At 57.5% G+C, this 115,343-nt stretch carries 104 protein-coding genes, 6 tRNA genes, 1 pseudogene and 1 riboswitch (1 of these 112 running past the window's edge); of the genes and pseudogenes, 37 read left to right on the forward strand and 74 right to left on the reverse strand.

All coding sequences use genetic code 11. The annotated features are described in order from the left end of the window. Positions 1–109: 109 nt before the first annotated feature. From LWH94_RS04575 to LWH94_RS04590, 4 genes are all read right to left on the reverse strand, one after another. A complete protein-coding gene (locus LWH94_RS04575) occupies positions 110–2,026 on the reverse strand; it encodes an STY4851/ECs_5259 family protein (protein WP_232901398.1) in 1,917 nt (638 codons plus the stop codon). Positions 2,027–2,136: 110 nt separating this feature from the next. Next, positions 2,137–3,066 carry a metallophosphoesterase gene (locus LWH94_RS04580; RefSeq protein ID WP_232901399.1) on the reverse strand — a complete coding sequence of 310 codons (930 nt, stop codon included), beginning with the start codon at positions 3,064–3,066 and terminating at the stop codon, positions 2,137–2,139. Between the two features lie 125 nt (positions 3,067–3,191). Then, positions 3,192–3,779 carry a hypothetical protein gene (locus LWH94_RS04585; protein ID WP_232901400.1) on the reverse strand — a complete coding sequence of 196 codons (588 nt, stop codon included), beginning with the start codon at positions 3,777–3,779 and terminating at the stop codon, positions 3,192–3,194. Then, entirely contained in the window at positions 3,772–4,044 is a 273-nt protein-coding gene (locus LWH94_RS04590) for a hypothetical protein (RefSeq protein ID WP_232901401.1), read from the reverse strand. The genes LWH94_RS04585 and LWH94_RS04590 overlap by 8 nt, the downstream gene beginning before the upstream one ends. Before the next feature lie 105 nt (positions 4,045–4,149). Here LWH94_RS04590 and LWH94_RS04595 point away from each other — a divergent pair, with 105 nt between their 5' ends. After that, complete coding sequence (locus LWH94_RS04595) at positions 4,150–4,482, forward strand: hypothetical protein (protein ID WP_232901402.1); 333 nt, start codon at positions 4,150–4,152, stop codon at positions 4,480–4,482. 55 nt (positions 4,483–4,537) lie between these two features. On the opposite strand, the gene LWH94_RS04600 is transcribed toward LWH94_RS04595, so the two are convergent. Both LWH94_RS04600 and LWH94_RS04605 read right to left on the reverse strand, forming a co-directional pair. Continuing rightward, positions 4,538–4,747: a hypothetical protein gene (locus tag LWH94_RS04600; RefSeq protein ID WP_232901403.1), complete on the reverse strand. Its 210-nt coding sequence runs from the start codon at positions 4,745–4,747 to the stop codon at positions 4,538–4,540. A gap of 17 nt (positions 4,748–4,764) precedes the next feature. Beyond that, positions 4,765–6,879, reverse strand: coding sequence for an AAA family ATPase (locus LWH94_RS04605; RefSeq protein ID WP_232901404.1), 2,115 nt, complete (start codon positions 6,877–6,879; stop codon positions 4,765–4,767). A 111-nt stretch (positions 6,880–6,990) separates the two neighbouring features. On the opposite strand from LWH94_RS04605, the gene LWH94_RS04610 reads away from it, so the two are divergent. Both LWH94_RS04610 and LWH94_RS04615 read left to right on the forward strand, forming a co-directional pair. Continuing rightward, a complete protein-coding gene (locus LWH94_RS04610; protein ID WP_232901405.1) occupies positions 6,991–7,338 on the forward strand; it encodes an SLOG family protein in 348 nt (115 codons plus the stop codon). A 98-nt stretch (positions 7,339–7,436) separates the two neighbouring features. Further along, on the forward strand, positions 7,437–8,678 hold the full coding sequence (locus tag LWH94_RS04615) for a DUF4236 domain-containing protein (RefSeq protein WP_232901406.1): 1,242 nt from the start codon (positions 7,437–7,439) through the stop codon (positions 8,676–8,678). Here LWH94_RS04615 and LWH94_RS04620 read toward each other — a convergent pair. Further along, positions 8,635–9,642: a helix-turn-helix transcriptional regulator gene (locus tag LWH94_RS04620; protein WP_232901407.1), complete on the reverse strand. Its 1,008-nt coding sequence runs from the start codon at positions 9,640–9,642 to the stop codon at positions 8,635–8,637. The genes LWH94_RS04615 and LWH94_RS04620 overlap by 44 nt on opposite strands. Before the next feature lie 61 nt (positions 9,643–9,703). Here LWH94_RS04620 and LWH94_RS04625 point away from each other — a divergent pair, with 61 nt between their 5' ends. The 3 genes from LWH94_RS04625 (at position 9,704) to LWH94_RS04635 (ending at position 11,676) form a co-directional block, all read left to right on the forward strand. Further along, entirely contained in the window at positions 9,704–10,162 is a 459-nt protein-coding gene (locus tag LWH94_RS04625; RefSeq protein WP_232901408.1) for a hypothetical protein, read from the forward strand. Continuing rightward, positions 10,162–10,341, forward strand: coding sequence for a hypothetical protein (locus LWH94_RS04630; RefSeq protein WP_222447814.1), 180 nt, complete (start codon positions 10,162–10,164; stop codon positions 10,339–10,341). The genes LWH94_RS04625 and LWH94_RS04630 overlap by 1 nt, the downstream gene beginning before the upstream one ends. Before the next feature lie 183 nt (positions 10,342–10,524). Beyond that, positions 10,525–11,676, forward strand: a complete 1,152-nt coding sequence (locus LWH94_RS04635; protein ID WP_232901409.1) for a PcfJ domain-containing protein — start codon at positions 10,525–10,527, stop codon at positions 11,674–11,676. Positions 11,677–11,844: 168 nt separating this feature from the next. Here the strand turns inward: LWH94_RS04635 and LWH94_RS04640 are convergent, their stop codons facing one another. The 3 genes from LWH94_RS04640 to LWH94_RS04650 form a co-directional block, all read right to left on the reverse strand. Continuing rightward, the gene (locus tag LWH94_RS04640; RefSeq protein ID WP_199456943.1) at positions 11,845–12,177 is read right to left on the reverse strand and encodes a YnfA family protein; all 333 of its coding nucleotides are present in this window, start codon (positions 12,175–12,177) and stop codon (positions 11,845–11,847) included. Between the two features lie 89 nt (positions 12,178–12,266). Next, a complete protein-coding gene (locus LWH94_RS04645) occupies positions 12,267–12,617 on the reverse strand; it encodes a DUF3147 family protein (RefSeq protein ID WP_232901410.1) in 351 nt (116 codons plus the stop codon). Positions 12,618–13,197: 580 nt separating this feature from the next. Continuing rightward, complete coding sequence (locus LWH94_RS04650; protein ID WP_232901411.1) at positions 13,198–13,947, reverse strand: CLCA_X family protein; 750 nt, start codon at positions 13,945–13,947, stop codon at positions 13,198–13,200. A 207-nt stretch (positions 13,948–14,154) separates the two neighbouring features. Between LWH94_RS04650 and LWH94_RS04655 the strand changes: the two genes are divergently transcribed. After that, positions 14,155–14,307 (forward strand): hypothetical protein, encoded by a 153-nt coding sequence (locus tag LWH94_RS04655; protein WP_232901412.1) that lies wholly within the window; start codon positions 14,155–14,157, stop codon positions 14,305–14,307. Positions 14,308–14,344: 37 nt separating this feature from the next. Here LWH94_RS04655 and LWH94_RS04660 read toward each other — a convergent pair. The 3 genes from LWH94_RS04660 to LWH94_RS04670 form a co-directional block, all read right to left on the reverse strand. After that, positions 14,345–14,418 (reverse strand) — tRNA-Cys (locus LWH94_RS04660). A 54-nt stretch (positions 14,419–14,472) separates the two neighbouring features. Continuing rightward, positions 14,473–14,548 (reverse strand) — tRNA-Gly (locus LWH94_RS04665). Between the two features lie 124 nt (positions 14,549–14,672). Beyond that, a complete protein-coding gene (locus tag LWH94_RS04670) occupies positions 14,673–15,416 on the reverse strand; it encodes a murein L,D-transpeptidase catalytic domain family protein (RefSeq protein WP_442914962.1) in 744 nt (247 codons plus the stop codon). A gap of 159 nt (positions 15,417–15,575) precedes the next feature. Beyond that, a riboswitch (TPP riboswitch) is annotated at positions 15,576–15,667 on the forward strand. Positions 15,668–15,715: 48 nt separating this feature from the next. Here LWH94_RS04670 and thiB point away from each other — a divergent pair. The 7 genes from thiB to LWH94_RS04705 all read left to right on the forward strand — a co-directional run bounded on the left by thiB (position 15,716) and on the right by LWH94_RS04705 (position 22,564). After that, complete coding sequence (gene thiB / locus LWH94_RS04675) at positions 15,716–16,717, forward strand: thiamine ABC transporter substrate binding subunit (RefSeq protein ID WP_269802485.1); 1,002 nt, start codon at positions 15,716–15,718, stop codon at positions 16,715–16,717. Positions 16,718–16,722: 5 nt separating this feature from the next. Next, complete coding sequence (thiP, locus tag LWH94_RS04680) at positions 16,723–18,405, forward strand: thiamine/thiamine pyrophosphate ABC transporter permease (RefSeq protein WP_232901414.1); 1,683 nt, start codon at positions 16,723–16,725, stop codon at positions 18,403–18,405. Then, complete coding sequence (locus LWH94_RS04685) at positions 18,398–19,012, forward strand: thiamine ABC transporter ATP-binding protein (protein WP_232901415.1); 615 nt, start codon at positions 18,398–18,400, stop codon at positions 19,010–19,012. Before thiP ends, LWH94_RS04685 begins: the two co-directional genes overlap by 8 nt. A gap of 96 nt (positions 19,013–19,108) precedes the next feature. Then, positions 19,109–20,197, forward strand: a complete 1,089-nt coding sequence (locus tag LWH94_RS04690; RefSeq protein WP_232901493.1) for an MlaE family ABC transporter permease — start codon at positions 19,109–19,111, stop codon at positions 20,195–20,197. A gap of 9 nt (positions 20,198–20,206) precedes the next feature. After that, complete coding sequence (locus tag LWH94_RS04695) at positions 20,207–21,022, forward strand: ABC transporter ATP-binding protein (RefSeq protein WP_232901416.1); 816 nt, start codon at positions 20,207–20,209, stop codon at positions 21,020–21,022. Further along, positions 21,022–21,963: an MlaD family protein gene (locus LWH94_RS04700; RefSeq protein ID WP_232901417.1), complete on the forward strand. Its 942-nt coding sequence runs from the start codon at positions 21,022–21,024 to the stop codon at positions 21,961–21,963. The genes LWH94_RS04695 and LWH94_RS04700 overlap by 1 nt, the downstream gene beginning before the upstream one ends. Then, a complete protein-coding gene (locus LWH94_RS04705) occupies positions 21,956–22,564 on the forward strand; it encodes an ABC-type transport auxiliary lipoprotein family protein (RefSeq protein WP_232901418.1) in 609 nt (202 codons plus the stop codon). Before LWH94_RS04700 ends, LWH94_RS04705 begins: the two co-directional genes overlap by 8 nt. A 5-nt stretch (positions 22,565–22,569) precedes the next feature. Here LWH94_RS04705 and pgsA read toward each other — a convergent pair whose 3' ends face one another. From pgsA to LWH94_RS04725, 4 genes are all read right to left on the reverse strand, one after another. Then, positions 22,570–23,118 carry a CDP-diacylglycerol--glycerol-3-phosphate 3-phosphatidyltransferase gene (gene pgsA, locus LWH94_RS04710; RefSeq protein WP_022988958.1) on the reverse strand — a complete coding sequence of 183 codons (549 nt, stop codon included), beginning with the start codon at positions 23,116–23,118 and terminating at the stop codon, positions 22,570–22,572. A 7-nt stretch (positions 23,119–23,125) separates the two neighbouring features. After that, the gene (gene uvrC, locus LWH94_RS04715; protein WP_232901419.1) at positions 23,126–24,985 is read right to left on the reverse strand and encodes an excinuclease ABC subunit UvrC; all 1,860 of its coding nucleotides are present in this window, start codon (positions 24,983–24,985) and stop codon (positions 23,126–23,128) included. After that, a complete protein-coding gene (gene uvrY, locus LWH94_RS04720) occupies positions 24,969–25,628 on the reverse strand; it encodes a UvrY/SirA/GacA family response regulator transcription factor (protein ID WP_094625088.1) in 660 nt (219 codons plus the stop codon). The genes uvrC and uvrY overlap by 17 nt, the downstream gene beginning before the upstream one ends. Positions 25,629–25,720: 92 nt before the next feature. Further along, positions 25,721–25,972, reverse strand: a complete 252-nt coding sequence (locus LWH94_RS04725; RefSeq protein WP_232901420.1) for a hypothetical protein — start codon at positions 25,970–25,972, stop codon at positions 25,721–25,723. A 106-nt stretch (positions 25,973–26,078) separates the two neighbouring features. Between LWH94_RS04725 and LWH94_RS04730 the strand changes: the two genes are divergently transcribed. Further along, the gene (locus tag LWH94_RS04730; protein WP_232901421.1) at positions 26,079–26,783 is read left to right on the forward strand and encodes an AzlC family ABC transporter permease; all 705 of its coding nucleotides are present in this window, start codon (positions 26,079–26,081) and stop codon (positions 26,781–26,783) included. After that, positions 26,776–27,111 carry a branched-chain amino acid transporter permease gene (locus LWH94_RS04735; RefSeq protein WP_232901422.1) on the forward strand — a complete coding sequence of 112 codons (336 nt, stop codon included), beginning with the start codon at positions 26,776–26,778 and terminating at the stop codon, positions 27,109–27,111. Before LWH94_RS04730 ends, LWH94_RS04735 begins: the two co-directional genes overlap by 8 nt. On the opposite strand, the gene LWH94_RS04740 is transcribed toward LWH94_RS04735, so the two are convergent. Then, positions 27,112–27,516, reverse strand: coding sequence for a DUF1330 domain-containing protein (locus LWH94_RS04740; protein ID WP_199457357.1), 405 nt, complete (start codon positions 27,514–27,516; stop codon positions 27,112–27,114). A gap of 222 nt (positions 27,517–27,738) precedes the next feature. Here LWH94_RS04740 and LWH94_RS04745 point away from each other — a divergent pair, with 222 nt between their 5' ends. The 3 genes and pseudogenes from LWH94_RS04745 (at position 27,739) to LWH94_RS04755 (ending at position 30,445) form a co-directional block, all read left to right on the forward strand. Continuing rightward, on the forward strand, positions 27,739–28,386 hold the full coding sequence (locus tag LWH94_RS04745; protein ID WP_232901423.1) for a c-type cytochrome: 648 nt from the start codon (positions 27,739–27,741) through the stop codon (positions 28,384–28,386). A 13-nt stretch (positions 28,387–28,399) separates the two neighbouring features. Further along, positions 28,400–29,413, forward strand: a complete 1,014-nt coding sequence (locus LWH94_RS04750; protein ID WP_232901424.1) for a c-type cytochrome — start codon at positions 28,400–28,402, stop codon at positions 29,411–29,413. An 89-nt stretch (positions 29,414–29,502) separates the two neighbouring features. Further along, positions 29,503–30,445, forward strand: a pseudogene (locus LWH94_RS04755) (AEC family transporter). Between the two features lie 32 nt (positions 30,446–30,477). On the opposite strand, the gene LWH94_RS04760 reads toward LWH94_RS04755, so the two are convergent. Next, positions 30,478–31,614, reverse strand: coding sequence for a porin (locus LWH94_RS04760; RefSeq protein WP_232901425.1), 1,137 nt, complete (start codon positions 31,612–31,614; stop codon positions 30,478–30,480). A gap of 193 nt (positions 31,615–31,807) precedes the next feature. Continuing rightward, positions 31,808–31,898, reverse strand: a tRNA-Ser gene (locus LWH94_RS04765). Positions 31,899–32,087: 189 nt separating this feature from the next. Between LWH94_RS04765 and LWH94_RS04770 the strand changes: the two genes are divergently transcribed. Next, positions 32,088–32,618: an isochorismatase family protein gene (locus tag LWH94_RS04770; protein ID WP_022989254.1), complete on the forward strand. Its 531-nt coding sequence runs from the start codon at positions 32,088–32,090 to the stop codon at positions 32,616–32,618. Positions 32,619–32,637: 19 nt separating this feature from the next. Then, on the forward strand, positions 32,638–33,300 hold the full coding sequence (locus LWH94_RS04775; RefSeq protein ID WP_232901426.1) for a cupin domain-containing protein: 663 nt from the start codon (positions 32,638–32,640) through the stop codon (positions 33,298–33,300). On the opposite strand, the gene LWH94_RS04780 is transcribed toward LWH94_RS04775, so the two are convergent. From LWH94_RS04780 to LWH94_RS04790, 3 genes are all read right to left on the reverse strand, one after another. Then, on the reverse strand, positions 33,254–34,453 hold the full coding sequence (locus LWH94_RS04780; protein WP_232901427.1) for an MFS transporter: 1,200 nt from the start codon (positions 34,451–34,453) through the stop codon (positions 33,254–33,256). The genes LWH94_RS04775 and LWH94_RS04780 overlap by 47 nt on opposite strands. 84 nt (positions 34,454–34,537) lie before the next feature. After that, the gene (locus LWH94_RS04785) at positions 34,538–35,242 is read right to left on the reverse strand and encodes a pilus assembly protein PilB (RefSeq protein WP_232901428.1); all 705 of its coding nucleotides are present in this window, start codon (positions 35,240–35,242) and stop codon (positions 34,538–34,540) included. 75 nt (positions 35,243–35,317) lie between these two features. Continuing rightward, entirely contained in the window at positions 35,318–35,899 is a 582-nt protein-coding gene (locus tag LWH94_RS04790; protein WP_152521771.1) for a hypothetical protein, read from the reverse strand. Positions 35,900–36,112: 213 nt separating this feature from the next. Between LWH94_RS04790 and LWH94_RS04795 the strand changes: the two genes are divergently transcribed. Further along, positions 36,113–36,721, forward strand: coding sequence for a peptidylprolyl isomerase (locus tag LWH94_RS04795; protein ID WP_232901429.1), 609 nt, complete (start codon positions 36,113–36,115; stop codon positions 36,719–36,721). A gap of 4 nt (positions 36,722–36,725) precedes the next feature. Further along, positions 36,726–38,603 (forward strand): bifunctional tRNA (5-methylaminomethyl-2-thiouridine)(34)-methyltransferase MnmD/FAD-dependent 5-carboxymethylaminomethyl-2-thiouridine(34) oxidoreductase MnmC, encoded by a 1,878-nt coding sequence (gene mnmC, locus LWH94_RS04800; RefSeq protein WP_232901430.1) that lies wholly within the window; start codon positions 36,726–36,728, stop codon positions 38,601–38,603. Positions 38,604–38,647: 44 nt separating this feature from the next. On the opposite strand, the gene LWH94_RS04805 is transcribed toward mnmC, so the two are convergent. The 18 genes from LWH94_RS04805 to sdhC all read right to left on the reverse strand — a co-directional run bounded on the left by LWH94_RS04805 (position 38,648) and on the right by sdhC (position 64,040). After that, complete coding sequence (locus LWH94_RS04805; RefSeq protein WP_232901431.1) at positions 38,648–41,284, reverse strand: hypothetical protein; 2,637 nt, start codon at positions 41,282–41,284, stop codon at positions 38,648–38,650. A gap of 150 nt (positions 41,285–41,434) precedes the next feature. Further along, complete coding sequence (ligA, locus tag LWH94_RS04810) at positions 41,435–43,471, reverse strand: NAD-dependent DNA ligase LigA (RefSeq protein WP_232901432.1); 2,037 nt, start codon at positions 43,469–43,471, stop codon at positions 41,435–41,437. 24 nt (positions 43,472–43,495) lie between these two features. Then, positions 43,496–44,488, reverse strand: coding sequence for a cell division protein ZipA (gene zipA / locus LWH94_RS04815; RefSeq protein ID WP_232901433.1), 993 nt, complete (start codon positions 44,486–44,488; stop codon positions 43,496–43,498). Positions 44,489–44,609: 121 nt separating this feature from the next. Further along, the gene (gene smc / locus LWH94_RS04820) at positions 44,610–48,104 is read right to left on the reverse strand and encodes a chromosome segregation protein SMC (RefSeq protein ID WP_232901434.1); all 3,495 of its coding nucleotides are present in this window, start codon (positions 48,102–48,104) and stop codon (positions 44,610–44,612) included. A 1-nt stretch (position 48,105) separates the two neighbouring features. After that, complete coding sequence (locus LWH94_RS04825) at positions 48,106–48,786, reverse strand: GntR family transcriptional regulator (RefSeq protein ID WP_232901435.1); 681 nt, start codon at positions 48,784–48,786, stop codon at positions 48,106–48,108. Between the two features lie 127 nt (positions 48,787–48,913). Next, positions 48,914–49,876 (reverse strand): 23S rRNA pseudouridine(2605) synthase RluB, encoded by a 963-nt coding sequence (rluB, locus tag LWH94_RS04830; RefSeq protein WP_058340555.1) that lies wholly within the window; start codon positions 49,874–49,876, stop codon positions 48,914–48,916. Between the two features lie 37 nt (positions 49,877–49,913). Continuing rightward, on the reverse strand, positions 49,914–50,525 hold the full coding sequence (scpB, locus tag LWH94_RS04835; protein ID WP_094625074.1) for an SMC-Scp complex subunit ScpB: 612 nt from the start codon (positions 50,523–50,525) through the stop codon (positions 49,914–49,916). A gap of 15 nt (positions 50,526–50,540) precedes the next feature. Further along, positions 50,541–51,368 (reverse strand): segregation and condensation protein A, encoded by an 828-nt coding sequence (locus tag LWH94_RS04840; protein WP_058340553.1) that lies wholly within the window; start codon positions 51,366–51,368, stop codon positions 50,541–50,543. A gap of 36 nt (positions 51,369–51,404) precedes the next feature. Further along, positions 51,405–52,619 (reverse strand): tryptophan--tRNA ligase, encoded by a 1,215-nt coding sequence (locus tag LWH94_RS04845; protein WP_082640904.1) that lies wholly within the window; start codon positions 52,617–52,619, stop codon positions 51,405–51,407. Between the two features lie 202 nt (positions 52,620–52,821). Continuing rightward, the gene (gene sucD, locus LWH94_RS04850; protein ID WP_058340552.1) at positions 52,822–53,694 is read right to left on the reverse strand and encodes a succinate--CoA ligase subunit alpha; all 873 of its coding nucleotides are present in this window, start codon (positions 53,692–53,694) and stop codon (positions 52,822–52,824) included. Further along, entirely contained in the window at positions 53,694–54,860 is a 1,167-nt protein-coding gene (sucC, locus tag LWH94_RS04855) for an ADP-forming succinate--CoA ligase subunit beta (RefSeq protein ID WP_058340551.1), read from the reverse strand. Before sucC ends, sucD begins: the two co-directional genes overlap by 1 nt. Before the next feature lie 94 nt (positions 54,861–54,954). Beyond that, positions 54,955–56,397, reverse strand: coding sequence for a dihydrolipoyl dehydrogenase (gene lpdA / locus LWH94_RS04860; RefSeq protein WP_058340550.1), 1,443 nt, complete (start codon positions 56,395–56,397; stop codon positions 54,955–54,957). A 35-nt stretch (positions 56,398–56,432) separates the two neighbouring features. After that, positions 56,433–57,647 (reverse strand): 2-oxoglutarate dehydrogenase complex dihydrolipoyllysine-residue succinyltransferase, encoded by a 1,215-nt coding sequence (gene odhB, locus LWH94_RS04865; RefSeq protein ID WP_232901436.1) that lies wholly within the window; start codon positions 57,645–57,647, stop codon positions 56,433–56,435. Between the two features lie 25 nt (positions 57,648–57,672). After that, positions 57,673–60,510: a 2-oxoglutarate dehydrogenase E1 component gene (locus tag LWH94_RS04870; RefSeq protein ID WP_232901437.1), complete on the reverse strand. Its 2,838-nt coding sequence runs from the start codon at positions 60,508–60,510 to the stop codon at positions 57,673–57,675. 318 nt (positions 60,511–60,828) lie between these two features. Then, the gene (locus LWH94_RS04875) at positions 60,829–61,533 is read right to left on the reverse strand and encodes a succinate dehydrogenase iron-sulfur subunit (protein WP_058340547.1); all 705 of its coding nucleotides are present in this window, start codon (positions 61,531–61,533) and stop codon (positions 60,829–60,831) included. A 15-nt stretch (positions 61,534–61,548) separates the two neighbouring features. After that, positions 61,549–63,321, reverse strand: a complete 1,773-nt coding sequence (gene sdhA / locus LWH94_RS04880) for a succinate dehydrogenase flavoprotein subunit (RefSeq protein ID WP_232901438.1) — start codon at positions 63,319–63,321, stop codon at positions 61,549–61,551. Between the two features lie 3 nt (positions 63,322–63,324). Beyond that, a complete protein-coding gene (sdhD, locus tag LWH94_RS04885) occupies positions 63,325–63,666 on the reverse strand; it encodes a succinate dehydrogenase, hydrophobic membrane anchor protein (protein WP_081697577.1) in 342 nt (113 codons plus the stop codon). Further along, positions 63,663–64,040 (reverse strand): succinate dehydrogenase, cytochrome b556 subunit, encoded by a 378-nt coding sequence (gene sdhC / locus LWH94_RS04890; RefSeq protein WP_058340544.1) that lies wholly within the window; start codon positions 64,038–64,040, stop codon positions 63,663–63,665. The genes sdhD and sdhC overlap by 4 nt, the downstream gene beginning before the upstream one ends. A 481-nt stretch (positions 64,041–64,521) precedes the next feature. Between sdhC and gltA the strand changes: the two genes are divergently transcribed. Further along, positions 64,522–65,796: a citrate synthase gene (gene gltA, locus LWH94_RS04895; protein ID WP_058340543.1), complete on the forward strand. Its 1,275-nt coding sequence runs from the start codon at positions 64,522–64,524 to the stop codon at positions 65,794–65,796. A gap of 104 nt (positions 65,797–65,900) precedes the next feature. Next, complete coding sequence (locus LWH94_RS04900; RefSeq protein ID WP_232901439.1) at positions 65,901–66,770, forward strand: NAD(P)-dependent oxidoreductase; 870 nt, start codon at positions 65,901–65,903, stop codon at positions 66,768–66,770. 194 nt (positions 66,771–66,964) lie between these two features. Here LWH94_RS04900 and topA read toward each other — a convergent pair whose 3' ends face one another. The 3 genes from topA to fadB form a co-directional block, all read right to left on the reverse strand. Next, on the reverse strand, positions 66,965–69,604 hold the full coding sequence (gene topA / locus LWH94_RS04905) for a type I DNA topoisomerase (RefSeq protein WP_058340541.1): 2,640 nt from the start codon (positions 69,602–69,604) through the stop codon (positions 66,965–66,967). 267 nt (positions 69,605–69,871) lie between these two features. Beyond that, positions 69,872–71,047, reverse strand: a complete 1,176-nt coding sequence (gene fadA / locus LWH94_RS04910; protein WP_036219550.1) for an acetyl-CoA C-acyltransferase FadA — start codon at positions 71,045–71,047, stop codon at positions 69,872–69,874. Positions 71,048–71,079: 32 nt separating this feature from the next. Next, positions 71,080–73,227, reverse strand: a complete 2,148-nt coding sequence (gene fadB / locus LWH94_RS04915; protein ID WP_058340540.1) for a fatty acid oxidation complex subunit alpha FadB — start codon at positions 73,225–73,227, stop codon at positions 71,080–71,082. Between the two features lie 326 nt (positions 73,228–73,553). Between fadB and LWH94_RS04920 the strand changes: the two genes are divergently transcribed. Together LWH94_RS04920 and LWH94_RS04925 are read left to right on the forward strand one after the other, a co-directional pair. Then, positions 73,554–74,372 carry a hypothetical protein gene (locus LWH94_RS04920; protein WP_232901440.1) on the forward strand — a complete coding sequence of 273 codons (819 nt, stop codon included), beginning with the start codon at positions 73,554–73,556 and terminating at the stop codon, positions 74,370–74,372. Positions 74,373–74,524: 152 nt separating this feature from the next. Beyond that, positions 74,525–74,956 (forward strand): universal stress protein, encoded by a 432-nt coding sequence (locus tag LWH94_RS04925; protein WP_022989223.1) that lies wholly within the window; start codon positions 74,525–74,527, stop codon positions 74,954–74,956. A gap of 20 nt (positions 74,957–74,976) precedes the next feature. Here the strand turns inward: LWH94_RS04925 and LWH94_RS04930 are convergent, their stop codons facing one another. The 4 genes from LWH94_RS04930 to LWH94_RS04945 form a co-directional block, all read right to left on the reverse strand. Next, the gene (locus LWH94_RS04930; RefSeq protein ID WP_232901441.1) at positions 74,977–76,905 is read right to left on the reverse strand and encodes an ATP-binding cassette domain-containing protein; all 1,929 of its coding nucleotides are present in this window, start codon (positions 76,903–76,905) and stop codon (positions 74,977–74,979) included. 5 nt (positions 76,906–76,910) lie between these two features. Continuing rightward, positions 76,911–77,708, reverse strand: a complete 798-nt coding sequence (locus LWH94_RS04935) for an MOSC domain-containing protein (protein ID WP_232901442.1) — start codon at positions 77,706–77,708, stop codon at positions 76,911–76,913. Positions 77,709–77,836: 128 nt separating this feature from the next. After that, positions 77,837–77,912, reverse strand: a tRNA-Gly gene (locus tag LWH94_RS04940). Between the two features lie 94 nt (positions 77,913–78,006). Continuing rightward, positions 78,007–78,609, reverse strand: coding sequence for a DUF924 family protein (locus LWH94_RS04945; protein ID WP_232901443.1), 603 nt, complete (start codon positions 78,607–78,609; stop codon positions 78,007–78,009). Between the two features lie 93 nt (positions 78,610–78,702). On the opposite strand from LWH94_RS04945, the gene LWH94_RS04950 reads away from it, so the two are divergent. The 3 genes from LWH94_RS04950 to LWH94_RS04960 all read left to right on the forward strand — a co-directional run bounded on the left by LWH94_RS04950 (position 78,703) and on the right by LWH94_RS04960 (position 80,174). Next, positions 78,703–79,080, forward strand: a complete 378-nt coding sequence (locus tag LWH94_RS04950) for a sirohydrochlorin chelatase (protein ID WP_094625060.1) — start codon at positions 78,703–78,705, stop codon at positions 79,078–79,080. Positions 79,081–79,109: 29 nt separating this feature from the next. Further along, positions 79,110–80,012 carry a TIGR01777 family oxidoreductase gene (locus tag LWH94_RS04955; RefSeq protein ID WP_232901444.1) on the forward strand — a complete coding sequence of 301 codons (903 nt, stop codon included), beginning with the start codon at positions 79,110–79,112 and terminating at the stop codon, positions 80,010–80,012. 86 nt (positions 80,013–80,098) lie between these two features. After that, positions 80,099–80,174 (forward strand) — tRNA-Glu (locus tag LWH94_RS04960). A 33-nt stretch (positions 80,175–80,207) separates the two neighbouring features. On the opposite strand, the gene ccoM is transcribed toward LWH94_RS04960, so the two are convergent. Then, on the reverse strand, positions 80,208–80,360 hold the full coding sequence (ccoM, locus tag LWH94_RS19585) for a cytochrome c oxidase subunit CcoM (RefSeq protein ID WP_442914963.1): 153 nt from the start codon (positions 80,358–80,360) through the stop codon (positions 80,208–80,210). A 242-nt stretch (positions 80,361–80,602) separates the two neighbouring features. On the opposite strand from ccoM, the gene LWH94_RS04970 reads away from it, so the two are divergent. From LWH94_RS04970 to pta, 3 genes are read left to right on the forward strand one after another with little or no spacing between them, the layout of a single operon-like run. Further along, positions 80,603–83,053: a bifunctional diguanylate cyclase/phosphodiesterase gene (locus LWH94_RS04970; protein WP_232901446.1), complete on the forward strand. Its 2,451-nt coding sequence runs from the start codon at positions 80,603–80,605 to the stop codon at positions 83,051–83,053. A gap of 18 nt (positions 83,054–83,071) precedes the next feature. After that, the gene (locus LWH94_RS04975) at positions 83,072–84,256 is read left to right on the forward strand and encodes an acetate kinase (protein WP_232901447.1); all 1,185 of its coding nucleotides are present in this window, start codon (positions 83,072–83,074) and stop codon (positions 84,254–84,256) included. A 33-nt stretch (positions 84,257–84,289) separates the two neighbouring features. Beyond that, on the forward strand, positions 84,290–86,443 hold the full coding sequence (gene pta, locus LWH94_RS04980) for a phosphate acetyltransferase (protein WP_094625057.1): 2,154 nt from the start codon (positions 84,290–84,292) through the stop codon (positions 86,441–86,443). A gap of 32 nt (positions 86,444–86,475) precedes the next feature. Here pta and der read toward each other — a convergent pair whose 3' ends face one another. From der to trmJ, 13 genes are all read right to left on the reverse strand, one after another. Then, positions 86,476–87,897: a ribosome biogenesis GTPase Der gene (der, locus tag LWH94_RS04985; protein ID WP_022989213.1), complete on the reverse strand. Its 1,422-nt coding sequence runs from the start codon at positions 87,895–87,897 to the stop codon at positions 86,476–86,478. Between the two features lie 61 nt (positions 87,898–87,958). After that, a complete protein-coding gene (bamB, locus tag LWH94_RS04990; RefSeq protein WP_199457327.1) occupies positions 87,959–89,128 on the reverse strand; it encodes an outer membrane protein assembly factor BamB in 1,170 nt (389 codons plus the stop codon). Beyond that, the gene (locus LWH94_RS04995) at positions 89,128–89,784 is read right to left on the reverse strand and encodes a YfgM family protein (RefSeq protein WP_022989211.1); all 657 of its coding nucleotides are present in this window, start codon (positions 89,782–89,784) and stop codon (positions 89,128–89,130) included. Before LWH94_RS04995 ends, bamB begins: the two co-directional genes overlap by 1 nt. A gap of 47 nt (positions 89,785–89,831) precedes the next feature. Then, positions 89,832–91,106, reverse strand: a complete 1,275-nt coding sequence (gene hisS, locus LWH94_RS05000; protein ID WP_094625055.1) for a histidine--tRNA ligase — start codon at positions 91,104–91,106, stop codon at positions 89,832–89,834. 41 nt (positions 91,107–91,147) lie between these two features. Further along, positions 91,148–92,266, reverse strand: a complete 1,119-nt coding sequence (ispG, locus tag LWH94_RS05005; protein ID WP_022989209.1) for a flavodoxin-dependent (E)-4-hydroxy-3-methylbut-2-enyl-diphosphate synthase — start codon at positions 92,264–92,266, stop codon at positions 91,148–91,150. Between the two features lie 33 nt (positions 92,267–92,299). After that, positions 92,300–93,301 (reverse strand): RodZ domain-containing protein, encoded by a 1,002-nt coding sequence (locus LWH94_RS05010; RefSeq protein ID WP_094625054.1) that lies wholly within the window; start codon positions 93,299–93,301, stop codon positions 92,300–92,302. After that, positions 93,291–94,094 (reverse strand): type IV pilus biogenesis/stability protein PilW, encoded by an 804-nt coding sequence (gene pilW, locus LWH94_RS05015; protein WP_208618772.1) that lies wholly within the window; start codon positions 94,092–94,094, stop codon positions 93,291–93,293. Before pilW ends, LWH94_RS05010 begins: the two co-directional genes overlap by 11 nt. Before the next feature lie 40 nt (positions 94,095–94,134). Continuing rightward, positions 94,135–95,244 carry a 23S rRNA (adenine(2503)-C(2))-methyltransferase RlmN gene (gene rlmN / locus LWH94_RS05020; protein WP_022989206.1) on the reverse strand — a complete coding sequence of 370 codons (1,110 nt, stop codon included), beginning with the start codon at positions 95,242–95,244 and terminating at the stop codon, positions 94,135–94,137. Positions 95,245–95,307: 63 nt separating this feature from the next. Further along, a complete protein-coding gene (gene ndk / locus LWH94_RS05025) occupies positions 95,308–95,736 on the reverse strand; it encodes a nucleoside-diphosphate kinase (protein WP_022989205.1) in 429 nt (142 codons plus the stop codon). Between the two features lie 68 nt (positions 95,737–95,804). After that, the gene (locus LWH94_RS05030; protein ID WP_058340528.1) at positions 95,805–96,953 is read right to left on the reverse strand and encodes an IscS subfamily cysteine desulfurase; all 1,149 of its coding nucleotides are present in this window, start codon (positions 96,951–96,953) and stop codon (positions 95,805–95,807) included. A gap of 21 nt (positions 96,954–96,974) precedes the next feature. Next, positions 96,975–97,472: a Fe-S cluster assembly transcriptional regulator IscR gene (gene iscR / locus LWH94_RS05035; protein WP_022989203.1), complete on the reverse strand. Its 498-nt coding sequence runs from the start codon at positions 97,470–97,472 to the stop codon at positions 96,975–96,977. A gap of 78 nt (positions 97,473–97,550) precedes the next feature. Beyond that, positions 97,551–98,330 (reverse strand): serine O-acetyltransferase, encoded by a 780-nt coding sequence (cysE, locus tag LWH94_RS05040; protein ID WP_232901448.1) that lies wholly within the window; start codon positions 98,328–98,330, stop codon positions 97,551–97,553. 4 nt (positions 98,331–98,334) lie between these two features. After that, positions 98,335–99,195 carry a tRNA (cytosine(32)/uridine(32)-2'-O)-methyltransferase TrmJ gene (trmJ, locus tag LWH94_RS05045; protein WP_094625052.1) on the reverse strand — a complete coding sequence of 287 codons (861 nt, stop codon included), beginning with the start codon at positions 99,193–99,195 and terminating at the stop codon, positions 98,335–98,337. 204 nt (positions 99,196–99,399) lie between these two features. Here trmJ and LWH94_RS05050 point away from each other — a divergent pair, with 204 nt between their 5' ends. Further along, positions 99,400–100,200: an inositol monophosphatase family protein gene (locus LWH94_RS05050; RefSeq protein ID WP_232901449.1), complete on the forward strand. Its 801-nt coding sequence runs from the start codon at positions 99,400–99,402 to the stop codon at positions 100,198–100,200. Between the two features lie 82 nt (positions 100,201–100,282). On the opposite strand, the gene secF is transcribed toward LWH94_RS05050, so the two are convergent. The 7 genes from secF to LWH94_RS05085 all read right to left on the reverse strand — a co-directional run bounded on the left by secF (position 100,283) and on the right by LWH94_RS05085 (position 106,592). Continuing rightward, positions 100,283–101,236 carry a protein translocase subunit SecF gene (secF, locus tag LWH94_RS05055; RefSeq protein WP_232901450.1) on the reverse strand — a complete coding sequence of 318 codons (954 nt, stop codon included), beginning with the start codon at positions 101,234–101,236 and terminating at the stop codon, positions 100,283–100,285. After that, positions 101,229–103,103 (reverse strand): protein translocase subunit SecD, encoded by a 1,875-nt coding sequence (gene secD / locus LWH94_RS05060; RefSeq protein ID WP_094625050.1) that lies wholly within the window; start codon positions 103,101–103,103, stop codon positions 101,229–101,231. The genes secF and secD overlap by 8 nt, the downstream gene beginning before the upstream one ends. Positions 103,104–103,192: 89 nt before the next feature. Further along, a complete protein-coding gene (gene yajC / locus LWH94_RS05065; protein ID WP_227498326.1) occupies positions 103,193–103,498 on the reverse strand; it encodes a preprotein translocase subunit YajC in 306 nt (101 codons plus the stop codon). Positions 103,499–103,597: 99 nt separating this feature from the next. Next, a complete protein-coding gene (tgt, locus tag LWH94_RS05070) occupies positions 103,598–104,719 on the reverse strand; it encodes a tRNA guanosine(34) transglycosylase Tgt (protein WP_094625137.1) in 1,122 nt (373 codons plus the stop codon). 14 nt (positions 104,720–104,733) lie between these two features. Further along, the gene (gene queA / locus LWH94_RS05075; protein WP_094625049.1) at positions 104,734–105,834 is read right to left on the reverse strand and encodes a tRNA preQ1(34) S-adenosylmethionine ribosyltransferase-isomerase QueA; all 1,101 of its coding nucleotides are present in this window, start codon (positions 105,832–105,834) and stop codon (positions 104,734–104,736) included. Positions 105,835–105,875: 41 nt separating this feature from the next. Beyond that, positions 105,876–105,962, reverse strand: a tRNA-Leu gene (locus LWH94_RS05080). Between the two features lie 48 nt (positions 105,963–106,010). Then, a complete protein-coding gene (locus LWH94_RS05085) occupies positions 106,011–106,592 on the reverse strand; it encodes a nitroreductase family protein (RefSeq protein WP_094625048.1) in 582 nt (193 codons plus the stop codon). A gap of 153 nt (positions 106,593–106,745) precedes the next feature. Between LWH94_RS05085 and LWH94_RS05090 the strand changes: the two genes are divergently transcribed. After that, entirely contained in the window at positions 106,746–108,188 is a 1,443-nt protein-coding gene (locus LWH94_RS05090) for an adenylate/guanylate cyclase domain-containing protein (RefSeq protein ID WP_058340522.1), read from the forward strand. Between the two features lie 9 nt (positions 108,189–108,197). On the opposite strand, the gene queF is transcribed toward LWH94_RS05090, so the two are convergent. Genes queF through LWH94_RS05105 form a run of 3 tightly spaced genes read right to left on the reverse strand, consistent with a single transcriptional unit; the run spans position 108,198 to position 110,755 of the window. Next, complete coding sequence (queF, locus tag LWH94_RS05095; protein WP_232901451.1) at positions 108,198–109,016, reverse strand: NADPH-dependent 7-cyano-7-deazaguanine reductase QueF; 819 nt, start codon at positions 109,014–109,016, stop codon at positions 108,198–108,200. 18 nt (positions 109,017–109,034) lie between these two features. Then, positions 109,035–109,808 (reverse strand): ABC transporter permease, encoded by a 774-nt coding sequence (locus tag LWH94_RS05100; RefSeq protein ID WP_232901452.1) that lies wholly within the window; start codon positions 109,806–109,808, stop codon positions 109,035–109,037. Beyond that, a complete protein-coding gene (locus tag LWH94_RS05105) occupies positions 109,805–110,755 on the reverse strand; it encodes an ABC transporter ATP-binding protein (RefSeq protein WP_022989189.1) in 951 nt (316 codons plus the stop codon). The genes LWH94_RS05100 and LWH94_RS05105 overlap by 4 nt, the downstream gene beginning before the upstream one ends. Positions 110,756–111,005: 250 nt before the next feature. Between LWH94_RS05105 and LWH94_RS05110 the strand changes: the two genes are divergently transcribed. Next, complete coding sequence (locus LWH94_RS05110) at positions 111,006–112,124, forward strand: organic solvent ABC transporter permease (protein WP_232901453.1); 1,119 nt, start codon at positions 111,006–111,008, stop codon at positions 112,122–112,124. On the opposite strand, the gene LWH94_RS05115 is transcribed toward LWH94_RS05110, so the two are convergent. Continuing rightward, positions 112,114–113,421, reverse strand: coding sequence for an HD-GYP domain-containing protein (locus tag LWH94_RS05115; RefSeq protein ID WP_442914964.1), 1,308 nt, complete (start codon positions 113,419–113,421; stop codon positions 112,114–112,116). The genes LWH94_RS05110 and LWH94_RS05115 overlap by 11 nt on opposite strands. Before the next feature lie 174 nt (positions 113,422–113,595). Next, complete coding sequence (locus LWH94_RS05120; protein ID WP_232901455.1) at positions 113,596–114,198, reverse strand: hypothetical protein; 603 nt, start codon at positions 114,196–114,198, stop codon at positions 113,596–113,598. 201 nt (positions 114,199–114,399) lie between these two features. On the opposite strand from LWH94_RS05120, the gene LWH94_RS05125 reads away from it, so the two are divergent. Next, positions 114,400–115,343, forward strand: the 5' portion of a protein-coding gene (locus LWH94_RS05125; RefSeq protein WP_232901456.1) for a Fe(3+) ABC transporter substrate-binding protein. 70 nt of this gene lie beyond the right edge of the window; 944 of the gene's 1,014 nt are visible here — the first part of the coding sequence; the start codon lies at positions 114,400–114,402; the stop codon falls past the right edge of the window.

Below are 115,343 nucleotides of genomic sequence, written 5' to 3' on the forward strand. Positions count from 1 at the left end.
GAATGGATCGAGGACTATAACCGCAGCCACCCGCACAAGGGGCTAAAAATGAAATCGCCCTGGGAGTACCGGGCGGAACTGGCATCAAACGAATGAGGTGGTGTCCGGTTTAGCGGGGGCAACTACAGTCATAAAGCTGAGCCCCAGTCCTTGGATAAGGTAATCTCAAAATCACTGGATCACCAGGATTAAGGCCATCAGAGAGCGCAACGCTAACCTTTTGCGGAACTTGCCCTCGTGCAATCGGCTCCAGGGTTATCTCACAACCATCGTCTATTAATTGAGTTTCGGCCCGTATAGCATCATCAAGTATACGAACCGCAAGCTTCCTCCCACTCCTCAGAATTATTTTGGCGGAGCTGTGAGTGGAAGCGGGGACCGAAATTACTCGCAGATCTTTGGGTATAACACCAATCTTTCGGCGAAGAACGGTTTCTCCTCCCCTCGCAACGGCGCTCAGACCGAAACTGCCAACTTCATTTTTTTGATAATCGAATTCCAGGGATTTACCGTTTGCGAACAGACTGATGTCCTGATTATCCTCATTTCCAGTAGCCCTGAGGTTTGGCCACCCCCTATAGACAAGATTGGGAAGTGTGTCGTACAACGACACCGTTCCGGCCAGAGTTGGCTTTGTGATTACTGCATTTGGGTCAAACCGCACAACCACTCGCGAATCCGCACCTACGAAGGTGATGTCTTCCGATACGCGGATCCATTCTGCTCCCAATTGATCACTTCCTAACAGCTCACTCTTGGATAAATCCTCAGAGCTCAACGCCGGGGGCACTCTCACCAACGCATATGAAGCCGCCAGGGTTGTAGACGCTGTTGAGGCTAGTTTTAACTGCCCTCCGTCCTCAATGAAAATTAGTGGCAATGATGCAAAATCGACTTCGCTTCCCTCGAAATAGAAGGCATCGATTCGCTGTCCGTTCGATAGAAGCTGAACGGTCAAAGGGAGCTCCGGATTCACCCGGCCAACTCGAATTGCTCGGTTGTTAATCTTTAACGTAATCTGCGAACGATCGTCATTCACTTTGCCATGAACAATTCCTGATCGCCTTAGCAGTTCATCGCCTTCGTAGAAAGCGACCTCTACCCTAGTGCTCTGAATGGGGGCACCTTCAAGCGAAATCGAAAGTTCTGAAGGCAGAAATACCTCCGTTTCGAGCGCCCAATTTTCATAGGTGCCTTTTAACCAGTGATCACAGGAAAAGTTTTTCTCGTCTGCTTCAATCCGCTTTTTCTCAGATCGACTCTTACCAGCATCTTTAAGCCATTCATTGATGAGATTGCGCGCATTACCCTCGCTCACAGGGAGCGGAGAAAGCTTTCGCCAGTCAGGTGCATGCTCGTCAAGGTAATCGGCCGGATCTTCAATTGATGCAATGGGATGGGCTTCTGCAATTCCCATCAGCCACTCAACAATGGATGCGATCAATAGATATTTTTCATGGGTCCTAAATGTCTGCGGAAAATACTGGGCGTAATTCGACACAGTCGAAGCTATGTCGCCGCCTAACTGCTGGACTCGATAATAGTTAGAAATCGTCCCACGAACAGCCCGACCGAAGCCGTGCGTGTCACTCTGAATCAGGCGCCAGGGTAATCCACCTTCATCAAACAGAGAGCCAAGATAATCATGACCATTGGTTCTCAGGCGAATTGGACGTCGCCAAAACTCCAGCCCTTTTCTGACAATTTCTGAATGACGCAAACTTGGAAGCTTGATTGAAAGCGGTTTCTCGAATCCCTCCCAAGACCAGCCGAGGTTGGTGCCGTCGTATTCTCTGCGATATTTTTCAGCAACGAAAAGACAGAAAGCAGCCGACCAATATACCGAATGCACGGGACTCTCGATATCGGGCAAAGTCTGTCTCAATAAAGTCGGAAGATAGGCAAATTCTTCATCAGTCACGTGGTATAGGTATAACGGACTTCCATCTGGCCCCGAAATCATACCTCTAATGAACAAAAACTCATTCACCCAGGCTTTTGACTTACTTCTCATGCCCATATCCATTTGAAAGTCCTTTTTACGGCATTTCTTCTTCATTTGCTTTGGACGATTTCATTGACCATAGCTACTGCTTTCACCAACTAAATCAGCAAAAAATTTTTATAATCTGCGCCTTACTGTTCCTGGACCCAGGTAAAACACTTTGCTTTCAACCTTTGTGCTCCATCGAAACGATAAGCGCACAATTTTCCGCCGGGTCCACCGGCAACGCTATAGTCCAGGCAAGCAATGCGCTCATTCAGTGGAGCCGGCTCCCCTTTCATCCAGTAATGCCCTACAAATACCGGCTTCTCTCCGTCGTATCCTGGCAGGACATCAGAGGCCACCGGCTCATGGGGAATTTTATTGATCACTTCTTCTGGAACCATGGCCAGATCACGATAGGTCAGCTCACCCTCGCGCCACCATTCAGTGCGGATGTTGGTTCGCTTATTCTTATCTTTGTCGAAGAAGTGATGGTCGCCAGGAAGCGGAATCTCCAACCCTTTGAGAAGGGTTTCAATCGCTTCATAGGCCTCTGACCCCTTTCGACTTGCTGCCTCCCAAGCGGTCGGAAGTAACCGGTTTTCTTTATCGGTGTACTTGGCTATGGCCGCAAGATGCTCCGGGTGCCAGCAGGCATGTACTACTCGAAATTCCGGCAAGTCCAGGTACACCGGCAAGGTTTTGAACCACTTGATCATGCTGTGGTGCAGCTCGCTCCCCTCACCTACTTGCTCCAGAAAGGCTCTGTGCTGCTTCAGGTTCTTATCAATATGGGGGCGAAGATGTTCACCAGGGCTTTGCGGATCTTCCGTAGCCCAGGCTACTGCGTTGAATTCGTGGTTGCCCATGACCGCCAGGGCGTGGCCCTTTTCGACCATGTTTTGGGCAATGGTGACGGTCTCTACCTGTTCCGGGCCGCGGTCTACAAAGTCACCCAGGAAAATGACCTTTCGCTCGGGGTGCTGCCACACGCCGTCGATTTCGCGGTAATCCATCTTGGTGAGGAGGGCTTTGAGTTCAGTGGCGTGGCCGTGAATATCGCCGATCAGGTCGTACATCTTTCGTCCTTGTTTGGTATATCTCTCTGCGCAGTCGGTCCGCCAAGTTCAGAAAAGTTAGGCTGCGTTGCATTCCGAGTATAAGCAATACTGCGTGAAGTTGGAGCGAATTCCAACAAACGTAACTATTGTTTACATGTCGCAAAGTGTTTTTCGCCAATCGCGTCACCTTCAGTCGACAGGACATAGGCGTGGCCTGGCGCCGGGATAAACCAGTAAGCTTCAATCTTGCCCCAGATACCGAGAGTGCCGGTGGTCTCGCGCATGTGTTCACGAATCTTTTCACCCGCTTTGGCCAATTGTTGCTCCAGTGGTAGACGCCAGAAACCCTTCGGAAAGAATAGGTGGCGGAATGATTCACACGCGGCCAAAGCGAAGATCGGCTGGGTGGTGCGTTTGAAGTTGGTATCTACCCAGAGATATGGCTTGAATGCATGCCACTCTTCAGAGAGGGGGTGCTCAAGGTGGCTGATCCGATGGCGAGCCTCCTGCCCCTCAAGACCTGCCACTTTACTCAGTGCCAGCAGAAACTCTGCCGAACTGTATTTCAGGTCAAATCCTCCTCCCTCGAGGCCAAGATGTTTACTGGCCAGCACGTTCTCCAAGCGTTTGATGTTCGCAGGAGTCGGGTTTCGGTAGCCCATGGCTTTCAGAATGGCGGTATGGGACTTTCCCTTCAATCCGGCTTTCAGGTCGGTTCTAAGTTCACTCATGGTGTCGTCCCTCTTTCTCAAGCCATTCAATGACGGGCCTGATCACAGCGGGTTGCACTGGAAGATCCTCATCATCATAAAACCAGGCTCCGAGCGCACAGGCAAAAGCATGTTCCAGGGCTTCACCATTCTGTAGATGCTCACTGACACTCCGGGCCACTGCGTCGTACTCATCGAAGCAGTCATTCTCTGTGCAGCACGTGCGCATAGGATCTGTGTGGAACAATGCACGGGAGATGCTTTCAGCGGTGTAGTGGGTGCTCATTCATCCCTCCTTTGTAGATAAGTTCATTCTAAGGAACGTCTGCGACAATATGTGTCGCCCAACTAGCCTAGACTGATCGCAGTTGAACTGAACAGGGAGAAAACGATGAATCGTGCCGAAAAAGAACTGCTCAAGAAGCGCACCGCAGAACGGGAAGGTTTATCCGAGGAGGAGTGCCGAAAGCTGGATGAGCTCAACAAGCTTGTCCACGATGTACACTACGAACTCTTCCCGGAAGAATACGATGCCATGATGGATTCCATCGCAGACGCCAATGACCGTCGCCATGGTATTAATCCCATGAGTTTGGATTACACCGAGAAGGTAAACGCCCGTCGGAAAGAGCGCGGGGTGCCACCGCTGGGAGCTAACGGATTGCCTACCGACGATTCCAGCTGGGATGTTGCACGGGAAGAAGCGTTGCGCCGCTTAGGATAATCTCCTCCCTTCCCCTGAGCCCTTGCAGCTCAGGGGCCTTCAGCCTGACTGAACGTCAGGCTTTTTGTCTGAGCTGGTAGTAGCCCATGCTTTTTTTGTCCTGGGCGGTCTTGCGGGTACCGTTGTCCGTCAACGCCGCGTATTTTGCCTCGGCTTCCTCTCGAGGCATCGCTTGCCCTTCGAAACTGTCCGAACGATTCATCCGGTCAAGATACTCCACTACCCACAAATCTTGCGTGAAGCCGGTTTTTGGTTTTTTGCTCATTATGCACTCCTGCATTTTTACGATTGAACAAATCCGATTGGTTGGCTGACAACGCCCTCCGTCTGCTGGCGCTGCTCTTCTTTCAGCGCCTCCAGCAGCCTCACAGTGCGTGCTTTGAATCCCCGCAGCCGGAGGTTCTGCACCGCGGCCCGGATCAGACCCGGGGTGAGATGGTCCAGGTGACTAAGCTGCTCGGGGGTTAACGCACGAGCCTTATCCTGATCAACCACACATGTACTGACAATAGCTTTTACCTGCTCCGCTGTCAGGCAGCTGAACTCTACTTTCAGCTGGAATCGGCGCAGGATGGCTTTGTCGAAGCTGTCGAAGCGGTTGGTGGTGGCCAGGAAGACACCTTCAAACCGCTCAAGCCGAATCATGAACTCGTTCACCGCGCTCACTTCCCAGCTACGCTGGGCCATGCTGCGGGTGTAGAGGAAGGTGTCGGCTTCATCCAGCAATAGAACTGCACCGGTTTTTTCTGCTTTGTCGAACATAGCGGCGATGTTCTTCTCTGTTTGCCCGACGAACATCCCCAATAAGTCACTGCCCGATTGCAGCATGAACGGCTTTTTCAGGCGCCGGGCCAGTTCCTGGGCATAGGCGGTCTTCCCTGCGCCCGGTGGGCCGTACAAGCAAATGCGCGCGGTGCCTTCATCACGGGCCAGTCGCTCTGCGTTCCGTAAGGTTGGGCGGGTGTTGATCCACTCGATCCTGAATTCCGGGAAATCGGCTTTACGAGGCTTTTTCAGAATCTTCACCGGGCGATTCTCGCCCATCGCCGCCAGGCGCTGTTCGATCAGTGATTCCAGCCTGTTCTGGTTTCGGGTGACCTGTTTTACTGGCAGATACTGCGCCACCTCTGACAGATTTTTGGCCAGAGCCGGTGTCATCCAGGGCTGCTTGGCAGCACTCGATGCCCAGTCCGGTGAAACCGGCAGCATCAGGAGTTCTCTTTCCATACGTTCGGTTTGCTGGTCAGTTCCACTGCCTTTCACTTCGACAATAAAATCGAAACGACGTAAAAAAGCCGGATCCATTTCTGAAATGTTGTTGCTGATCCAGATAACCGGTGCCTGGTTTTCCTCCAGTAATTGGTTGAACCAGCCCTTGGCCAGCTGATCCGATTTACGGAAGGCATCTTCCATTTCATCAAACAGGAGGATGGCGCCAAGCCGGTCTTCCAGAAACATCTGGGCCAGTTTGGCCGCATCGAGGCGTATCCGGCCTGTCATTGATCCGGTGTTGTCGCTTTTGGTCGGCACTTCATACAGAGGGGCTGAGAGCTTTTCGGCCATCGCCCGAGCCAGCTGGGTTTTACCGGTACCGGGCTTGCCATGCAGCAGAATATTTTTGCCTCGGGCTTTGCTGCGCAACGCATTCTGAAGATAGTCCAACATCAACTGCAGTTCTGACACACCGTTGAAATCACCAATTTTGTGCCGTGCAGCAGGGCCCGGTGGGCAGATTTGACGAAACAGCATTTGTTCCAGGTCGTGCTCATCCTCTTCGTCGTTTTCTTCGGACGAAGCGATGACCAGCTGGCCCAGCAAGGGGCCACCCTCAACCAGGTCCCATATGTCACTGTTGCGATTAGGCGCTTCGAGCAGTCGAATCTGGCACAGCATCGCGTCTTCGTCCAAAGCGCGAGCGAGCATACGTGAGGATTCCCGCATGGCTTTGGCCAAAGCGTTTACCGAGTTGTTGAGCTCGGTGATTTCCAGCTCCCGCAGAACCTGCTTGGCTTGTGGATGCTTGTGCAGCAACAGTGTGAAGATCAGAACTTTGATCTCCACCAGGTTGGGTTTCAGCAGTTTGGTGAGGCTCGACAGCAACGGCTCGAAAGACAGATTCGGCTTGCCTTTCAAGGATGCCGTCAGGGCTTTTTCGCGGTCACGAATCGCCTTGAGGTATACACCGGTACCCGACACGGAACCACCGCCTTCCGGCACCTTGATGCCCAGAAATGCCAGAGCGTCGTCGGCGCCGAAAAAGCTAAGTGTGTTCTCATACCCGGGAGTGAGATACAGCCGGCACAGGTAGATCTGGAGCAGCTTCAGGTCATCCTTCGAGGCTGACAAGTCTGGCCCCGGGTCCTGTGCTTCGTTGATGAGCTCTTTCCACAGCAGCATAGAGGTGGTCTCCTGATCCATTTACCACCATCTTATACTTCGTTTGCGTCAGTTTATGTCGCTTACGGGCGTTAAGCTCTCAGTCCTGACTACAAGCCTGTGGAGCTCGCTATGCGCAAAATCGCCGTTATTGGTTATCGCCACTTTACTGACTACGACCGCCTGGAGCGTGTGCTCCAACCCTGGTTGCCCGCGCACATCATCTCTGGCGGCGCAAAAGGCGCGGATGCACTGGCGGAGCAACTGGCCCGGGAACATAAGCTGCCTATTACCGTGATCAAACCCGACTGGAAACAATACGGCCGCGGGGCCGGCCCCATTCGTAACCGCACCATCGTCGATACGGCGGATTTGGTGATCGCCTTCTGGGATGGCAAATCCCGGGGTACCGCGTCCGCCCTGAATTATGCACGGGCCAAAGGTAAAACGGTGATTGTTGAAACCGTGGGGGAGGCATGACCAGGCAACAACTGATCTCTTTAACCAAAACTTATCGTCCTCAACACAACACCAATAAATGATAGGATGCGCACGAACAGGTCCACAGGCTGGAGGCTATGGCGTTTCGTTTTCGCAGAACCGTTAAGATTTTCCCGGGCGTTCGGTTGAACCTCGGTAAGCGTGGTGTGAGTGTGTCTGCCGGTATGCGCGGGGCCAATGTCACGCTGGGACGAAACGGGCTTTACGGTAACATGGGAGTGCCTGGTACCGGTTTGTCCTACCGGGAAAAACTGCTCAAGAACCGCCAGCCGGGCAGGCCTTCAGCCAGTGCGAACGGGGACCATCCGCAAAGCTCGCCTCTGCCGCCCATCGCCGAGCAAATTGCCCAGGTTCAGCTCAATACGGCAACGGGTGAGATTTCCATCCTGGACACAGATGGCCAGGATCTTGGCAGCGAAGCCATGGCGGCAGCCAAGGCCTATGCCCTCGACGCGTTGAAAGATACTCTCAATGAACAGGTGGATACTCATAACCAGGTGATGGAGAGAATCGGTGCGATTCATCTGGGCACCCCTGCGCCCAATCAGTTTCCCAAATTTCTCCCGGAACCCTTCGATCTTCCTGAACCTGTTCGACCGGTGCCTCGCAAGCCGGACTGGAAAGCCTGGTTTTGCCCCGCTCGCCGAAGGGCCATTATGGAGAGCAACCAGCGAAAGCTCTCGGAGTACCATCGCCAGCGGGTTCAGTGGCAATCTGAACAGGAACACCACCAGCGCAAAGAAACGCAGCGGGCTACGCTGTACCAACGGGCCGTGCAAGGCAGTTTGTCTGCGATGGAGTCCGTGTTGGATGACCACTTGATGGACATCGACTGGCCCGAGGAAACCAGTTTGTCGTTTGAGTTGAGCGACAATGGTAAAACGCTGATGCTGGACGTGGATCTGCCGGAGATTGAGGATTTCCCGAAAACCGAGCTGCGGATGTACCAGCGGGGCATCGGGGTTTCCGTAAAAGAGCTATCGGATACGGCGCTCCGAAAGCTCTATATGGCCCACGTGCACGGCATGGGATTTCGGCTGATCGGTGAGGGATTTGCCTGTGCGCCGTCCGTTGAGACCGTGGTGCTTTCCGGTTTCACCCAGATGACCAACCGCGCTACCGGTCGAATTGAAGACCGCTACCTGTACAGTGTGAATGCCAAGCGAGAAGCCTGGCGCCAGATTCACTTCGGCAATCTTGAAGCGGTGGACCCGGTTGAGGCCCTTGCCGCGTTTGCATTGCGGCGGGACATGACCAAAACCGGCATTTTCCGGTCTATCGAGCCTTGGTCTGACGGGTCCGCTTCAGCCCCTGCTTGAGCGTGTCTTCAATCTCATCCCGCAACCATGCCGGCTCCAGAATATCGCAATGCACTGCTTGAGCGGTGAGCCACCAGCGCAGGTCCTGGGTGTCGCCCACGGTGACGGCCATTTCGAAGGTCTTGTCATCAATCTCAGTGGTGATCTGATCAAATCCCAGCGGGGATTCGATCAGGTGGTTCAGCACCGGTTTGTCGCAGCGTAACTTCAGATACACCGGCTCATCGGATTTCAGGATGCCCATAGCGCCGGAGTGGATGTACAAATCCAGATCAAAATCTTCCGGGCGCTCGATGAGCTCTTCCACTACTTCACCGGCCGTCGCCCTGTGCAGCACCAGCTGACGAACCCCTTCCCTGCCTTCGATGGTGCCGATCAGGTACACGTTCGGGTCCCGAAAGATGAGCCCGAACGGATGCGCCACAATCTCTTCCGGTTCCGGCCAGCTGCGAGCCTGGTAGGTGAGTTTGCACTGGTACTCCCGGAGCAAGGCTTCGGTGACCGCTTCCAGAACATCGGCATCAACGGGCGGGCGCGCACCTCCTAATCCCCGATTGATCACCCTGACCCGGTCTGGCCACTGGCCCAGGGGGTTCTTTTCACGCAACAGCGTGCGGTGGGCTTCATCGAAGTGGGGCTTTAAGTGGGACAGTGCCCTTGGGGGCAACATTGGTGAGAGGTAGGCCTTCGCCAGCTCAAAGGTCAGGGCTGCCGGCAGATCCAGCGCCGGTATGATGTCCATGGTGGCATTGCGATCAAACGACCAGCGATAAGGCCGGGAGTTTTCATCGACCAACAAAGGGAAATCCGCACTCAGCTTTTCCAGATCCCGCTGGATCGAGCGCATGGTTACTGAAAAGCCCTGCTCTTCCAGGCGGCTCGTCAGTTGGGTGGTGGTGATGAATCTTGGGTATCGGGGCACCATCCGGAGCATGGTGAGGTAGCGAACGGCCGTGTTGGACATAGCGGGATCCTTGTCTTTTCTCGAAGTCGACAGCTTAAGCGACACATTCTGACGCTATGTCATGCTAGATTCTTGTGCTGGCCAAGTAAAGCCGCTGGCCAATTCTGCCAACGACACAAGGAGCCCTGCCCTGAAAAAACACAACTTTGCCTCCCTCCTGCTAGAACATGGGTTTACCCCAAAAACCTACGATTTCGACTCCACCGTGCTGGGGTTCCAGCACGACATCTTTAACGCCCTGATCCACAACGACCCCGTGTTCAGCGAGAAATCGTTCATTCGAGAGCAGCCCGATTGCCCAGATGCCCTCTTGCGCTGCGAGCTCATCACCCAGTCAGATGATCTTTCCGCAGCCGTTCAGCATTTCTACGCCCGATGGTTTGAGGAGCTTCGCTATTCGAATTCTGTGCTGGAGTTGCTCAATCTGGAGATGCACGAAGATGCCGCCAGCATTCACGTGCTAACCATCAGCAAAGTCAATGCGATGACGTTTGTCTTCAACATCCAGCGAGGTGCGTGATGATTCTGATTTTAGCTGCGCTGGGTGTGGTGCTCTGGGTTGTGGTGTCGATGCTGTGCATCAGCTATTTCAATGACCACGGTGTCGGCTGGGAGGAATGGGAAGCCTTCCCGGTGTGGTTAAAGATTCCGATTCTGGTGGTTGCGCCGGTGTTTTTTATTTCCTGGTGGGTTCGTTAACACCAGCTAGCTATCAGCGGAGATAAACTCCACATAGCCTACCGGCTCGCAAACCAACGATGCATAGCTGCATCCTTGGCCGTTCTTTCTGAGGCAGTGTAGTCAAAGTTTTACGGCTTAGGCGACCCACACTGTCGTATCGCTGGATTATCCTGCCTGAAGATCGTCGAAGAGCTTAATTGTATGACCAGCACCACCACCGTTTACGACCTGAGCCAGATACTCAATTACCCGATCCGGGTTGAGGTTAATCGTTGGGATTCAGAGCATCCCCTGCGTTGGGCCAGCTATAACGATGAGGGTCAGATTGCCTCTGGCCAGTTCCTGGAGCCGCCCGGGTTACCGCTGTTTACGCTGGAAGATGATGAAGGAAGGCGCCTGTGTGATGCCCTGCCGAAAACAGTATCAGCCATCACTGCGTTGATGCCCGCCATGGACTTTGTGCTCGCACAGGCCTGTGCGGCTTCGGCAGCGGCTCGGGAATTGGCCGAGGACGCTCCTCTACTGTTTATCCTGGCGGTGGATCATGCGCGTGAACAGTCCTGGTCGCTCGAACGGTTTAACGCGTTTCTGGCCGGTAAACGCTCCGATATTCTTAAAGCAGTTGGGCTTCCGGGCAGCAGATCCCTCGTTCGATTAGTCCGTCGCCTGGCCTTGTCGCCTTTATTACCCTGGGAGCTGGAAGATACTCGCGCCGCACTTCAGAACCCCGAGTACTTAGCCTTGATGCGGCACCACCCTCACCTCCATGTGAACCACCTTCGTTTGCTAAATCGCGTTCGGCACCCGTTGTGGCCCGGATTGCTGAATCTGGTGGACGAACACACCTCAGCTGTGGAATTGTCCTGGCTATGCCGGATGATTCGGGATTCGCTCGCCATGGCCGGCGGTAACGAACAGGCCCTTGCTGCAATTCATTCCAGAGAAACCCTTCAGGCCCAACATGACCGTTTGGTTGAACGTTTCAACCGGGCAAACAGCCGAAACTCCGAAGAGAAACGCCAAGACCTGGCGAAGGAGCTTTCTGAGGAGCACGGCGACTATCCGAAACCGCCCCTTGCCCCAATCGATGGTATAGAGCCGTTGGGCTCCTGGTTGGAACTTCTGGAAGAAGGGGCAACCATGCGCCATTGCGTCGGCAGCTATGACGTGCCGGTCGCCCTCGGGGAAGTCTTCATTTACCGGATGGTCCACCCGGAGCGCTTGACCATATCGCTTGAGTATCAGAATAAAACGTGGGTAGTTGGCGAGGTTCGCGGAGTGTGTAATTCAAGCCCTTCAGAGGGTGCTTTGGATTGGATTCGGCGGTGGGTGAATACTGGTCGCAGCAGTTAGGAAACGCAGACCAGATCTGCTGTATGTAGACTGAGCGATGCGAAGAAATGGTCGCAAAGCGGACGTTCGGACAGGACGATTAGCACTAGTATAGTGGCGCCCACGTACCGCAGCGAAATGGGCATCAGGGCGCAGGACCGGACGCCCGGAACGAACTACAACAGTTGGTTATGTGGCGCGAGGCGCAAACATGATGATCGCCATTCCCACCAACGCAACAGCTGAACCAACTAAATCCCAAACTGTTGGTCGAACCCCATCGACAGCCCAAAGCCACACAATTGCCATAAAAATATACACACCACCATACGCGGCATAGACCCTGCCAGCAGCGGTGGGGTGCAGTGAAAGCAACCACGCAAATGCTGCGAGGCTCAACGCACCTGGCACCAGGAGCCAGATGGTTTTACCCTCTCGAAGCCAAAGATAAGGCAAATAACAACCCACGATCTCTGCCAAAGCGGTGACGATAAAAAGACCAACCGTTTTCAATTCAGGCAATGAAATTGACCTCTTGGCAGTTACCTGACTTTGCGGCGTGCCAGCGCCAGCGTAGATGCGTCCAACAACAGCCCCTTGTTCTACGATATTTAAAGCCCCACGCCATAGTACCGAAGGACACCCACCATTACCCAGTAGCAGATTGCTGTAATGCCGATTGACGCTGTCAGGCTAAGGTAGAAATTGAGCCCCTGTGCCAACAGAACCGGTAACGCAATAAACAAAGCAAGTGATGGCAAAACCAGCCAAAACACACTACTTGCAAGTTCGCTAACCTTTTCTGCATCCCTGGTATCTAAATAAAGCCAAAGCATTGCCAAGACTGACGTCAGCGGCACCGACGCTAGCACAGCGCCTATGAACGAGCTTCGCTTCGACACTTCCGATATGAGGACAACCAGAATAGCGGTCACTGCGACTTTGACAATGTAATAAGTCAACTGGATCTACCTCCTGGCGGCAACCGTATCACGGCTTATTAGTTTGCATTCTTATTAAACCCCAACGCCATCTCCCCCGTCCAAATCTGATTCCAAGCCCTGATAACAATGATTTTTCATGGTTTTATCTGTAGTTCCGCAGCCGCCATTACGCTGCCGGCTCTGTGAAAAGTTTACACTCAAATTATCAGTGCACGCTTGTACCAGTTAAATCCAGAGAACGGGGAATGTCCGCTTTTGTTTAGGGTTTCGCGTGGGCTGTGGAACGGTCACCCGCTGGCTATACTCACCGTTATTAACCTGCCCTAGTGTTTGTCGCCGGACCAGGTAATAACCGGCAGCAATTGAGAACAGAGCTGCTGCCAATACTTCCAGAGCGGCAATCATCAGGCTTCTGCGCTTGACCTGCTCAATGCTCCGCAGCTGTTCCCTCAGGTCCAGGCCTATTTCCACCGTGCCGTAATTCAGTCCTGCCTTCCCTTTCTTCCGCCCGCCAGAACTTTGTTTACACTAATTTCACTTTATTTACACTTATGTTGATCATACTAAGATTTTTTACAGACAAGGATGGAGCCCCCTTTTATCCGGCCTTAGCCTGTTCCCGGTAAAGCGCAGCGCCCAGAGCGGCAAAGTAGCGCTGGTATGCGTCATTGATCCGCTGGCGATGATCGCCCTGCGGATACAGACCCGCCTTGGCTTCATCAGAGTGAACGGTTCCGTTTACCAGAAATCGGTTACGCGGCTGGCTGTCTTCAATGAAGGCTTCAAAGGCGCGAGCGCACAGCTCCTCCGGTTTGGCGTAATAAACCGTTTTCAAGTGCTGATCAGCCACCTGGGAGGCCCGGAACAAAGTGCTGGGTGCTGTGCCGTCCTCCGTCAGCATGATGGCCTGGAAGCAAGCGCCTAGCCGTTCATTCAGTGGATGCGGTTTACTGCTTACGCTGTTCAGCCAGGCACTTGAAGCGAAGCCGCACGGTCCGGCATTCCGGTAAGCTTTGCCTCCCATGTAGTGATCAAAGGCGTGAAACCATTCATGCGCCAGGCTACCCGCACCAGCGTTCTTGGCCAGCGCCAGTTGCCGGGTGGCGGGAATGTAGTGCGCGGCCACGCCCAGCCGGCCGCCGATGCCATACTGCAGGCCCAGCGTGCTCCTCAGGGAGATCAATGGCTCCGGTCCTCGCAGGATCGTCATCAAATCACACAGCGCCTGATCGAACCGGCCGGCTGCCCGGTCCCGCTCCTGGGACGTCACCCAGCGTCCGACTTCAATGCTGCGAAAATCAAACCGTCGTCTCACCGTTACAAAGGATGCTGCAGATTCAGACGTCACTCCCAGCCTCCCATCTCCAGAAATATCAGGATGCCCAGGCTTGAGACGGATTCGTAGTTACCAAGCAGAATGCAGGACATGCTTTACACCTAGTACTGTTTACATATACAGCATTTTGACGAGGCTACACGGGTGGGTCAACCACAGTCAGGCACAATGTCCTATACTCGGACCAATGCAGTTGCCAGGAAGGCAGGAGGAGTCTGTATGAAAAGCGTGGTACTGATGTTTGTTGGTGGACTGGTAGGCGGCTTTATCGGGCCGGTTTCAGCACTGGTTGGCGTGGCAGCAGGGTATGTACTTGGCCGCATGCTAACGCAGTCAGACGTACCAGAGCGAAGAAAGGCAGTCAGCCAATAAAGCTCGGATAAACCGATGATTTTCGTAAGGGAAAAAATGGAGGCGCGGGTCGGAATCGAACCGGCGTACACGGAGTTGCAGTCCGCTGCATAACCACTCTGCCACCGCGCCGGGTAAGCCTGGAATCTGGCTTTTGCTCTCAGGGGGCGTGAGAGACTTGGAAAATGGAGCGGGAAACGAGATTCGAACTCGCGACCCCAACCTTGGCAAGGTTGTGCTCTACCAACTGAGCTATTCCCGCTCTTCGTTCAGAGGCGTTGCCTCCTCAACGGCTGCGTATTCTACGGATTACGCTTCGCGCGTCAACACCTTTTTTTCAAGTTTCTGTTTTTATTGCTAATGTGCACAAAATTTAGCCAAACCGGTCAGGACCGGCTGGCGTCATCCGCGTTCGCCTGAAGGGAACCGGCAAGCTGGTTGCCGCTGTCGCAGTTCAGGTAGCTGGAAGCCTGCAGCCATTCTTCATCCGGGTAGTATTTGAAAACCAACTGGCCGCCTTTCAGGTTGTCTACTACCTTTGCGATCACATCGCGGTCTACCGCCGGGCAGCCGTGGCTGCGGCCAATGCGACCGTATTTGTTCACCCAGCTCTTCTCTACGTAGTCTGCCCCGTGAATGACAATAGCGCGCTGGCGGGCCAGGTCATTGAAGCCCGGCTCCAGTCCGTCCAGCCGCAGGGAGTAGCCGTGGGCACCTCTGTAGGATTCCGCTGCCTTGAACAGTCCGATGCTGGACTGGTGGCTGCCCTCAATGTTGGAGAAAGCACTCGCTTCGCGGTCACCGGAGTTTTTACCGTGGGCAACCAGCTCCCTCAGAACCAGGCTGCCATCGGCCAGGTCAAACAGCCAGAGGCGTTCTTCGCTGGATGGCAGGGAAAAATCAATAACAGCAAGCCTCTCCGGCATCGCTGTTCCATTGCTGATGGCGCACTGGGTTGCCTTGAAAGCCGCCTCGAGAACCGATGGGTTCAGTTTAGGGGCTGCACTGGAAAGGCGATCAAAAAGCTGGTTATTCAGGGACTGGGCCTGGGTGCTGGTGGCGAAAAGCACTGAAAAAAGAAGGCCGGACATTGCTGTACAAAATTTGAGCAGATTGCGATGCTTGGGCATGCACCTTACCTCTATAGATGAAGAATACGGTCTATCCGATTGAAATTTGCACTATTCTAACAGCAAATAATGAGAACCCCGACACCTTTGTACAGTTTTTAAACAGACCGTAATCAAAGTTACAAATTACAGGCTGCCACGCAGGCGTGTTAGAATCGCCAAGACTCAACGGGGTGCCCGACAGGGCTGAGACCATACCCGCGGAACCTGACCCGGCTAATACCGGCGTAGGGATTGAGCCGCCACTTTTCCAGTGGTTACCGCGGCATGGCCCCCTCCATAGCCAAGGTGTAATCACTATGCGTTTCCGCTTGCCTCTACTCTTCGCTGCCCTGCTCCCGGCTTTCGCTACTGCCGAACCTGCGCAGGTTTTGAACGTTTATACTCACCCGTCGTTTGCGGCGGAATGGGGCCCCGGGCCCGCGGTCAAGCAGGCATTTGAAGAGCAGTGTGAATGCGAACTGAACTATACAGTGCTGGAAAGCGGCGGCGATATACTTCAGCGACTGCGCCTGGAGGGCAGTTCAACCAGTGCCGATGTGGTGTTGGGGCTGGATACCGCCACCATGGAAGCCGCCCGGCAAACCGGATTACTGGCTCCGCACACGCTGACACTGAACAACCTGGCGCTGCCTGTCGACTGGCAGGACGACACCTTCCTGCCCTACGACTGGGGCTACTTCGCCTTTGTATACGACACCGAGCTGCTGCCGGAACCTCCTGAAAGCCTGGAAGAGCTGGTCAATGCACCGGATGACCTGAAAATCATCATCCAGGATCCCCGCACCAGCACCCCCGGCCTCGGCCTGCTGCTCTGGATGCACGCGGTTTATGGCGATGACGCCCACGCTAAATGGCAGCAACTCAGTGGCAAGGTACTGGCGACGACCCAGAGCTGGAGTGACGGGTATTTTTCACTGTTCATGAACGGCGAAGCCCCGATGATCCTTTCTTACAGTACGTCCCCGGCCTATCACATGGCGGTCGATAACACAGACCGTTACCAGGCGGCCCGTTTTGAAGAAGGCCATTACCTTCAGGTCGAGGTTGCCGCACTGGTGAATAGCTCCAGGAGTCAGGCCCTCGGCCGGGAATTCATGGAGTTCATGTTGTCGCCGGCCTTCCAGCGCCATATTCCGTTGAAGAATGTGATGTATCCGGCTATCGACCTTGGTGACGAATTGCCGGAGGTATTTGACCGGCTGATCCACCCGTCCAAAGCCCTCTATCTGGAACCGGCAGAGGTCGCCCGTGAACGCCGCTCACTGGTGAATGCCTGGCTGGACGCCATGACCCGCTGAATCCAATGGCCGCCAACCAACCACAACCCCTGCGCCCTGCTCCATTCAGCGCCCCTGCGTGGCAACTGGCTCCGGGCCTGATCATTGCGCTGGCCTTGATCGGGCTGGTGCTGTTGGGGCTGGGGGCACTGCTTCACACCGCTGGCACGCTGGAATTCGAAGAGCTGTGGCAAAGCCGCTATTTGAGAGGCGTTGTCTGGTTTACGGTTTGGCAGGCGGTGTTATCGGTCTTTCTAAGCCTGCTCATTGCGCTGCCGGTGGCCATGACACTGGCCCGGCTCAGCCATTTTCCCGGCCGTAGCTTACTGCTTCGGTTGATGGAGCTGAGCCTGGTGCTTCCCACCATAGTGGCGGTGTCAGGCATCATCGGGGTGTACGGTCGTCAGGGCTGGCTGACCAGTCTTCTGAACGAGTGGCTGCCTGATCACAGCTGGAGCCTTTACGGCCTGAATGGAATCTTACTGGCTCATGTGTTTTTTAATGCACCGCTGGCCGCACGAATTCTTCTGCAAGCACTGGAATCAGTTCCGGCACCGAGGTTGCGGGTTGCTTCCCAGCTCGGGTTGAGTAGCTGGTGGCTCTGGCGTACGGTTCGATGGCCCGCATTGCGGCCAGTAGTGCCCGGGGTGTCAGCATTGGTCTTTACCCTGTGTTTTACCAGCTTCGCCATCATCATGACCCTGGGTGGCGGGCCTCGCGCCACAACCCTTGAAGTGGCCATTTACCAGGCGTTGCGGTTCGAATTCGATTTCGGCCAGGCCGCCATCCTGGCCACCATTCAGCTGGTTATTTGCGGCAGCCTGTGGTGGCTGGTTTTCCGGAACCGCCTGGAGTCCTCACTGCTTCCGGATCGTCGGTTTGCTGAACCTGTCTCTTTGAAAGACAGCCCCGGGCAGGGCCTGGGGCGCGTGTTGCTGCTGGGCATCTTTTCCGCTTTCCTGACGCTGCCCCTGCTGGCCATCGCGTTACGCGGTTTGCCGGCACTCTGGCCGGCCTCACCCATGCCATCTATCTACGGACAACTGCTCCCCGCCACAGGCCGCAGTTTGTTGATTGCCGTTCCTGCCGGGCTGGGTGCGGTTGTCGCCAGTCTGTTCACACTGGCGGCGGCCAACAAATCCGAAAACCGGATACTGGCGGCCATTCCGGTCACCACGGGGTATCTGCCGCTGATTGTGCCGCCCCTGGTGCTTGGTACCGGCCTGTTCCTGTTATTGCGCCCACAGCTCGGTAATAGTGCCCAAGGCTGGGTGCTGGTGTCTTTGATTAACGGTTTGATGGCCATTCCATTTGTGCTGCAGGTGCTGCGTGGGCCGCTGAATGCCATCGACAAGAACACCCTGAACCAGGCGGACCAGCTGGGTATCCTGGGCTGGTATCGCTGGCGCTGGCTGTACTGGCCAAGGCTGCGCCGGCCAATCGCCCTGGGCCTGGCCTATGGCATTGCCCTGTCGCTGGGAGATTTCGGTGTAATTGCCCTGTTCGGTGGCCCCGGGCAGCCCACTTTGCCGGTTCTGCTATACCAGCAGCTGGGCAGTTACCGAATCAGCGAAGCGGCTGGCACCGGGCTGTGGTTGCTTGTATTACTGGTGACCCTCTTCGCCCTGCTGTCCCGGGTTGCCCGGCCGGCCCCGGGCACAAACACAGAGCCTGCCCCCGCCGCCGCTCCGGAGCCTCATCATGCTTGAGCTAAGAAACCTGTGTTTCCAGTACCCGGATCAATCGGAGGAGTGGCGCTTCCACTTCTCTGTCGCCGCCGGGCATTGCCTCGCGGTACGCGGCGCCAGTGGAACCGGTAAATCCACCTTACTAAACCTGGTCGCCGGTTTTCTGGTACCCAAAAGCGGAGAAATTCTCTGGAACAACCAAGCTATCCATAACCTGCCCGCCTGGGAGCGACCGGTCACGAGCGTATTCCAGGAGCACAATCTGTTCGAACACCTGGATGTCTTCACCAATATTGGGCTTAGCCTGCACCCGGGCATGAAGCTGTCCCCCGAACAGAAATTGGCCATTGAGCAGGGTCTTGAACAAACCGGGCTCGGCGGTCTTGGTACACGGCTGCCCGGCGAACTATCCGGTGGCCAGCGGCAACGAGTTGCCCTGCTGCGCGCCATACTGCGGCGCAAACCGGTACTGCTGCTAGACGAACCCATGACCGGGCTGGACCCGGACGCCAGGGCCATCATCCGCGCCCTGTTACTGCAGGAAAAGGCCAGCGGCATTACCCTGATCCTGGCCAGCCATTTTGAAGAAGACCGAAAGATACTGGCAGACAGCAACTGGAATCTTTAAGCTTGCTAAGACTTCTGGCAGGGATTTTTTCATTCTGTGGCGATAACTTCGGGCCTTACTACAGCCAAAGCCGGCGAGCCTGCCGGCTCCCTTGAGTTGTCCGGCAATACGGTGACCTTTGCCGGAGACTGGACCCTTGCCCATTACCCGGCCCTGAACCGGCAGGTATCGCAATTCAATGCAGAGAACGCTTCACTGAAGCCGGAATTCAGCCGCCTTGGCCGGCTGGATACCGCGGGCGCGTCCCTGATGGTGAAAATGCTGGGTACGGAACCGGTGCTTACCGCCCTGGAGCAGCCGTCCCTGCCCGAAGCCCAGCAAGCACTCCTTAAAGCCGTAGCGGAATCCATGTGTGAATCCGCACCCGCGCCAGCCACGGTTAATCCACTGCTGAACATGCTGGCAATCACCGGAGAGAAGGTCACCCGGCTAACCCGCCTGTTATGGCTGCTGTCCGGTTTTATTGGCCAGACCTTGTCCACCCTGTTCTACATACTCCCACGGCCAAAGCGCTGGCGCTTTACGCCGTTCGTGGCCGCTGTGCACGACACCGGCCTGAATGCCCTTCCGATTGTTGCCCTGCTCACGTTTCTTGTGGGGGCTGTCGTCGCATTTCTGGGGGCTACGGTGCTGGAGGACTTTGGCGCGACCATTTATACCGTAGATCTGGTCGCTTTCTCATTCCTGCGGGAATTCGGCGTACTGTTAGCGGCCATTTTGCTGGCCGGCCGGACCGCCAGTGCCTTCACAGCCCAGATCGGGGCCATGAAGGTCAACGAAGAACTGGATGCCATCCGTACCCTCGGCCTCAACCCAGTGGAGCTGCTTGTAGTCCCCAGGGTACTGGCCATGATGGTGAGCCTGCCGGTGCTGACCTTTGTCGGCATGATGGCGGGCATGGTTGGTGGTGCTGTGGTGTGCGCACTGGCACTGGATATTCCGCCCAGCCAGTTTATGGCCATCGTGGAGCGGGATATTGCCCTGAAACATTTCCTGGTGGGCATCGGTAAAGCACCCGTGTTTGCCTTCCTGATTGCCGTGATCGGCTGCCTGGAAGGCTTCAAGGTGTCGGGCAGCGCACAGTCCGTGGGTGAGCACACCACCTCCAGCGTGGTGCAATCTATCTTTATGGTCATACTGCTGGATTCCGTAGCCGCGCTATTCTTTATGGAAATGGGTTGGTAAGGCATGGCCATGGGCACGCGGGATAACCACACGCACCAAACGCCGATCATTCAGGTTCGGGGCCTGAACAATCGATTTGGCAGCCATTCTGTGCATGAAGACCTGGACCTGGACCTCTACCCCGGTGAAATCCTCGGCGTGGTTGGTGGATCCGGCACAGGAAAATCCGTGCTGCTTCGCAGCATTGTCGGGTTGAACACGCCTACGGCGGGCCACATCACGGTATTCGGGCAGGATCTAACAGAGCTGTCAGCACCGGAACGTTCGCTTTATGAGCAGCGGTTTGGTGTGCTGTTTCAGGGCGGAGCTCTATTTACCTCCCTGAATCTGGAACAGAATATTGCCCTGCCCCTGATCGAGCACGCGGGGCTGAAGCGGGCCGAAGCGGAAGAACTGGCCCGCATGAAGCTGGCCCTGACCGGCTTGCAGCCCGAGGCGGCCCGCAAATACCCGGCGGAGTTATCCGGCGGCATGGTGAAACGTGCAGCGCTGGCCCGGGCGCTGGCCCTGGACCCTGAAATATTGTTTCTGGACGAGCCCACAGCGGGGCTGGACCCGATCGGCGCTGCCGCGTTTGACGAACTGATTGTCACCCTGCGCAATGCCCTGGGGTTAACGGTATTCCTGGTTACCCACGACCTGGATACCCTGTACACCACCTGCGACCGGGTGGCGGTGTTGTCCCAGCGCAAGGTGCTGGTGGCAGATACCCTGGATAACGTGTCCCGTACGGATGACAGCTGGATTCAGGACTACTTCCACGGCCCCCGCGGGCGGGCCGCGATTGATGCACACAACAGGCTGACCGAACAGGAGCCCGGTTAATGGAGCCAAAAGCCCATCACGTTATTATCGGATTATTTACGCTGCTGGCCGTTACCGCCGCCTTGCTGTTCGCCCTGTGGCTGGGCAAGTCCTCGGCAGACCAGGAGTGGAGTTATTACCAGATCGGTTTCGACCACCCGGTAGGGGGCCTGTCCAAGGGTAATGCGGTGCTTTACAGCGGTGTGCCGGTGGGTGACGTGCTGGAATTGACTCTGGCACCCGACAACCCGGCCCATGTTCGTGTGCTGGTACGGGTTCGAAGTGATATTCCCGTGCGTGAAAACACCCGTGCCGAACTGGTGCTGGCCAATATCACCGGCAGCATGAGCGTGCAGTTTACCGGCGGCAGCCCGGACAGTCCGGTGCTTGAAGGCGGCCGGGAGAATCCACCGCTGATCAGTGCCGAGCCCTCTGCGTTTTCCAACCTGCTCAATAACGGCGAAGCCATGTTGTCGAAGGCCGAACGCCTGCTGACCAGCATGAACCAGCTATTGAACGAGGAAAACCTGGGCAACGTAGCCACCATTCTGCACAACACCCGGTTAGCAACCGAGTCGCTGCTGGCAAGCCGGGATGACATGATGGCCCTGATGGAGCAGTTCGATGCGGCAGCGATACGGGCAGAAGAAGCTGCCGTCAAGGTATCCGCCACCTCTGACCATGCGCGCATGGTACTGGGCGAGCAGATTACGCCGGTACTGGAGTCTATGGATAAGGCCATCTCGACCCTGCAGCCCACCCTGGACCGGCTGAATCGTGTGACCGGTAATAACGAAGGCGCACTGGACTCCGGGCTTCAGGGCCTGGGCGAACTGACACCGGCCTTACGGGAGCTGCGCAGCACCCTCCGCAACCTGAACTCGTTTACCCGCAGGCTTGAGCAAGACCCGAGAGGCACCATCTGGGGCGGCGGCAGAATCCAGGAGTACAGCAATGACTAAGCCAAGCAGAGGCATTTTCGCGCTGGCCGGGGCCCTTGCCCTGTCTGCCTGCACCGTGTTCCCGATTCCTGAAGCACCGCGCCTGATGGAACTGGCACCCCCTGCTGAACGGGAAGTGTTCGATACGCCCCGGTCTGCTGCGCTCCGGGTGGACACTCCGCTGGCATCCGATCCGCTGGACAGTACCCGGGTTCTGGTAAAGCCCACACCCTACGAGTTCCAGGCACTGGCCGGCGCCCGCTGGCGCGACAGCATTCCCGTGGTTTTGAGGGATTACCTGATTCAGGAATTCCGCCAGAGTGGCAGCTTTACCAGCGTGATGACTGACACCAGTCCGGCTACGGCAGGGTTAACACTGGTCACCGAACTGACCGGCTTTCACGCCGAGACCCGCGCAGACGGCACCACAGTGGTCATACACCTGCACACAGAACTGATGGAAAACCGCTCCCGGAAAAGCCTGTGCGTATTGGATCAGCGCGAGGAGGCACTGGCTGCCAGCGCAACGCTGGACGACCTGATGTCTGCCTTCTCTGTCGCAGCATCCGCGCTCTCGACAGACATAACCCGATGGAGCCGGGATTGCCTGGCAGACGCCTGAGCCTGTTATTTTGAAGGGAACAAATCCGGCCAGGCCGCTTTCAGGTACAGGAACATAGACCAGAGTGTGAGCCCGGCTGCGATGTAAAGCAGGCCGATCGCAACGTACGACAGCATTTGACCGGGAGGAAACGCCAGCAAACCGACAATGGCCGCCATCTGGGCGGTGGTCTTGACCTTGCCGATGTACGACACCGCCACACTGGCGCGGCTACCCACCTCTGCCATCCATTCCCGCAAGGCGGAAATCACAATTTCCCGGCCAATAATCACCGTGGCCGGAATTGTCAGCAGCACCGCTGAGTATTCTTCAATCAGCACCGCCAGCGCCACGGCCACCATCAGTTTGTCCGCCACCGGGTCCAGAAACGCACCGAAAGGCGTACTCTGGTTCAGTTTGCGAGCCAGGTAGCCGTCCAGCCAGTCGGTCACACCGGCCAGGGCAAAGATGATGGCGCTGACCAGGTAACTCCACTGCACCGGCAGGTAGAAAATCACCACAAACACCGGGATCATCACGATGCGGGACATGGTCAGCAGGTTCGGTAAATTCATGGTGTTCCTATTCGTCGTGCAATGCTGCGTATATGGATTCTGCCAGTGACTTGCTGATGCCCTGAACCTTGGCCATCTCATCCACACTGGCTTTACGTAATTCCTGTATGCCGCCGAAGTAGCGGATCAGCTCCCGGCGGCGCTTCGGCCCTACCCCTTCGATGCCTTCCAGGGTGGATTGCCGGCGTTTCTTGTCCCGGCGCGCCCGGTGGCCGGTAATAGCAAACCGGTGGGATTCGTCCCGGATATGCTGGATCAGGTGCAGCGCCGGAGAATCGGCCGGTACCCGGAATACCGCGTCTGTCATGGCGTCGATCAACTGCTCCATGCCGGCGCGGCGGGTGACACCCTTGGCTACGCCAATCAGTGGGATATCGGAAATCCCAAGCTCTTCAAAGACTTCCCGGGCAATGTTCAACTGGCCTTTACCACCGTCGATGAAAACGAGGTCTGGCCGCTTGCCGTCGCCACTCACCAGCCGGCGGTAGCGGCGGGTCAACACCTGGCGCATGGCGGCATAGTCGTCACCGGCCTTTACGCCTTCAATGTTATATAGCCGGTAATCGCTTTTCAGTGGCCCATTCTCGTCGAAAACCACACAGGATGCGACGGTATTTTCCCCATGGCTGTGGCTGATGTCGAAACATTCCATTCGGGACGGGGTTTCAGCCAGCTCCAGCAGGTCCCGCAGCGCCAGCAAACGGCGATACACGGTTTCCTTGCTGGCCAGGTGGGTAAGCAATGTTTGCCGGGCGTTGGTCATGGCCAGTTCCAGCCAGCGCTTGCGTTCGCCCCGCACATTGCCCCGAATTCGGGTTTCCCGGTTGGCGGCCTCACTGAGGGCCTCTGCCAGCAGTTCCTGCCCTTCCACGGCCACCGGCACGAGGATGTCCCGGGGAATTTCCCGGCGGGTATCACCGCCAAAGTAGTACTGGCCCAAAAACGCCGAAAGCAGTTCCCCTTCAGACTGCTCGAGTGAAAACCTCGGGAAGTAGTCCTTGGTACCCAGCACCCGGCCACCACGAACGATGATCACCACAATGCACACCACGCCGGCATCCTGGGTAATGGCGATCACATCTGCATCGCCGCCCTCGCCTTCAATGGATTGCTGCTCCTGAACATGGCGAAGATGGTTGACCTGGTCCCGGTAGGTGGCCGCTTTCTCAAACTCCAGGTTCCTGGCCGCCTGCTCCATCGCATTCATCAGATCGTGGATGATGGCCGGGTTCTTGCCTTCCAGGAACATGGTGGCATGGCGGATATCCTGCTGGTACTCCTCCGGTGTTACGTAACCCACACAAGGGGCCGTGCACCGGTTAATCTGATACTGCAGGCAAGGCCGGTTACGGTTCCTGAAATAGCTTTCACTACAAGACCTTATACGGAAAACCTTCTGCAGGATATTAAGGCTTTCCTTGACCGCACCGGAGCTTGGAAACGGCCCGAACCAGGTACCGCCGCCCTTTTTGGTGCGGCCACGGCGGAAGGTCAGCGAGGGATAGTCGCTGTGAGACGACAGGTAGATATAGGGGTAGGATTTGTCATCCCGCAGCAGGATATTGTACGGCGGCCGCAGCGACTTGATCAGGTTTTGTTCCAGCAGCAAGGCTTCGGTTTCGCTGCCGGTAATCGTCACCTCGATGGACTCGATCTTGCCCACCAGTGCTTCGGTTTTCGGGGCCAGGCCGGTCTTGCGGAAATAACTGCTCACCCGCTTTTTCAGGTTGCGGGCTTTTCCCACGTACAGAATATTCCCGGCGCCATCGTACATACGATACACGCCGGGGCGTTCAGTAAGCTGTTTCAGGAAGTCTTTACTGTCGAACTCCCCGGATCCTTGCTGGGGGTCAGACCTTGTCGGCATCCAGCAATCCAAGCCGTACGGCCATCAGCGCCAGCTCTACATCACTGGAAATCTCCAGCTTCTCGAAAATCCGGTAGCGGTAGCTGTTCACGGTTTTGGGGCTGAGGCAGAGTTTATCGGAGATATCCTGAACCTTCTGGCAATCCACCACCATCATGGCAATCTGCATTTCCCGTTCAGACAAACGATCGAACTTTGCCAGTTCGCCATCGTCGTCCTTTTCACCCGCCAGCTGCTTCAGCGCCATCTTCTGGGCAATTTCAGGGCTGATGTAACGCTGTCCGGAATGGGCCTTGCGAATGGCACGCACCATTTCCTGGATGTCCGCGCCCTTGGTGATGTACGCCTGGGCGCCACTTTGCATCACTCGGGAGGGGTAAGGATCATCCGCACAGGCGGTTACCACAATCACTCGAATAGAGTCGTCCAGGCGCAGGATACGACGGGTGGCTTCCAGGCCACCGATTCCTGGCATGCGAATGTCCATCAGAACGATATCCGGTCGGTTCTCTCGCACAAACTCGATGGCGTCCTCTCCGGATGAAGCCTGGCCAATCACGTCGAGATCGGGATTGTCGGCTAACATGCGGGTTATACCGGAGCGCACCAGCTCGTGGTCATCTACAACCAGTACCCTGATCAAAGCTCACCTCGCAGTCAGGTAGACGAAAAATCACGGTGATTGTACCGTTTACACCGCCCATCGGGTAGGTAGGGGCCTGAAAACGATGGAAATCAGGCGGGAACGCCCAGGCCCGCGGTGTTTTCCACCGGGTCAAACCACACGACCAGCTCTCCCCGTTTTACGGCAGCAAGTACCCGGCTTCGTTCCGCCAGCGGGTTCTCGGTATCGTTCAGGCCGTGGTAACGGGTGCAATATTCTTCCGCCAGCCCTTCCAGCTGGTCCTGGGTAAGCAGGTCTGCGTCTACTACGAACTTTTCCTGACGCGGATCTTCATCGGGCACATAAGCGGTATCGTCGGTCATAAATCCTCCAGTCTGTGGCGTATGGTACGGGGTTTTCGGTTTTTGCGCTCTTCAAAACCCTGTGCGCTTTGACTATCATCGCCGCTTTCGTAACGTTTGGATGCTAATGAACCAGAACGTCTTTCGCCTGACACTGCCGATTCTGTTCGGCTACATTCCACTGGGTATGGCCTTCGGGGTGCTGTTCACCACCCAGCTGGACTATGCCTGGTGGGTCGCGCCGCTCATGGGCCTGGTGATCTATGCCGGTTCCGGGCAGATCCTTGCTGTCAGCCTGCTGGCCGCCAACGCAGGGCTGCTTGAGGTGGCAGTTGCCATGTTTGTGCTGAACGCCCGGCACCTGTTTTACGGGTTGTCCCTGCTGGGTCGGTTCCGGGGTGCTGGCTGGCGTAAAGGCTATCTGATTTTCGGCCTGACAGACGAGACGTATTCCCTGCTTACCAGTCGTCCGCTGTCCTCAGACAAACACCACGAGCAGGAAGTGGACTTCCGCATTACCGCGTTCAACCAGGCTTACTGGATTGCCGGTTGCGGAATTGGCGCACTGCTGGGAGAGATGGTGGCGTTCGACAGCACCGGTATTGAATTCGCGCTGGTCGCGCTGTTTATTGTATTGACGATTGAACAGATCAAAGCACTGGGCGACAGCTTCCCGCTCTGGGCCGGTGCCTTTGCCGCCGGGATCTCAATGGTGCTGGTCGGGCCGTCTCATCAGCTGATCCTGGCGATCGCAATTGTCACCGGCATTCTCCTGATCCAGTATCGCCAGCTCAGGAACCGTCTGCCGGCAGCGGAGGCCAGCCATGACTGACACTTATTACCTGGCAGCGTTCATTGCCATTTCAGCGGCGGCAACCTTTGCCACCCGGGTGGTGCCCTTCCTGTTTTTTGAACGCCACACAGAACACCCGTTGCTGCAGCATATTGGCCGGTTTCTGCCGGCTGCGGTTATGGCCCTGCTGGCCATCGTATTCCTGCAGCGTTCCGCGAACTGGAGCGCAAGCCTGCCGGGGCTGGACGCCATCCTGCCGGGATTGCTGGTGGTAGCTGTACACCTGTGGCGGCGTAATGCCCTGCTCTCTATTGCGGTGGGTACGGTTGCCTATATGGCGATCCAGCAATCCGGCTGGCTGGTCTGATCAGGGCGAGCCTTCAACATTGGCTACCAGCCTGGAGTCTTCCAGCGCGGCGGTACGGTGCTTTACCACACCTTTGTACTCAGGGCTTTCGATCATCGCCAGGAAGGCGTTGATGGAGGGATAACGTACCAGCAATACCTGGTCCCAGGATTCGTCGGGCGGCGCAATCAGCGAACCCACGCTGCGGCCGGACCAGATTACCTCTGCGCCAACCGAGCGCACACATTCTGCCGCTTCGTCCATATACCGCTTGTAGGCATCCCGCCCCGAGCAGTTTTCTGTGTCGTCTTTGTAGGCCGCCTGGTCACGAAACCGAAGCAGATTCAGCATTACTACCGGCTGATCTTTTGGCGTCTCTTGCAAAACTTTCCTAAGCTCTTCCTGAGAAGGGTTGACGGTCGCCATAGGTGTCCCTGCTTTTCGTTATAAAGATGTTTGCTGACTTCCGGTTTGCATCTCAGACAGTAAACGAAATTCCCGACGCATGCATCCTCGTATTAGCCTTTCGGATAAGTCCGCTTGCATTGTTGACCTTCGTCAAGCGAGAATTGCGCGCCTTGTGCAAGCTATATCGAAATAACTTTTAGTACTAAGTGCACATATATAAGAATAGAGAGGCTACCGACCGTGAGAAAAATTCCGATTACGCTGGCTGCATTCGGGCTCGCTGCCTATGCGGGCTTTGCGCTGGCTGCAACCGAAGGTGATGCTGAACGTGGCAAAGAAGTTGCCAACCTGTGTATTGCCTGCCACCAGGCAGACGGCAGCGGCATGCACATTGAAGGTGGAGAATCCTGGCCAAGGCTGGCCGGTCTGAATGCCACTTACTTCGCCAAGCAGATTCACGACATCAAGAAAGGCGCTCGGGTAAACGCGACCATGACCCCGTTCGTGAACATGCTGGACGACCAGAAAATTGCCGATGTTGCTGCCTATTACAGCCAACTGGAACCCACGGCTGGCCAGGGTGGCGCAAACGCCGATGAGGCCACGCTGAAGCGCGGTCAGCAGCTGGCCGAACGCGGCGACTGGTCCCAGTACATTGTTTCCTGCAAAAGCTGCCACGGCCCTGGCAACCGCGGTGCCGGCGATGTATTCCCGGGTATTGCCGGCCAGCATGCCGGTTATATCGAAGCCCAGCTGAAAGCCTGGAAAGAAGGCACCCGCAAGAACGATCCGCAGGATCTGATGGGCTCCATCGCCCGACGCATGAGCGATGAAGACATTCACGCGGTAGCCGTATGGCTTGCCAACCAGAGCGCCGGCAGCAAATAAGGGGACACCTATCATGATGCGCAAACTGCTTACTGTCGCCCTGTCTGGAACCTTTGCGTTCTCGGCAAACCTGGCGGCCAATGAAGACACTACCCAGGCTTACATCGATCAGTTGACCTCTATGGGCTTTCCGGCCCCGAAAGAAAACCAGCTGGTTCACATTCCGCCTACCATGGCAGACCTGGAAGAAGCGGACATCCATCCGGAACTGAAAAAGGTCATCCGCAAGGGCTACGACCTGTTCACCAACACCCAGCAACTGCGTGGCGAGAACGTGTTCAACAACATGAACTGCTCCAGCTGCCACCTGGGTGAAGGCCGTATGCCGTTCAGCGCGCCGATCTGGCCAGCAGCCGTTACCCTGCCCGGTTACCGGGGCAAGAATGGCCATGTAAACAACCTGGAAGAACGTATTGCCGGTTGTTTTACTTACTCCATGAATGGCAAGCCGCTGGAATACGGCAGTGACAACATGCTGGCACTGTCTGCCTACCATCAATGGCTGGCCACCGGCGTGGAAATGTACCCGAAGCAGCCCATTTACGGCCGCGGCTTCCCGGCACCAGAGCGCCCGGCGGAACTCAGCTACGCTAACGGTGAAAAGCTGTACCAGGAAAACTGTGCCGTTTGCCACCAGGAAGATGGCTCTGGCCTGCGCGTAGATGGCCACACCGTATTCCCGGCACCCTGGGGCGATATGTCCAACAACTGGGGTGCAGGCATTGTGCGCCTGTTCACCGCAGCCGGCTTTATCAAGAACAACATGCCTCTGGGCCAGCCCAACTCCCTGAGTGACCAGGAAGCCTGGGACATCGCCTTCTACATGGACAGCCAGGAGCGCCCGCAAGACCCGCGCTACACCGGCGACGTGAAAGAAACCCTGGAGCAATTCGGGCCTACCTTCCACAAGCACTCCATGTACGGCCAGGTTCGCGAGCACGACGGCAAGGTGCTGGCTGACCACGACAATACCGGCGAAAAGCCTTTCCTGAAGCCTGATACCATCCGCTCAAGGAACTTCGACTGAAAGACCGGTTATAATGCCGACACAAGGCCTCCCCAGCGGAGGCCTTTTTTGTTGTTTGTTCCAGAGGAGTACGTTGTCCCTTGAGCGGCCTGTTAGCAACCTTCGCCCACACCCTTGAAACCACCCTGCCGGTTTTTGCCATGGTCTTTATCGGCATCGGCCTGCGCCGGATTGGCTGGATAGACCAAGAACTTTGTCAGCACCTCTTCCGCCTTGGTGTTCAAGGCCACGCTGCCAACCCTGGTGTTCCTCAGCATCATCCGGGCAGATCTGACGACGGCATTCAACGTCAAACTGCTGCTGTTCTACCTGGCGGCAACACTGGCCAGCTTCGGCGCTGTCTGGTTCTGGGCAATCCGGCGAGTGAGCAAAGATGACAGGGGCGTCTATGTGCAAGGTGCGTTCCGGGGTAATTGCGGGATTGTCGGCCTGGCCTTGGCGGCCAACCTTTATGGCGATTACGGCTTGTCTGCCGGCGGCATATTGCTGGGGCTGGTGATTATTTCCTACAACGTGCTTTCTGTCGTGGTATTGCTGGCGTATCAGCCGGGTAAAAGCATGAGCTTCTCGAATACCGTTAAAGACGTGGCTCGCAATCCGCTGATTATTGCCGTGGTTATCGCCATTCCCTTCGCCGCCTGGGAGGTCAGCCTTCCACAATGGGTGATGACCAGCGGCAATTACTTTGCCTCTCTTACCCTGCCATTAGCCCTGCTCTGCATTGGTGCCACCGTTTCCCTGAAAGCCATCAGAACGGACAGCGGCCCGGCGCTGGGAGCCTCGGTGTGGAAAATGGTGAGTTTGCCGGCCCTGTGCACACTGGCGGCCTGGCTGGCGGGATTTGAAGGCCGGGAACTGGGCCTGATGTTCCTGTTCTTCGCCAGCCCGACGGCAGCGGCGAGTTTTGTCATGGTGAAGGCTTTGGGCGGGAACGACCGCATGGCGGCCAATATCATTGCACTGACCACCTTACTGGCCAGCGTAACGGTAACGGTGGGGGTCTTCATACTGCAGTCCACCGGGCTGGCGTAATGCCCTGCCCGGCGGACTGAGGTTTCAGGCGATCAGAACTTCAGGCGGCTGCCGATCATGGCGATGTTTACATCGTCATAGTCGCCGTTGTCAGCATCCAGCGCGAAGTTGTTGTAGGCGAAGTATACGTCCAGGCGCTTGATGGGCTGGTAGACGTAGGCGACGCCGTAGATTTCTACGTCGGAGCCGGTAACATTGTACTTAACCGTTACCTCTTCACCTGCAACAGTTTCTGTTCTCTCGAGCTTGGGATCAAAATCCTGGCCCTCAGCACGGTGTACTGTGAAGGAATGTTTGCCGGTCTTGTAGCCCACTTTGAACATATTGAAATCAGAATCGCGACCGGCATCGTTCTCGACATTGGAATATACGGCCGTCATGTTCACACCGGTGTCGTGCAACCAGGAAACTGAACCGCCAATGTTCTCAACATCCCCTGCTGCTCCCCCAACATCTTTTGTGGAGTAACCAACAGCTGCTGACAAGCGGCCCAGGCCGTCAATCGCGGTGTTATAGGTGGCAGCAACTTCAGTAATATCCTGGTCATCCTTATAGCCCTGACTTACTGCCAGTTTGACCGGGCCAAAGGCAGGTGCGTCGTAGCGTACCCGGTCATAACGGGCCTCAAAGTCCTGGTTACGCACAGACTGGAACAGAGTCGGGTTCCAGCCGCTGTCATTCTTATCGATAAACTTCTGTGCACCACCTACCAACGCCAGATCCGGGAAGGAGGCTACCTTGGTGCCAGACAGATCAGATTCAGTTGCCCCGTCGGCCGCACCTGAACCCCGCCCTACAGAGATCTTGCCGTAACGCCCTGCAGCGAACAGGTTAATGTGCCGCTCGTCCCAGTTACCCTTGATGGAACGGTCATCGGGCGTGACCAGATTTGAAGGATTGTGCTGATATTCAAATTCAACGTGCGCACCCACCTTCAGATCGATGTCTTTCAGGTCAGTGCTGATGCGAGCACCTACACGGCTGGAGGCATAGTCGTTGTCCACGATGTACTGCTCGGAGCCTTCGCCAGTATCGGCGTGCATAACCGCCATGTTGATGTGGCCGTAGAAATCCACGTCCAGATCAGAGACTTCTGCCTTCTGGGCAAAGGCCGGTGTAGAGGCCAGGCCGGCAGCAGCGATGAACAATGCAAGTTGGTGTTTTTTCATTCTGATTCTCCGGTTTTGGAAGATATTTCATTTCCGTGGCATGGAGAACAAGTTAGGAAGTTCAGGGAGGTGGCGATTTGACTGATGTCAGTTTTGTGGGGGCGTTTGGTGTGGCGTAGCGGTTAATGCTTACGGCTGCAGAGATTATTCAGCCCAATAAAAAACCCCGGCATTTCTGCCGGGGTTCTTTTATTGGCGGAGAGGGAGGGATTCGAACCCTCGATACGCTATTAACGTATACACACTTTCCAGGCGTGCGCCTTCAGCCACTCGGCCACCTCTCCAATAAACTGTTTCAAATCAGCTACGTTGTCGCTCATTTGAGGGCGCAAACTTTAATAGTTTTGCTGGCGTTTGGCAACCGCAATGAAGCGATTCCTTTAAAAAAATCCTGAAAATTCGTGTTGTCGGATTTCCGGCGACTAAATTGGCTATCCTTGTCATCAAACACCCACAATCTTCGGAGCCTCTTTATGTTAATGAAAGCCGAACAGTCCACCCTGCTTCTTGTCGATGTACAGGCCAGACTGATGCCTGCAATCAGCCAGGGAATGGAGGTGGTTGACCGCTGCACCCTGCTGGCGACAATTGCGGGCTTGCTGGAGGTGCCGGTCATCGCCACGGAGCAGGTTCCGGACAAGCTGGGGCCGAACGTGGAAAGCGTTCGGGAGCTTTGCCACCACACCGTCAGCAAGTACCATTTCGATGCCTGCCCGGACGGGCTGATTGATGCCCTGCCGGAGGGCCGCCAGCATATTGTCATCGGAGGCTGCGAAACCCACGTATGTATGCTGCAAACGGCCCTGAGCCTTCTGGATGCCGGTTACAAGGTCTGGGTGGTGGCGGATGCAACCGGTTCCCGGAATGATTTCGACCGGGACGTAGCGCTGGACCGCCTGCACCAGAGTGGCGCCCGGATTGTTACCACAGAGATGGTAGCGTTCGAGTGGATGGTAGACTGCCGCCATCCGAGGTTCCGGGACGTTCAGGCACTGATCAAATAGCACTTATTCGAGGTTTTTCATGCTGAATATGGATTTCTCCCAGCGAGTGGTTGTTCATACCCGCGAACAGGAATGGCAACCCAGCCCGGCGGCGGGCGTGGAGCGCAAGCCGCTGGCACGGGAAGAGGCCGAACGGGGCCATGCCACCAGCATAGTTCACTACAAACCCGGTTCTTCCTTCAAGCGGCATGAGCACCCACTGGGCGAGGAAATCCTGGTATTGGAGGGCGTATTCTCCGACGAGACCGGCCATTACCCGGCCGGCACCTACCTCCGGAACCCGCCCGGCACTGGCCACGCGCCCTTCAGCGAAGAAGGTTGCACCCTGTTGGTGAAGCTGCACCAGTTTGATCCGAAGGACACCGCAACCGTTCGTGTCGATACCAATCAGGCTGAATGGTTGCCGGGCATTGGCGGGCTGCAGGTAATGCCCCTGCACGATTTCGAGCATGAGCATGTGGCCCTGGTGAAATGGCCGGCCAATGAGGCCTTCCAGCCCCACCGGCACTTCGGTGGCGAGGAAATCCTGGTGCTGTCCGGCGAGTTCTGCGATGAACACGGCCGTTACCCGGAAGGCACCTGGATGCGCAGCCCGCACCTGAGCCAGCATCACCCGTTCGTAGACCAGGAAACCGTTATCTGGGTGAAGGCCGGCCACCTGCCCCTGCCGGCTGGCGCCTGAGCAGCCAGGCTGCCATCAACAAAGCGTGCAGTACCAGCAGCGGCACGGCAACCATTAACAGCGAAGCCCAGCCCAGGGCTGTCAGCACGGCTCCGGCACTCAGCGCCGCCGTGGCCTGGGCGCTGAATACCATGATGTCATTGAGGCCCTGTACCCGGAATCGCTCTGAATCCCGGTAGCCCTGAGGCAACAGGGTGGTGCCGCCAACAAACAGGAAGTTCCAGCCCACCCCGAGCAGGATCAGGGCCCATAAATAATGGTGGAAGCTGATGCCTGCCGCGGCCAACAGAATACACCCCAGATAGGCCAGCAAGCCGACAGTCATCATCAAGGGGATGCCCACCACCCGGATCAGCCATCCGGAGATAAGAGACGGCAGGTACATGGCCATGATGTGCAGCTGGATTACCCGCTTGGCGTCGTCAAAATCGTGCCCGGCCATTTCCGTCATACTCAGGGGCGTTGCAGTCATGATAAAGCTCATTACCGCATAACCAATGGCTGCGCCACTGATGGCAGTCCAGACCAGGGGATTGCCGAGAATCTCACGCATGGGGCGACCACCACCCACGACAGTCTCGGCCACGCGCTCCCCGGAAGGCCGATAACCGACCGCCACCACAACCAGAGCCATGGCTTGCACCACCGCCAGTCCGGCCCAGCTCAGAAGAAATGGAAAACGTTCGCCGGTACCACTACCCAGTCCGGCAACTTCCGGCCCGAGCCAGGCAGCTACCAGGCCACCAAGCAATACCCTGGCGGCCGCTGTACCCGCCATGTCCGAAGCTACCGATTCCATGGCCGCAAACCGGTATTGATGCACCACAGCCAACCCGGAGCCACCGATAACGGCGGCAAGGCACATGGTGACAAAGTCCGATTGCCAGGAGGCAAACATACCCAGTCCGCCAGCGATCATGCCGGCCAGCGTGCCCAGCAACATCACCTGCTTGCGCCCTACCCGCTCCATCAGCCAGGTAGCCGGCTTGATAGCCAGAACTGTGCCCACCACCACCAGCCCTACCGGCAAGGTGGCCAGTTCCGGTGCCGGCGCCAGCAGCCGCCCCTGAATACTTCCGATAAATACGATAAAAGGAGCCGTGCACATGGCCAGCGCCTGAGCCGCTACCAGCACCCATACATTCAAAGGCATGAAACTGTCCCGTCAGAAATGCGAAAACGGCACTCTATCACTAAATGACAGGCTGGCAAGCAAGGCTCAAAGCCGCAATGACGGCTAATGCAGGTGAATCGTCATCCGGGAATCCGGATGGAAACGGATATCCTGAATGCTGATATTGCCAATAGGCGGTGTCTGACTGTTGGTGACACGAATATTGTCGAGACGAACTTCCTCGATGCGCTCCGGCAGCAGCAACTGAAGTGCACCGTCATCGCGAATACGGTATTGGGGTTCGCCTTCCCGGTAATGGACGCCGGAAATACTGAGGTCCGAATCGACGAAGCTCAACACCGGAGAGAATATGTGGGAGGCCAGTTTCAGGGTGTTAACCGGATCCCGGGCGGTTTCCGGATCAGCGACGGTCTCAATACGCTCCAGAAGCCCAATCCCGCTCCCCGCAGTTATGCTGGCCATTTCCTCTTCAGTCATAGGCGCAAAGCCGCCATACATCTCACCCGCCACCACCGGAGCCAGGGCGGCATTGGAGTTACCTGAGGCGAAGGTGACCAATGGCTGGAAAGGGACGGTGACCATGGCCACCAGTGCGGCGGCGTTGCGGTAACGGGCCTGGTGTTTGAGAACGCGGTGCAGTTCCCGCTCGGTAAGCCAACCGGCTTCTACCAGCACCTCACCCAGGCGTTGGCCGGTGTCATGCTGGATTTTCAGGCCGGCTTCCAGCTGGCCTTCCGAGATATAACCCCGGTTGATCAGCAACCGGCCAAGCCGGGACTTTTCCTCAAACCCTTTGTGTACTTTCACTGGCAAACGCTCCCGCTGGTACAGTTGCAACCGTACAACCCGGCCCGGCACGAACGAACCGCACCCGGCAGAGCATTACTCTCCCTGGATGCGGATTCTGGAATCCCGGTGAAAGCTTAGATCATAGAGGTTGATATCGCCTAGTGGCGGGCCGTCTCCGCCGCCTACGTTAAGATTTTCGATGGCGACCAGGTCCACGGTTTCCGGGAAGGCAACATGGATTGCGCCATCGCTGCCCAGCGTGACGACCTCTTCGCCCGGCCGGTATTTAATGCCGACAATCTTGAAGTCCATGTCCAGCAAATCGGGCAGCGACGCCAGCAGGTCTTCAAGGACATTGGCCACATCTGCACCGGCAGTGCCCAAGTCCGCAAGGCTGTCTCCGCTAACCTCACCGGATGGCGCATTCACACGGGTGACATAATCCGGGCTCTCAAGGTGGGCCGGCTGGGTGCCACCACCCGCTCGCAGCAACTCCTGCAAACGCACACTGCCATGAGCGGAAACCGCAGACATACCGGCTTCTGATACCGGCAGAAACGCCGGTGTGTAGCTCCAGTTTTGCTGCTCGGAAGCCAAGGCCATTGGCGCGGAACCGGTAAAGACGGCGAAGGCAGACGCCACCGCACCAGCCTGCGTTAATAAACGGAATCTCACCAGACTTCTCCTGTATTCAAAGTGATTACCGTACAACCCGAATCGGCAACATGACTTTCAAATCTACACATTTGAAGGATAACCCAGCTTATTCAACTGTCTACCATCGTGGGCATTCAATGGTTAAGTATCTGTTAGAATTGTGCACAGGTTACGATTTCAGACATTATGTCAGCCAAGCGATCCATTCCTGAAACCGCGAGTACTGTTGAAATGACAAATACCGTAAAAAGCCTGTTTAATGTGAAGCCCGTCCTGTTTGCCCTCGCACTGCCCCTGATGGCTGCCGCTCCGGTGCAGGCCGAAGAGCCTGTAAACGAGCGTCCGGAAGTGCGGTTTGAAACCTCTCACGGTGATTTTTCCCTGGAGCTGCGCCCGGATGTCGCCCCGAAAACCGTCGAAAACTTCCTGGGCTATGTCGATAAAGGCTTCTACAACGGCACGATTTTCCACCGCGTAATCGCCGACTTCATGATTCAGGGCGGCGGATTTACTGAAGACATGTCCCGCAAGTCTACCGAAGAGGCCATTGTTAACGAGGCCTCCGCCGAGCTGCCTAACGAGCGTGGCACCATCGCCATGGCCCGCACCAGCGCACCGGATTCCGCCACCTCCCAGTTCTTCATCAACCTGGTCGACAACCCCTACCTGAACAAGGGCGCCAACGGTGCCGGATATGCGGTATTTGGTAAAGTAACAGAAGGCATGGATGTGGTGGACGCCATTGCCGGTGTTAAAACGGCCCGCGTTCGTGGCATGGCCGATGTGCCCGTTCGCTCTGTGATCATCGAGCAGGTAACCCGGGCTGCTGCCGAAGACTGACTCTATGACCAACCCTGTTCTGCCGCCGGCCATGGAGCCGGCGGATCTTGTCTGGCGCGATGGTGTTCCGGAATCTGCCCGCTTTGGTGATGTCTACTTCAGTCGCGACAACGGGCTGGAAGAAACCCGCTATGTATTCATCGGCCGCAACCGGCTCCGGGAGCGCTTTGCTGAGCTGGCCGATAACCGTCATTTTGTGGTTGCGGAAACCGGCTTTGGTACCGGTCTGAACTTCCTGGCCGCCTGGGCCGAGTGGTTCAACTGCCGGCCGAAAGATGATTCTGCCATTCTGCACTTTGTGTCTGTGGAGCGGTTTCCCCTGACCCGGAGTGACCTGGAAAAAGCCCTGTCTTTCTGGCCGGAGCTTGCCCCCCAGGCTGCCGAACTCATCGCCCATTACCCACCACTGATTCAGGGTACTCACCGGCTGGTACTGGCGGGCGGGCGAATCCGGCTGACGTTGTATTTCGGTGATGTTCTGGATGCCTGGCGAGACCTCTCCTTCCAGGCGGATGCCTGGTTCCTGGACGGCTTTGCCCCGTCGCTGAATCCGGAGATGTGGCTGGAAGGCGCCATCGGCCAGATTCGCAACCACAGCAAACCCGGCACCACGCTGGCCACCTTCACCTCTGTGGGTCGGGTGCACCGGGCACTGATCGATGCCGGGTTTTCCATGCAAAAGGTACCGGGCTTCGGTCGCAAGCGGGAAATGCTGACCGGCCAGCTTGAGGCTTCCGGGGCTGACTCCGGAACAGCTTACCGATCAACAGTGGCGATCATCGGTGCCGGAATTGCCGGCACCACCCTCGCCCGCAACCTTGCGGAACGGGGTGTTCCCGTCGTGCTGATTGACCGGGCCGATCAGCCCGGCGCCGGTGCCTCCGGTAATGCTCAGGGCGCGCTCTATGTGAAACTGGGCGTGGAATACAATGCCCAGACCGAACTGGCCGCAACCGCGTTGAGTTTCAGCCAGCGCTATTACCGGCGCTGGGCCGGACAGTTCTGGCACCCCACTGGCCTGCTGCAGCTTGCTTCCAACGAGCAGGAGCAGCATCGTCAGCAGAAATTCCTTGAACGCTGCCAGTACCCGGTCGAACTGCTGGAACCGGTGGATGAAGAGCTTGGTTCGAAGCGCGCCGGCCTGAAGGTAACGGCCAGCGGCCTGTGGTTTCCCGGTTCCGGCTGGCTTGAGCCGGCAAAGGCCTGCGCTGCCCTTGCCGACCACCCGGGAATCCAACAGGTATTTGGTTTCAATGTACGCACGGTGAGGTCTGACGGCAAAGGCTGGACGATTGAAAGTCTGGAAGGCCAGCGGCTGAGCGCAGCGAGGCTGGTGATTGCAGGCGGTCACGAGTCCGCCAGCCTGAACCCGGCCAACGGTAAACTGCGGCTGAAGCCCATCCGGGGACAGGTCACCTGCTTGCCCGCAGAAAAATACAACCTGCCAGGGGCGGTCATCTGTGGAACCAAGTACCTGAACCCGGCCATGAGTGGAATCGCAGTAACCGGTGCGACCTTTGACCTGAGAGACAACAACCCGGACGTTACACTGGAAAGCCACCAGGAAAATATCGATCAACTGGCAGAGCTGCTGCCTGCCGTCATGGGCGACCATGGGCCTGATGCCAGCGAGCTTGCAGGTCGGGTTTCTTTCCGTTGCGCCAGCCATGATTATCAGCCGGTGGCTGGCGAACTCAAGGATGAAAACGGGCAGGAAGTGCCTGGCGCCTACCTGCTGACCGGATACGGCAGCAAGGGCCTGACCTGGGCACCACTGATGGCAGAGTACCTGGCGGACCGGATAACCGGCCAGCCATTGAGCTTGCCGGAGCCGCTGATCCGCCGGGTGGAAAGCTCGAGGTTATACCCCAAGCCGGACTGACTTGCGGCTCAGGGTAACCTCGACCCACTTTATGGATCTTCAGCTCATGGATTATCAGCCGGAGCTGTCAGCAACCGCCCTTCCGGGCTGAACAGAAGAATCTGGTGTCCGGCATCGGAGTTCACCAGGGCCACAATCTCATCATCCCGGTAGTTGCCGAGGCCCAGGAACTGCACACCCGGCTCCGCCAGCGCTTTTTGCCAGCTCTGATAAAGCTCCGGCTCCTTCTGGGTGGTCACCCGTGCCAACAGGCCCTGGCCACCATCCAGCGTTCCGGCAGCAATCACATCACTTGCCAGTGCGACGCCCTTGTCCAGAGAGTTCACAGCGGCGTCTGCAACGGAGGCAAGGGTGAACGCAGCCTTGGGCACGCCGATACTGGTGAAGCCCAGCACAAACCCGGCCGTTGCACCTGTTGTACGCTCCAGCTCGTTATCGCCCTCTTCCGCTTCAATCAAACTGTAGCTCCAGGGGCCGTCACCGATCAGCCATGCGGTACTGTTTGCATACAAGCCGTGGCGGAGTTGTTCCGAGGCATCACCACCAATACCGTATACCGCGCCGTCTGCCGTGCCCGAATAGAAGAACGGCCCCACAGCACCGTTGCCATCAACCACGCCGGGTGCGTAGCCAAACAGCATAGGAGTTGAGAACTCGGTGCTGGCGCCGGCTACCCTGTCATTGCCGGTTGAGCCTTCCTGGCGGACTTCCTTAAGCTTGAGTTTCTCACCGATGGTTTCAACCACTGCCAGGAAGGTGTCGATGCCACCGGAATTGCTCTGTCCACCCCAGACGCCGTCGGATTCACCGGCAACCACCAGGTTGCCATTGGTGCCCTGATAGCCCACTCGTTTGACGGCATCATTACCGGAGGAGCCAAACTCCAGCCTGTAGTTGTCGAATACCGGTCCGTAGGCACCGGTGTCCCCGTCTTTGCGGTATAACTCCACAACAGCCTGACCAGCGTCAGAATAAGCCACCACCAACTCTTCGTAGGTTGTACTGCGACCGTCAACCCGCTCGGTTCGCTTACCCAGGGCCAGGTACACCTCCGTGGCCGCTGCCTTTGCGCCGGCATTCAATTCAAGCGTGGAGCCCGACTGCGCGCCTGTCTGGTCGTAGATACGTACCTGAAGCACATCATCGAAGCCACGACCCGCCACATACAGTTCACCCTGCGAGCCAGTGGCCATGTCTGTGGGCACAAATCCGTCCGTCCAGGTCAGTGGCGTTATCTGTCGGTTAAAGCTGAGGGTCATCAGCTCGTCGCTTTCGCCCCGGGCAAAGTTCTCGAGGCCGGCCTGTCCCTTCACATCGACAACCAGGATCGCGAGGCGGTCATGCAGGCTTTCGGCGGTGTCTGCGTAGTCCTTCGCGGTAATACTGAACTGCACCTCGTTCACGCCTGCCGGGAACACCAGTTCATTAGTGCCGGGCTCAGGATCCAGCGTAAGGCCCTGAAGAGTCTCGGGGGCCTGGACAATCACAAAATCTCCGGTTCCGACGGTAGAACCCTGTTCGCTAACCGTCAGTTTTACATTTACCTGCCCTTCCCGCTCGCCAGTCAGGATGGCAGCGTAAACCTGCTCCTCGTTGTAACCCGCAGAGGTTACATCGGTCACCTCCGGATCAACATTCAGCGTGTCCCTGGTGCCGCCGTTCAGGGTTCGCAGGGCAACCATCGGTTCGTTATCGGCAATGGCCAGGTTGGTGCTGATACCGGCGTTATTATTGCCAAGAGACGCCAGGCCATCACGAACCTCCGTCAGGGCCAGTCGAGCCTGCTCGGTGGGTTCCGCCACCCTGTCATCAATCACTTCCAGCGGGATATAGCATTCACTGATACCGGGCTCCAGGGTAACGACACCCCGGTCGTAGAAGCCTTCGGGGCCTTCCTGATACGTTACGTAGGCCAGCTCATTGCCCTCTTCATCAACCGGGTGGTCCGAGCCGCTGCCAAGAGCCACAATGTCCTGCCCGACAATCGCGCGGCCCATATTGCTGTCGGCGGAATGGCATTCCCGGGAAATAGCTCCAACGGGATCTTCACAGGTGAAATCCGACTCCAGCTGGAAGGCAATGGAAACTCGGGTAACAGATGGCCGTTCAAGCCGGACTTTGGCATACACCCGGCGGGTTGGCTGGGCAGCCGTTTCGGAAGCACTGTGGGCACCTTCCGGCTCAAGGTCCGGCAATGCACAGTGTTCACCCCTCGGAGCGCTGATCTCCAGAAGTTCACCTTCGGTAAACTCCGGTGCCTCCACTGAAACCAGGTTGTGCTTCACTTCGATATCAAACGGCTGGAACCCGGCCCTGCGGCCATCAGTAGTCACGATATCGATATCTTCGGTTTTGCCGAGGTCGGCCAGGCCGCGCTCGCCGCCGGTCAGCCCCGGCACACCGCGCATGATGACGCCCTGCCGGGCCTTGTTGCTGGTATCTTCCAGGGCCAGCCAGGCCGGTGCATTGGTGAGGGAATAATCGAGGATGCCTTCGCCACCGTAGGCACCCCAGTTGTAGTAGTACTCAACGCCGATGTATGCCGTGGTAGGCGGTGCGCCCAGCAATGTAGGGTCGTCCGGATCCTTTTCGGTTTTACAGCCGGCCGCGGCCAGGGCAACCAGAGCCAGGCCCGCAAGCCGGCCCGTCGAAAAAGTGCGGGAGAACAAATCGGCGCGCATGCAAAAATCCGTTTCAAGACGTTGTTGTTATGGCGGTGTCCGGTTGCGTACAGCCAACCGGTTTACACACCGTTACAGGTCAACGCCATGGTAGCCAATTTGTTCTCCGGGGGATCTGCGCGAGTTCTCAGATTCACCGGCCAGCGGCCTTCAGGCCTCTAAGCCGTGCTCCTTGAGCAGGGCCAGCAATCCATCTTCGTCCAGCACCGGCACACCCAGTTGCTCAGCTTTTGCGAGCTTGGAGCCGGCCGCTTCTCCCGCCACCACGCAAGCGGTCTTTTTCGAGACGCTGCCAGCTACCTTGGCACCCAGGCGCTCCAGCTTTTCCTTGGCCTGGTCCCGGGTCATTTGCGACAAGGTGCCGGTGAGCACCCAGGTTTCACCCGCCAGCGGCTGTTCTTCAGCAGCCACCACTTGCTCTTCCTGCCAGGTAACCCCCGCTTCTTTAAGCGCTTGCAGGGTTTCCTGGTTGTGGGGTTGATCAAAGAAACTGCGGATATGACCAGCCACGATCGGGCCGACATCCTGAACCAGCTGCAAGGCTTCCTCATCCGCCCCGGCAACGGCCTCCAGGGTTCCGAAATGGGACGCCAGGGACTTGGCCGTGGCCTCACCCACTTCCCGAATGCCCAACGCATACAGGAAGCGCCAGAGTACCGGGTTACGGGAACGGTCGATGGCCGCCACCAGGTTGCCGGCAGACTTGTCGCCCATGCGCTCAAGGCTGGCCAGCTGGAACTTGGTCAATCGGTACAGGTCCGCTACCGTGCTCACCATGTCTTCATCCACCAGCACTTCAATGAGCCGGTCGCCAAGGCCTTCAATATCCATCGCCTTGCGGGAGGCATAATGGCGGATGGCTTCTTTGCGCTGGGCCGGGCAGTACAGGCCGCCGGAACAGCGTGCTACCGCCTCACCCTCAATCTGGACAATGTCGGAACCGCAAACCGGGCAATGGGCCGGCATTTCAACGGAAGGTGCGTTAGCCGGGCGTTTTTCCGGCACCACCTTCACCACCTGCGGGATCACATCGCCTGCCCGGCGAATGAACACGGTATCGCCGATGTGCACATCCAGACGGCGGATTTCATCCATGTTATGCAGGGTGGCGTTGGAAACCGTGACGCCGCCGACAAACACCGGTTTCAGGCGTGCAACCGGAGTAACAGCGCCGGTGCGGCCCACCTGGAATTCGACGTCTTCAATGACCGTCAGCTCTTCCTGGGCCGGGAACTTGTGGGCAATGGCCCAGCGCGGTGCCCTGGAGACAAACCCGAGCTGTTGCTGGAGATCCAGGCGGTTCACCTTGAACACGATGCCGTCGATTTCATAGGGCAGGCTGTCACGCTTTTCCATCAGCTCGTTGTAGGCCTGCAAGCAGGCTTCCGCACCCTCGGCCTTGCGCATTTCCGGGTTGATCCGGAAACCCCAGTCGCTCACCAGCTGAAGGCTGTCCCAGTGGGTGCCAGGCAGCACGCTTTCGTCCGTTACTGCCATGCTGTAGGCGCAGAACTCCAGCGGGCGCCTGGCGGTGACGGTAGATTTCTTCTGGCGCAGGCTGCCGGCGGCGGCATTACGCGGGTTAACAAAGGTCTTCTCGTCCTGCTCTGCCAGCCGCTGGTTCAGTTTCTCGAACCCGGCTTTGGGCATGTACACCTCGCCACGCACCTCTACCAGCTCCGGATAGCCGCTGCCCCGAAGCTTCAGCGGTACAGACGGAATCGTTCGGATGTTGGCGGTGATGTCTTCCCCGGTGTAGCCATCGCCCCGGGTGGCGGCGCGGGTCAGCAGTCCGTTCTCGTAATGCAGGCTCACCGCAAGGCCATCGAGCTTGGGTTCGCAGACGTACTCAATGGAGTCTTCGGTGTTCAGGCGGTCGCGGATCCGGCGGTCGAAGTCCCGCAGTTCATCTTCGCTGAAGGCGTTGTCCAGCGACAGCATCGGCAGCCGGTGGGTCACTTCGGCGAAGCTGGTGTCGCGGGTGCTGCCTACCCTGCGGGTAGGCGAGTCGTCAGAAGCCAGCTCCGGATGTTCCCGCTCCAGTTGCTGAAGCTCCCGGAACAGCCGGTCGTACTCGGCATCGGGGATTCTGGGCTCGTCCAGAACGTAGTAGTAGTAATTGTGGTCTTCAAGATTGGCGCGTAGCTCAGCTACGCGCTGCTGGATTTCTGCAGAAGCTTTGGTCATCAGGTCGGGAGTCCTGGCTGGGTGTTAGGCCCGATGGGAACGTTGTTTTCGCTCGAATTCACGGATTCGCTGGCGGCAATGCTCGATGGTTTGCGGTGTCATCACACTGCGGCGCTCGTCTTTCAGCTCGCCACCCATGTTGCGGACCACGGTCTGGGCAGTTTCCAGCATGAATTCGAATGCCTGCATGGCGTTTGACGGCCCGGGCAGGCTCATGAAAAAGCTGATACCCGGCGTTTTCATCCCGGGCATGTCCTGCGGCCGGAAGGTGCCCGGCTCTACCGCGTTCGCCACACTGAACTGCACCGGCGTGGTGGTATCGGAGCCTTCGTGGCGATGGTAAATATCCATGTCGCCGTGCTCCAGGCCACAGGCTTCAAACAGCTTTTTCAGGACCGGGCCCGAAAACTCCTCGCCACTGCGGGACAACACGTTGATGACCAGTACTTCCCGGGCTTCCGGGCGGTTGGCACCGGCCAGAGGCTGGTTACCACGGGGTTTCACAGGCTCCCTGCGGGCGGTATCTTCTTCCACCTCGGAGGTGACAACCGGAGGCTCCTGCTCCTTGACCGGCCGTGACGGCTGGCGCACTTCCGGTTGTGGCTCAGGGGCGGGTTCGGGCTCCGGCTCAACCACCGGCTCCGGCTCCGCAAACTCCCGGGGCTGTTCCGGCCGGGACTGCACACGTGTCTGAACAGGTTCTTCGGGCTCATCATCAATGGCACCCCAGCCTGTTTCAGGTTCCACGTCATCGTCATAACCGTCCGGTTCGGAGGTGTCGCGGGTGACATAGCCCCGCTCTTCCAGGTTACCCCGGGAAACTATGCGGGCTCCGCCATTCGGCAGTTCCGGGTTGTATTCGTCATCCAGCGGGGACTCTTTAAGTTCATCGGCACCCATGCCAGAAGAAATCGCCATGGATTCCTTGCGGGCTCGATGCATGCGACGGATACCGTCGACCACGATTACAATAATTACCAGGGTACCTATGGCGATTAACCATTCCCTAAGTGACATAAGCTGCTGTCCTGTTTGCAGTTCGGAACGTTGCTACTCTAAGAAAAGCCCGTAATGAATACAACGCACACCGGGCCCAGATGGCGTTATTGTCATGGTTGGCGGCTTTTTCGCCAACCCGTCAGGCTTCGGCCAGGGCCGCTGCCTCGTCTACGTCTACCGATACCAGTCGCGAACAGCCCGGTTCGTGCATGGTCACCCCCATCAACTGGTCAGCCAGCTCCATAGCGATCTTGTTATGGGTAATGTAGATGAACTGTACCTGTTTGGACATCTCTTTGACCATATTGGCATACCGGCCAACGTTGGCATCATCCAGCGGGGCATCGACCTCATCCAGCATACAGAAAGGCGCCGGGTTGAGCTGGAAAATGGAAAATACCAGGGCAATGGCCGTCAGGGCCTTTTCACCACCGGACAACAGGTGAATGGTACTGTTCTTCTTGCCCGGGGGCCGGGCCATGATGGCGACGCCGGTTTCCAGGAGGTCTTCCCCGGTCAGCTCCAGGTAGGCATTACCTCCCCCGAACACTTTCGGGAACAACGCCTGCAGCCCACCGTTCACCTGGTCAAAAGTTTCCTTGAAACGCTGACGGGTTTCCCGGTCGATCTTGCGGATCGCATTATCCAGGGTTTCCAGCGCTTCCATCAGATCATTGTGCTGCTCATCCAGGTAGTTCTTGCGCTCACCCTGAACCTGGTACTCCTCGATGGCAGCCAGGTTGATGGCCCCGAGCCGCTGGATGCGATTGCCGATCTTTTCCAGCTCTTCGGCCCAGACTTTTTCCTCGGCGTCCTCTGGCAATTGCTCAAGTACCACCTGAAGTTTAACGTCTAACTCTCTGAGTTGTTCAATATAATTTCCAGCGCGAATCTCCAGCGCCTGGGATTCCATCTTTAGCTTTTCGAGCTGTGCACGGACGTCCTGCACCACGTGTTCGGTACGGCTGCGGCCCTGCTCCCGATCCCGCACTTCCCTGTCAATATCTTCCAGGGCATCCCGGGCGGCACCCAGCTTTTCTTCTTCCGCCAGCCGGCGCTCCAGCAGGCCTTCGAGTTGCATTTGCAGGTCTTCCACAGGCTCTTCGGCGGTTTCCCGGGCCTCCCGGAGCACGTCCAGCCGCTCTTCCAGGCGCTCTTTCTGGAGCTGCATCCGGTCGATGGTCTGTTTCAGGCCGTCACGCTGGCTTTGCAGGGTTTGCAGTTGCAGCTGCAGCTGGTGGGTGTGGTCACGATCGTGGCGGGCATCCTGGCGCAGGCGGTCAAGGTTCTCCCTGAGGCTATCCCGCTGTTCCAGCAGGCGTTCTTTTTCTTCATCGGAGTCTTCGCTGGAGGCCAGCGCAATATCCCATTCCTCCCGGGCTTCCAGCAGACTTTCCTGCTGGCCTTCCAGGCTCGCGGTCACTTCTTCAATATCGTCGCGAATGCGGGACAGCCGGGCATCAATCTGCTCTGCCCGGGCTTTCAGGCCGCTGGCGCGGGATGCCAGCGCTGCCAGATCGCGCTCGGTTTCGCTGATTCTGGCCTGGGCTTCTTCCCGGGCGGTCTCTGCCCGTTCGCCCTGCTCCTGCAAAAGTTCCAGCTGTTCGCTAGCGGTTTCTAGCTGTTCTTCGGCTTCCGCCAGCAGGGCTTCAAGCTCGGTGACCTTTTTCTGGCGCTCAATCACGCCCACCTGGCCGGCGTCGGAATCCGGCATCAGTACCCAGTCCCGGGCAACCCAGATCCCTTCACGGGTAATCAGGCTGGCGGCCGGCGCCAGTTGCTCACGGCGCGCGAGTGCATCGGCGGCAGATTCCGCCACATCAATGTTTGCCAGCATGGCATCCAGCGCCGGGACGCCGGATACCCTGGCGGCAAGCCCGGAGCTTTCCGGGCTGCCATGGCCATTTTCCGAAACCACAGCCAGGCCTCTGGGAGCCTGTTCCAGCGCACCCGTCAGCTGATCAAAGCCGGGCAACGAAAGGCCCTGGGTGAACCGGCCTATTACCTGCTCAACCGCAAACTCCCAGCCGTCTTCGATTGCCAGGCGGGTCGCCAGCCGGGGCGCATCGGAAAGGCCGTTATCTGAAAGCCATTGTTGCAGCGCATCGTCCTGGCTGCCCATCTGTTCGTCCAGCAGGGATTGCTGGGACTCCAGGGAAGCCCGCAGGCTTTGCACCCGCTGGCGATGCTCCTGTACCTGATGTTCTGCATCGCGGAGTTTCTGGCGTGCGTTATAAACGTCATCCTGCAGAGACTGAATACGCTCCTGCGCTTCTTCCCGCTGGAGCTCCAGGGTTTCCTGCTGTTCCAGCAGGTCTTCCAGCTCTGCCCGGTCCAGCTGGCCTTCCAGTAGCTCGTTCTCGTCGTGCAGTTTCTGTTTGCGGTTGCGCAGCTGCTCGATGGCATCTTCCAGCGAACGGATGCGGGACTGGGCAAGCTCCGCCTGGCGGCGAGCATCGGCGGATCGGGTGCTGAATTCATCCCAGCGATGCTGCCAGTCGCTCATGGCATCCTCGGCCTGCTGGAGCTTCTCGCCGGATTCCTCGGCCCGGATAGCCAGGCTCTCCTGCTCGGGCTCCAGCATATCCAGTTCTTCCTGGATGCCCGCCAGCTTGTCTTCGTCCTGTTCCAGCTCCCGGGCCAGTTCCCGCTGGTTGGCCATGGCCTGGTCCAACTCGGCAGCGGTCTGGCGGCTGCGTTCCCGTTGGTGTTCGATGCTCTGCTCAATACGGGCAATATCCGCGCCGGCTTCGTAGTAGCGGGCCTGAGCTCGGTTAAAGTGTTCGGTGCGTTCGTGGTGGGCTTCCCGCAGGGATTCCAGGGAGGTTTCCAGGTTCACCCGCTCGGTCAGGAGTTTTTCAAGCTCCAGCTCGGTATCGCGGATCTTGCCACGCGAGGTTTGCAGGTCGTTATCCAGGGCCTTCCAGCGCAGTACGGTAAGTTCCGCTTTTTTCTGGCGCTCTTCCTGCTTGTAGGTTTTGTACTTTTCCGCTGCAGCCGCCTGTCGCTCCAGGTGCTGCAATTGCCGGCCAAGCTCTTCCCGCAGGTCGGTCAGCCGGTCGAGGTTTTCCTGGGTACGCTTGATGCGGTTTTCGGTTTCCCGGCGGCGTTCCTTGTACTTGGAAATTCCGGCCGCTTCTTCGATGTAGACACGCAATTCCTCCGGCTTGGCTTCGATCAACCGGGAAATCATACCCTGTTCGATGATGGCGTAGCTTCGCGGCCCCAGGCCGGTGCCCAGAAACAGGTCTGTAATGTCTCGACGGCGGCACTTGGAGCCATTGAGAAAGTATTCGGACTGGCCTTCCCGGGATACCCGTCGTTTTACCGAAATTTCGTTGAATTTGACGAACTCGCCCGGCGCCTTACCCTCGGTGTTATCAAACACCAGCTCGATGGAAGCCTGCCCCACCGGCTTGCGGGCGCTGGAGCCGTTGAAGATAACGTCTGTCATGGATTCGCCCCGCAGGTACTTTGCGGAGCTCTCGCCCATTACCCAGCGAACGGCGTCAATGATGTTGGATTTGCCACAACCGTTCGGCCCCACTACCGCCGTCATATTCGACGGGAACGGTACGGTGGTTGGATCAACAAAGGATTTGAAACCGGCCAGTTTAATGGACTTGAGCCGCATGTCAGGCGTTCTCCTCCGTGAGAATGCTCAGTACCTGTTGGCGCTGGTGTTCACCGAAGTCCTGGATAACCTTCTGCAGGCGCTCGGCATCACCGGCTACGGCCGCATCGGCCAGGTTTCGGAAGAAGGTGCCGGTTTCGGCAATTTCACTGCGGAAATGATCCAGCGCTACGTAGTAGGTACGGCTGATGGCGGGCCGGAAGTTTTCCAGGGTTTCTTCCAGAAACGGGTTTTCAACCAGGCTGTAGGCGTAGCGCATGACGCCAAAACCGGCCTCGATCACCCGTTCGGCAGCGTCTGGCGCCTGGGAGTTCAGGGCGCCGATCACCGCCTGCATCTCCCGTACCTGGCTCATGACGCCGCCAAGCTCGTCGCCGGACCAGCGTTCCAGCACCTTGCGCCCGAGCATGCATAGCAGGTCGATGTAGATGTCGTAGAGGGCATTCACAGAGGCCGGGGTCAGGTCAGACACCACGGCACCTCGGCGCGGGTAGATTTCCACCAGGTGCCGGCGCTCGAGAATCAGCAACGCCTCCCGCACGGAGCCACGGCTGACGTTCAGCTCTCCGGCTACCTTGAGCTCCTGAATGCGCTCGCCGGGCTTGAGATCCCGGATAACGATTCTCTGGCCAATATGCTGGGCGATCTGTTCGGAAAGACTTTCCGGTGCCTGAAATCTCATAGACCTGATGCTCACCTCTGCCAACGCGGGACAATCAAACGCAGGAGTTTATCACAGGCTTTTGCCGGCCCCACCCCCTTGTCGGACATTTTGATTGCCGGCAGACAGGGGCGGGACCGTTGAGGGGTCAGCTACGGGGTTTACGTTGGGGACGGGCCGGGGCGGAATCAGAGACCTGCCAGCTGCCTTTGCGGGCACGCTGCAGCGATTTACCCGGGCTCTTGCGGCGCCTCCGATCGTGTTCAGCCTGTTCTCCAGGCGTTTTCTGGGGAATGCTCACCGGTGCCAGGTCGACCGTGCGACTCAGGGTATCGACCGCTTTCTGGTCCAACTCTTCCCATTTGCCCAGGGTCAGACGGCTGGGCAGGAAGATCGGCCCGTAACGGACACGCTTCAGGCGGCTTACCCGCACACCCTGAGATTCCCACAGGCGGCGCACTTCCCGGTTGCGACCTTCCAGCAGGGTTACATGGAACCAACGGTTCATGCCGCTGCCACCGGCGGGCGCGATATCGGAGAACTTGGCCATGCCATCTTCCAGCAACACACCTTCCCGCAAGCGCTCCAGCATGGCGTCGTCTACTTCGCCAAACACCCGCACCGCGTATTCACGGTCAATCTGGCGGGACGGGTGCATCAGCCGGTTAGCCAGTTCACCGTCGGTGGTGAACAGCACCAGTCCGGTGGTGTTGATATCCAGGCGGCCAATGGAAATCCAGCGCTGATCTTTCAGCCGTGGCAGCCGGTCAAATACCGTCGGGCGGCCTTCCGGATCTTTACGGCTGGTCACTTCGCCTTCGGGCTTGTTGTAGATCAGCACCCGGCGAACCACCTGGGCGGCCGAGCTTACGTCCAGAACCTTGCCGTCCAGTTCGAAGGAGTCGTCAATGGTGGCTTTCTGCCCGGGCTGTGCCGGCTGGCCGTTGACCAGCAGGCGGCCGGACTCCATCCAGCCCTCGATTTCCCGGCGTGATCCGGCACCGGCACGGGCCAGGAGTTTCTGAATGCGCTCCGGGCCTTCACTCAGGGCCTGGTCGCCGCGGGCCGGTTTCTTTGCTGCGCCTGGTTTTCCGGGGCTAGATGCCGCCATGTATTACATCCTTACTGAATAGCTGATGCCGCTGGCATCAGTGAAGTGTCTGGTCGGGCGCATCGAGTTCGATTTCGCCCTGCATATTGCGTTCTATCTCCCGGCCGATCTCTTCGAGATCCCGCACTTCCGACAACGGAGGCAACTCATCGAGCCCGGTCAGGTTGAAATAATCAAGAAATTGTCGGGTGGTGGCATACATGGCCGGCCTGCCCGGCACATCGCGATGGCCCACTACCCGCACCCACTCTCGCTCAAGCAGGGTGCGAATGATATTGCTGCTTACCGTAACGCCACGGATTTCTTCAATCTCGCCCCGGGTAATCGGTTGCCGGTAGGCAATCAGTGCCAGGGTTTCCAGCAACGCCCGGGAATACCGCTGGGGCTTTTCCTCGAACAGCCGGCCAACCCAGGGCGCAAACTCTTCCCTCACCTGCAACCGGTAACCGCTGGCAACTTTCTTCAGCTCGAATCCGCGGCCTTCACAGGACTGCTCCAGCAGCACCAGCACATGCTCCATAACCTGCCGGGCCGGACGATCGCCTTCGTCGAACAGCTCCCGGAGCTGATCCAGCGACAGGGGCTTTCCGGCGGCCAGCAGGGCGGCCTCGGTAATACAACGAATGCGGTCCAACTGTTCTTCGTTCATGGTTCCGGATATCCCTTAGCTGGCAGCACGGGCGCGCACGTGAATGGACCCGAGAACCTCTGCCTGCACAATTTCAATCAGCTGTTCCTTGACCAGTTCCAGCGTCGCCAGAAAGGTTACCACCACACCAAGCCGGCCTTCTTCGATGGTGAACAGGCTTTCGAAGGTCACGAACCGGTCTCCCTGAAGGCTGGCCAGGATATGGGACATGCGTTCCCGGGTAGACAGCCGTTCCCTCTCCACATGGTGGCTGGTAAACAGGTCGGCCCGTTGCAGTACGCCACGCAGCGCCAGCAGAAGCTCCCTCATATCGACATCCGGGTGCGGCTGGGACGACGGCAGCTTCGGCAGTGCGGCAGAACCGGCAAAGGTGTCCCGCTCCATGCGGGGCATTTCGTCGATATCTTCTGCCGCCTGCTTGAACCGCTCGTATTGCTGCAGCCGGCGGATCAGCTCTGCCCTCGGATCGACATCATCCTCATCGTCAGTTTCCTGGCGAGGCAGCAGCATCCGGGACTTGATCTCCGCCAGGGTGGCGGCCATTACCAGGTACTCCGCCGCCAGTTCGAAGCGCATGGCTTCCACGGCACCGATGTAATCCATGTACTGCCGGGTGATTTCGCTGACGTCGATATCCAGAATGTTCATGTTCTGGCGGCGAATCAGGTACAACAGTAAATCCAGGGGCCCCTCAAAGGCCTCCAGGAAAACCGCCAGTGCATCCGGTGGAATGTAGAGATCTTTCGGCAGGTCGACCAGGGGCTTGCCGGACACCCGTGCAAGGGGCTCCTGCACCGGGGTATCCGCCGGGGCGTCAGCTAATTCCGTGCTTTCGTCCGTCATACCTTTTCACCTCTGGTCGGGGTTGCCCGGCCTGGCTCAGCGGTAACTGAGCCCCATGGCCGCGCGGACTTCCTCAAGGGTATCGCGGGCCGCATCACGGGCCTGCTCACGCCCTTCTTCAAGGATGGAGCGAACCAGGTCCGGATTGCCCTCATACTCCCTGGCCCGGTCGTGCAGCGGTTTCTGCTCTTCGATAATGGAATCGATCAGCGGTTTCTTACAATCCAGGCAGCCAATACCGGCACTGCGGCAGCCTTCCTGTACCCACTGGCAGGTCTTCTCGTCTGAGTACACCTTGTGCATGCCCCAAACCGGGCACTTCTCCGGTTCGCCAGGGTCGGTACGGCGCACCCGCTGCGGGTCGGTCTGCATGGTGCGAATTTTCTGAGCCACGCTGTCCGGCTCTTCCCGCAGGCCGATGTAGTTGTTGTACGACTTGGACATCTTCTGTCCGTCCAGCCCCGGCATCTTGGATTCCGGGGTCAGCAGCGGCTGGGGCTCAGGCAGAATCACCTTGCCGCCACCTTCAATGTAGCCATAAAGCCGCTCGCGATCGCCCAGGGAAATATTCTGCTGCTCTTTCAACAGTGCCCGGGCAGTTTCCAGGGCTTCTACATCGCCCTCTTCCTGGTAACGTTTCTTCAGGTTGCGGTAAAGCTTGGCGTTCTTCTTGCCCATCTTGACGATGGCCGCTTCCGAAAGCTCTTCGAAGTTGGGCTCCCGACCGTAGATATGGTTAAAGCGACGGGCGATTTCCCGGGTAATCTCGACATGGGAAAGCTGGTCGGCCCCCACAGGCACCTTGCCGGCACGATACATCAGGATGTCGGAGGACATCAGCAGCGGATAGCCCAGGAAGCCGTAGGTGGCCAGGTCTTTTTCCCGCAGCTTCTCCTGCTGTTCTTTGTAAGTCGGAACCCTTTCCAGCCAGCCCAGCGGAGTGATCATGGACAACAGCAGGTTGAGTTCTGCGTGCTCCGGCACCTGGGACTGGATAAACATGGTGGAGGAACCGGGGTTAACGCCAGCGGCCAGCCAGTCGATAACCATGTCCCAAACACTTTGCTCGATACCGGAGGTGTCGTCGTACTGGGTGGTCAAGGCATGCCAGTCTGCAACGAAGAAGAAGCACTCATACTCGTGCTGGAGCTTGACCCAGTTTTTCAGCACACCGTGGTAGTGGCCGAGGTGCAGCTTGCCGGTCGGACGCATGCCGGACAACACTCTTTGCTGGGAATCGACAGAACTCAAAGCACGAACTCCTTCTTTCTGTTTATAAAGTGCCCGTTTCGGCCAGAATACATACGGCCACGGAAAACGGGCTGACCGGGCATTATAGACGCAACACTGCCCTGCGTTAAGCAAAGCGAATCAAAAGCCTGGCAACATAACGCAAAACCCCCGGAATTCTCGCGAATCCGGGGGTTTTGTTAAAGGCTTGAAACCGGACTGATTACCAGCCAGTCACTTCCTTCAGGGCCTTGCCGATTTCGGCCAGGCTGCGCACGGTTTTAACGCCGGCGTCTTCCAGGGCGGCAAACTTCTCGTCTGCAGTACCCTTACCACCAGAGATGATGGCGCCCGCGTGGCCCATACGCTTGCCTGGAGGTGCAGTAACACCGGCAATGTAGGAAACCACCGGCTTGGTTACGTTCTCTTTGATGAACGCAGCCGCTTCTTCTTCGGCAGTACCACCGATCTCACCGATCATTACGATAGCTTCGGTTTCCGGATCTTCCTGCAGCAGGGCCAGAATATCGATGAAGTTGGAGCCAGGAATCGGGTCACCACCGATACCGATACAAGTAGACTGGCCAAAGCCGTAGTCAGTAGTCTGCTTCACGGCTTCGTAAGTCAGGGTGCCGGAGCGGGATACGATGCCAACCTTACCCTTCTTGTGGATATGGCCAGGCATGATGCCGATCTTGCACTCGTCCGGAGTGATTACACCCGGGCAGTTCGGACCAATCATGCGAACGCCGGCACGATCAACGTATTCCTTGGCGTACAGCATGTCGATGGTCGGGATGCCTTCAGTGATACATACGATCAGCTTGATGCCGGCATCGGCTGCTTCAATGATGGCGTCTTTACAGAACGGAGCCGGTACGTAGATAACGGTAGCTTCTGCACCGGTCTTTTCTACAGCGTCACGAACGGTATTGAACACCGGCAGACCCAGGTGCTCGGTACCGCCCTTACCCGGGCTTACACCGCCAACCATCTTGGTGCCGTAGGCAATGGCTTGCTCAGAGTGGAAAGTACCCTGTGCGCCGGTAAAGCCCTGGCAGATAACCTTGGTGTCTTTGTTGATCAGGATGCTCATTATTTACCCCCTGCGGCTTTAACGACTTGCTCTGCGGCATCCGCCAGGCTGGTGGCGGCGATGATGTTCAGGCCACTTTCAGCCAGAACCTTGGCGCCCAGGTCAGCGTTGTTGCCTTCCAGACGAACCACAACCGGCACTTTAACGCCTACTTCTTTAACGGCACCGATGATGCCTTCAGCGATCATGTCGCAGCGAACGATACCACCGAAGATGTTAACCAGAACGGCTTGCACTGCGTCGTCAGACAGGATGATCTTGAACGCTTCAGTAACGCGCTCTTTGGTCGCGCCGCCACCTACGTCCAGGAAGTTGGCAGGCTGGCCGCCGGCGAGCTTGATGATGTCCATGGTACCCATGGCCAGGCCCGCACCGTTAACCATACAACCGATGTTGCCTTCCAGGGCTACGTAGTTCAGTTCCCACTTGGCCGCTTCGGCTTCACGGGCGTCTTCCTGGGAAGGATCGCGCATGTCGTGGATTTTCTTCTGACGGTACAGGGCGTTGCCGTCTACACCGAGCTTGGCGTCCAGGCAGTGCAGGTCGCCAGCCGGAGTGATAACCAGCGGGTTGATCTCAACCAGAGCCAGGTCACACTCTTCAAACAGCTTGGCCAGGCCCAGGAAAATCTTGGTGAACTGACCGATCTGCTTGCCTTCCAGACCCAGTTTGAATGCCAGCTCGCGGCCCTGGTAAGGCTGAGCGCCTACCAGCGGATCGATTTCGGCCTTCAGGATCTTTTCAGGAGTTTCTTCGGCAACTTTCTCGATTTCCACGCCGCCTTCAGTAGAGGCCATGAAAACGATACGACGGGTGCCACGGTCAACAACCGCGCCCAGGTACAGCTCCTGGTCGATGTCGGTGAGGGATTCAACCAGAATCTTGCTGACCGGCTGGCCGTTTTCGTCAGTCTGGTAAGTTACCAGGTTTTTGCCCAGCCAGTTCTGTGCGAAGGCACGGATTTCTTCTTTGTCTTTAACCAGCTTTACACCGCCGGCCTTACCACGGCCACCAGCGTGAACCTGTGCTTTGACAACCCATGCGTCACCGCCAATTTCAGTGGCAGCGTCTACAGCTTCTTGAGGAGTATCGCAGGCGATGCCCTGGGATACCGGCAGGCCATATTCAGCGAAAAGCTGTTTGCCCTGATATTCGTGCAAATTCATAGTTAATGTCCCGTCTTTAGATGGATGATAACCACGTACGGAGAGTAACCGGCAGCGGGGCGCCAAAAGGCGCCCCGCTCAATCCGATAACGAATTACTTCTTCTTGCGACGGTTGGCGACGTGAATCGCTCCACCGGCAACGGCCAAGGCCGCTTCATGCACTGACTCGGACAGAGTCGGGTGCGCGAAACAGGTCAGGGCCAGATCTTCGGCACTGGAACCGAATTCCATGGCGATCACGCCCTGGGCAACGATTTCAGAAGCCTGAGGGCCAACTACGTGGAAGCCCAGAATGCGGTCGGTCTTCGCGTCTGCGATGATCTTGACCATACCACCCGTGGCGTTTGCCGCCATGGCACGACCGTTGGCCGCAAACGGGAAAGTACCCACGTTGTATTCTTCACCTTCAGCTTTCAGCTGCTCTTCGGTCTTGCCAACCCAGGCAACTTCCGGCGCGGTGTAGATTACGTTGGGGATGCAGTCGTAATTGACCTGCGGCTTGTGGCCTGCGATACGCTCGGCAACCATAACGCCTTCTTCAGACGCTTTGTGTGCCAGCATCGGACCACGAACGATGTCACCTACGGCCCATACGCCCGGTGCTTCGGTTTTGCAGTTGTCGTCTACAAAGATGAAGCCGCGCTCATCCATGGTTACGCCGGAATCTTCAGCCAGCGCACCATCGGTGTACGGACGACGGCCAACAGCGACAATCAGTTTGTCGAACTTGGCTTCCTGCTTGCCCTTGGAGTCTTCGTAGTTCACGTAAACCAGCTTGCGCTTCACTTCAGCACCGGTCATGCGGGCACCGGTAATGATGTTCAGGCCCTGCTTCTTGAACTGCTTCAGAGCATCCTTGGCAACCTGCTGGTCAACAACCGGCAGGAAAGTATCCTGGGCTTCGATCACGGTAACTTCGGCACCCAGGCGAGCCCAGACACTACCCAGTTCCAGGCCGATGACGCCAGCACCGATGATGCCCAGACGCTTGGGAACTTCGGTAAATTCCAGCGCGCCTTCGGAATCGACGATGTAATCACCGTCAAACGGAGCCGGCGGGATTTCGATCGGCTTGGAGCCGGTCGCCAGGATCACGTTGTCGGCTTCGTAGGTCTTGGTGTTGCCGTCTTTATCGGTCACTTCAACCTTGCGGCCGGCAAGCAGCTTGCCGTGGCCGTGGATCGGGGTTACACCGTTAGCCTTGAACAGACCGGCGATACCACCGGTCAGCTGCTTAACGATGCCATCCTTACGCTCCATCATCTTGGCAACGTCAATATCAACGCTCTTGGCCAGGATACCCATGGACTCGTAGTCGTGGCTTGCTTCCTCGAACTTGTGAGTCACTTCCAGCAGTGCCTTGGACGGGATACAGCCCACGTTCAGGCAGGTGCCGCCCAGAACCTGGCTTTTGCCGTCTTTGCCGGTCCAGGATTCTACACAGGCAGTCTTCAGACCCAGCTGAGCAGCCTTGATGGCGGCCACATAACCGCCGGGGCCTGCGCCAATGACAATAACGTCGAATTTATCGGACATAATCTTTCCTGTTATCGAATTCGTTGAGTGTCAGCTTACACGTCCAGCAGGATACGGGCCGGGTCTTCCAGCATTTCCTTGATCGCAACCAGGAACTGCACCGCTTCCTTACCGTCGATCATACGGTGGTCGTATGACAGCGCGAGGTACATCATCGGCAGGATTTCAACCTTGCCGTTCACCGCCATCGGGCGCTCCTGGATCTTGTGCATGCCCAGAATCGCAGTCTGCGGCGGGTTCAGGATCGGTGTGGAGATCAGGGAACCGAAAATACCACCGTTGGTGATGGTGAAGGTGCCGCCGGTCATCTCTTCGATGCCCAGCTTGCCGTCTTTCGCCTTGGTGCCGTACTCGACAATCTTCTTCTCGATGTCGGCCAGGCCCATGGCGTCGGTGTCACGCAGAACCGGTACAACCAGGCCACGGTCAGTAGATACGGCTACGCCTACGTCCTGGTAACCGTGGTAAACCATGTCGTTACCATCGATGGACGCGTTAACAGCCGGGAAGCGCTTCAGGGCTTCGGTCGCTGCCTTGGTGAAGAAAGACATGAAGCCAAGCTTGATGCCGTGGCGCTTCACAAAGCTTTCCTGGTACTGCTTGCGCAGTTCCATGATCGGAGCCATGTTCACTTCGTTGAACGTGGTCAGCATAGCGGCGGTCTGCTGGGCATCCACCAGGCGCTTGGCGATGCTGGCACGCAGGCGGGTCATCGGAACACGCTTCTCAGCGCGCTCGCCCTGGGCAACTTCCAGCGCCGGAGCAGCGGCCGGCTTGGCGGCGGCAGAACCAGAAGATTTGTTGCTGTCTACGTGGTTCTGAACGTCTTCCTTGGTAACACGACCGTCTTTACCGGTGCCCTTTACAGCAGCCGGATCAACGTTGTTCTCTTCGGCCAGCTTGCGGGCAGCCGGGCTCAGGATAGCGTCGCCGGAGGAAGCAGCGGCTTCTTCCTTGGGCGCTTCGGCCTTGGCTTCCGGCTTGCTTTCAGCAGGCTTGGACTCGCCTGCGGCGCCTTCCTTGAATCGGCCGATCACTTCACCGCTTTCGCAGGTGTCGCCTTCGCCTTTAACAATTTCTTCAATCACACCATCAGCCGGTGCAACCACTTCAAGCACAACCTTGTCGGTTTCAATATCGACAATCAGCTCGTCACGGGAGCAGGCTTCGCCAGGCTGCTTGTGCCAGGTCGCGACGGTGCCTTCGGCAACCGACTCAGGGAAAACGGGGGCTTTAATCTCAGTTGACATTACAAATCCTTAGTTCGGTAGCTCGTCAGATTCCAAACGCGTCGTTAACCAGTTTCTTCTGCTCTTCGATGTGAACAGACATGTGTCCACAGGCAGGAGCAGCAGAAGCATCACGACCGGCGTACTCAAGGTGCAGTTTCGGGTTCAGGCGCTGCAGTGCGTGCCGCATGTGGTGCTGACTGCAGTACCAGGCGCCCTGGTTCATAGGCTCTTCCTGACACCAGACCGCGCTCTTGAGCTTGGTGTACTGGCCCAGAATTTCGTCCAGATCGTCTGCCGGGAACGGATACAACTGCTCGAGGCGAACGATGGCCACATCGTCACGCTCGTCGGCTTTCTTCTTCTCCAGAAGATCATAGTAGACTTTGCCGCTACACATGATCACACGGGTGACTTTCTTCGGATCAGAAGGTTCTTTCTCGGGCAGTACTGTCTGGAAGGTACCTGAGGTCAGGTCATCCAGGCCGGAGATCGCCTCTTTGTGACGCAGCAGGCTCTTCGGTGTAATCGCAACCAGCGGCTTACGCAGCGGGCGCTTCACCTGGCGGCGCAGCATGTGGAATACCTGGGACGGCGTGGTGGGCACGCAGACCTGGATATTGTGCTCGGCACAAAGCTGCAGGAAACGCTCCAGGCGCGCGGAGCTGTGCTCTGGCCCCTGCCCTTCGTAACCATGAGGCAGCAGCAGGGTCAGGCCACACAGACGGCCCCACTTGTGCTCGCCACTGGTCAGGAACTGGTCGATCACCACCTGGGCACCGTTGGCGAAGTCACCGAACTGGGCTTCCCAAACAATCAGTGCGTTCGGCGTGGTGGTGCTGTAACCGTATTCGAAGGCCATAACCGCTTCTTCAGACAGCAGCGAGTCATAGATTTCGAATTTCGGCTGGTCTTCGGCCAGCTCTTTCAGCGCAACGTGGGTAGAGCCATCCTTCTGGTTGTGCAGTACCGCGTGGCGGTGCGAGAAGGTACCACGGCCAACGTCCTGGCCGGTCAGACGGATCGGGTGACCTTCGTTCAGCAAGGTGGCGTACGCCATCATCTCGCCATAGCCCCAGTTCATAGACAGGGCACCGGCAGTCATCTTTTCCCGATCGTTAACGATCTTGGAAACCTGGCGCTGGATGCTGAAGCCTTCCGGAACCTGGGTCAGTTTCTTGCCCAGCTTCTGGATCGTTTTCAGGGGAACGCTGGTCTTGCACTTGGCCGTCCACTCGTGGCCCAGGAACGGAGTCCAGTCAACGTAGAGCTCTTTGTTCGGCTCCTTGACCAGGGACTTGACCACGTGTTCACCCTTGTCGAGTGCGTCACGGTAGTCGTTCTCCATCTGCTTGGCTTCGTCTTCGCTGATCACACCGGCTTCAACTAGCTGATCTGCGTACAGAGCGCGAGTGGTTTTCAGCTTGCGGATCTTGTCGTACATCAGCGGCTGGGTAGCAGCCGGCTCGTCGGCCTCGTTGTGGCCACGGCGACGGTAGCAAACCAGATCGATAACCACGTCCCGCTTGAACTCGTTGCGGTAGTCCATGGCCATCTGGGTTACAAACAGCACGGCTTCTGGGTCGTCTGCATTCACGTGCAGAATCGGCGCCTGAACCATTTTCGCCACATCGGTACAGTACTCGGTAGAACGGGCGTCTTCCTGCTTGCTGGTGGTAAAGCCAACCTGGTTGTTGATGACGATGTGGATGGTACCACCTACACCGAAGCCCCGGGTCTGGGACATCTGGAAGGTTTCCATCACAACGCCCTGCCCGGCAAAGGCCGCGTCGCCGTGCATAACGATCGGAAGCACAGTGCTGCCGTCGGTATCGCCACGACGATCCTGGCGGGCACGGACAGAACCCTCAACCACCGGAGATACGATTTCCAGGTGTGACGGGTTGAATGCCATTGCCAGGTGCACTTCGCCACCCGGAGTCATCACGTTGGACGAGAATCCCTGGTGGTATTTCACATCACCGGAGCCGGAATCCGCGAGCTTCTTGCCCTCGAACTCGTCAAACAGTTCCTTCGGATTCTTGCCCAGGGTGTTTATCAACACGTTCAGACGGCCACGGTGTGCCATGCCCAGCACGATTTCCTTGGCACCGTAGGAGCCGGCACGCTGAATCAGTTCGTCCAGGCACGGAATCAGGCTCTCGCCGCCTTCCAGGCCAAAACGCTTGACGCCCGGATAACGGGAGCCCAGATATTTTTCCAGGCCTTCGGCAGCGGTGAGACGCTCGAGCACGTGCTTGCGGGTTTCCGCTTCGTACTCAGGGCGGGAGCGTACTGGCTCCATCCGCTGCTGGAACCAACGCTTGATGCGGGTATCCACCACGTGCATATATTCGGCGCCAATGCTTTCGCAATAGGTCTGGCGCAAGCCTTGCACGATGTCTCCGAGCTTCATGGTCTCGGAGCCGAAATTCAGTGAACCTGTCTGGAACTCGAGATCCAGGTCAGACTCGCCCAGTTCGTGGAACGAGGGCTCGAGATCTTCAACAGGCTGACGCTGCCAGACTCCCAGCGGATCGAGCTTTGATTCCTGGTGACCACGGAAACGGTACGCATTGATCAACTGCAGAACACGGATCTGCTTTTTGTCAGCATCTGACGTGGCGCTTGCAGGCACACCACTGCTGGCAAGAAAACGCTGATTGCGTGAAATATGCTCGAACTGTTCGCGGATGGTCGAGTGAACGATGTCGCGGCCTTTATAGCCATCAACACTCGGAAGCTTGTCGAAGTAGCTTCTCCACTCTTCGGGAACTGAATTGGGGTCTGTCAGGTAGGTCTCAAAAAGCTGTTCAACGTAGGCCAGATTTCCACCTTGCAGGTGGGAAGTCTGCCATAACTGCTCCATGATGCTTTCGTGCATTTTGAATAGCTCACCTTGGGCTGGTGCGGGGGAGCGAGTATGGTCGGCCAGGGGTAAATCTCAGTCAATACGGGTTATTACGGCATGACTTTTGGCCACCACACCCTGCAAGGATGTTTTCCGTCCCCAGTGATTTTTATACTCAGCTGCGCCATCAGCCAGACTGGATAAGCCCAAGCAGACAGCGCGCATAAGTTTGCACCCCGATAAGACTTTTGACTATAAGCCTTTGGTTGAAGGCCCCGCATATAGCGAGGCCTTCGAGGGTACCAACTGGTGTCAGAACACCAGTATAGCTGGTGCTGCAGATTTTGCCGGTCAGGTGGCTCGTTGCAGCAACAGGTTCCGGATATGGCCAATCGCCTTTGTGGGGTTCAGGCCTTTCGGACACACACTTACGCAGTTCATGATGCCGCGGCAGCGGAAAACACTGAACGGGTCATCCAGGTTCGCCAGTCGCTCTGCCTGGGCAGTGTCGCGGCTGTCCGCCAGGAAGCGGTAGGCCTGCAGCAGGCCAGACGGACCAATGAACTTGTCAGGGTTCCACCAGAACGACGGACAAGCGGTGGAGCAGCATGCACACAGAATACACTCGTACAGGCCGTCCAGCTTTTCACGATCTTCCGGCGACTGCAGGCGCTCAATGGCCGGAGCCGGGTTGTCGTTTACAAGGTACGGCATAACTTTTTCGTACTGCTTGTAGAACAGACTCATATCCACGACCAGGTCACGGATAACCGGCAGGCCCGGCAGCGGGCGCAGAACCAGCTTGTTGTTCTTGACCACATCCGACACCGGAGTGATACAAGCCAGGCCGTTCTTGCCGTTCATGTTCATGCCATCAGAGCCACAAACACCCTCACGGCAGGAACGACGATAGCTCATGGAAGGATCTTTTTCCTTCACCAGGTTCAGAACATCCAGAACCATGAGATCTTTGCCCGCAGGAATCTCGATTTCGACATCCTGCATGTAAGGGGCATTATCGGTTTCCGGATTATAGCGATACAGGCTTACCAACATATTCAGGATACCCCCTTAGTAGGTCCGGACTTTCGGCTGGAAAGTCGGAACCGTTTTCGGTGCAAAGTTCACGTCACGCTTGCCAACACGCTTGTCCAGCGGGAAGTACATGGAGTGCTTCAGCCAGTTCTCGTCGTCACGCTCGGTGAAGTCGTTACGGGCGTGCGCACCACGGCTTTCTTTACGCTCGATCGCAGACTTGGCTGTTGCGTAGGCAACTTCGTACAGGTTATCCAGCTCCAGCGCTTCGATACGGGCAGTGTTGAACGCCTTGCTGGTATCGGCCAGCTTGGTCTTGCGAACACGCTCGCCAATCTCTTCCAGCAGCTTGATACCCTTCTCCATGCTCTCGCCGTCACGGAATACGCCGAAGTACAGCTGCATGCAGTTCTGCAGATCCTTACGAACCTTGGCTACATCCTCACCTTCAGAGGCACTGTCCAGACGCTCCAGGCGAGCCATGGCACGCTTGATATCTTCTTCGCTGGCGCCATCAACCTCGAAGCCGCCACGCAGCTGCTCTTCAATGTGCAGGCCAGCTGCACGACCGAAGACCACCAGGTCCAGCAGGGAGTTGCCACCCAGACGGTTAGCGCCGTGTACAGATACACAAGCTGCTTCGCCACAGGCAAACAGGCCGGGAATAGGCTTGTCGTTGCCGTTTTCATCCTGGGTCAGGGCCTGGCCACCTACGTTGGTGGGAACACCGCCCATCATGTAGTGACAGGTCGGAACGACCGGGATCGGCTCTTTAACCGGGTCAACGTGCGCAAAGGTACGGGACAACTCGCAGATGCCCGGCAGACGCAGGTTCAGGGTTTCTTCACCCAGGTGATCCAGCTTCAGCAGTACGTGATCCTTGTCGGGACCACAACCGCGACCTTCCAGGATCTCCAGAACCATGGAACGGGCCACAACGTCACGGCCAGCCAGGTCTTTCGCGTTCGGAGCATAGCGCTCCATAAAACGCTCACCTTCGGCGTTGATCAGGTAACCACCCTCACCCCGACAACCTTCTGTAACCAGGGTGCCAGCACCGTGAATACCGGTCGGGTGGAACTGCCACATTTCCATGTCCTGCACCGGGAAACCGGCACGCAGCGCCATACCGATACCGTCGCCGGTGTTGATCATGGCGTTGGTGGTAGAGGCGTAGATACGGCCAGCACCACCGGTAGCCAGAACGGTGGCCTTGGACTTGATGTAAGCCACTTCACCGGATTCGATCTCAATGGCTACAACACCAACCACTTCGTCTTTGCTGTTCTTGACCAGGTCTACGGCGTACCACTCGTTCAGGAAGGTAGTACCGCCCTTCAGGTTGGCCTGGTACAGGGTGTGCAGCAGGGCGTGACCGGTACGGTCAGCGGCGGCACAGGTACGGGCTGCCTGGGTGGGGTTGTCCGGACCCTTGGACTGGCCACCGAACGGACGCTGATAGATACGGCCCTGCTCGGTACGGGAGAACGGCAAGCCCATGTGTTCCAGCTCGAACACAGCCTGGGGGCCTACAGAACACATGTACTCGATAGCGTCCTGGTCACCGATATAGTCGGAGCCCTTGACGGTATCGTACATGTGCCAGCGCCAGTCATCATTGGGATCAGCGCTTGCGATCGCACAGGTAATGCCGCCCTGGGCAGACACTGTGTGCGAACGGGTCGGAAAGACCTTGGTGATACACGCGGTGTTGATACCGGCTTCTGTCAACTGCAGGGCGGCACGCATACCGGCACCGCCGCCACCGATAACAATCGCGTCGTAAGACATGGTTTTGATGTTAGCCATCGATTAAAGCCCCCACAGAATCTGAATGCCCCACACGACATATACGAACATCACCAGAATGCAGGCTGCCTGCAGCAGGAAGCGCGGCATTGCTGCTTTGATGTAGTCGGTGGATACGGTCCACAAGCCTACCCAGGCGTGTCCGGCAATGGACAACAGCGCCAGCAGGCTGAAAATCTTGAACCAACCCTGGCTGTACAGGGAAGACCACGCCTGGTAGTCCACGTCTGTAGTTACGAAGAAACCAAGGAGAAACAGCGTGTACAGAGCCAATACGTAGGCAGTAACCCGCTGGATGATCCAGTCCTGAATCCCGTTACGACCAATATTCGTTACACTGTTCATGCCCATACCCAGACTCCAGCCAGAATGATGAGAACAATGGAAACCACAAGCGTGATTTTGGCGGCAAGGCGGCCACTTTCCAGCTCTTCAGCAATACCCGCATCCATCAGCAGGTGCTTGATACCTGCAACAAGGTGGTAAAGCAGAGCAGACAGGATGCCCCAGATAATCAGCTTTGCCAGGAAGCTGTCCAGCAGTTCGTTAACCCGGTTGAAGCCATCTTCCCCGGACAGGGAAAGATCCAGGCCGTACATCAGGAATGCAACACCAACAAAAATGATGATGCCGCTGATACGATGCAGGATCGAAGTAATGGCTGGCAGCGGGAAATGGAACTTGCCGAGATCGAGATTTACTGGTCGTTTGCTATTCACAGCGCTCTCACACTCTCTCTTGGTACCGCGAAACCGGAAAAACCGGCGGCGGTGGGTTGGTATGTTAGGTCCGGAGAATCAGTACGATACCGGTAACCGATTGGTTCAGGAGGGCGGATGACAACCCGGTAGCTTGCTACGCTGAAGCATGCAAGAAAACGGTGCATCCCCGATTCCGGGCTACGGATTATAAGGAGACACCCCGGTAATTACAAACTTGCAACAACCGCCAAAGCCTTGCGAGGCGCTGCCCTGCCCCATCTATAAGGATTATTGACAAACCGGAATTCAGGGCAAAAGCGCCGTCATTCGGGATATCCCTCATTTACACCGGATGTTAATTTGGTGCTTTTCGCACCCAGCTCATTGACAAAAAAAGCTGACGCCCTATATTTTGCGCCCAGTTTTGCGATAATACGCGCTTTCTGGCGCATCTACACATGCAAATCAGCTGTCACAGCTAATCAAACGGGAGAGCACCATGACCGACAGGAAAGCCACGCTCTCGGTGGGAGACAAGTCCATTGAGCTACCGGTTTACTCCGGCACCGTCGGCCCTGACGTTATAGACGTACGCGGCCTCGTCCAGGAAGGCGTATTCACTTACGACCCGGGTTTTGTATCTACCGCAGCCTGCGAATCTGCCATCACCTACATCGATGGTGCCAAAGGCGTCCTGCTGCACCGGGGTTACCCGATCGACCAGCTGGCCGAGCATTCCGACTTCCTCGAGGTCTGCTACCTGCTCCTGAACGGCGAACTGCCGAGCGCTGAAGAAAACAAGCAGTTCCACGACACCATCAAAAACCACACCATGCTGCACGACCAGATGCGCAACTTCTTCAACGGCTTCCGCCGTGATGCGCACCCCATGGCCATCATGTGCGGCGTTGTGGGTGCCCTGTCTGCGTTCTACCACGACCAGATGGATGTGGCTGATCCCAAGCAGCGCGAGATTACCGGCCATCGCCTGATCGCCAAGATGCCGACCATCGCGGCATGGTGCTACAAGTACTCCATGGGCCAGCCGTTCATGTATCCGCGTAACGACCTGTCCTACGCCGAGAACTTCCTGTACATGATGTTCGGCACCCCTTGCGAGGACTACAAGCCGAACCCGGTTCTGGCCAACGCGATGGACAAGATCTTTATCCTTCACGCTGACCACGAGCAGAACGCCTCTACCTCCACCGTACGCCTGGCGGGCTCCACCGGCGCCAACCCGTACGCGTGTATCGCCTCCGGCATCGCCGCCCTTTGGGGCCCGGCACACGGCGGTGCAAACGAAGCGGTTCTGGACATGCTGGCTGAAATCGGCGACGAGTCCAACATCGAGAAATTCATCGCCAAGGCCAAGGACAAAGACGATCCTTTCCGCCTGATGGGCTTTGGTCACCGGGTTTACAAGAACTTCGACCCGCGCGCCAAGGTAATGGCACAGACCGCTCACGAAGTGCTGAGCGAGCTTGGTCTGGAAAACGATCCGCTGCTGAAGATTGCCCAGCGCCTGGAAAAGATTGCCCTGGAAGACGAATACTTCGTTCAGCGCCAGCTGTACCCGAACGTCGACTTCTACTCCGGCATCATTCTGAAGGCCATCGGTATTCCGACTTCCATGTTTACCGTGATCTTCGCAATGTCCCGCACCATCGGCTGGTTCTCTCACTGGAACGAAATGGTCAGCGGTGCCAACCGCATCGGCCGTCCGCGCCAGCTGTACACCGGCTCGCCGAAGCGCGACTACCCGAAGAAATAAGCTGCAAGCTTGCTTCACCCAGAAAAAAGCCGCTGAATCCAGCGGCTTTTTTCGTATCATGGCACGACAAATTCGACTAATCAGACAAGAACCAGGAGCAGACCATGGCAACTATCGCGTTTATCGGGCTCGGGGTAATGGGCTACCCGATGGCAGGCCACCTTGCCCGGGCCGGCTATGAAGTCAGAGTTTGGAACCGCACCAGCGAAAAGGCCCGTCAGTGGGCCGAACAGTATCCGGGCAAAGCCTGTGACAGCATTGCAGATGCGGTCGCCAACGCAGACGTGGTACTGACCTGCGTGGGCGCCGATAAAGACCTGGAAGAAGTCTACACCGCCCCGGATGGCATCATCAGCAACGCTCCGGCCACAGCCACACTGGTCGACCACACCACTGCATCTGCCGGCATTGCCGAGACACTGGCACAGGCAGCCCGTGCACGGGGCCAGGGCTTTATCGACGCCCCGGTTTCCGGCGGCCAGCAAGGTGCCGAAAACGGCCAGCTGACGATCATGTGCGGCGGTAGTCCCGAGGATTTCAGCAAGGTTCAGCCAGTACTCGAATGCTACGCCCGGGCCCTGAACCTGATGGGCCCTGTGGGCAGCGGCCAGAAGACCAAGATGGTTAACCAGATTGCCATTGCGGGGCTGGTACAGGGCCTGTCAGAAGCCCTGCACTTTGCCGAACAGGCAGAGCTGGACGTGCGCAAGGTGGTGGACGTGATCTCCAAGGGCGCGGCCCAGTCCTGGCAGATGGAAAACCGCTCCGGAACCATGATCGACGGCGAATTCAACCACGGCTTTGCGGTGGACTGGATGCGCAAGGACCTGGGCATCTGCCTTGAAGAAGCCCGCAGAAACGGCTCCAGACTGCCGGTAACGGCGCTGGTGGACCAGTTCTACGGAGATGTGCAGGAGATGGGCGGAAACCGCTGGGATACGTCTTCGCTGATTCAGAGGCTTCGTAAGAAATAATGATTTGCCACGAAATCCACTAAAGAACACTAAAAAAGAAAACTAATTAGCCACGGACACTCACGGACCCACACGGACAAAAGAGAAAACTGCCTTGTTACTGTCCGTGAGAGTCCGTGAGTGTCCGCGGCAAAAAATCAGTTATCTTTTCTTCAGTTTTCGTGTTCTTTAGTGGATTTCGTGGCAAAAAAGAATCACTTCTTCTTGTCCCGAGGCACCCAGCGGCCGTTTTCGTACCAGGCGGACCAGCCGGTGGCCTTGCCATCCTGTTCCGACATAACGTACTGCTCTTTCGACTTCCGGCTGTAGCGGATCACCGTCGGGTTACCCTCGGGGTCTTTCTCCGGGGCGTCCATCAGGTAATCGTATTTCGGGTCGATTTCCTTGCGGTGCGGTTTGATCTCCATCACCAGCGGTGGCCGGGTTTCCCGGTTTTTCGGGAATTTGCTGGCCGCCAGGAACAGGCCGGAGGCACCGTCACGCAGTACGTAGGTGTCGTCCACCTTCTGGCACTGCAGCTCCGGCATGGGCACCGGGTCCATTTTGGGGGGCGCAGGCTCGCCGTTCTTCAGCAGTTTGCGGGTGTTCTTGCACTCGCTGTTGGTACAGCCAAAGTACTTGCCGAAACGGCCGGTTTTCAGCTGCATTTCGGAACCACACTTGTCGCATTCCAGCGTAGGGCCGTCGTAGCCCTTGATGCGGAAACTTCCCTCTTCCACTTCGTAGCCGGAGCAGTCGGGGTTGTTACCGCACACGTGCAGCTTGCGCTTTTCATCAACCAGGTAGCTGTCCATGGCCGTGCCGCATTTCGGACAGCGGCGCTTCATGCGCAGCAGGCGGGTTTCGCCCTCGCCTTCCACGTCTTCATCGGCACTGACCACTTCGTCGCCAGACACCAGGTTAATGGTAGTCTTGCAACGCTCCTTGGGCGGTAATGAATAGCCGGAACAGCCCAGGAATACCCCGGTGCTGGCTACCCGGATCTGCATATTACGGCCGCAACTGGGGCAAGGAATGTCGGTTTCCGTGGGTGTATTGGCCCGCATGCCGCCGTCGGTCTTTTCCGCACTTTCGAGCTGGTTACGAAACTTGGCGTAGAAGTCGTTCAGCACCTTCTTCCACTGAACGTCGCCTTCGGCAATCTCGTCCAGCTCGCCTTCCAGGCGTGCGGTAAAATCGTAATCCATCAGGTTCGGGAAAGATTCTGCCAGCCGTTCGGTAACAATCTCGCCCATCTTCTCGGCGTAAAAACGGCGGTTCTGAAGCCGCACGTAACCACGATCCTGGATGGTGGAAATAATGGATGCGTAGGTAGAAGGACGACCAATGCCCTGCTTTTCCAGTTCCTTGACCAGGCTGGCTTCGGTATAGCGCGGCGAAGGCTTGGTGAAATGCTGGGTCGGATCCAGCTTCTTGAGATCCAGGGGCTGATCTACCTTGATGTCTGGCAGCGCCACGTCTTCGTCTTTCTTGGCTGACTGGGGCGCAGCTTTCAGGAAACCTTCGAACTTGACGATGCGACCACGGGTACGCAGTTCGTAGTCACCATTGGCCACAACGATGGAGGTGCTGAGGAATTCGGCATCCGCCATCTGGCAGGCGATAAACTGGCGCCAGATCAGGTCGTAAAGCTTCTCCGCATCCTTTTCCAGGCCACTGATATCGGTAGGCCTGCGGGATACGTCAGTAGGCCGGATGGCCTCGTGGGCCTCCTGGGCGCCTTCCTTGCTACCGTACACGCGGGGCTTCTCAGGCAGGTAGCGATCACCGAACTGTTTCTGAATAAACTCGCGACAGCCGGTTACGGCATCCTGGCTCAGGTTGGTCGAGTCTGTACGCATGTAGGTGATGTAGCCCGCCTCGTACAGGCGCTGGGCCAGCATCATGGTTTTCTTGACACTGAAGCCCATGCGGTTGCTCGCCGCCTGCTGCAGTGTCGAGGTAATAAAGGGAGCAGAGGGCCGTGAACGGGTTGGCTTGTCTTCCCGCTTGGCCACCTTGAAGCTACCGGCTTTCAGACGGTCAACATGTTCCTTGCTCTGAACATCATTAACCGGACGGTAGGGCTTGTCGTTGTAGCGGGTAACCTCGAACCGAACCGGGTCCCTGGTTCCTTCTGCGGTCAGGTCTGCGTGCAGCTGCCAGAATTCCTCCGGCACGAACTTGCGGATTTCCCGCTCACGCTCAACGATCAGGCGCACGGCAACCGACTGAACCCGGCCAGCAGACAGGCCCCGGGCAATCTTGGCCCAGAGCAGCGGCGAAACCATGTAACCCACAACGCGATCCAGGAACCGGCGCGCCTGCTGGGCATTTACCCGGTTGTTATCCAGCTCACCGGGGTCCTTGAACGCTTCCTGGATGGCCCGCTTGGTAATTTCGTTGAACACCACGCGGCGATACTTTTCCGGCTCGCCGCCAATGGTCTCCTGAAGGTGCCAGGCGATGGCTTCCCCTTCCCTGTCCAAATCCGTTGCCAGATAGATGTGGTCGGCATTCTTGGCCAGGCGCTTTAGCTCGCTGACGACCTTTTCCTTACCGGGCAGGATCTCGTAACGGGCGCTCCAGTCGTTATCGGGATTTACCCCCATGCGGGCAACCAGCTGTTCACGGGCCTTACGCTTCTTGTGCTCGGCTTTTTCGTCCGGGCTCATCTTGCGGGTGGCAGCGGCCTGCCTGGCGCGCTCTTTCGGGTCTGACTGGCTACCACTGCCACTGACTGGCAGGTCACGAATGTGGCCAACACTGGACTTAACAATAAAATCCGAGCCCAGGTACTTGTTGATGGTCTTCGCTTTCGCTGGAGACTCGACAATAACGAGACTTTTACCCATATCGGAGATCTGTATCCTTGGCGATCAATCGGTCAAGTTCTGGACAGAACCGTAAACTCGCATAAAAATCAGGCAACTGGAAAACACAGGGGCTGCCATTGTGTATAGGCTCACTGTTTTACAGGGTCAAGAATGGCAAAACAACCCATTCTTTGATTTCAGTCACCGTTTTTTGGGATTTCCGGGCCGTTTTACAATCCCTGAAACAGGAAGGCCCGGCGAATTGCCGGGCCTCCTGATTGAGCGTTACTGATCCGGACTAACCGATCAGAGGCGCTCCCACACAGTGGCAATGCCCTGACCCAGGCCGATACACATGGTGGATACACCAAGCTTACCGCCTTTGGCCTGCATGATATTCAGCAGTGTGGTGGAGATACGGGCACCGGAGCAGCCCAGCGGATGGCCAAGGGCAATCGCGCCGCCGTTCAGGTTAACCTTCTCTTCCATAACACCCAGCAGTTTCAGGTCTTTCAGGACCGGCAGGGACTGGCCTGCGAAGGCTTCGTTCAGTTCCCAGAAGTCGATATCTTCAACTTTCAGGCCTGCACGCTTCAGTGCCTTCTTGGTGGCCGGAACCGGGCCGTAGCCCATGATTGCGGGATCACAGCCAGCAACAGCCATGCTGCGGATCTTGGCAATCGGGGTCAGACCCAGTGCTTCTGCCCGCTCAGCGGACATCAGTACCATGGCAGCCGCGCCATCGGTCAGCTGGGAAGACGTACCGGCAGTTACGGTACCGTTCTTCGGATCAAACGCCGGACGCAGCTGGCCCAGGGACTCAGCGGTCGTTTCCGGACGAATGGTCTCGTCTTCTTCGATCAGCTTCACAAAGCCGTTTTCGTCGTGGCCTTCAATCGGAACGATTTCGTTCTTGAAGCGGCCTTCAACAGTCGCTTCGTGGGCCAGGCGATGGGAACGGGCACCGAACTCATCCTGCTGCTCGCGGGTAATACCGTGCATTTTCGCCAGCATTTCTGCAGTCAGGCCCATCATGTTGGACGCTTTTGCAGAGTACTTGGACGCAGCCGGGTTGTGGTCGAAGCCGGCAGTCATGGGTACGTGGCCCATGTGCTCGACACCGCCTACCATGAACACGTCACCGTTACCGGTCTGAATCGCCTGGGCGGCAGTGTGGATGGCGCTCATGGCGGAACCACACAGACGGTTAACGGTCTGGGCAGCAGACTCGTGCGGGATACGGGTCAGCAGGGAAATCTGCCGCGCCACGTTAAAGCCCTGCTCTTTAGTCTGGTTTACACAGCCCCAGATTACGTCTTCTACTTCTTTCGGATCGAGCTTCGGGTTGCGCTCAAACAGTGCTTCAATCAGCGCAGCAGACAGAGTCTCGGCGCGAACGTTGCGGAAACAGCCGTTTTTGGCACGACCCATCGGAGTCCGCACGCAATCGACGACGACAACGTCTCTCGGATTAAGGCTCATAGATCTTTCTCCGTTCGGAAATCTCGTTAGGGTTAGCCAAAGAACTTCTTGCCAGTCTTGGCCATTTCACGCAGCTTCTCGGTCGGCGCGTACAGCGGGCCAAGATCTGCATACTTGTCTGCCAGTTCGACGAACTTGTCGACGCCCATGTCGTCGATGTAGCGCAGGGCACCACCACGGAACGGAGGGAAACCGATACCGTAGATCAGACCCATGTCTGCATCGGCCGGGTCTTCAACAATGTTGTCTTCCAGGCAGCGAACGGTTTCCAGGCACAGAGGAATCATCATACGGGCGATGATGTCTTCTTCGTCGAAGTCCTTGCTGCCGTTAACCACAGGCTCGATCAGCTTGTAGGTTTCTTCGTCGACAACCTTCTTCGGCTTGCCCTTCTTGTCTTCTTCGTACTTGTAGAAGCCCTTGTCGTTCTTCTGGCCGTAACGGTTGTTCTCGAACATCACGTCGATGGCAGACTTGAAGTCAGCCTTCATGCGATCCGGGAAGCCGTCTGCCATCACTTCGTTGGCGTGCTTGGCAGTGTCCATGCCCACTACGTCGAGCAGGTAGGCCGGGCCCATGGGCCAGCCGAACTTTTCCATCACCTTGTCGATCTTCTGGAAATCGGCACCGTCACGTACCAGCGCAGCAAAGCCGCCGAAGTACGGGAACAGAACACGGTTAACCAGGAAGCCCGGGCAATCGTTAACCACGATCGGGGTCTTGCCCATGGCCTTGGCGTAGGCAACGGTGGTCGCGATAGCGCGGTCACTGGTCTTCTCGCCACGGATAACCTCAACCAGCGGCATCATGTGTACCGGGTTGAAGAAGTGCATGCCGCAGAAGTTCTCCGGACGCTTCAGGTTCTTGGCCAGAAGGTTGATGGAGATGGTAGAGGTGTTGGACGTCAGGATGGCGTCTTCGCGAACCGCGTCTTCGGTCTCGCGCAGAACGGCATCTTTCACCTTCGGGTTTTCAACAACCGCTTCAACAACCAGGTCTACGTTCTTGAAATCACCGTAGTTCAGGGTCGGCGTGATGTTGTTCAGAACGTCGCCCATCTGGCCAGCGTCCATCTTGCCCTTGGCGACACGCTTGGACAGCAGCTTCTTGGCTTCACTCAGGCCCAGCTTGATGCCGTCCTGATTGATGTCCTTCATAACAATCGGGGTGCCTTTCAGCGCCGACTGGAAGGCTACACCGCCACCCATGATACCGGCGCCCAGTACGGCAGCCAGGTTCACATCAGAGGCTTCTTTTTCCCAGGCACTGGCTTTCTTCTTCAGGGCCTGGTCGTTCAGGAACAGACCAACCAGACACGCGGCAACGTTGGTCTTGGCCATCTTGGCGAAGCCCTTGGCTTCTACTTCGATCGCCTTGTCGCGGGTCATGCCGGCATGCTTCTGCATGGTCTTGATGGCTTCCACCGGCGCCGGATAGTTCTTGCCAGCCTTGCCGGCCACGAACGCCTTGGAAATCTCGAACGCCATCATGCTTTCCATGGCGTTGAGCTTGATCTTGCCTTTCTTCTCTTCACGGCGCGCCAGGTTGTCCAGCTTGCCTTCGTTGCACTGATTGATAATGGCAACGGCTGCGTCGACCAGCTTGTCGGCTTCAACCACGGCATCAACAGCGCCCACTTTCAGAGCGGCATCAGCGCGGTTTTCAGTACCACCGGCAATCCACTCAACCGCGTTATCCACACCCACCAGGCGGGACAGGCGAACAGTACCGCCGAAGCCCGGGAAGATACCCAGCTTCACTTCCGGCAGACCTACCTTGGCCTTGGGAGCCATAACCCGGTAGTCGGTGGAAAGGCACATTTCGAAGCCACCACCCAGAGCGATACCGTTAATAGCGGTAACGGTCGGGAACGGCAGGTCTTCAATGGCGTTGAATACTTCGTTGGCCTTCATGCTGTTGGCCACGAGAGCTTCTTCGGAACCTGCAAACAGCTCGGTAAACTCGGTGATATCGGCACCGACAATAAAGCTGTCCTTGGAACTGGTAACAACCAGGCCCTTGAGGTTTTTCTGGGATTTGAGTGCTTCAGCTGCGGCGCCCAGCTCTTCGATGGTGAGACGGTTGAACTTGTTGACTGACTCGCCCTGCAAGTCAAAGTTCAACTGAGCGATCCCGCCTTCGATCTCTTTAACCGTGATGGCTTTACCTTCGTAAATCATCAACTGATCTCCAGTCTGTGTTTGGAACTGCTGACAACCGGCTGACAATAGCTGCCGGGCCGGCTGTTTGTGCAGCGAGATTTCGGTCACTGCCCGATCTTCCGATCCAAAATTCATACAGTCGTTTGAATCGTGAGGCCACACGATGGAAAAAAACGGAGCGTTTGTCAATTTGTTTCTGCAGGGAACCCCGAGAAACTCTTGATAAAAAAGTGAAGTGGTACCGGTAACAGCCGGAAATTAGTTGATTAGGCTGCGTAGTTACTTTAACTTCGAGCTGAGACTTTAGTCCACAATAATAAAACGGCATTACGGAGACTGATCCGATGAAAGACGCCCACCTGCGAATCCGCTCACTTCTGGCTGCCCTGATCCTGTTGTCCTTTACCGCGTTCGGCGCCAAGGCACAGGAATCCGGTAACGAGTTCCTCGCAGACCTGCATGATTTCCGCATCAACAACTACCTGGCGCTGGACGCCTTCTACGCCTTCAGCGCAACCTCCGACACCGAATTGCTCAACCGTGTCGTGGTTGGAATCAATAGCGCCAACGACGCCATGAACTCTGTGGTCGGCAGCAACAGTGACGTGCTTTCAGACGAACAGGTCGAGGAACTGAACCGGTCCTTCGACAGCTTCAAGGACCTGATGCGCAGCAACATCAACGAAGTGCGGGATCGCGGTTACCCTGACCTGCGCCTGATGGCCGAACTGGCTAATCAGGGGCAGTCGATGAACGATACCGCCACAGAGCTGTACGACCTCGCAAGGGAAAGCAGCGGAACCGAAACCAATCCGCAAGTGGAATCGGCGCGCTCAGCGGCAGTGCTGATGGCTCAGATGATGGCCCGCTACGCAGCCCGTACCCACTCTTCCGTCTCCCAGACGTTCCAGGGCGCCGCCAACGAAGTGTCGCTCGACCAGCAGGCGCTGATGTTTGACGAGCTTCTGGCGCAGGCGCGCTCCGGTTCAGCGACCGGCGAACTGAAAACTGCCCTCGATGATGTGGCCGCCAAGTGGCAGTTCATTCGCGGCTCCTACATCAACTACAACGACAACAACGTCAGCTTTATTATCGACCGTTACTCCAAAGGCATTATCCAGGGCCTGGACGACGCCATTGTAATGCTCCGCAATAACGCCTGATTCCTGCCTGGCTGGCCGGCCGGGTTAACTCATTGCCCGCCGGCCAAAAACTTCCCTTTCCGCTTGATGCCGGTCAGAATGGCTATACACTTGATTGATATACAATCCAGAGTCATTCAGGATCATTTCCCAGCGCGAAGGAGCAAGACCCCATGTCCACCTACAAAAAAGTTCTGGTTGCCATCGACCTGACCGAAGAAGCACCGCAGGTCCTTAACAAAGCCAAGTCCATTGCCGAGTCACAGGCGGCGGAGCTGTTGCTGGTTCACGTTGTGGAGCCTGTCGGCTATGCCTATGGCGGCGACATCCCCATGGATCTTTCTGAATTGCAGGATCAGCTGGACAAGGCCGCCCACGACCAGCTTGGGCAATATGGCGAGCAATATGGCGTGGCCAAGGACAGCCAGATTGTGACGGTTGGCCGTCCGGAATCTGAAATTCACCGGCTGGTGAAGGAACAGGGCGTGGACCTGGTGATTGTTGGCAGCCACGGACGCAAAGGTTTCCAGCTGCTGTTGGGCTCTACCGCCAATGGTGTGCTGCACGGCACAGAATGTGACGTCCTGGCAGTGCGCATTCACTGATAAAGGCGATGGCGGGGCTGCTACTGCCCCGCCTGCTCTTCCAGCTCCATCCAGCGCTCGATGACCTGCTCGAGGCGGGCTTCTGCGTCAGACAACTGCTCCAGTGTCTTCGAAACCTTCTCCGGATCTCCGGAATAAAAATCCGGCGCGGAGATCGCTTGCTGAAACTCCGCCACTTCCTGCTCCAAAGCCTCGATTTTACCCGGTAACTGCTCCAGTTCGAGCTTGAGCTTGTAACTCAGTTTCACCGGTTTGGACTTTGCTGCAGGAGCTGCAGAAGCCTCAGGCTTCTTTGTCGTTGCCTCTGTCTTTTCCCGCTTATCCTGTTTGTCCGGCCGACTGCCGGAAGACTCCGCCGGAAACACCCCGCCTTGCCGGCGCCAATCGCTGTAACCGCCAACGAACTCGCGCACCCGCCCGGTGCCATCCAGGAAGATGGTGTCGGTGACCACGTTATCCAGGAATTCCCGGTCGTGACTGATCACAATCACCGTACCCTTGAACTCGGAGAGCTGTTCTTCGAGCAGTTCCAGGGTTTCCACATCCAGGTCGTTGGTCGGTTCGTCCAGAACCAGGATGTTGGCAGGCTTGCTGAACAGCTTGGCCAGCAACAGACGGGCTCGCTCACCACCCGAGAAAACACTGACCGGCGAACGGGCACGTTCCGGGGTGAACAGGAATTCCTGCAGGTATCCCAGAACGTGTTTGCTTTGGCCGTTGATATCGATAAATTCCCGACCCTCGGCCAGGTTGTCCAGAGCGTTGCTTTCCAGGTCCAGCTCGCCCCGCAGCTGATCGAAGTACGCCACCTGCAGATTGGTACCCAGCCGGATGCTTCCTTCAGTAGGTTCAAGCTCTCCCAACAGTAGTCGTACCAGCGTGGTCTTGCCGGTTCCGTTCTCCCCTACCAGGCCGATCTTGTCGCCTCGCAGAATGGTCAGCGTCATATCCCGGATAACCGGATCACTGCCCGGGTAGGCAAAGCCTGCCTGCCGGGCTTCAGCCACCAGCTTGCCGGAACGGGCTGCCTCTTCAACGGAGAAATTGGCAGTGCCACCGCGAACCCGGCGCTGGCGATGCTCTTCGCGCATGGCCCTGAGCGCCCTTACACGGCCCATATTGCGGGTTCTGCGGGCCTTGATGCCCTGCCGGATCCACGCCTCTTCCTGTTTCAGGCGCTTGTCGAACAAGGCGTTCTGGCGCTCTTCATCTTCCAGCGCCTTTTCTTTCAGCTCCAGGTACTTGTCATAGTTGGCCGCAAAACTGATCAACTGCCCCCGGTCCAGCTCGACTACCCGGGTCGCCATGCGCCGGATAAACGCCCGGTCGTGACTGACAAACAGCATGGCACCCCGAAACTGGCCCAGAGCCTCTTCCAGCCAGGCAATCGCGGGTACATCCAGATGGTTGGTTGGCTCATCCAGTAACAGGATATCCGGCTCTGCCACCAACGCCCTGGCCAGCAAAACCCGGCGCTGCCAGCCGCCGGACAAGGTATTCAGCGTACGGTCCGGATCTACGCCGTACTGGGCCAGGATCGTGGTGACCTTCTGGTCCAGGCGCCAGCCATCCAGGCTCTCGAGGCGCTCCTGAACCTTCATCATCCGGTCCAGGCTGGCTTCATCTGCCTGCTGGGACAAGCAGTGAAACTCCGCCAGCAACTCGCCGGTTTCCGGAAACGCCGAAGCCACCACATCGTAGGCGGTGCGGGTGTCGCCAGACGGCAGGTTCTGGGGCAATACCGCCAGCACCGAGCCCTCTTCCAGGCGAACAATGCCTCCATCAGGAGTAACATCACCGCTGACAATTTTCAGGAGCGTCGATTTACCTTCGCCGTTTCTCCCTAACAGACACACCCGCTCGCCCGGCTCGATGGTCAGCGAGGCTTCATCCAGCAAGGGATGCATGCCGAAGGAAAGGGAAATTTTATCCAGGTTCAGTAAGGGCACCTTTTTCACGACTCCTGTTGGGAAATGGCAACACTGTCTCCAACCGAGATTCTGCCACTGCTCAAATGAATGGCATTCTGGCCGAAGATTACGCCATCAGGCGTTTTACGATAGGTAGAAAGCGTTTTCAGGGGTTCGGTTCCGGCATCTTTGATGCCCGTTTCGGGATCTACGGTTGTCAGAACGCAGCGGGAACAGGGTTTGACCACTCGAAATCCTACAGACCCGATCATCAGGGATCGCCAATCATCCTCGGCCCATGCCGGCACGCCCTTTATAACAATATTGGGCCGGAACCGTGTTATGGATACCGGCTGCGTCAGACGGGTGTTCAACTCATCCAGTGACGCCTGATTGGCGAGCAGAAACGGAAAGCCGTCGGCAAAGCCCACACGCCGGTTATCGGCGACCCGCTCCGGATCGACCCGGCGAAAACTGGAATCGGGCATATAGACAAAGCGAAGCGGGACACCACAGAACTCACTTAACGCCGCACTTGCTGCAGGGTCACCCATCAGGGCATCGGCGGTATCACGCCAGACCACGACTCGAACCTGCTCCTCCTGCGGCACCAGGGGAAAACTCCCCTGATCCGGAATCCGCACCTCTACCCCGTCATCGCTCATCACCGCGCTGACCAGGGCAAGCCTGGGCATCTGGCGCTGGGTTACAAACCGGTTCTGATCGTCCACGATCATCCAGCGGCGATCCCCTTTCGGGCCGAAATCGTCCAGCTCAAAACCTGGAACTTCAACGCCTGCCAGGGATTTTACGGGATACAGGTAAAGTGACTGCACCTTCATCTTGAGCGCTCGCACAGATCAGTTTAAAAATGAGGATGCCGAGTATAGCTGACACAGACAATAGAAAGGGGAGTTATCCGGAGCCTGAAAGCAAAAAACCCGACACTGGGGTCGGGTTTTTTGGAATCTGGAGCGGGAAACGAGATTCGAACTCGCGACCCCAACCTTGGCAAGGTTGTGCTCTACCAACTGAGCTATTCCCGCAGATCTTTGTGAGGGCGTTGCCTCTCAACGGCTGCGTATTCTACTGATCGATCGCAGCGCGTCAACAGTTTTTTTAAGAAATTATGAAAGCGGATTATTGGCCAAACCTCCGCCCTCCCTCCAGGTATTCCAGCTCCTGCTCGGTAGACTTGCGCCCGAGGGCACGGTTACGGTGGGGAAAGCGGCCAAACCGGGCAATGATGTCGTGATGGTCCCGGGCTGACTGAAGGAAGCTCTCAAGAAAATCTCCCAGCAAGCCGTTGTGGCTTGCCGCCAACTGCCGATAGCACTCCACCGACAATTCCTGGTCCTTGATCTTCTCGGAGTGCTGTAACGGCATATACAGAAAGGCGCGTTGAACCGCCGGTAACTGAACATCCTGGCCCTGGTCCATCGCCCGCCGGCACAATTGCCTGGCCAGGCGATCGTGCTCGAAAGCCAGCGCAGCGCCCCGGAAGATATTCCGGGTAAACTGGTCCAGCAACAGGATTTCCGCCAGGGCACCGCCGGCAGCTGTACGCCAGTGCTCCAGCCCCTCCTCGGAGGCAAACAAAACCAGGGACAAAAAGCGGCGGCGAATCTCCTGGTCAAACTTTCTGTCAGACCGGAACCAGCGGTTACGATGAAATGCATCCGGCAGGCCCTGGTCATCCAGGGGGCCAAACCAGTAATCCAAAAGCTCTTTCCAATCGAACATTCAACCACTCCCTGATACATTTAGGGCAACAGCATCGTATAACTTTGCAGTCATTACGTATCAGCCAATCCATCTGATCATTCCGGAGACCTCATGGCAAATCCTCACCGCATTATTCTGCTGGCTCACGGCAGCAGCGACCAGCGCTGGTGCGATACCTTTGAACAACTGGCCAAGCCTACCCTGGAGTCAGTCGAAGACTCGTCCATTGCCTATATGGAGCTGGCCGAGCCTTCCCTGGAGACGATTGTCGCCCGGGGCAAGGAAAGCGGCGCCACCAGCTTTACCATCGTTCCGTTGTTCCTGGCTGCAGGCCGGCATTTACGCAAAGACGTCCCCGCCATGATTGAAGAGCTCGAGAAACAGCACGGTGTAGAGATCCGGCTTGCAGACCCTATTGGACAGAACCCGCATCTGGGTGAAGCCATCCGGGACGTTGTCCAGGACGAGCTGGGCCGCGCTGCAGTCTGATCACCCGGTTTGCATCGAGGGAAGCAGACATGGAAAAGCGAATTCTGATAACCGGCGGTACCGGCTTCATTGGCCAGGTTCTTTGCCGGGAACTGGCCAGCCGGGGCTGGTCACTGACAGTGCTGAGCCGACAGGCAACCAACATCGTCAAGGAACTTTGTGGCCCCGTTCAGGTAATTGGCGACCTTGGGCAGACCTCCGGTCGCCCCGGCTTTGATGCGGTCATCAACCTGGCCGGCGAAGGCATTGCAGACAAGCGCTGGTCCGACAAACGAAAACAAGCCCTCAGGGACAGCCGAATTGCACTGACCCATGACCTGGTCAGCGCCATGGAAAGCTGGGCGACCAGACCCGGGGTACTCGTATCCGGCTCTGCGGTAGGTGTTTACGGAAATCAGGGTGATCAATTAGTTACCGAAGAGACCTCACCCACTATCGAGTTTACCCACGAGCTTTGCCGCGATTGGGAGCAGGCAGCTCTGGAGGCGGAGAAACTCGGTGTACGGGTATGCCTGTCCCGTACAGGCGTGGTGGCGGGCTCCGGTGGAGGTTTCCTGCAGCGAATGCTGCTGCCCTTCAAATTGGGGCTGGGCGGAAAGCTTGGAAGCGGTCGCCAGTATATGCCCTGGGTGCACAGAGACGACGTTGTCGCCGCCCTGATCTGGATGCTGGAAAACGAACAGGCTCGCGGCCCCTATAATGTCGTCAGCCCTGCACCGGTAACAAATGCTGAATTTACCAGGGCGCTGGCACGGGTGCTGAGCCGGCCCGCGATACTGCCTGCGCCTGCATTCGCATTACAGTTGATGCTGGGGGAAATGGCCCGGCTGTTGCTCACCGGCCAACGTGCAGTTCCGGCAAGACTGGAAAAAGAAGGATTCCGGTTCAAGTACCCGGAGTTAGCGGATGCCCTGCAAGAAAGCGTGAAGTGAATTTTTTGAAAAAAAGCGTTGACAGGCCCAAGGCCCTTACTTAATATACGCGCCACCTCGACGAGGCAAGCTTTTGAAAACGTTGCGTCCCCTTCGTCTAGTGGCCTAGGACTCCGCCCTTTCACGGCGGCAACAGGGGTTCGAACCCCCTAGGGGACGCCAATTTTTCCCAAGCTTTGATAGCACCCGAAGGTGCTATCCGCCATGGCTTCCATGATGATGCTTGGCGACACCCTTCGCACCGTGGTGCTTCTGATCTTTCACGATGAAGACACCAACGCCTACGAAAAATCCGATCATCAGCAACACTGTTACAATACCTGCGATTACTACAGCGTCCATATACATGGCCGTTCTCCTGTTTGATTCCGAACTTGACTAAGCTCAGGTTACGCCCGTACCGCCCGCACCATCTTGACCTGCATCAAGCCCGAAACACCGTTGCAATAAGTGTCAAACTGAGACTTCTTCCGGCAATTCTTCCGATTTATCCTGAGTTTGCAGAGCAGTTGTCATAAACTGTTGCTATAGTCGTTTGCAGGGAAGCTGGGTTAACGCCCAAATCACAACACGGTTTGCAGCGCCTGGTTATGTCAGATACTTCACAAGGTGGCCTGGTCACTGAAATGCCAGAGATTACGACACGTCTGAAACGTATTCGTACGGCCTCTCCTCTCTCTATCAGGCTCCTGGCATGGATCCTTCTCTTCAGCTCGGCCTTTACTTTGCTGGCCTCCGGCATACAGATCTATTCGGACTACCGCCAGGACCTGAACAAAATCCAGCAAAGGCTTGATGTGATCGAAGCTGGCTACTCGTCCAGCCTTGCCCGCAGCCTCTGGGCCCTCGACCAGAAATCCCTGCAAACCCAGATGGAGGGCATTCTCAGCCTGCCCGATATCGACCACCTGCGCCTGCGCATAGAGCCGGATTCCGAACTGGTCATGGGGCAAAGCCCCCGGGGCGACTTGCTCAGCCACAGCTTTGACCTGGTTTACCGGGATGACGAACCCTTCAATCTTGGCCGAATTACCATCACCGCCGGACTGGAGCGGGTCTACCAGGATCTCAGGCACCGGGTGGGCGTCATCATTGCCACCCAGTTCTTCACCATTTTCTTTATTTCCATCCTGATTCTCTGGATTTTCCGCCACCTGGTTACCCGGCACCTGACCGCCATGGCCGGTTACACCCGCGATCTTTCCCTGAAAACCCTGTCGCGGCCGCTCAAACTGGAACGTCCGGACACCCCGGGCAATCGCCGGGACGAACTGGGCCTGGTGACCGACGCCATCAACGAGATGCGTGAGCGACTGAACGAAGATGTGGCGCGCCGTGAGCGGGACGCTGCCGATATCCTGAAGTTCTCCCAGGCCATCGAACAGAGCCCCTCTTCTGTACTGATCTGCGACCGGCAGTGGCACATCGAATACGCCAACCAGAAATTCAGCCAGCTCACCGGCTACACCCAGGACGACATCATCGGCAAACACCCGTCCGCACTGGTGGACCAATCCATGAACAGCCGGGAAGCGTGGCACCTGTGGCAGGCAATACGGCTGCAGGTGAAGCGGGTTGGCGTTTGGCAGGGTGAAGTGAACAGCGTAAGGCGCAATGGTGAGCGTTACTGGGAACAGCTGGTGGTAACACCCATCAAGGATTCCAACAGCGATACCACCGGCTACCTGATTCTCGGTGAAGATATCAGCATCCGTAAACGCTACGAACAACAACTGTTGCGCCAGGCCAACTACGATGTGCTTACCGGCCTGCCGAATCGCATGCTGGCACTGGATCGCCTGAAGCTGGCTATCGCCCAGGCCCGCCGGGATGAAACCCAGGTTGGCGTTATGTTCCTCGACCTGGACAACTTCAAACACATTAACGACACCCTTGGCCACGATGCCGGGGACACCCTGCTGATTGAAGCCTCCAAACGGGTCTCCAGCTGCCTTCGCGGCACCAGTACCGTCGCCCGCCTGGGCGGCGATGAATTCCTGGTGGTCCTGCCCGGCCTCAGTGGCCCCGATGCCGCCTGCCAGGTGGCTGATCGCATCCTTCAAACCTTCTCGACCCCGTTCATGCTGGGCGGCCAGGAAGTGTTCGTTACCACCAGTATAGGTATCGCCACCTTCCCACAGGATTCCGATAACAGTGGCACCCTGCTCCAGCACGCCGATGCCGCCATGTACGAAGCCAAGCACAAGGGCAAGAGCGCCTATTCCCGCTTCACGCCGGAAATGACCGAGGTCTCCCACGAGCGGCTGCAGATGGAATCCTACATGCGCAAGGCCATGGAGCTCGGCGAGTTCGAACTCTATTTCCAGCCAATCATCGATACCCACTCCGGCAAGCTGGTGTCTGCCGAAGCCCTGCTGCGCTGGAACAACCCTGCCCTGGGTATGGTGATGCCGGATCGTTTCATTCCGCTGGCCGAGGAAACCGGGCTGATCATTCCGATTGGCGAGTGGGTCATCCAGGAAGCCTGCAAAGCCGCCCGCAACTGGCAAACCCTGACCGGAAACCCGATCGGTGTGGCGGTGAATGTGTCACCGCGCCAGTTCAGGGATCCGGGCTTTACCGATGCCGTCATGCGGGCGCTCGACGCCAGCGGGCTGCGCCCGGAGCTGCTGGAACTGGAAATCACCGAAAGGCTGATTCTGGACAACTCCATTGAAACCGCTGATATTCTTCGCAAGCTTGACCGTTCCGGAATCCGCCTGACGGTGGACGATTTCGGTACCGGCTACTCAGCTCTGAGCTACCTCAAGAGCTACCCCTTTGATACCCTGAAAATCGACAAGTCCTTCATCCAGGACGTGCTGACCGAAAACGACGATGCCTCGCTTGTTCGCGCCATTATCACCATGGCCCACAGCCTTGGCCTGAAAGTGGTGGCAGAGGGCGTCGAAGCCGAAGCCCAGACCCACTTCCTGAAGGAAGAACATTGCGATTACTCTCAGGGCTACTTCTACAGCACCCCGCTCCCGGAACAGGATTTCATCCAATGGCTCGACACCAACGAACGGGCCAGCACCTAGAACCAACACGGCGAGAACATGGAAGAATCAATACTGGTTGTGAACTGCGGCAGTTCCTCCCTGAAACTTGCACTTTTTGATCAGAAAAACCGGAAAATCGCTTCGGCGCTGGCCGAAAAGCTGAACAACAGTGATGCCTTTGCACGAATTTCCGGTGACGACAACCCGGTGAAACTGCCGGCCGGAGCCAGTCACGAACAGGCCCTGCAGGCGCTGGTGAACGAGTTCCGGAACCGGCAATTGCTGACCGGCACACCCAAGGCTATCGGCCATCGGGTTGTACACGGTGGCGAAACCTTCCGTGAAGCCGTCCTGGTGGATGATGCCACCGAACAGGCCATTGAAGCCTGTGCTGAACTGGCCCCCTTGCACAACCCGGTCAACCTCGCCGGTATCCGTGCCATGCGGGCCCTGTTTCCGGACCGCCCCCATGCCGCCGTCTTCGATACCGCCTACCACCACACCCTGCCGGAGCGGGCTTATCGCTATGCGCTACCCGAGCATTGCTATACCCAATGGGGCATCCGGCGCTATGGCTTTCACGGCACCAGTCATTACTTTATGACCCGGGAAGCCGCACGTCTGCTGGGTAAAACACCGGCGACCACTTCGATTATCTCGGCACACCTGGGCAATGGCTGCAGCATCACCGCTATTCGCGATGGCCTGAGCGTTGACACCAGCATGGGCCTTACGCCCCTTGAGGGCCTGGTGATGGGTACCCGAAGCGGCGACGTCGACCCCGGCCTGTTCGACTACCTGGCTACCCGGGGAGTCAGTGCCACCGAAGCCCACCGTATGCTCAACAACGACAGTGGATTGCTGGGCCTGTCCGGGCAAACCAACGATATGCGATCCCTGTGCGAGCTGGCTGATCACGGCCACGAACCCTCACAACTGGCAATCGATGTGTTCTGTTTCCGCCTTGCCCGCTATGTCGGTGCCATGACGGCCTCACTGGCACAACTCGACGCCCTGGTGTTTACCGGCGGTATCGGCGAGAACAGCCCCCGCATCCGACAGGAAACCGTCAAACACCTGGGGCTGCTCGGAATTGAACTGGACACCGGCCTGAACCGTGATCATGGCAGGATGAGCGACGGCTTTGTCAGTAGCCCCGACTCCCGGTTCCCGGTGCTGGTGATTCCCACCAACGAAGAACTGGTTATTGCCCAGGAAGCCGAGCGCCTGGCCTCCGCCTGAACGACCGAACCCGACAGATTTACAGGACAACCCATGGCAAAAAGTCTTTTTATTGCACCTACCTCGATGGAATCCGGCCTGACCTCCGTTTGTCTTGGCCTGCTCCGGGCCCTCGAGCGTGAAGGCGTGAGCGTTGGTTTCTACAAACCGTTCAGCCAGTCGGTACACCGCGGCGAAGCCATCCATAACGACGGCCGCGATTCTTCCACGGCGTTTGTCACCGCCCGCAGCCACCTGCAACCACCCGATCCGATTCCCCTGAAAGAAGCCCAGCAACTGCTGAACCGGGGCAAGGGAGACCTGCTTCTGGAAAATATCGTTGGCGAGTACCAGAAAGTCGCCAACCAGGTCGATATCGTTATCATCGAAGGCCTGGTGCCGGACCGGAGCGAAGCCTACATCGCACGACTCAATGTGGAGGTAGCCAGGAACCTGGGCTCCGAGGTGATCCTGGTGAGCGCACCAAGAAGCTGTTCCGCCTCTGACCTTGACGAGGAACTGGATTTCTCCGCGCGCCTGTTTGCCGCCCCCTCAGATCCGGACGTCATTGCCGTCATCCTGAACAAGATTGGCGCGCCGGAGAAGTCCGGCATGACCCTGGACCACCACCGTCCGGCGAAGGGAGACGTTATTGATTACCGCTCGGCCTGCAAGGTGTTCACGTCTGGCCGTTTCCACCTGCTGGCCGAGATTCCCTGGCAGCCACACCTGCTGGCGCCACGGGTGTCCGATGTTGCAAGGGAGCTCGGGGTGCCGGTATTGCACGAAGGCCACATGCACAGCCGCCGGGTGCAGAAAGTGTCTGTGTGTGCCCGCACCATCAGGAATATGACCGACACGCTGAAGCCTGGCACCCTGATGGTCACCCCCGGTGACCGCGAAGATATCGTGGTGACCACGGCCCTGGCGGCCCTGAACGGTGTGCCCCTGGCAGGCCTGATGCTTACCGGCGGACTGATGCCGGACAACCGGGTCATCGACCTGTGCCGCAGGGCGCTGGATACCGGACTCCCGGTACTCAGTTCCGATGCCAACACCTATGAAACCGCCCATATGCTGGCCAGCCTGTCGTCCGCCATCCCGATTGATGATCCGGAACGGATCGAGGAGTCCATGGAGTCGGTTGCCCGCCGCGTGGATACCGACTGGCTCCAGGAACACCTTAAGGTTCAGCGCCAGAGCCGTCTGTCGCCACCGGCTTTCCGTTACCAGCTGTCGGAGCGGGCGAGGTCTGCCAATAAACGAATCGTATTGCCGGAGGGCTGCGAACCCCGTACCGTGCACGCAGCCATTATTTGCCACCAGCGCAAACTGGCCCGCTGCGTATTAATCGGAAATCCCCAGGAAATCCGCTCGGTAGCGGCAGCACAGGGGCTTGAGTTACCGGAAGACCTGGAGCTGATGGATCCTGCCTCGATCCGCGACCGCTACATCGCACCGATGGTGGAGTTCAGGAAGCACAAGGGGCTCACCGAAGACATGGCCGAAGCCATGCTGGAAGACAACGTGGTGCTCGGCACCATGATGGTCGCCATGGATGAAGCCGATGGCCTGGTTTCCGGGGCCATCCACACTACCGCAAACACCGTGCGCCCTGCCCTGCAGCTGATCAAAACCCACGACAACGCCAAGGTGGTGTCGTCTGTATTCTTCATGCTGTTGCCGGAACAGGTGCTGGTATACGGTGACTGTGCCATCAACCCGGACCCGAACGCCGAAGAACTGGCCGACATCGCCATCCAGAGCGCCGAGTCGGCGGAGGCCTTCGGTATCGAGCCGGTGGTTGCCATGATCAGTTACAGCACCGGCGAGTCCGGTAGTGGGCAGGATGTCGACAAGGTGCGTGAAGCCACCCGCATTGCCCGGGAACGTCGTCCGGACCTGCTGATCGACGGCCCGCTGCAATACGATGCCGCTGCGATTGAAAGTGTCGGCAAATCCAAGGCACCAGACAGCAAGGTAGCCGGTAAGGCCACGGTGTTCGTGTTCCCGGATCTCAACACCGGCAACACCACCTATAAAGCCGTACAGCGCAGCGCAAATGTGGTCAGCGTCGGCCCGATGCTTCAGGGCCTGAGAAAGCCTGTGAACGACCTGTCACGGGGTGCGATGGTGGAAGATATCGTGTTTACCATTGCCCTGACAGCCGTTCAGGCGCGCCAGGTAGAGGAAGCGGGAGTGGCGTGAGCCACTCCCGGTCGTGCGGAGAGCCCGGTTGATCAGCGTTTAACGCTTTTCTGCCGGGTTTTCTTGATCTTGCGGCCTTTCTTCAGGTCGTTATCCTTCTTGACCTTCTGCCGTGGTGTCAGCCGGTCAACCTTGTTGGCAAACGGGTTTTCACCGGACTTGAACTCGAAGCGGATGGGTGATCCCACCACTTTCAGCACCTTGCGGAAGGTGTTCTCCAGATACCGTTTGTAAGCCCCGGGCAGCGAATCCACCTGGTTACCGTGCACCACAATCACCGGCGGATTAGAGCCGCCCTGGTGTGCGTAACGCAGCTTGATTCGCCGGCCATGAACCATGGGCGGCTGATGCTGGGCTACGGCATCCTGCAGGATTGCCGTCAGGCGGTTTGTGGGCCACTTCGCCATGGCAGATTCGTAGCAGGCCTGCACCGATTCGTACATCGTGCCTACCCCCGTGCCATGCAGCGCCGAGATATAGTACTTGTCTGCATAATCCAGGAAATCGAGGCGACGGGCCACCTGCTCCTTCACCTTGCTTCGGTCTTCCGGATCCATGCCGTCCCATTTGTTGACGGCGATCACCAGTGACCGGCCGGCATCCAGCACAAAGCCGATCAGGTGCAGGTCCTGGTCTACCAGACCTTCCCGGGCGTCAATCACCAGGATCACCACATGGGCGTCGTCGATGGCCTGCAGGGTTTTGATGATGGAGAACTTCTCCACCACTTCGTGAACGTTTTTACGGCGCCGTACCCCGGCGGTATCAATCAGGGTGTACTGCTCACCATGGCGCTCGTAGGGAATGTATACGCTGTCGCGAGTGGTACCCGGCATGTCATAAACCACCACCCGGTCTTCACCCAGCATCCGGTTAACCAGTGTGGACTTGCCTACATTCGGACGGCCCACAACACCGATGCGGATACCCGGATAACGATCGGCCCGGTCCTGCTCCTCCGGATCTACCGGTTCAGGCAGCAGGGTTTCCAGCAAGGTACGGATACCGCGGTTATGGGCTGCGGCGATGGTAAAGCTGGATTCAAAGCCCAGGCGGTAGAAATCCGCCGCGGCAACATCCGGATCCTGGCCGTCGGTTTTGTTAACCACCAGGTGCGCCTGCTTGCCGGAGCGGCGCAGATGGTCAGCAATCATTTCGTCACCGGCCGTCAGCCCTGCCCGACCGTCTACCAGGAACAGGACGATATCGGCCTCTTCCACAGCCTGAAGGGACTGCCTGGCCATTTCAGCGTCCAGGCCAACTTCGTCACCAGTCAGGCCGCCGGTGTCGATAACAATGAACTTCTGCCCTTCGTAATGACCTTCCCCGTATTTTCTGTCACGGGTGAGGCCCGGAAAATCTGCCACAAGGGCATCCCGGGAACGGGTCATCTGGTTGAACAGGGTGGACTTGCCAACGTTTGGGCGGCCCACCAGGGCTATTACTGGGGTCATATTGGTCTGCTATGCAAATAAAACAGAAACCCGGCCGTAGCCGGGTAAATTCATGGGGCTGTCAGTCGTCCTGCTCAAGCCTGAGCACGGACAGTTTGCCGCCGTTTCCGTAAACCAGCAGGTTACCATCTCTCGTAACCTGAACCGGTACGCGGATACCCTCACTGTCAAACTTCACCTGGCCCTGCAGGCTACCGTCCTCGGCGGACAACACGTGCAGATAACCCTCAAAATCGCCTACCACCAGGTAGTCTCCGGAGACGGCCGGACGGGTTACCTGGCGCCAGGACAGCTGGTCCTGAACCCACAGCTCCCTGCGGTCGTTGCCACGAAGCGCCTGGATGTCACCATTGGCCGAGGCCAGGTAGATATTGCCGTTACCGATTGCCGGTGAATAGAAGCTGGATGCCGGCTTGCTCCAGATTTCCTGGCCGGAACGAATATCCACCAGAGCCAGCTTGCCCTGATAACCCGCCACCATAATGGCGGAATCCAGCACCAGCGGCTGTCCACCAATATCCACCAGGCGCTCAAGCTCTGTTCGGCCCTGGGGCTGGCCTACTTCGTACTGCCAGACCGGCTGCCCGGCGGCTGCCGTCAACGCAATGACCCGGCCGTTGGCGAAGGACGCGATCACCACGTCTCCACCCACCAGCGGAGCCGCGCCAGTGCGCATGGTCAGAACCGGAACCTGGGCATCGTACTGCCAGAGCTGGTCACCATTCCCGGCATCAAAACCGATCACCCGGCCATCGGTGGTCTGCGCCACCACCAGGGAACCGTTAGACTGCGGCGCAGCTACCACTTCCGTGGGCAGGCTCGCGCGCCATTGTTCACTGCCATCCTCACTGGACAGGGCGATCAGTTCGGCATTCCGGCTTGCCAGGTAAAGTTGCCGGGCATCAGCACCCGGGCCCGCAAACAAACGCTCGTCCAGGTCCTGCTCCCAGATCAGCTCGCCGTTTTCGCTTTGGACCGCGACAACCTCGCCGTCTGCAGAGGCAGCATACAAGGTGTCACCCGCATACAGCGGCGCCATGTGCAGGAACTCACCGTCGTGGCCATCGCCAACCGACATGGACCACACCCGGTCGAACTCCACACGCTCGTCGATTTCCGGCAAGGGGGCAGGCTGTTCAAAGGTATCGGTGGTGCTGCATCCGGCCAGGGCCATTGCCGCAATGGATGCCGCCGCCAGGAAACCCGAGCGGATGCTTCTGGATACCGGCATCAGGCGTCCTCCCCGACGCCCAGGTCAGACAGTTTCAGTTCCAGGACACCGCTTCGGCCCTGTTGGTTCTGTTCCCGGGCGGTCAGATAGGCTTCCCGGGCACCATCCTGGTCGCCTTTGGCCAACAGGATATCGCCCCGAAGTTCGGAGAAAATGGCATTGAAGGCATCCGCTTCGCCAGCACCATCAAGCGTGGCCAGGGCATCGTCGTGGTTGCCGGCGGCAAACTGGGCCCGAGCCAGGCGGTTGCGCACCACCAGGGAAAGCGCCTTGTCATCAGCAGCCTTGTCCAGCGCCCAGCTGAGAGATTCTACTGCAGCGGCTGGATCGTTCTGTTCGGCCAGTTGCTGGCGCGCCATCACCAGGTTGCCGTAGATGGCATAGGCGCTGTCGGAGTGCTCTTCACGCAGGGTTTCGGCGACAAAGGCCATGGTGTCTGTGTCAGATTCTCCCTGCTCACCCGAAAAGGCGTTCAGCAGATTGGCGAACTGGTTGGCTGCTTCCGCCCGTTGCTGGGCCTGGTGGTTCTGCCAGGCTTGCCAGCCGAAGACAATGGCGAGTGCCGCGCCGATACCGATCAGCAGCGAACTGCCGTTCTTTTTCCACCAATCCTTGATCGCCTGGACCTGTTCTTCTTCTGTGCGCAACTCGGCCATGAAAACTCCTGATTAATTATTAAAATACAATGCGTTATCAAGAAAACTTAAAGCAAACCCTTCAGGACTGAAGCCAGTTCGGACTGGTTAACTTCCTGCTGGGGATCGTCATTTCGAAGTGGTTTCAGGGCCACCGTGCCGCTGGCAATTTCGTTCTCTCCCAGAATGACTGCATAGCGAGCATTGCTCCGGTCAGCCTTTTTCATCTGGCTCTTGAAACTTCCGCCACCACAATGGCTGACCACCACCACTCCGGGCAACTCATTACGCAGACATTCGGCCACCGCCATGGCTGGTGCAACGGCCTGCTCGCCCATGGCGGTTACGTATACGTCGGCGTTGTTGTTGACCTGCTCCGGCACCAGGCCGAGGGTTTCAAGCAGCAGAATCAGCCGCTCCAGACCCATGGCAAAACCTACCGCATCGGTGGGCTTGCCACCAAGTTGCTGAACCAGTCCATCATAACGGCCACCGGCACAGATGGTGCCCTGGGCGCCAAGGCTGTCAGTGATCCACTCGAAAACGGTTTTACCGTAGTAATCCAGGCCCCGAACCAGTGCCGGATTGACGGTGTAGCTTACACCGGCCGCATCCAGCAGTGCTTTCAGTTGCTCGAAATGGACGCGGGATTCGTCGTCCAGGTAGTCATCCAGCAACGGTGCCCCGTTCAGGATTTCACGGGTGGCCGGGTCTTTGCTGTCCAGGATGCGAAGCGGATTGGTGCCAAGACGACGCTTGCTGTCGTCATCGAGCTGGTCTTTATACTGCTCGAGATAACGAACCAGCGCCTCCCGGTACACCTTGCGGGATTCGCTGGTACCGATGGAATTGATTTCCAGCCGGGCATGCTCGGTCAGCCCGAACGCCTTCCACAGGCGGGCGGTCAGAACCAGCAGCTCCGCGTCAATGTCAGGGCCGGCCATGCCGAAGCACTCGACACCGATCTGGTGAAACTGGCGATACCGCCCTTTCTGGGGCCGCTCATGGCGAAACATCGGGCCGGTGTACCACAAACGGCGTGTCTGGTTGAACAGCAGGCCATGCTCTTCTGCGGCCCGAACGCAACCGGCTGTACCTTCAGGGCGCAGAGTCAGGCTGTCGCCATTGCGGTCGTCGAATGTATACATTTCTTTTTCGACGATATCGGTCACTTCACCGATCGAGCGCTTGAACAGCTCGGTGTGCTCTACCACCGGCATACGGATTTCCTGGTAGCCGTACTGGCCGAGCACCTGTCTTACCGTGGACTCTACATACTGCCAGACCGGGGTCTGGTCCGGGAGGATGTCATTCATCCCCCGAATTGCCTGAATTTTAGCCAAGTTTAAACCCTGAAAATCTTTGAATGGTGTCTTTGTAACGCTCAGTCTGAAGACCGGGCGATAACGGCTTCTTCCTGCTCCTGGCGCTTGGCAACCTGCTCGCGGATCAGCCGCTCGAGGTCATCAGCCAGTGCCGTGTTGTCCAGTTTCTGGTTCGGCTTTCCGCCCACATACAGCAGGTGTTTCGGGCTGCCGCCGGTCAACCCCAGGTCTGCTTCCTTGGCTTCACCCGGCCCGTTAACGATACAGCCAATGATGGCTACATCCAGTGAGGTGTTCACATCTTCAAGACGGGCTTCCAGGTCGTTCATGGTCTGGATAACGTCGAAGTTCTGGCGTGAACAACTTGGGCAGGCAATGAAATTGATGCCGCGGCTACGCAAACGCAGGCTTTTGAGGATGTCGAAGCCTACCTTGATTTCCTGTACCGGGTCTGCCGCCAGGGAGACCCGTATGGTGTCGCCAATACCATCCATCAGCAACATGCCGAGGCCGATGGCGGATTTCACGGTACCGGACCGGAAACCGCCCGCCTCGGTAATGCCCAGGTGCAAGGGCTGCTCAATCTGTGAGGCAATCTGGCGATAGGCTGCGACGGTCATGAATACGTCGGACGCCTTCAGGCTGACCTTGAAGTTCTGGAAGTCGTGCTTGTCCAGAATATCGATGTGGCGCATGGCAGATTCCACAAGCGCCTCGGGGGTCGGTTCGCCATACTTGCGTTGCAATGCCTTTTCCAGTGACCCGGCATTCACCCCGATGCGGATCGGAATATTGCGATCCTTGGCAGCGTTGATCACCGCACTCACCCGGTCGTCCCGGCCAATGTTGCCGGGGTTGATCCGCAAACAATCAACACCCAGCTCGGCAACCCGCAACGCAATCTTGTAGTCGAAATGGATATCCGAAACCAACGGCACCGAGACCCGCTCACGAATCTTGCCGAATGCCTCGGCCGCCTCCATAGACGGCACAGACACGCGGACAATATCCGCACCGGCCTCTTCAAGGGCCTTGATCTGACCGACGGTGGCATCAACATCACAGGTATTGGTGTTGGTCATGCTCTGTACCGAAATGGGCGCATCTCCGCCCACTGGCACATTGCCCACCATGATCTGGCGGGATTTACGTCTCTTGATCGGGGAATCTTGCTTCATGGTCTGGAACCAACAATCTGTTCAGGCGGTCGTTCAGGGTTCTAGGGTGAACTCTGCTCGGTTATTCACTACGCGGAAACGGCCAGGGTCCAGGGTCTCGCCCCGGAACTGGATGGTTTCAACGGCACTCATTGCGCCAACTACCACTCTCAGTGGCGCCTCACCGGATACGTCCAGCTGGTTGCCGCGGGTACGAAGACCGGCAGCCAGGCGGTTACCAGCGCCATCAGTAACCTGAATCCAGCAATCATCACTGAACGTCATCTGCAGACGGGCCGCTGCCGGCGGCTCGTTAGCCGCAACCGTTTCTTCCGGAACCGGCTCAGCGACCGCCGCAACGTCCGCCGGCGCGGTCTCAAGGGCTTGGTCGTCAGCCTCAGGGGCTGTTGCAGGGGCCATGTCAGGCTCCAGGGTCACGCCGTCTTCGGGCATAACCTGCCCTGCCTCGGGAGCGGATTCATCAACAGACTCCTGGGGCCCTGGCAGCACCACAGCAGGCTCGTCAGCTTCAATCAAAGGAGCAGTTACAGTGCTGTCCGGCTGAAACCCGGCAGGGTCTTCGGCGGCTTCGGGCTGCTCTGCTTCCGGTTGCGGTGTCGCCGGAAGCGCGGAGTCTTTGTTGCTGAGATAAGTAAAGGCCAGAAAGCCAATCAAAGCTGCGGCCACCAGCACGAGAATCAGCTTGGCGGCCCGACGCTTCTGGCGTCGGCGTCGTTCGATATTTACCAGCGGGTTAGCCTGCAGCGCCTGCTCCCGCTCCTGGCGGCGAGGCTCAAGCTCTGTGTCCAGGTCACGGATAATCGAGTCTGCATCCAGGCCTACTTGCCGCGCATAGGCACGGACATACCCCTTCAGGAACAGCTCGGTATCAATTTTGCTGTAATCACCGCTTTCAATCGCCTGGATCACGGAAACCCGAAGGTGCTGTTGGTCTGCAACCGCTGCCAGACTCAGCCCTGCCTTCTCCCGTGCCCGCCGGAGCTGCTGTCCGACAGATTCTGCGGATACGTTATTCAGCTGCTCGTCACCGGTCATTGGCAATCAGCACCTTGTATTGTTGATACTCTATGGATTCCGGGAATTCGTTCCGCAATAACAAAGCCATACTGGCTTCCTGGTCTTTGTCCCCGAAATAACGGGCAATGCGGATACCTGTGTAAAGGCTTTCTGCGGAATGGGTCAGTCGTGTATTGCCCTGAATCATGGTCTGAAGGCGACTGTAATACCGGGACGCTTCGGTGTAATTGTCCTGTTCCACCAGCACACGTGAAAGTGACAGTAACGAGCGAGCTTCGCCGCGGGTCAGCTCTACGGCTCTGCGGTAGGCTGCCTCTGCGCCTTCGAGGTTATCCAGGCGCTCTTCTGTCATGCCCAGATTGTAAAAGACACCTCCGCGCTCTCTGTACCCGGTATCCCGGGACGCAACGGAAAACTGGTTACGGGCACCTTCGTATTCTTTTTGGCCGTACAAGAAGGCACCGTAATAGACTCGCCCACGGGTATAGCTTCCGTCCGCTGACACAGCCTTGCGGAAACTTTCTTCGGCCAGCTGCTCTTCGCCTTCATAGCTGTACACCAGCCCCATGGCAGCCAATGCCTCGGCATCTCCGCTGTCAATTTCCAGGGCGCGATCAAGGTGGTGCCGGGCCCGCTCCAGGTTGCCCTGCCGGATATAGGCGGTTGCCAGCTGAACGTAGCTGCTCAAGGCTTTGTCGCGGTCAGCCTCCCGGCTGAAACGGCTGTCTGTGGTGGTTACGCATCCGGACACCAGCATCCCTGAAAAAACCAGGGCCAACACAGCCAGTTTTACCTTGGAATTCCTAACCATCAACAAACACCTTACCTTGGTTGTTTCTGCTCCCCTGTATTCAGGGATTAACTTGCTGAACGGCAATATAGCGCTGGCTTCTGCGCGTCCGGTCTTCCACCCGGCCTACCAGCTGCCCGCAGGCAGCGTCAATGTCATCACCTCGGGTGGTTCGGATGGTGGTCACGAAGCCGGCTTCGTTCAGCACATTCTGGAAGCGCCGGGTTGCGTTCATGCTGGGCCGGCGGAAATCGCTTTCCGGGAATGGATTAAACGGTATCAGGTTAATCTTGCAGGGCAACCCCTTCAAGATTACGGACAGTTCCCGGGCGTGCTCTGGCTGGTCGTTCACACCTTCTATGACCGTGTACTCGATAGTGGCCTTACGCTTGTCCGGCAGGCGCGCCAGGTAGCGGCGGGTCGCTGCCAGCAACTCGGCAATCGGGTACTTTTTATTCAGCGGCACCAGCGTGTTACGAAGTTCATCATTAGGGGCATGCAGAGAGATGGCCAGTGAAACATCGGTAACCTCACCCAGCCGGTCAAGGGCCGGAACAACACCAGAGGTACTCAGGGTAACCCGACGCTTGGAAATACCGTAAGCCAGGTCTTCCATCATCAGGTTCATGGCGTCAACCACGTTATCGAAGTTGAGCAGGGGCTCTCCCATGCCCATCATGACCACGTTGGTAATCGGCCGATCGGTGGGATCAAACGGCATGAAAGCGCGGCGCGCCACCCACACCTGGCCAATGATTTCTGCCGCTGTCAGGTTACGGTTAAAGCCCCGCTTTCCCGTCGAACAGAAAGTACAGTCCAGGCTGCAGCCAATCTGGGACGACACACACAAGGTGCCACGTTCCCCATCAGGAATAAGCACAGTTTCAACACTGTTGCCGTTATCCATGCGCATAACCCACTTGCGGGTGCCGTCTTTCGAGGTTTCGTCGTAAACCACCTCGGGGCCACGCACTTCAGCAATTTCCTTGAGCCTTTCGCGCAGAACGCGGCTCATATTGGTCATTTGATCGAAGTCATCAACGCCACGCTGGTGGATCCACTGCAGCACCTGCTGGGCCCGGAAACGTTTTTCCCCCAGGGTTTCAAAAAATGCCTCGAGCTTGGCTTTGGGCATCCCCAGAAGATTGATTTTTTCGGCAGGGGCAGTCATGACATAACCTCGATCAGATAACCAATTCAGGGGCAGCCGTAAGCTGCCCCTGAACAGACAACATCAGCCGCGCGGGCAGATTTCGTTGTCGGAGAAGAAATACGCAATTTCGCGCTCGGCAGAAGCTGCAGAGTCGGAGCCGTGAACGGCGTTTGCGTCGATGGAAGAAGCGAAGTCTGCACGGATAGTGCCGGCGTCGGCTTCTTTCGGGTTGGTTGCACCCATCAGCTCACGGTTCTTCAGGATGGCGCCTTCGCCTTCCAGAACCTGCACAACAACCGGACCGGAAGTCATGAAAGCAACCAGGTCGTTAAAGAACGGGCGCTCTTTGTGCTCGGCGTAGAAACCTTCGGCCTGCTCCTGGGTCAGGTGCATCATTTTGGCCGCAACGATTTTCAGGTCGGCTTTTTCAAAACGGCTGTAGATTTCGCCGATAACGTTCTTGGCGACCGCGTCGGGCTTGATGATAGAGAGCGTGCGCTCGTTTGCCATGATGTTTCTCCAGTCTGGTTAGGGTAAAAATTCAGGGGTGCGATTATACGCAGTCCGAGTGCAACTGCCTACCGCACCGTACGAAGTCGGGACACAACCTGCACAATCTGCTCCACGGCAAAGTCGATTTCTTCATCGGTGGTGAACCGCCCGAAGGAAAATCTTAATGCCCGATGAGCCAGCTCGTCACTCACGCCAATGCCACGCAGCACAAACGAGGGCTCTACCGTAGCCGAAGCACAGGCAGAACCGGATGACACCGCCACCTGCCGCAAGCCCAGCATCAGGGACTCGGCTTCAACACCCTCAAAGGATAGGTTGACAATGCCCGGCACCCGATGTTCCCGGCTGCCGTTGAAATGAACGCCGGAAAGCGACTCCAGCCCGCCCAGAAAGCGCTCGCGCAGGGCTTCAAGGCGCATAAGTTCGTCAGACAGTCCTTGCCCGGCCAGCTCGAAAGCCTTCCCCATGCCGGCAATCTGGTGGGTAGGCAAAGTACCGGAGCGCATGCCCCGCTCGTGGCCGCCACCATGCATCTGGGCCTCGATGCTGACCTCTGGAGACCGACGCACATACAACGCACCAACACCTTTCGGGCCGTAAACCTTATGTCCGGAAAGCGACATCAGGTCGACATTCAGTGCGGCGACATCGACCGGCATCTTTCCGGCGGCCTGCGCGGCGTCCACGTGAAACAACACGCCACGGTTACGCAACAGTTCGCCGATTGCAGCCGTATCGGTAATACAACCCAGCTCATTGTTCACCAGCATCAGGCTCACCAGTACGGTGTTTTCCCTGAGTGCACCCGCCACCGCCTCAACCGAAATACGCCCGTCGGCTTCCGGCGCCAGCCAGGTAACCTCTACGCCCTGTTGCTCCAGCCACTTGCAGGTATCAATAACTGCCTTGTGCTCGATCGTCGATGTAATCACGTGGGCACTGGCCCGGCCGGCTACGGCACCTTTAATGGCAAGGTTGTCCGATTCCGTTGCCCCGGAGGTCCAGACAATCTCCCTGGGGTCGGCATGGATAAGGTCGGCTACCTGGCGGCGGGCACCTTCAACAGCGGCCTCGGCTTGCCAGCCGTATCCGTGGGAGCGAGACGCGGGGTTGCCAAAAACTCCATCAATGGTCAGATATTTGACCATCTCATCGGCAACGGCAGGATCAACGGGCGTCGTCGCCGCATAATCAAGATATACGGGTGTTTTCATAGTCAAAGGAAGTGTCGGTTATCAGGCCGGAGCCTGGTCAATCAAACGCCGGGTATTGATGGTATCCGGATCGCCATCAGACTGTTTACGGTTCTGGCGGTCCGCCACCTGGCGGATTTCGTGTTTTCGCATCAGGTCGCCCAGGCTGATTTCGCTGAGAAACTGATGAATCTGGCTGCTCAGGTCTGACCACAAATGGTGGGTAAGGCACTTTTCGCCATTCTGGCAGTCGCCTTTATTACCGCAACGGGTGGTATCCAGGGATTCGCTGACCGCATCCACCACTTCCGCGACATAAACGTCATCGGCAGAGCGGCTCAGACGATAGCCACCACCCGGGCCCCGCACGCTCACCACCAGGCTATGACGGCGCAAGCGGGAGAACAGCTGCTCGAGATACGAGAGGGAGATTTCCTGCCGGGCTGAAATATCTGCAAGGCTTACCGGCCCCTGGGCTCCGTGCAGGGCCAGGTCAAGCATCGCCGTTACAGCGTAGCGGCCTTTGGTGGTCAGCTTCATAATTTCAGCCCCGTTAATGGGAATGAATCGCGATATGCATGCGGAAGTATGAATTGACCAACTAAAACAGTCAAGTATTCAGCCTTTTCCGTCGGCGTCGGTTTCGTCCCGCACGCAGTCAAAATCTTCCTCGTGCAAAGGTGGCAACTCGCCGTTCTGGTATTCGCTGTTCACCTTGCGAATGGCCTTGCACATGCTTTCGATGCGATCGTCCACCGCGTGCATGTGATCCAGCAGCGAACGCATGGCCCTGGCCACAGGATCCGGCATTTCTTCGGTAACCCCGTAGGCATCGAAGCCCATCCGCTCTTCCATCTGCTTGCGACGGACATCATCTTCGCCCTGACGCTTCACAATCACCCGGCCAGGAATGCCAACGACGGTCGCGCCCGCAGGCACCGCCTTGGTCACCACGGAATTGGACCCCACCTTAGCGCCCTCTCCCACTTCAAACGGCCCCAGGATCTTGGCACCGGCACCAACTACCACACCATTTCCGATGGTGGGATGGCGCTTGCCTTTATTCCAGCTGGTACCGCCCAGAGTAACCCCCTGATACAGGGTGACGTCGTCACCGATAACAGTGGTTTCGCCGATAACCACGCCCATACCATGATCAATAAAAAACCGCCGGCCAATGGTTGCGCCCGGATGAATCTCGATACCGGTAAACCAGCGGGCCAGGGTAGACAGGGTTCGGGCCAGCCACTTCAGCCCCAGGTTCCAGAGCCAGTGAGCCAGCCGGTGGAACAACAAGGCATGCAACCCGGGATAGTTGGTAAGCACCTCGAAGGTGTTCCGTGCCGCCGGATCCCGGCGGAATACGCTGTTGATGTCTTCCCTTAATCGCTCGAACATGACCTTATTCCCGCCCTTCGTCTGCGGAGGGTTCCGCCGTTGGTTTATGCTTCTTACCACTTTGCTGGGTTCCGGCGGCCTTCTGGACTGCAGAGAGTACGCCTCTCAGGATGTTTATTTCCATTTCATCCATCCGTGCCCGCTGGAACAGCCGCCTTAACCTGCTCATTAACTGACGCGGATTGTCACGGCGATGAAAATTCACATCCACCAGCACCTGCTCGAGGTGGCCAAAGAACCCTTCCACATCATTCACTGTTGCCGGCGGCACATCCCAGCCGTTATCCCCCGGCGCTACCATAGCCTCAAGGTAGGCGCTGGACTCGCCCTCTTCAAGACCCCGCAGGTACTGCATGCGCAGTTCATAGCATATCACCTGAACCGCCATGGCCAGGTTCAGCGAACTGTAATCAGGGTTCGACGGAATATGGATATGATAGTGGCAACGCTGAAGTTCGTCGTTCGACAGCCCGTGATTCTCCCTGCCAAATACCAGGGCTACCCGCCCCTTCGCACTGTGCTCTGAAGCCATGGCCGCCGCCTGCGGAGGCGCCATCACCGGCCAGGGTACCTTGCGGCCGCGGGCGCTGGTGCCCATCACCAGGATGCAGTCCGCCAGGGCTTCATCCAGCGAAGAAACCACCCGGGCCCGGTCAAGCACATCGGAAGCACCGGCCGAACGAGCGTAGGAGGCTTCATCGGGGAAAGACGAAGGATTCACCAGCCAGAGATTCCCCAGCCCCATATTCTTCATCGCCCGGGCTACCGCACCGATATTTCCGGAGTGGGAGGTTTCAACCAGAACAATCCGGACCTGATCGTTGAAAGTGTCGCTTCCTTCCTGCGGCATTGCGTGCTTGTGCATGTTCGTGGGGCCTGTGACTGGTCGTACATTCGCGAAAAAGAGCCGCATGATAGCAGAAACCCGACCGTTTCCGCTCTCCGGAAATCCCGCAACTTCGCCCGAATCCCATGGTATCCGTGGATTTCCTGAGCCAAAAAACGTACAAGCGAAGGGAGTTTTTGCTATGATAGCCGGCCTTAACACACCCGGATAATGAACACTCAGATGCAACCAGCAATCAAAATGGCCCTGCGCGTTGCCCGCCAGGGATCCGACTACCTGAAAGCCCACTTCGAGCGCCAGGAACCTAACGGTAAAGATGAGTCTGACCGCCTGCGCCAGCTGGAACGGGTTGAGCAGTCCATTTACGACAACTTTGCCGAACAGCTTGAAAAGGCCTACAAAGACCACACCATCGCTCCGATGGGCGAGGCTGATGCCAACGGTAGCGATAAAAGCTGGCACATTTTCCCGGTTCTGGGGCGTGAGAACTTTGTACGGGGCATTCCCGAGTTCGCCCTGGCCCTGTCCCAGAAAAAGAACAACCGCACCGAGAACCTGCTACTGGTTAACCCGGTGACCGGCGAGGAATACTCCGCCAGCCGCGGCCACGGTGCTGCCCTGAACAGCCGCCGCGTGCGGGCTTCCGATGTAAAAATGCCGGCCAAGGCTGCAATCTCTACCAACCTCCTGGACCAGACCCGTCAGGGCGATGATCCGATGGTATGGGGCGAAATGGCCGCAACACTGGCCAGCGAAACCGCCATGTTCCGCACCTCCGGCTGCGTGGTCCTGGATATTGCCCGGGTTTCCGCCGGCCTGCTGGATGCAGCCGTTATCTTCCGCCCTGCCGCAGCTGACCTCGACCTCGGGGTTACCCTGGCTATGGAATCCGGCGCACTGACCGGCGACTTTTCCGGTAATCCCTCGGCTGGCAACGCCCGTCAGCTGATTGTGGCGAACCCGAAACTGTTCCGCGAAGTCCTGAAAGTACTGCACCCCTTCCGGGGTCGCCTGCCACGGTAAATTTACCGGGCACAAAAAAAACCGCCACCCTTTCGGGTTGGCGGTTTTTTTATGCCGGGCCACAAGGCCCGGCAGGCAAGCATTACATGCGATTCAACCACTCGGGCGGCTGCTCTTCCTCCGCCTCGTCTCCGTCACCTTCCTTTGCAGGCACCATCAGGTCTTCGCGGGTTACACCCATCACCATCAGCATGTTCGCAGACACATAGATGGAGGAATAGGTACCCACAACCACACCGATCATCAGGGCCAGGGCGAAGTTGTTGATCGCCTCACCCCCGAGGAAATAGAGCGCAATCAGCACCACCAGCGTCGTGCCGGAGGTGTTGATCGTACGAGTGATGGTCTCGTGGATGGACTGGTTGATGATATCCCACGGCTCCCCTACCCGCATTTTCCGGAAATTCTCCCGGATACGGTCCGCCACGACGATGGTGTCGTTCAGGGAGTAACCGATAATGGCCAGCAAGGCTGCCAGAACAGTCAGGTCAAAGGTCCACTGGAACAGCGCGAACACACCCAGCACAATCAACACATCGTGGGCAAGCGGAATCACCGAGGCGATACCGAACTTGAACTGGAAACGCATACCGACGTAGATCAGTACTACGGCCAGCGCAATCAACAGCCCCAGACCACTGTCTTCTTTCAGCTCGTCACCCACCTGGGAGCCGACAAACTCGGAACTCACCAGCTCCAGCTCGGCGCCCGTGCGTGACAGCACCTCGGTCACCTCGTTCGCCAGCTCATCGTTACCTGCTTCCGCCATGCGGATCAGCACGATGGTGTCAGCCCCGAAGTTCTGCACCGAGAACTGCTCGTAGCCGGCTTCCGTCAGCTGGGTACGGATTTCATCAAGGCTCGGAGCCTCGGCATATTCGAACTCGACGGAGGTGCCGCCGGTAAAGTCCATGCCGAGATTGAGGCCGCGAATGCCCAGCAACGCAATAGACGCAATTACCAGGGCGATAGAGAGCACCGAAGCAATCTTTCGGAAGCCCATGAAGTCAAACGGTTGCTTTTCGGTATCAGCCATTGGCCAGCTTCCCTCCGATCGAAAGTTTCTCGACCCTGCGGCCGCCATACACCAGGTTCACCATGCTGCGCCCGACCATCAGGCCGGTAAACATGGAGGTCAGGATACCGATACACAGGGTAACGGCGAAGCCCTTGACCGGGCCGGAGCCCATAGCGAACAGAATCACCGCCACCAGCAGCGTGGTGATGTTGGCATCGAAAATGGATACAAAGGCGCGACTGTAACCGGAGTTGATCGCACTTTGTGGCGGCACGCCCGATTTCAGCTCTTCCTTTATTCGCTCAAAGATAAGCACATTGGCATCGACGGCCATACCCACCGTCAGAACGATACCGGCAATACCCGGCAGCGTCAGGGTGGCCGAAAGTATCGACATACACGCCACCAGCAACATCAGGTTGAGGGTCAGCGCCACGTTGGCCATCATGCCGAAGCCACGATAGAAGAGCGCCATGTAGATCAGGACCAGGGCAAAACCGATCATTACCGACATCAGGCCGGCATCGATGTTCTTCTGACCCAGGCTTGGCCCGATGGTCCGCTCCTGCACAAAGTACATCGGCGCCGCCAGTGCACCGGCACGCAGCAGCAGTGCGAGTTCCGCAGCTTCGGGAATGGAATCCAGGCCGGTGATACGGAAGCTGCTGCCCAGGGCAGACTGCACCGTTGCCAGGCTGATCAAGCCCTTCTCTACTACGCGCTTTTCGGTCTCGACAATCTCGCCATCGACTTCGCGGGTTTCGGTCTCGGTACGGTACTCAATAAACAGCACCGCCATCCGGCGACCGATGTTATTGCGGGTCGCGCGGTTCATCAGGTCACCACCCACAGAATCCATGGTGATGTTAACCTGCGGCTGACCGTTCTCGTCGAACGCCTGCTGGGCATTTGCCACGTTGTTACCGGTCGCAATAACGTCCCGCTCCAGGCGGGCTGAACGATTAGGCTCATCCCGGAAGCTAAACTGCTCGGTTTCGGCAGAGGCGGTGTCCTGGCGTGCTTCCATCCGGAATTCCAGGTTAGCCGTAGCCCCCAGAACCCGCTTGGCCTGCGCCGTATCCTGCACGCCCGGCAGCTCCACGATAATCCGGCTCGCGCCCTGGCGCTGTACCAGCGGCTCGGCAACACCCAGTTCGTTTACCCGGTTACGGATAGTGGTCAGGTTCTGCTCCAGGGCGTATTCCTGGATATTACGAACTTCGGCTTCAGAAAGGGCGAGCGAAATCAGGAATTCACCACCCTCGGTGCTCTCGTCGAGCAGGAATTCGTTGTAGTTGTCACGAATCAGCGTGAATGCTTCCGCCCGAGTCTCCGAATCGCGGAAACTCAGGATGATGTTGCGGTTCTCGCCCACGTCACCGCCCCGGTAGCGGATGCGCTCTTCCCGCATATCCCGCTTGATCTGGCCTGACAGGGCCTCAAGGCGCTGGTTAACCGCTGTTTCCATATCCACTTCCAGCAGGAAGTGAACACCGCCGCGAAGATCCAGGCCCAACTTCATGGGGCCGGCACCCAGACTCTGCAGCCAACCGGGAGTCGACGGAGCCATGTTCAGGGCCACCAGGTATTCCCGACCCAGGGCCGCCTGCACTGCCGGCCTCGCCCGCAACTGGTCATCGGAACTGGTCAGGCGAATCAGTGCGTCCCGCTCTTCTAGAAGGCTGGATTTGACTTCGATACCGCGGCTTTCGAGTTCGCCAAGTGCGCGGTCGAGCACACGCTGGTCTACCTCGGTGCTACCACGGGCGCCGGTGATCTGGATGGCGTAGTCGTCGGGGAAAAAATTGGGTAAGGCGTAAATAAACCCGATGACCAGTGCAAACACGATCACCAGATTTTTCCAGAGAGGATACTTGTTCAGCATGGGATCCCTTTGAGCCGACTGGTCGCCGGTCTTGGTGTGTCAGCCAGTATGAATCAGCCGGCGCCACAGGGCGCCGGCGCCTGACCAGCTCAGATATCCTTCAGCGTACCCTTCGGCAGGGCGGCTGCTACAGCTACTTTCTGAACCTTGATTTCTACGTTATCGGACACTTCCAGAACGATGAAGTCGTCCGCAACCTTGGTAATGCGACCGGCTACGCCGCCGGAAGTAACAACTTCGTCCCCCTTGTTCAGGCCGGACATCAGAGCTTTGTGCTCTTTTGCACGCTTGGACTGCGGGCGCCAGATCAGGAAGTAGAAGATCAGGATAAAGCCTGCGAAGAAGATGATCTGACCCATCACGCTCATACCCTGGGCGCCCGGATCCTGAGCCATGGCCAATGCAGGCATCAGAGACAGCAGACCGGCGATGAGCAGTTTGATTGATTTCATTCAGGTTCTCCGTTTATTGACTTGTCTAGGTGTAAAACTTGATCAGGAATCGCCCAGCGGCGGCACACTTTCGCCGCGTAAGGCATAGAATTCGCTTACAAAGTCGGACAATGTACCTGCTTCAATGGCGCCACGCAATCCGCTCATCAGGTTCTGGTAAAAGCGCAGATTGTGGATGGTATTGAGCTGAGAGCCCAGCATTTCACCACACTTGTCCAGATGGTGCAGGTAACTCTTCGAGAAATTCTGGCAGGTGTAACAGTCACACCGCTCGTCCAGGGGCCCGGTGTCGTGCCGGTTCTTGGCATTGCGAATCTTCACGATACCGGTTGAGGTGAACAGGTAACCGTTACGGGCATTCCGGGTGGGCATTACACAGTCGAACATATCGACACCGCGGCGCACGGCCTCAACAATATCTTCCGGGCGACCCACGCCCATCAGGTAGCGGGGCTTGTCTTCCGGCATCTTGGGCGGCAGATGATCCAGAATGCGGATCATGTCTTCCTTCGGCTCCCCTACCGACAGGCCACCAATGGCATAGCCGTCAAACCCGATATTAGTCAACCCTTCCAGCGAGCGGTCCCGCAGGGATTCATACATGCCACCCTGAACGATTCCGAACAGTGCCGCAGGATTACCCTCATGGGCATTCTTGCTTCTTTCTGCCCAGCGCAGGGACAACTCCATGGATTCCTTCGCCTGCTTCTCGGTGGCAGGATAAGGCGTACACTCGTCAAAAATCATGACGATATCCGAGCCCAGGTCCCGCTGCACGCCAATGGCAATCTCCGGCGACAACTCCACTTTCGAGCCATCCACCGGTGAACGGAAGGTTACGCCCTGCTCGGTGATCTTGCGCATTTCGCCCAGACTGAATACCTGGAAACCGCCGGAGTCCGTGAGGATCGGCCCCTGCCACTGGGTGAAGTCGTGCAGGTCACCATGGGCCTTGACCACTTCCGTACCCGGCCGGAGCATCAGGTGGAAGGTGTTGCCCAGAATGATTTCCGCACCGATTTCCTTGATGTCCCGGGGCAACATGCCCTTGACGGTACCGTAGGTGCCCACCGGCATGAACGCCGGCGTCTCGACCGTTCCCCTGGGGAAGGTCAGGCGGCCACGCCGGGCCTTGCCATCTTCTCCAAGTTTCTCGAAGCTCATGAAACAGGAATTACTCACAGGGATTCTCCACGGGATTCCGGTTGATCAGTATCGGCTTGGCCAGACGCAGCCTGGCGCCCAAGGCTTGGCTGCTGGCCGGTCAGGAACATGGCATCACCGTAGCTGAAAAACCGGTAACGCTCCTGAACCGCCTCACGATAAGCAGACATAATATGTTCATAGCCGGAAAACGCACTAACCAGCATGATCAGCGTGGACTCCGGCAAATGGAAATTGGTGACCATCGCGTCCACCGTCTGAAAACGATAGCCGGGATAGATAAAGATATCGGTTTCACCCCGAAAGGCCGACAGCACGCCGTTCTGACTGGCGGATTCCAGCGAGCGTACCGAGGTGGTGCCCACCGCCACTACCCGACCGCCCCTGGCGCGGGCCTGATTCACGGCATCTACCGTTTCCTGGGGAACGTGGGCAACCTCACTGTGCATCACGTGGTCTTTGACGTTATCCACCCGAACCGGCTGAAAGGTACCGGCGCCTACGTGCAAGGTGACGTAGGCAAACTCAACGCCCTTTTCTTTCAGTAGCCCCAGCAGGTCATCGTCAAAGTGAAGCCCGGCGGTAGGCGCCGCCACGGCACCCGCCTCCTTGGCGTAGACGGTCTGGTAACGCTCCCGGTCTGACTGATCGTCATCCCGCTCCATATAAGGAGGCAACGGCATGTGGCCAATGCGCTCGAGCACATCAAGAATGGGTTCTTCGCTCTCGCAGACAAAGCGGAACAGGGCATCTTCCCGACCGGTCATAAGCAGGGCCGTGCCATCCTCAAGCAACACCCGCTGCCCCGGCTTGGGAGACTTTGAAGAACGGGTGTGGGCCAGGATTTCGTGTTCACCGACCACTCGCTCAACCAGCACCTCTACCCGGCCACCGGTCTCCTTCTGGCCGAACAGGCGCGCGGGAATAACACGGGTATTATTGAACACCAGAAGGTCGCCAGGCTGAAGCAGGTCAGGCAGGTCAGTAAAACGAAGGTGCCGGGTGTGGCCGGTAGGGCCATCGAGATTCAGTAAACGGGATGCACTGCGTTGTTTGAGCGGGTAACGGGCGATGAGCTCGTCCGGCAGGTCAAAGTGGAAATCAGAGACGTTCATGGGCCGGGCTATTCACGACGCCGCAGGTTGCGGCCAATAAGTGGTAGCGGCGGGCGGACTCGAACCGCCACGGGTTTTACCCCAACGGATTTTGAATCCGTCGTGTCTACCAATTTCACCACGCCGCCATCGGAGAGTGGGAGGATTATACTGACCCTGATTCTGAAAGCAACCGATCATTCATCCCAGGATGCAAGCTGCCCCGGCGCTTGCCAATTTTCAACAAATTCACGGGTTTCCGGCCGTGGCACGGGTGGCTTTTCCTGCACCACAGTACCCGCATACAGAAAGCCGACTATCGATTCGCCTTCCGCCAGCCCAAGGCCACGATGCACCTGGGCATGGTAGGTAACCGGGCCGGTGCGCCACATGCCGCCGTAACCCGCATCGCGCAATGCCAGGCCGATAAATGCCATGCCGGTGGCAGCAGACATCACCTGCTCTACTTCCGGTACCTTGGGATGATGTTGCGGTGAGGCAATCCCGACAATCACCATCGGAGCCCTCAGCGGTGCTTTACGGGATTTTTCGACTTCCTGCTCACTGGCGGTTTCCGGGCAGGCAGAGGCGAACAGCTCGCCAAGGGCCTCCAGCGCCTCACCCTCTATCACCAGGTAGCGCCAGGGCCGCAACAAGGCATGGTCCGGGGCCCTTGCTGCACACTGGAAAGCCTGCTCGAGAACATCCCTGGGCGGAGCCGGGGCCTCCAGGCGGGGCTCGGAGGCACGGTCAAGCAGAAAGCGGGTAACAGAGCTCATAGACACCTGTAAGAATTGTGGCTTATACGTAATACTGCTAACCTTCAGTGTTAGCTCACTTCAAAACTACAAAAAACCGGCAGCACACAATGAGCGACCAAAAGAATTTTAGCAACTCCGTGTCTGAATCTGTGCTTGGGGCCAGGCTCTGAAATGATGAACGCACCGGCAGAATTACGCAACGCTACCGGGTCCGCCGGAAAAGTTGTGCATGGCGACCTCTCCAGCCACGAAACCGTGGCTATTCCGCCTATGCCGGATTACAGCGGCCGGATTCTCGGGTACGGTGTCAACACTGCCATTATTATTACCGGCGTGCTGCAAGGTATCTTCCCGGGCTGGATGCTTTGGCTGGTCGCGGGCACCATGCTCTGGCCCCACGCCGCACACCTGATATCCCGTCGCACCTTTCTGAGACGATCACCCCGCATCCGGCAGAAAATGCTGTTCCTGGATTGCGTGATCGGCGGTGGCTTTATCGGAATGATCGGATTAGTCGCCATTCCTGCGGTATCCACCGTGCTTATGCTGATGTTCAGCTGCCTGATTGTCGGTGGCACACGCCAATGGCTGGTAGGCACCTTGTTGATGGGCGCCGCCACGGCTGTGTCGGTTGCCAGCTTCGGTGTTGCCGAAAGCTTCCAGTCGCCACTGCTGACCAGCCTGGTCTCGGTGTTCGCAACCGGCACCTATATTTGTGTTACCGCGTACTATTCCCACCAGCAAGCCCGCGCCCTGCTCCTGGCCAAAACCCAGATCCAAAACCAGCGGGAGCAATCCATTGCCCTGTCGCACAAGCTTTCCAAATACCTGTCGCCCCAGGTCTGGCAATCCATCTTTACCGGCGAGCGGGATGTCCGGCTTGAAACCCAGCGCAAAAAACTCGCTATTTTCTTCTCGGACATCAAGGGCTTTACCGAACTCTCCGAAGAAATGGAGCCGGAAGCACTGACCGAACTGCTCAACCATTACTTCAACGAAATGTCGGAAGTGGCCCTGAAATACGGTGGCACCATCGACAAGTTCGTTGGCGATTCCATCATGGTCTTTTTCGGCGACCCCACCAGCCGGGGCCAGAGAGAAGATGCCTTTGCCTGCGTATCCATGGCCATCGAGATGCGCAAGCACATGAAGATCATGCGCCAGAAGTGGCGAAGCCAGGGTATCAAGACACCGTTACAGATCCGTATGGGCATCAGCACCGGCTACACCACCGTCGGCAACTTCGGCGCTGAAAACCGCATGGACTACACCATCATCGGCAAGGAAGTAAACCTCGCCAGCCGCCTGGAGTCCCTGGCGGATTCCGGCGAAATCCTGATTTCCTATGAAACCTTCTCGCTGGTGAAAGATCGCATCATGTGCCGCGACAAGGGCGAGATCACGGTTAAAGGCTTTGCCAAGCCGGTGCCAATCTATGAAGTGGTGGACTTCCGCCGCGACATGGGCCCGCACCGCAGCTTCATGGAACACGAGCACAGCGGATTTGCCATGTATATGGATTCGGAAAAGATTACCGAGAGAGAGCGCAAGGCCATACTGGCCGCCCTCGAAGACGCCGCCGACCGGCTGCGCATCGAGGAAGACAGCGAATAACCCCCGCCTTTACTGCCGCACCAGGCGCGGCCCGGGACCCTGCTCAGGGCTGGTGCTGCGCCACGGATTGATATCCAGCCCACCCCTGCGGGTATAGCGTGCACACACCGTCAGTTGCTCCGGTTTGCAGCGGGCCATCAGGTCTGTAAACACCGTTTCCACGCAGTGCTCGTGAAAGTCCTGCTTCTGGCGAAAGCTGACGATGTAGCGCAACAGTCCGGATCGATCTATCTTCTTGCCCTGATAGCGGATCATCACCGTTGCCCAGTCCGGCTGACCGGTAACCGGGCAGTTGCTTTTCAGCAGGTGCGAACACAGCTGCTCGCTGACCTCCTCACCAGACACCATCAGGGACTCCGTCGAGTACTCGTACACCACATCATCTACCGGCTCGTCATCAATCAGCTCATACCCTTCCGGGCGCCCGATAGCCGGCGCCGAGTCATCCACACTGAGCAGACGCACATCCACCGACGCTCCACAGGCACTGGACAGGTCAGCGGTAATGGTTTCCGCCACCTGTTCGACGGTGGAGAACACGGCCTGGTTGAGGGAATTCAGGTACAGCTTGAGCGACTTGCTTTCAATGATGGACGGTGACGCGGCAGGAAAGCGGATCTCCGCCCAGGCGACCGCCGGCACGCCACCAGGCCGAAGCCAGGAGATTTCCCAGGCTTGCCAGAGATCTTCCCCGAACCAGGGCCAGCGACCGTCTTCCAGGCTGATGCGACGCCGATTCTCTTCCCGTGCGACCGGAAACAACAACGAAGGATCATACTGATCCGGGTATTCGCTGGATTTACCCAGCGGAGCGTTATGCAATGCCATGTCGTAAAGATTCCCCGATCAGTGACGGATGCCTTTGCCCCGGGCCAGCATGCGCAGTGCAACGGCAGCCAACAGGACAATAAAGATGACAATCATACCAAGGGAGATGAACGGATTAACGTCCGAAACACCCAGTATGCCGTAGCGGAACCCGTTCACCATGTACAGGATCGGGTTGATCATCGACGCCCCCTGCCAGAACGCCGGCAGCAGGTCGATACTGTAGAAAACACCACCGAGATAGGTCAGCGGCGTGAGCACGAACGTCGGCACAATGGAGATGTCATCAAACTTGGTAGCCAGCATGGCATTGATAAAGCCGCCAAGGGAGAACAGTGCCGAGGTCAGGAACACCGTAATCACCACCATGGGCAGATTGTGGATAGACAGCTGGGTAAACGCCAGGGACAAGAGGGTAACAATCAGCCCGATGCTCAGGCCCCGGGCCATACCACCCGCCACATAACCTGCCAGTATCGTCCAGTTGGGTACCGGCGACACCAGCAACTCCTCGATGCTGCGCTGGAACTTCATCGAAAAGAACGACGACACCACGTTAGCGTAGGAGTTGGTGATCACCGCCATCATGATCAGGCCAGGCACGATGAACTGCATATAGTCGTAGCCGCCCATGTCGCCGATCCGGGAGCCGATCAGGTTACCGAAGATGATGAAGTACAGGGTCATGGTGACCGCCGGCGGCAACAGCGTCTGCGGCCAGATGCGGGTGAAGCGGCGGATTTCCCGCAGGACAATGGTCTGGAACGCGATCCAGAGGGCCTGAATGGTCATGCTTTCACCCCCGAGCCGTTTTCGGCTGCCCGGGCATTGTCTTCGACCATTCGCACAAACAGCTCCTCCAGCCGGTTGGCCTTGGTACGCATACTCACCACTTTGATTCCTTGACGTTCCAGTTCGACAAACAGGGAGTTCAGGCTCTGACCTTTCTCCACATCGACTTCCAGGGCGCCGTCTTCGTTAAGACTGCTACGGAAGCCGTCCAGTTCCGGCGCGGAATCCATCAATTGTTCTGTATCCAGAACAAAGGTTTCCACGTTCAGCTGCTGCAGCAGTTCCCGCTTGCTGGTGTGCCGGATAATCTCGCCGTGGTCGATAATGGCGATGTTACGGCACAGGGCTTCCGCCTCTTCCAGGTAATGGGTGGTCAGGATAATGGTGGTGCCCTGGCGGTTCATCTCTTCCAGGAACTGCCACATAGAGCGCCGTAATTCGATGTCGACACCGGCGGTCGGCTCGTCAAGAATCAGCAACCTGGGTTCATGCACCAGCGCCCGGGCAATCATCAGGCGCCGCTTCATACCGCCGGACAGCATGCGGGACGGGGTGTCTCGCTTGTCCCACAAACCAAGCTTGCGCAGGTATTTTTCGGCAGAAACCCTGGCCTGCTTGAGCGGAATGCCGTAATACCCGGCCTGGGTGGTGACGATATCAATGACTTTCTCGAACTGGTTGAAGTTGAACTCCTGTGGCACCACACCAAGGTTCAGCTTGGCGCCCGAGAGATCCGTATCGATATCGTGGCCAAACACCCTCACCTTGCCGCCACTCTTGTTCACCAGGGACGACACTATGCCCAGGGTCGTGGATTTGCCGGCACCATTGGGGCCCAGCAGGGCGAAAAAGTCCCCTTCCCTGACTTTCAGATCGATTCCCTTCAGGGCCCGGAAGCCATCGCCGTAGCTTTTCTCCAGCCCTTCGATTTCGAGTGCAAAGGTCATAAACCGTACCGTTTCCGAAATTTACCTGGCAAGCCAGGCTAAAAAGTAGAGAGCTATTGAATTGTGGCAAAAGGCGGTATTTCAAGGCCGCGGATTACAAACCGGCCAGCAGGCCAAACCCCCAAACTGCGACAGGATTCCCGATATACTCCAGGCACCGTCCCTATAATGCCGTTACAACAACTTACAAGACACCTGTCACCAGGCATCGGGTGCTTCAGGTCAACGCGAAGGGATTGTACGACATACCATGAAACTCGTTCACCTTACCCGCCTGTTTCTTCCACTTTCCGCTGCCGTGGTTTGCACCGGCTGCCTGGACAGCGGCGGCTCCGGCTCTGACGACACCCGCATCGGGCGAATCAATTACCAGGGCCTCAGCGGACTGACCTACACCACCAACAGCCAGAGCGGTGAAACCAACGAAGCCGGCGAGTTCCGCTACTATCCCGGTGAAACCCTGTCACTGAAAGTGGGCAAGTTACCGGTCATCGATAACGTTCCGGCACAGGATTTTGTCAGCTTCCTGGATTTCCAGCCGGAACTGCGGGAAGCCCTGAAAACCGCCAGCGTGAACGATCGGGGCCTGAAAGATCACCGGCCGGTGGAACTCAATCTGCTCCTGAACAACACGGAACTTCAAAACCGCACACGATTCCTGCTGGCGCTGGACTGGTCCGGCAACGTGAGCGAAGGCGAAGGCATCGACATTCGCCCGAGAGTGATCGAGCAGCTGAATGCAGCGATTAACGATCCGGATATCCCTGACACCCTCGATTTCACCGTGAGCGCCCAGGATTTTTCCGCGGCAGATTCGCCAGCGAACCGCATTCTGCAAAGTATCTGCTTCTACCCTGAGGATGACCGCCTCTGTGGCGCGCCGCCAAGCCCGCAAGAGATTGAGGCGGCACCGTCCCGCCCTGAAAACGACGAGGACCTGGATCCGAGCACCCCTTATAAAGAAGACCTGCAATCCCTGGCCGATCGCATCCGCGAAGCAGTCAGAACTCTGGAAGATGTCGACAGTGAGCAGGCTGAAAACTACCTTGAGCGGGAGCTGGCGAGCATTTCCAACCATTATGGCCGCCGTTACTACCTGGAAGACTACCTTGCCAGCCATCCTGCCAGCGACACCGGCATCAAAACCATCAAAATTCGAAAAATCGGTGGTGAGACTGCATTAGCCGAAATCGAGGCAGTCAGCACCCGACCGAATGATATCGCGGTGCACTCCTGGAGCTGGCAGACGGCGGAAGTAGAGTACTATGTGGCGGGCGACACCGGTGGTGAATCCGACATCCGGATCAACTTCAGGCCCGAAGACACCTACCGGTGGATTACCAAGGATATCCGGGTAATTATCGACTGAGCAGCTTGCCCAGCGACCAGCGGGACTCGGCTCCGGTCACATCATAGCCGGCCGGGTCCAGCCCTTCCGTACCATGGGGCAAGCACTCTTTAACAGACAGCATCGCCTCTCCGGATTTCGATTCGTTATAGCTGGCCAGGTCGATAATCTTTGCCGTTTTACGGGACTGGCGACCGGCATCCTGCATCACCATGACACTGGGCCACAGCCGCCGTTCCGGCGAATGGGAAATCACAATGCCCCGCTGCCCGTCTGACAGCTCCACCAGGCTGCCGGTGGGGTAAACCCCGATTGCCTTGATGAAGGCCTCGACCAGGTCATCCTGAAACTCGATGTTACGCATTTCGTAAAGCATCGACACCGCTTTCGCCGGCGTCAGTGAATCGCGGGTTTCGCGGGGCGTAATCAGCGATTCGAAAAACTCGGCAATACCGGCCACCTTGGCCAGCAACGGAATTCTGTCGCCTTTCAGCCCTTGAGGGAAACCGGAACCGTTATGGCGCTCTCGATGGTTCTGAACCACTGTCATCACTGCCCGGGACAGCCCCGAGTTTTGCAAAAGCGCCACACCTCGCTCGATATAACCGCGATAGTGTGCGTACTCTTCCGCAGAAAGCTGTTGCTCACGCTCAACCAGGTCTTTTGGCAGCGCAGTCTTACCTGTCTGGGACAACAGGCAGCCCATCGCCAGGTGGTTGAGCAAACCTTCATTCAAGCCCAGTTGACGACCACAAACCAACGCCCAAACCGCTGTATTCAGGGCGTGCTGGTAAAGAAAATCATCATAGTGGCGGGTGCGGCTGAGCCACAGCAAAGCACTGGGCTGACGCACGACACTGGCGACCATCTTGCGGGTAAGATCGGCTACCGGCCGCAAATCAGGGGCCTTGGCGGAGCGAATAGCATTAAAAACCTTCTGAAGAGCCGCCTCGCCATCGTCGAGAAGTTCCCGCGAAGCCTTTATTTCTTTACGCAGAGGTACCGTAACCTGGTGGCTGACCGGTTCGCGGATACTCAGTGGCGGCAGTTTCAGCTCGTTCCGGCCATTACCCCGCCCGGAAGCCCGCTGGCTGAACAGACGGACATTGCCCTCTTCCTGGTCAACCTTCTGCCGCGCTTCGGCAACATCTACCTTGACCCACTTGCAATGGGAATGCAGGGCCCGGATATCACTCTGGGAACGAATGTAGAACCCCTGAATGGGGAATGGCGTCTGGTGCCATGGACGATCGAGATCCGACACAAACATGCCGATCTCGAGGTCATGTACCATTATCTGTTTTTGACTTACGCCCACCACTCACCTCGGCTCAAGCTTTTGACACTATTTTACAGTTTGCCACTTCCGCAAAAAGACGCCACCTTAATTTAGTAGCTATCCGTCAATGTACATCGCCGCCAGGTAACTCAGTTTATCTTTGTGAAACAAACTGTATCCGCGGGACACCCGTCACAGGTTCGCTCAGGCGGATCACTCTGCCTTGCACCGGGATTCATCAAAAGCCGGCAAGCGCGCACTCAAAGAGCCTCTGGGTACCCGCCTGGCGAACACGGTATAAGCCACCGCTGAGGAGCGGATGTAATCGACGTTAACTTCTTCGTCACCCCGGATTAGTTGCCGCTGCGCAGGCTCGCAGGAAACCTGCAAAGAAAACTGGCCGCCCAGCTCCGCAATGCGCCCGGCTCCGTCCGGGGATGAAACTGTCATACACGCGGTGGCGCCGGATGCCGGATGGCCTGAACCGGCCACAGTATCCCGGGCCGGATCTGCACAGGCCCGGATGCCATCTCCGCACTCCTCTGCCTGGTCATGACTGTCATCAGACAGCCGCCACACTCGCTCGCTGCACTCGGTTTCGACTTTCATGGTCGTGGATTTATCGGACAGCAACCACCAGTCAGGATAGTCGGCACTATCCCAGTGCACCCTTACCTGACGGCTTTCACCGGCCGAATTCTCCGCTGGAAACATGGCGTAGTGGGTGTAATAGCTGGCACACCCCGACAACCCGAGCAGGGGCAGGAGTGGCAGTCCAAAAATCACAACACTTCGGGCGATCGACGGGCATTTCATCAGTAAAAACCTTCCTTGCTTGACTGACTCCATTATCGACGGCCTGCCGTTTTTATCTACGTACTACTCATCATTCTAAGGCACCAAATTATTCCAAAAGGGTTATTGACTCCGATGATGATAGTAATGAGAATGGTTGCCGTTTATAGTTGCTTGTAAGATTCATCCACATACAGGCCCAAAGTCCAAAGGAACGAAACCATGCGAATGAAACTTGCCGCTACCGCTGTCATCGCCCTGACGGCCCTGCCCCTGACCGCTTCTGCAGACGGCGAAGTAAATATCTATTCTTACCGCCAGGCTTACCTGCTTGAGCCTCTGTTGAATGCCTTTACTGACGAAACCGGCGTCAAAACCAACGTGGTTTTCGCCAAGCAGGGCCTTGCAGAGCGCCTGGAGCGTGAAGGCCGAAACAGCCCGGCAGATATCGTAATGACGGTCGATATCTCCCGCATTAACGAGCTGGTCGAGAAAGACCTGGTTGCCGGTGTTGAGTCAGACACGCTGAACAAGAACATTCCGGAAAACCTGCGCCACCCGGAAGGCAAGTGGTATGCACTGACTACCCGTGGCCGCCTGATTTTCACCTCCAAAGAGCGCGTGGAAGCCGGTGAAATCGCCAGCTATGAAGACCTGGCCGATGACAAGTGGGAAGGCCGCATCTGTACCCGCAGTGGCAAGCACCCGTACAACATCGCCCTGATTTCTTCGATGATTGCCCACCATGGCGAGGAAGCGACCCGGGAATGGCTGGAAGGCGTTAAAGAGAACCTGGCCCGCAAACCGCAAGGTGGTGACCGAGACCAGATCAAAGCCATCGCCGAAGGCGTGTGTGACGTAGCCATTGGTAACAGCTACTACTATGGCAACATGCTGATGGACGAAAACCAGCGCCCGATTGCCGAACAGGTGAACCTGGTATTCCCGAACGATGAAGGCCGCGGCACCCACGTAAATATCAGCGGCATCTCCCTGACCAAGAGCGCTCCTAACAAGGACAACGCCATCAAACTGATGGAGTTCCTGTCATCGCCGAGCGCCCAGCGTATCTACGCCGAGGCAAACACCGAATACCCGGCTAACCCGGAAGTGAAGCCCACCGGCCTGGTGGCTGAATGGGGTGAGATCAACCCTGATGGCCTGTC

It is taken from the genome of Marinobacter sp. G11 (assembly GCF_021282325.1).
Taxonomy (GTDB): domain Bacteria; phylum Pseudomonadota; class Gammaproteobacteria; order Pseudomonadales; family Oleiphilaceae; genus Marinobacter; species Marinobacter vinifirmus.

Bases quoted from the DNA above. Each gene is read 5' to 3' on its own strand.
- LWH94_RS04575 (WP_232901398.1), bottom strand. From the start codon at position 2,026: ATGGATATGGGCATGAGAAGTAAGTCAAAAGCCTGGGTGAATGAGTTT.
- LWH94_RS04580 (WP_232901399.1), bottom strand. From the start codon at position 3,066: ATGTACGACCTGATCGGCGATATTCACGGCCACGCCACTGAACTCAAA.
- LWH94_RS04585 (WP_232901400.1), bottom strand. From the start codon at position 3,779: ATGAGTGAACTTAGAACCGACCTGAAAGCCGGATTGAAGGGAAAGTCC.
- LWH94_RS04590 (WP_232901401.1), bottom strand. From the start codon at position 4,044: ATGAGCACCCACTACACCGCTGAAAGCATCTCCCGTGCATTGTTCCAC.
- LWH94_RS04595 (WP_232901402.1), top strand. From the start codon at position 4,150: ATGAATCGTGCCGAAAAAGAACTGCTCAAGAAGCGCACCGCAGAACGG.
- LWH94_RS04600 (WP_232901403.1), bottom strand. From the start codon at position 4,747: ATGAGCAAAAAACCAAAAACCGGCTTCACGCAAGATTTGTGGGTAGTG.
- LWH94_RS04605 (WP_232901404.1), bottom strand. From the start codon at position 6,879: ATGCTGCTGTGGAAAGAGCTCATCAACGAAGCACAGGACCCGGGGCCA.
- LWH94_RS04610 (WP_232901405.1), top strand. From the start codon at position 6,991: ATGCGCAAAATCGCCGTTATTGGTTATCGCCACTTTACTGACTACGAC.
- LWH94_RS04615 (WP_232901406.1), top strand. From the start codon at position 7,437: ATGGCGTTTCGTTTTCGCAGAACCGTTAAGATTTTCCCGGGCGTTCGG.
- LWH94_RS04620 (WP_232901407.1), bottom strand. From the start codon at position 9,642: ATGTCCAACACGGCCGTTCGCTACCTCACCATGCTCCGGATGGTGCCC.
- LWH94_RS04625 (WP_232901408.1), top strand. From the start codon at position 9,704: ATGCTAGATTCTTGTGCTGGCCAAGTAAAGCCGCTGGCCAATTCTGCC.
- LWH94_RS04630 (WP_222447814.1), top strand. From the start codon at position 10,162: ATGATTCTGATTTTAGCTGCGCTGGGTGTGGTGCTCTGGGTTGTGGTG.
- LWH94_RS04635 (WP_232901409.1), top strand. From the start codon at position 10,525: ATGACCAGCACCACCACCGTTTACGACCTGAGCCAGATACTCAATTAC.
- LWH94_RS04655 (WP_232901412.1), top strand. From the start codon at position 14,155: ATGAAAAGCGTGGTACTGATGTTTGTTGGTGGACTGGTAGGCGGCTTT.
- LWH94_RS04670 (WP_442914962.1), bottom strand. From the start codon at position 15,416: ATGCCCAAGCATCGCAATCTGCTCAAATTTTGTACAGCAATGTCCGGC.
- thiB (WP_269802485.1), top strand. From the start codon at position 15,716: ATGCGTTTCCGCTTGCCTCTACTCTTCGCTGCCCTGCTCCCGGCTTTC.
- thiP (WP_232901414.1), top strand. From the start codon at position 16,723: ATGGCCGCCAACCAACCACAACCCCTGCGCCCTGCTCCATTCAGCGCC.
- LWH94_RS04685 (WP_232901415.1), top strand. From the start codon at position 18,398: ATGCTTGAGCTAAGAAACCTGTGTTTCCAGTACCCGGATCAATCGGAG.
- LWH94_RS04695 (WP_232901416.1), top strand. From the start codon at position 20,207: ATGGGCACGCGGGATAACCACACGCACCAAACGCCGATCATTCAGGTT.
- LWH94_RS04700 (WP_232901417.1), top strand. From the start codon at position 21,022: ATGGAGCCAAAAGCCCATCACGTTATTATCGGATTATTTACGCTGCTG.
- LWH94_RS04705 (WP_232901418.1), top strand. From the start codon at position 21,956: ATGACTAAGCCAAGCAGAGGCATTTTCGCGCTGGCCGGGGCCCTTGCC.
- pgsA (WP_022988958.1), bottom strand. From the start codon at position 23,118: ATGAATTTACCGAACCTGCTGACCATGTCCCGCATCGTGATGATCCCG.
- uvrC (WP_232901419.1), bottom strand. From the start codon at position 24,985: ATGCCGACAAGGTCTGACCCCCAGCAAGGATCCGGGGAGTTCGACAGT.
- LWH94_RS04725 (WP_232901420.1), bottom strand. From the start codon at position 25,972: ATGACCGACGATACCGCTTATGTGCCCGATGAAGATCCGCGTCAGGAA.
- LWH94_RS04730 (WP_232901421.1), top strand. From the start codon at position 26,079: ATGAACCAGAACGTCTTTCGCCTGACACTGCCGATTCTGTTCGGCTAC.
- LWH94_RS04735 (WP_232901422.1), top strand. From the start codon at position 26,776: ATGACTGACACTTATTACCTGGCAGCGTTCATTGCCATTTCAGCGGCG.
- LWH94_RS04740 (WP_199457357.1), bottom strand. From the start codon at position 27,516: ATGGCGACCGTCAACCCTTCTCAGGAAGAGCTTAGGAAAGTTTTGCAA.
- LWH94_RS04750 (WP_232901424.1), top strand. From the start codon at position 28,400: ATGATGCGCAAACTGCTTACTGTCGCCCTGTCTGGAACCTTTGCGTTC.
- LWH94_RS04760 (WP_232901425.1), bottom strand. From the start codon at position 31,614: ATGAAAAAACACCAACTTGCATTGTTCATCGCTGCTGCCGGCCTGGCC.
- LWH94_RS04770 (WP_022989254.1), top strand. From the start codon at position 32,088: ATGTTAATGAAAGCCGAACAGTCCACCCTGCTTCTTGTCGATGTACAG.
- LWH94_RS04775 (WP_232901426.1), top strand. From the start codon at position 32,638: ATGCTGAATATGGATTTCTCCCAGCGAGTGGTTGTTCATACCCGCGAA.
- LWH94_RS04780 (WP_232901427.1), bottom strand. From the start codon at position 34,453: ATGCCTTTGAATGTATGGGTGCTGGTAGCGGCTCAGGCGCTGGCCATG.
- LWH94_RS04795 (WP_232901429.1), top strand. From the start codon at position 36,113: ATGACAAATACCGTAAAAAGCCTGTTTAATGTGAAGCCCGTCCTGTTT.
- mnmC (WP_232901430.1), top strand. From the start codon at position 36,726: ATGACCAACCCTGTTCTGCCGCCGGCCATGGAGCCGGCGGATCTTGTC.
- LWH94_RS04805 (WP_232901431.1), bottom strand. From the start codon at position 41,284: ATGCGCGCCGATTTGTTCTCCCGCACTTTTTCGACGGGCCGGCTTGCG.
- ligA (WP_232901432.1), bottom strand. From the start codon at position 43,471: ATGACCAAAGCTTCTGCAGAAATCCAGCAGCGCGTAGCTGAGCTACGC.
- zipA (WP_232901433.1), bottom strand. From the start codon at position 44,488: ATGTCACTTAGGGAATGGTTAATCGCCATAGGTACCCTGGTAATTATT.
- smc (WP_232901434.1), bottom strand. From the start codon at position 48,104: ATGCGGCTCAAGTCCATTAAACTGGCCGGTTTCAAATCCTTTGTTGAT.
- LWH94_RS04825 (WP_232901435.1), bottom strand. From the start codon at position 48,786: ATGAGATTTCAGGCACCGGAAAGTCTTTCCGAACAGATCGCCCAGCAT.
- rluB (WP_058340555.1), bottom strand. From the start codon at position 49,876: ATGGCGGCATCTAGCCCCGGAAAACCAGGCGCAGCAAAGAAACCGGCC.
- scpB (WP_094625074.1), bottom strand. From the start codon at position 50,525: ATGAACGAAGAACAGTTGGACCGCATTCGTTGTATTACCGAGGCCGCC.
- LWH94_RS04840 (WP_058340553.1), bottom strand. From the start codon at position 51,368: ATGACGGACGAAAGCACGGAATTAGCTGACGCCCCGGCGGATACCCCG.
- sucD (WP_058340552.1), bottom strand. From the start codon at position 53,694: ATGAGCATCCTGATCAACAAAGACACCAAGGTTATCTGCCAGGGCTTT.
- sucC (WP_058340551.1), bottom strand. From the start codon at position 54,860: ATGAATTTGCACGAATATCAGGGCAAACAGCTTTTCGCTGAATATGGC.
- lpdA (WP_058340550.1), bottom strand. From the start codon at position 56,397: ATGTCCGATAAATTCGACGTTATTGTCATTGGCGCAGGCCCCGGCGGT.
- odhB (WP_232901436.1), bottom strand. From the start codon at position 57,647: ATGTCAACTGAGATTAAAGCCCCCGTTTTCCCTGAGTCGGTTGCCGAA.
- LWH94_RS04870 (WP_232901437.1), bottom strand. From the start codon at position 60,510: ATGCACGAAAGCATCATGGAGCAGTTATGGCAGACTTCCCACCTGCAA.
- LWH94_RS04875 (WP_058340547.1), bottom strand. From the start codon at position 61,533: ATGTTGGTAAGCCTGTATCGCTATAATCCGGAAACCGATAATGCCCCT.
- sdhA (WP_232901438.1), bottom strand. From the start codon at position 63,321: ATGGCTAACATCAAAACCATGTCTTACGACGCGATTGTTATCGGTGGC.
- sdhD (WP_081697577.1), bottom strand. From the start codon at position 63,666: ATGAACAGTGTAACGAATATTGGTCGTAACGGGATTCAGGACTGGATC.
- gltA (WP_058340543.1), top strand. From the start codon at position 64,522: ATGACCGACAGGAAAGCCACGCTCTCGGTGGGAGACAAGTCCATTGAG.
- LWH94_RS04900 (WP_232901439.1), top strand. From the start codon at position 65,901: ATGGCAACTATCGCGTTTATCGGGCTCGGGGTAATGGGCTACCCGATG.
- topA (WP_058340541.1), bottom strand. From the start codon at position 69,604: ATGGGTAAAAGTCTCGTTATTGTCGAGTCTCCAGCGAAAGCGAAGACC.
- fadA (WP_036219550.1), bottom strand. From the start codon at position 71,047: ATGAGCCTTAATCCGAGAGACGTTGTCGTCGTCGATTGCGTGCGGACT.
- fadB (WP_058340540.1), bottom strand. From the start codon at position 73,227: ATGATTTACGAAGGTAAAGCCATCACGGTTAAAGAGATCGAAGGCGGG.
- LWH94_RS04920 (WP_232901440.1), top strand. From the start codon at position 73,554: ATGAAAGACGCCCACCTGCGAATCCGCTCACTTCTGGCTGCCCTGATC.
- LWH94_RS04925 (WP_022989223.1), top strand. From the start codon at position 74,525: ATGTCCACCTACAAAAAAGTTCTGGTTGCCATCGACCTGACCGAAGAA.
- LWH94_RS04935 (WP_232901442.1), bottom strand. From the start codon at position 77,708: ATGAAGGTGCAGTCACTTTACCTGTATCCCGTAAAATCCCTGGCAGGC.
- LWH94_RS04945 (WP_232901443.1), bottom strand. From the start codon at position 78,609: ATGTTCGATTGGAAAGAGCTTTTGGATTACTGGTTTGGCCCCCTGGAT.
- LWH94_RS04950 (WP_094625060.1), top strand. From the start codon at position 78,703: ATGGCAAATCCTCACCGCATTATTCTGCTGGCTCACGGCAGCAGCGAC.
- LWH94_RS04955 (WP_232901444.1), top strand. From the start codon at position 79,110: ATGGAAAAGCGAATTCTGATAACCGGCGGTACCGGCTTCATTGGCCAG.
- ccoM (WP_442914963.1), bottom strand. From the start codon at position 80,360: ATGTATATGGACGCTGTAGTAATCGCAGGTATTGTAACAGTGTTGCTG.
- LWH94_RS04970 (WP_232901446.1), top strand. From the start codon at position 80,603: ATGTCAGATACTTCACAAGGTGGCCTGGTCACTGAAATGCCAGAGATT.
- LWH94_RS04975 (WP_232901447.1), top strand. From the start codon at position 83,072: ATGGAAGAATCAATACTGGTTGTGAACTGCGGCAGTTCCTCCCTGAAA.
- pta (WP_094625057.1), top strand. From the start codon at position 84,290: ATGGCAAAAAGTCTTTTTATTGCACCTACCTCGATGGAATCCGGCCTG.
- der (WP_022989213.1), bottom strand. From the start codon at position 87,897: ATGACCCCAGTAATAGCCCTGGTGGGCCGCCCAAACGTTGGCAAGTCC.
- bamB (WP_199457327.1), bottom strand. From the start codon at position 89,128: ATGCCGGTATCCAGAAGCATCCGCTCGGGTTTCCTGGCGGCGGCATCC.
- LWH94_RS04995 (WP_022989211.1), bottom strand. From the start codon at position 89,784: ATGGCCGAGTTGCGCACAGAAGAAGAACAGGTCCAGGCGATCAAGGAT.
- ispG (WP_022989209.1), bottom strand. From the start codon at position 92,266: ATGAAGCAAGATTCCCCGATCAAGAGACGTAAATCCCGCCAGATCATG.
- LWH94_RS05010 (WP_094625054.1), bottom strand. From the start codon at position 93,301: ATGACCGGTGACGAGCAGCTGAATAACGTATCCGCAGAATCTGTCGGA.
- pilW (WP_208618772.1), bottom strand. From the start codon at position 94,094: ATGGTTAGGAATTCCAAGGTAAAACTGGCTGTGTTGGCCCTGGTTTTT.
- rlmN (WP_022989206.1), bottom strand. From the start codon at position 95,244: ATGACTGCCCCTGCCGAAAAAATCAATCTTCTGGGGATGCCCAAAGCC.
- ndk (WP_022989205.1), bottom strand. From the start codon at position 95,736: ATGGCAAACGAGCGCACGCTCTCTATCATCAAGCCCGACGCGGTCGCC.
- LWH94_RS05030 (WP_058340528.1), bottom strand. From the start codon at position 96,953: ATGAAAACACCCGTATATCTTGATTATGCGGCGACGACGCCCGTTGAT.
- iscR (WP_022989203.1), bottom strand. From the start codon at position 97,472: ATGAAGCTGACCACCAAAGGCCGCTACGCTGTAACGGCGATGCTTGAC.
- cysE (WP_232901448.1), bottom strand. From the start codon at position 98,330: ATGTTCGAGCGATTAAGGGAAGACATCAACAGCGTATTCCGCCGGGAT.
- trmJ (WP_094625052.1), bottom strand. From the start codon at position 99,195: ATGCACAAGCACGCAATGCCGCAGGAAGGAAGCGACACTTTCAACGAT.
- LWH94_RS05050 (WP_232901449.1), top strand. From the start codon at position 99,400: ATGCAACCAGCAATCAAAATGGCCCTGCGCGTTGCCCGCCAGGGATCC.
- secF (WP_232901450.1), bottom strand. From the start codon at position 101,236: ATGGCTGATACCGAAAAGCAACCGTTTGACTTCATGGGCTTCCGAAAG.
- secD (WP_094625050.1), bottom strand. From the start codon at position 103,103: ATGCTGAACAAGTATCCTCTCTGGAAAAATCTGGTGATCGTGTTTGCA.
- yajC (WP_227498326.1), bottom strand. From the start codon at position 103,498: ATGGCTCAGGATCCGGGCGCCCAGGGTATGAGCGTGATGGGTCAGATC.
- tgt (WP_094625137.1), bottom strand. From the start codon at position 104,719: ATGAGCTTCGAGAAACTTGGAGAAGATGGCAAGGCCCGGCGTGGCCGC.
- queA (WP_094625049.1), bottom strand. From the start codon at position 105,834: ATGAACGTCTCTGATTTCCACTTTGACCTGCCGGACGAGCTCATCGCC.
- LWH94_RS05085 (WP_094625048.1), bottom strand. From the start codon at position 106,592: ATGAGCTCTGTTACCCGCTTTCTGCTTGACCGTGCCTCCGAGCCCCGC.
- LWH94_RS05090 (WP_058340522.1), top strand. From the start codon at position 106,746: ATGATGAACGCACCGGCAGAATTACGCAACGCTACCGGGTCCGCCGGA.
- queF (WP_232901451.1), bottom strand. From the start codon at position 109,016: ATGGCATTGCATAACGCTCCGCTGGGTAAATCCAGCGAATACCCGGAT.
- LWH94_RS05100 (WP_232901452.1), bottom strand. From the start codon at position 109,808: ATGACCATTCAGGCCCTCTGGATCGCGTTCCAGACCATTGTCCTGCGG.
- LWH94_RS05105 (WP_022989189.1), bottom strand. From the start codon at position 110,755: ATGACCTTTGCACTCGAAATCGAAGGGCTGGAGAAAAGCTACGGCGAT.
- LWH94_RS05110 (WP_232901453.1), top strand. From the start codon at position 111,006: ATGAAACTCGTTCACCTTACCCGCCTGTTTCTTCCACTTTCCGCTGCC.
- LWH94_RS05120 (WP_232901455.1), bottom strand. From the start codon at position 114,198: ATGAAATGCCCGTCGATCGCCCGAAGTGTTGTGATTTTTGGACTGCCA.